Here is a 115,343-nt window from a genome sequence, read left to right on the forward strand (position 1 = left end):
CGCCTCCCACTCCGCCCAGAAGTCATGCCATGCAGGCAGCACGTCCAGCACCCAGTCCAGCAGCGGACGGTCCAGCACGTCGTCGCCCAGCTCCTGCTGCACGTAGCCGAGCCGACAGCCCTTGGGCAGCAGCACCTTGCCGCTGTCCGCAGATTCCACGCCCGCAATGATGCGCAGCAACGTGGACTTGCCGCAGCCGTTGGGGCCGCACACGCACAGCCGCACGCCCGACTGCACCTCGAGCGAGAAATCGGACAGGATATCCTGTCCGTTATAGGACTTGCTGAGACTCTGGATGGTGAAGTTCATGACTCCCCCCGCATAATATTCCAGTTTTCATAAATTTTATGCCGGAAGCGTCATGAACTTCACCATCCAGAGTCTCAGCAAGTCCTATAACGGACAGGATATCCTGTCCGATTTCTCGCTCGAGGTGCAGTCGGGCGTGCGGCTGTGCGTGTGCGGCCCCAACGGCTGCGGCAAGTCCACGTTGCTGCGCATCATTGCGGGCGTGGAATCTGCGGACAGCGGCAAGGTGCTGCTGCCCAAGGGCTGTCGGCTCGGCTACGTGCAGCAGGAGCTGGGCGACGACGTGCTGGACCGTCCGCTGCTGGACTGGGTGCTGGACGTGCTGCCTGCATGGCATGACTTCTGGGCGGAGTGGGAGGCGGCGACGCATGCCGGGGACGAGGCGGCCATCCGGCGGCTGGGCGCGAAGCAGGCGGAGCTGGAGCAGGTGTACGGGTACAACCCGGAACACCGGGCGCGGGCGGTGCTGTCGGGCCTTGGCTTTGCGGAGCGCAAGTGGAGCCTGCCCATCCGCAAGCTGTCGGGCGGCTGGCGCGAGCGCGCCAAGCTGGCCCGCGTGCTGACCGCGGGCGCGGACGTGCTGCTGCTGGACGAACCCACCAACCACCTGGACCTGGAAGCCGTGGAATGGCTGGAAGCCTTCCTGATGGACTACAAGGGCGCGTTGGTGTTCGTGGCGCACGACCGGGTGTTCATGGACAAGGTGGGCACGCACGTTCTGTACCTGGGGGCCAGCAAGCCCCTGTACCGGCGCGGCACGTTCAGCCAGTTCGTGGCCTTGCAGGAGGAGGTGGAGGGCCAGCGCGAGCGCGAGGCCCAGCGCCTGCAGGAAGAAATAGCCCGCAAGATGGATTTCGTGCGGCGGTTCCGGGCCAAGGCCACCAAGGCGCGGCAGGCGGGTTCGCGCCAGAAGATGGCCAAGAAGCTGGAAAAGGAACTGGAAAACTACCGGCCGGAGCAGAAGCGGCGCGAGCTGGACTTTTCGTGGCCGGAGCCTGCGCGGGCGGAAAAGACCATCCTCAGCGTGGTGGATCTGGAATACGCCTTTCCGGACGGCACGGGGCTGTGGCCCAGCCTGACCTTCAATATCTACAGGGGCCAGAAGATCGCGCTGGCCGGGCCCAACGGGTGCGGCAAGTCCACGCTGCTGAAGGTGATCGGCGGCAAGCTGGAAAAGAGCGGCGGCACGGTGGTCATGGGCACGCTGGTGCGCATGGGCTTTTTCAGCCAGCATCAGTTGGAGACGCTGAACCCTTCGGGCACGGTGCTCAGCGAAATCCGCCGCCTGTCCGACCCGCGCACCACCGAAGAAGAACTGATGAGCGTGCTCGGGCTGTTCCTGCTTGGGCAGAGCTACTTCGAGCGGGTGGTGGGCGAACTTTCCGGCGGTGAAAAGAGCCGCCTGATTCTGGCCACGCTGTTCCTGGCCCGCTGCAACTTTCTGGTGCTGGACGAACCTACCAACCATCTGGATCTGGAAAGCCGCGAGGCGCTGGTGGAGGCCTTGCAGAGCTACGAGGGCACCATCCTGATGGTGGCCCACGACCGGCACCTGCTGTCCAGCGTGGCCGACGAGATATGGGCGCTGTCGCCCGGCGGCATTGCGGTGTACGAGGGCGGGTTTGACGAATACGATGCGGCGCGCCGCCAGCAGGGCGACACCGGCAGTCTGGCGTCCGGCGCGGGCGAGTCCCGGCGCGATGCGCCATCACTTTCGCGCGACGACATGAAGCGCATCAAGCGCGAGCAGGCCGAGCAGCGCAACGCCCTGTACAAGGAACTGAAGCCCAGGCAGGACGCCTACGCCAAGCTGGAAAAACAGCTGGAAACGTCGCTGGCCGAGCAGGCCGAGGTGGAACAGACCCTGGCCGACCCGGCGGTGTACGCCGATTCCGCCCGGACCACGGAACTGCTGAAGCGGTTTGGCGAATTGCAGCGGCAGGGCGAGGAACTGTTCGAAAAGATGAGCGAGCTTGAGGCGGTGATCGCAGACCTTGAGACGCGGCGGGCGGCGTTGACCATGGAAGGGGCATAAGATGAGCGCGGTGCCGTCGAAGGCGGCAGGCTGCGATCAGGACGCGACCGCGCCGTCCCCCGCCCGGCGCATCGCCGTGGTGGCGGGCATCCTGTGGGCCGGTGAACGTTTTCTGGCCGTGGAACGCCCGGAGGGCAAGCCGCAGGCGGGATTCTGGGAGTTTCCCGGCGGCAAGATAGAGCCGGGCGAAACCCCGGCGGACGCCCTGGCCCGCGAACTGCGCGAGGAACTGGGCGTGACCGCGGTGCAGGCCACCTTCTGGCGCACCGTGCGGCACGATTATCCGCATCTGTCGGTGGAATTGCACTTCTTTCACGTGACAGGGTTCACCGGCACGGTCACCGCTCTGGAAGGCCACCGTTTCGCGTGGCTGACCTGGGATGAGGCCATGCGCCTGCCGTTTCTGGAAGCGGACCTGCCGCTGGTGGCCGACCTGCGCGACGGGCCGGGGTAGGTCGGCGGGCAGGGACAGGCCCGGAGGCAGGCCGTACGCATTGATATTTTTCGGGGGAGCGGGGCGCACCGCTTCCCCGAAGTCCCTTTTGCGGGAGTTTCTGGTAGAACGGGGCGCCGCCCGAAGACCTTCGGGCGCATCGGGACACCTCTGGGATGGCGGTGTACGACGCCATCCGGATTGCACAAGGCAAGACACGCCGGGAGGGCGTATGGGACAGATACTGTGGATCGTGCTGGCCTTGCTGGCCGGGGCAACCCTGCCGACGCAGGCGGGCATCAATGCGGCATTGCAGGCCAGTTGGGCGCGGCACCCCGCTTTGGCCTCGCTGATTTCGTTCACCGTGGGCACGGCGGCGCTGGCCCTGTACGTGCTGGCGGCACGCATTCCGTTTCCTTCGGTATCCACATCGTCGGCGTGGCAGTGGACGGGTGGCCTTTTGGGCGCGTTTTTCGTCACCGTGGTCACCTTTCTGGCCCCACGCCTGGGGGCCACGGCCATGATCGCGCTGGTGCTGGCCGGGCAGATGGCGGCATCGGTGACGCTGGACCACTTCGGCCTGCTGGGCTACCCGGAGCGCCCGCTGGGGCTGGTGCGCTTTGCCGGGCTGGTGCTGGTGGCCGTTGGCGTCTTTCTGGTACGCAGGTTCTAGGGGCTGTTCCAAATTGTCCTTTCGCCCGTTGGCTTCCGACCCGGAGGGCGCGAAGCGTGTCCATTGGGCGAGCTTGCGAGTCCTACGGACATCGTGCGCAGAGCGGTCAAACTTCATCTGCCATAGCGTTGCTGTCCTTATCCGTAAGGCTCGAATACTCGCCAACGGCTGAGGCATACTCCCTCATGGCAGGCTTGTTTTTCTTGCCAACGAACGAAAATCCTAATTTGGAACCAGCCCCCGAGCCTTGGTTAGCGCCGCGCCCGGCCCCGCGCGGTCAATTGCGTTCCGCCGCGCGTCGGCATATGATGGACAATTCCGGCTGCGCGACAGGCCTCGCAGGGATATTTCCCGGCAGGGGCAGCGCGCGGCAGGGTGATGGCAGGGGTTGCCGGGCCTTTTCCGAGGGGGAAGGCCCATGCGGCGGGTTGCTGCATCCGTTGCCGACATGGCGGGCGGTCGCCATGCACGGCGCCCCGGCGCGGGCCGCGTCAGGGTAGGAAAGTCCAGGGAAGTCGAGGGAAGGCGAAAGAGGACGGGCCGTTGCCCGACTCCAAGCGCAAGGAGTGCATCATGTCCAAGGAAAGACTTGTCGTCGCCGTGTGCGGGGCCACCGGGGCGGTGGGCCGCGAAATGCTGAACACGCTGGAACAGCGCGAATTTCCCGCGGCGGAGGTCATCCCCTTCGCCTCGGCCCGTTCCGCGGGCAACAAGGTGCCCTTCATGGGCGGCGAACTGACCGTGCGCGAACTGACCGAAGAATCCTTCCGGGGCGTGGACATCGCCCTGTTCTCGGCGGGTGGTTCCACCTCCGAGAAATTTGCCCCCCATGCCGTGCAGGCCGGGTGCGTGGTGGTGGACAACTCCAGCGCGTGGCGCATGGATGAGCGCTGCCCGCTGGTGGTGCCCGAAGTGAACGCCCACGCCCTTGCCGCGCACAACGGCATCATCGCCAACCCCAACTGCTCGACCATCCAGATGGTGGTGGCGCTGAAGCCGCTGCACGACGCAGCCAAGATCACCCGCGTGGTGGTTTCCACCTACCAGGCCGTTTCCGGCACCGGGCAGAAGGCCATCGACGAACTGGAAAAGCAGGTGCGGCAGATGTTCAACATGCAGGAGCCGGACGTTGCCGTGTACCCGCACCGCATCGCCTTCAACTGCCTGCCGCAGATCGATGTCTTCATGGACAACGACTACACCAAGGAAGAAATGAAGATGGTGCTGGAAACCGTGAAGATCATGGAGGACCCCTCCGTGAAGGTTACCGCCACCTGCGTGCGCGTGCCCGTCTTCTACGGCCATTCCGAGTCGGTGAACATCGAGACCGAACGCAAGCTTTCTGCCAAGGAAGCCCGCGCCGTCCTTGCGCAGGCCCCCGGCGTGCGGGTGTACGACAACCCCGCCCAGAAGATGTACCCCATGCCCATCGACGCGGCGGGCGAGGATGAAACCTTCGTGGGCCGCATCCGCGAGGACGAAACCATCGCCAACGGCCTGAACATGTGGATCGTTTCCGACAACATCCGCAAGGGCGCGGCCCTGAACGCCGTGCAGATCGCCGAGGCGCTGGTGGAGCGGGATCTGTTGCAGGTTCGTGACCCGCAACTGTTCCTGCGTTAATCCAAATCGTCCTTTCGCCCATTGGCTTCCGACCCGAAGGGCGCGAAGCGTGGCCGTTGGGCGAGCTTGCGAGCCTTACGGACATCGTGCGCAAAGAGGTCAAACATTGCCTGCCATGGCTTTGCTGTCCTTATCCGTAAGACTCGCGCTGCGCGCTCGCCTAACGGCTAAGGCTCGGTCAAATACGATAAGAGTCGCGTTGCGGTCCTCATCCGTAATGCTCGAAGACTCGCATAACGGCTGAGGCACTCCCTCATGGCAGGCAAGTTTTCCTCGCCAATGAACGAAAATCCTGATTTGGACCGGCTCGCCCGTCCCCAAGGGAAATGCTAGACTGACGGCCATTCGACCCCGGCATTGCAGGCCGGACGGATGGCCGCGCGTCCGCCCGGCGCAGGGGAGTTTCCCGCTGGCGCGCGGGTGCACCGCCTCCCATAGTCACTGACCGCAACAAGGAGTGATCACGCCGTGATCCCCGTGCTTGAAACCGACGACTACGTCACCCGCCTGCTGTCCCGCGAACGCCCCGGCGAAGCGGGCATCATCGCTTTCTACGAGCACCGCGTGGGCGCCATTTGCCGCAACCCGCGCCTGATGCTCATGCCCCTCGACGACCACCTTGCCCATCGCGGCGACGGCATCTTCGAGAGCATGAAGTACCTGCACCGCCGCATCTACCAGCTGGACGCGCACCTGGAGCGCATGCGCCGCTCCGCCGCCGGGTTGTATCTTGCCCCGCCGTGCACGTGGGAGCGCCTGCGCGAGATCATCATCGAGGTGGCCAAGGCGGGCGGCGAGGCGGACGGTTCCATCCGCGTTCTGGTGGGGCGCGGCCCCGGCGGCTTCGGCATCGACCCCGCAGAGTGTCCGGAACCCAGCCTGTACGTGGCCGCCTACCATTTCACTCCCAAGGACGAGGCGTGGTTCGACAAGGGGCTGACGGCCTTTCGCAGTTCCATCCCCGCCAAGCAGGGCTATCTGGCGCGCATCAAGAACGCCAACTACCTGCCCAACGTGCTCATGACCCGCGAGGCGCACGAGCGCGGCATGGACGTGCCCTTCTCGTTCGACGACGAGGGCTGCCTGGCCGAAACCGCCATCGCCAACGTGGCCCTGGTGGACGCAACCGGAACCCTGGTGGTGCCGGAGTTCACCAACGCCCTCGCCGGTACCACCGTGCTGCGCGCCGTGGAACTGGCCCAGGGCGAGGTGCCCGTCAGCTTCCGCAAGGTGCGCGAAGAAGAACTGCACACCGCCCGTGAAATCCTGGTGCTGGGCACCAGCTCCGACTGCGTGGCCGTGGTGGCCTACGAAGGCCGCCCCGTGGCCGATGGCCGCCCCGGCCCGGTTTCGCGTCGGTTGCGGGCGTTGTTGCAGGGGGATTTGATGGGGCACGGGGTGCCGTTTTAGGCGCGTTCGCACTCCGTCCTTTCGCCCTCCGGCTGCGTCAGATTTCGCCTTTTGCTCCGGTCACGTACGAGAAAAGTACGCTCCCTTCGCAAAAAGGCTCATCTTCCTTGCCGGAGAACGAAAATCCTGTCGCGCGAACGCGCCTTGCAGCATTGGCACGACGGTATTGTCCTTTTGCAAGAAAGGCATCGGGATGGATACAATTCGCTTTGCGGAGTAGTGTTCCGGTGCGGAGTGCATGCCAATAACCGTTGTTGAACGATAAGAGAGCATCGGACAAAACAAATGACCACCGACACCACCATGCACATCATTCTGCTGGACCTGGGGCGCGAGATGCGCGGGGGCCAGTTGCAGGTGTTCTACCTGGCCCGTGCGCTGCACCACAGTGACGGGTTTTCGGTGGTGGTGGCCTGTCCTGCGGGTTCGCCCCTGGCGCGCGAGGCGGCGGCGGCGGGCATTTCCGTGTTGCCGTTGCCGGGCCGCCGGTCGTGGAGTCCGCGTGCGTTGCTGGCCCTGCGGCGCGAGGCGCGCGGCCACTCCAGGGTGGTGCTGCACACCCACGACGCCCGTGCGGCCAGCCTGGGCGCGCTGTGCAAGGGCACATGGGGGGCGAAGGTGGTGCTGGTGCACACCCGGCGGGTGTCCTATCCGCTGGGTCGGGGCCTGAGCCGCCGCAAGTACCTGGCGGCGGACGCGGTGGCGGCGGTCAGCGCGGAGACGGGCGGCGTGCTGGCGGCGGCCGGACTGGACCCGGCGCACATCACGGTGATCCATTCCGGCATTGATCCCACCCGCTACTTTCCCCGGCGCGAACGCGGCGACAGCCGCTTCGTGTTCGGCATGGTGGGCGCGCTTACCCCGCAGAAGGGACACACGGTGCTCATCGAGGCGCTGGCGGCCTTGCAGGCGTACGAAACCGTGGACGCGGAGGGCGATGTCGGCGGCCCGGACGGTGCCCCCATGCCTGCCTGGGAGGTGCGCGTGGTGGGCGAAGGCCCGCTGTTCGGCACCCTGCTGGACCGCGCCGACGAACTGGGTGTCTCCTCGCGCATGGCCTTTCTGGGGCGGCAGGACAGCCGTCGCATGCTGCCCGACTGCGATGCGCTGGTGGTGCCATCCGTGCACGGCGAAGGCAGCAGCGGGGTGATCAAGGAAGGCTGGGTCACCGGGCTGCCGGTGATCTGTTCCGGCCTTGCCTCCAACCTGGAACTGGTGCGCGACGGCGAGAACGGTCTGGCGGTGCCCCCCGGCGATGCCGAGGCGCTGGCCGAGGCAATGCGCCGCGTCGCCACGGATGCCACCCTGCGTGAACGCCTGACTGCGGGCGGCACGGCCAGCGTCGCCCACTATACCGATGCGCGCATGGCAGAAGCCTACATGGCCCTGTATCGCCGCCTGCGGTAGCATCCCCGCCGCCCGGTGGATACCTTGCCCGGCGGCGTCGCATTTTCCAACATCCTGCCATTCGGAAATCCCGTAACGTTCCGGCAGGGCTGCGCCTTGCCCGGCGGTGGCGCCGCGCCCTTTGCCCCGCACCCGATTCGGCCCGATTCGGCCCGATATGGACCCGATGCGGGCCATGTCCGCGCCGCGCTTTCCGGAAACGCCATGCCCATTGCAGCATGTTCTCAGCCTGCAAGTGCATACTGCTGTATGCGCAAAAGGGGTGTTCATCGATTGATGCGTACCATGCAGCGCCGTGGGGATATCTATGGTTCTCGACACGGGGTTGTTCCACATGATGTGCGTGGTGCCGTGCGCCCTTGCCGGGCATGCCGTGCTGCAATTACCAAGAGCCATCCTGGTTCGCATACCTTGTGCCAAAGCGCCAAAGGTAGGGTTTGCCCGCAGTGACACGGGGGCACGGCGCGGTATAGATACACCGGAAGTGAGCCGCGAGGGGGATTCTCCATGACTTGGGTGTTCATGATCGTGGCGCTGGCGGTGCTGGTCATCCTCATCGCCCGCGACCGGTGATGCCCCTGCGGCAGCCGTGCGCCAGCGGCGAAACGGATACGGAGAGGGCAGGGATTGCGAGAAAGGGGGCGGACGAGTCATCGTCCGCCCCCTTTCTCGCGTACGCTACCGCCGGTCCTGCGGCGCGTGGCGTACGCCGCCACGCAGGGGCAGGCGGCATTGACTGCCGTCGTCAGCGCCGGAGTGGGCGTGCCTTTCCCCCGTCCTGCAGGGGCATCCGCAAGTGACAGGGGCCGGACGAGTCATCGTCCGGCCCCTGTTGTCGTTTGTCGTCAGTCGGCGCTGCGGAATGTCCGCCACGCCGTGCGTCCGGCTAGCTGGCCGGGGCCGCGGCGGGTGCGGGCGGCGGGATCAGCCTAGTCTGGCCGTCCCACACGCGCGGCGCCTTGGGCAACAGCGGAATGTACTTGAACCACTTGTGGGTGGCCATGTGGGCCGGGTCCATTTGCAGTTCGCGGCTGTGCTTCAGGATGGGCGGCACAATCTTGTGGATGTCGCCGTCCAGGTCCTTGGCGGTGGTGAAGGCCGCCGCGCGGATGGCCACGTCCACCGCCTTCTGGCTGTACTGCTGCGACTGGGCCAGGGTGTTCAGGGCCTTGGTGGGGTTGTGGAAGCCCACGCTGTTTTCGGCGGAGACGAGATCCCAGAAGAACTGGCCCTTGCGGCACATCTGGCGTGCCTCGATCATCAGGTCGTCGTAGTCGGCGGGCTTGGGCCCGGTGTATTCGGCGGCCATGCGGATGGCCTCGTGCGCCTTCACCGAAATGTCCTGGGCCACCATCAGCTGTTCCCACACCTTGTTCTGGGTGAACAGCACCCGCTGGCGCAGGTAGTCGGGGGTCTTGTCGGTGTGGCACTGGCGGCAGGCGCGCAGGTCCGGGTCCTTCAGCGGCGATGTCCAGTGGTGGTTGGACATCTTCTTCTTGCCGTCAAGCCGGGTGTAGGCCATGTGGCAGTCGGCGCAGCTGACACCCGCGGAGCCGTGCACGCCGTTGATCCACGTTTCGTATTCCGGGTGCTGGGCCTTGAGCATGGGGGTCTTGGACACGGGGTGCACCCAGTCCACGAAGTTGCCTTCGAAACCCTTGGTCGTCGTGTTGCCGTGGGTCTTGTAGTACTCGAACATGTCTTCGGGGTCGAAGCCGTTGGCCCACGGGAAGATGGGCTTCTTGGCCGGTCCCAGTTCCTTGTCCGCGAAGTAGTATTCCACATGGCACTGGCCGCAGACCAGCGCGCGCTTTTCGTTGCGGGGCAGGTCCTTGAATTCCTTGCCCTGCGACTTCAGGTAATCTTGCAGGGGCACGCTGTACAGGCGCAGTTCCATGGTCTGCGGTTCGTGACAGTTGGCGCAGCCGATGGTGTGGTCGTCCACGTCCAGCTTCTGGCGGAACTCGTGAAAGTCCTTGGCCCAGAAGCTGTCCCCGTATTCCTTGACCCACTCGGTCATCTTCGGCGTCTTGCAGTTCCAGCAGGTGGAGGGCAGGCCCGCCTTTTCGCTGTAGTTGTTCAGCCGGTCGATGTTCAGGATGTCCTTCACCGCGTAGGTGTGGCCGCGCGCGGCGCGGTATTCGTAGCTGAAGGGATACCCCAGCCACAGGTTCTTCAGGTACGGCTGGGCGTGCTTGTACCCTTCGGGCAGGGGATTGACGTTGTCGTTCTTGTTGTACGGCACCGAGCCGCCGTATTCGGTCATAATCTGCGATTCGTTGTTGCGCAGGAAGGTCTCGTAGTGCAGCGGAAATTCCGGCTTGAAGGCGGAATTCTTCAGTTCATCGGTGGAAAGCTTGGTCTTGTAGGTGGGCGTCATGGGTTCCGAAGGTTCGGAACAGCCCGCCAGCACGGCGAGCGCCATGGCCATCAGCGCGACGAGAAGGCGACGGCTAGACATCGGCGGCACTCCTTCTGGCTATGGGCAGCTTGGGGGTATGGGGTACGTGGCGGTGGCAGTCGGTGCAGTACTTCTTGGTTTCCATGGACACGGTGGCGGTGGTGGCCACGTGGCAGCGCCGACAGTTGGCCTGCACCACGTCCCTGGTTTCCCCGCCGGGGTGAATCAGGTCGGGGATGGTGCCAAGGGTGGTCGAATAGATGTCGCGCGTGCCTTCCTTGGCCTTGAAGGGCAGCTTGGCCGCCAGGTTGTGCGGCGCGTGGCATTCGTTGCACGCGAATTTCGCGTGCGTGGAACGCTTGTGGGTCAGCGCCGCCTCGGCCATGGAGTGACAACTGCCGCAGAACAGGGCCTGGTCCGTGGCAGTCATGGCCAGGGCCGCGCCTACGGTGACGGCAACGCCCGCCAGCGCGGCCAGGAGCATGATGCGCCATGGCCGGCCGGTGGAGTTGCTCCGCAGAGCATGCATGGTTCCTCCTCCTGTTGGTGTGTCGTGCGTCTGTCCGCCGCAAAAGCCGGAGCGGCCCGCGTGCCGTCATGGATGGGGCGCGGTGCCGGGCATGCAGGCGCAGGCCTTTCGCGGCGGGCAAGGCGAGGGTTCCCACCGCATCATATGGGTAAACAACATCTTGTGATACAATGATTTTTTTATGGAGCGGCGAAGTCGGGACTTTTACAATTTTCTGATTAGTTGTTTATCTGTGTGTTTTAACAGAAAAAAATAATGAACATTGGTGCGCCGAACAGTTTTGACGCCCTTGGGCAATACATGTCCTGTTCAGGTCAAGAAAGTCAGAACGGTCCAGAAAACAAGGAGGTTCCGGGTGGTACACAGCACATTCCACAGGAAATGCGGGGTAATTGCTATGTGATCATTCAGTCTGTGCTGCGGCGACGTGACCGGTCCGGCGATATCCGGGTGCAGGGTTGGGACAATCGGGAGCGACTGCCTGAATATAAGGTAAAAAACGTATTGTTATAGTATGTTGCGTGTATATTTATTGCAATAATGTAATAAAATGCACTACAATTATGTAATAAAAAATCCAATGTGGCCGTCATCAAAAGCGCAATCTTGCCGTTTTTGGAATTTTCCGCTATCCCACGTGAACCCGCTGCGGATTGCGCATTCGTGTCATTCCGGGGCGGAGTCCACGCCATCCGGAGAACGCGTCCATGTGTCGATTGTTCGCCTTGACTTCGACGGAGCCCGTCTCCCCCATGGTGGCCATCAATGCCCTGAATGTGATGAAGGAAGGGCATGACGGCTCCGGGGTCGGGCTCTATCTATCCGGTCTGTCGGGTCCCTTCGCGGAGCACCCCGAATATCCCATCCTCTCCGGCATCTTCACCGAAAAGGGCCTGAAGCGGCTCGACGGAATCATGGACGACCTCGGGTTCCGTCCGTTCCATTCGGTGTCGATCATCAAGTCCAACCCGCCCGCGGGCACGCCCAGGCGCGGCGTGTATCTTGCCCGCGCCTACGAGCCGCCGAAAGCCTGGGCCGACATGCCCGAGGCCGAGCGCACCGCGCAGCTGGTGCAGACCCGCGTGGCCATCCGCCAGCAGGGCGAGGCCGAGCGCGACATGATGGCCTTTTCGTTCTGGCCGGGCGTGGTGATGATCAAGGAAGTGGGCGATCCGCTCACCGTGGGCGAGTATCTGGGCCTTGACCGGCCCGACCTGCACGCCCGCCGCATCCTGTGCCAGGGCCGCCAGAACACCAACTACGCCATCAACCTGTACGCATGCCACCCGTTCTTCATCGAGGGCGTGTGCACCATGACCAACGGGGAAAACACGGCGTTCATCCCGATCCGCGAATACCTTTCGTCGCGCAACGTGCCCGGCTACACGGGCTACCAGTCCGACTCCGAGGTGTTCACGCACATCATGCACTTCACGCACTACAAGCTGGGCCTGCCGGTGGAGGCGTACAAGCACGTCATTACCCCGCTGTCCGACGCCGAAATGGCCGGTCACCCCGACCGGGACATGCTGGCCCGCCTGAAGGTGCTGTGCCGCAAGATGATCATCGACGGCCCCAACTGCGTCATCGGCTGCCTGCCGGACGGCACCATGTTCATGGTGCAGGACCGCAAGAAGCTGCGCCCCGGCGTGGTGGGCGGCAAGCCCGGCATGTACGCCTTTTCGTCCGAGTTGTGCGGCCTCGACGCCGCCATCCCCGACCGCGACAAGACCCTCGACTTCCAGCCCATGCATCTGGACACGGCCTACGTCCGTCCGGAATGCCAAGAGGTGACCATATGCAGCCAACTGCAGGCATTACCCCATCAACGCTGAGCGTTAAGGACCTGCCCTGGCAGGTCGAGTGGAACAAGGACACCTGCACCCTGTGCGGGCGGTGTACCTCCGTGTGTCCGGTGAGCGCCATCGAGCTTGCCGTGCACAGGAAGCGCGTGGTCGAAACCACCACCGGCCTCATGCAGAAGCCCAGGAACACCTATTCGGTGTTCCACGGCATCCGCCAGCGTACCGACGCGGCCTACGCCTGCATCGGTTGCGCCATGTGCACCATGGTCTGTCCCAACAACGCCATCCGTCCCATGCGGCTGGACGAAGGCACCGCGCTGCGCTTCCACAACAACCGCGGGGGCCATGCCCGTACCCGCGGCGGCCGCCGCAACGCGCCGGACAGCCTGCTGGACCAGATCAAGTTCATCCGCATCTCCATGCTCACCGACCCCGCGCTGGACGCCGGGCGGCACGAGTTCGAACTGCGCACCCTGCTGGGTCGCGTGCTGCCGCCCGAACAGGGCCTGAAGGCCTTCCAGGAGAACGGCTGGGTGCCTGCGGTGCGCGAGATCTACCCGCTGGTCATCGGCTCCATGTCCTTCGGCGCGCTTTCTCCCAACATGTGGGAAGGCCTGCAGATGGGCGTTGCCTACCTGAACGAGGAAATGGGCATGCCCGTGCGCATGTGCACCGGTGAAGGCGGCTGCCCGCCGCGCCTGTTGCGCTCGCGCTTCCTCAAGTACGTCATCCTGCAGATTGCCTCCGGCTACTTCGGGTGGGATGAAATCCTGCACGCCATTCCGGAGATGAAGGAAGACCCCTGCGCCATCGAGATCAAGTACGGCCAGGGCGCCAAGCCCGGCGACGGCGGTCTCTTGATGTGGCACAAGGTCAACAAGCTCATCGCCACCATTCGCGGGGTGCCGCCGGGCGTTTCCCTGCCCAGCCCGCCCACCCACCAGACCCAGTATTCCATCGAGGAATCCGTGGCCAAGATGATCCAGTCCATGAGCATGGCCTGGGGATTCCGCGTGCCCGTCTACCCCAAGATATCCGCCACCACCACCTCGCGCGCCGTGCTGAACAACCTGGTGCGCAACCCCTATGCGGCGGGCCTTGCCATCGATGGCGAGGACGGCGGCACCGGGGCGGCCTACAACGTGTCCATGAACCACATGGGTCACCCCATCGCCTCGAACATCCGCGACTGCTACCACGACCTCGTGCAGCAGGGCTGCCAGAACGAGATCCCGCTTATCGCTGGCGGGGGCATCGGCAAGAACGGCAACCTCGCGCACAACGCCGCCGCCCTGATCATGCTGGGCGCCAGCATGGTGCAGGTGGGCAAGTACGTGATGCAGGCCGGGGCCGGGTGCGTGGGGTCTGAAATCGACCGCTGCAACATCTGCAACCTGGGCCGTTGCCCCAAGGGCATCACCTCGCAGGACCCCCGCGTGTACCGCAGGCTGGACCCGGAAAAGGTGGCCGAACGGGTGGTGGACTTCTACCTGGCCTTCGACACCGAGCTGCGCAAGATCTTCGCGCCGCTGGGCCGGTCCACCTCGCTGCCCGTGGGCATGTCCGACGCGCTGGGCATTGCGAACAAGGATGCGGCGGAGCGGCTCGGCATCCAGTACGTCGTGTAGCGCGGGGCATTCGGGGCCTTTTGCCCTCCGGCTTCGTCAGGTGGTCTTTTCCTTCGGGTCACGTACCGAAGAGTACGCTCCCCTCGGAAAAGGCCCGCCTTCCTCGCCGGAAGGCGAAATTCCTCCGGATGCCGGATGCCGGAAGCACCGTGTGAAGAAAAGATTCCGCGCGGCAGGACGGAAAACACGTCCGTCCCCGGCGCGGCGAATGAAGATAACGCCGGAAAGGCAACCATACAGCAGCGGAGTGACGCCATGTCCCCCAGCGAAATGGTCCGCGTAAGCGGCATGGAAGACGGAAAGCGCATCGAATCGCGCATTCTCGAAGAGCGCCTGCAAGGCGTTGTGCGCGACGGCGCGCGCAACGTGGAAGTGGATGCCTGCGGTCAGCACGGCATTGGCGGGCGCTTGTGGGTATCTGAAAAGGAACCCGTGCACGTCACCGTGCGCGGGTCGTCGGGCCAGCGGCTGGGTTCGCTTGGCAGCACCGGCACCACGGTGGAAGTGTTCGGCCCCGCGTCCGACGACGTGGGCTGGCTGAACGCGGGCGCCAACATCGTCGTGCACGGTAACGCCGGTAACGGCGTGTGCAACGGCATGGCCCAGGGGCGCGTGTACGTCGGCGGCAACATCGGCTCGCGCGGCATGACCATGACCAAGCAGAACCCGCGCTTTTCCGCGCCGGAACTGTGGGTGCTGGGCAGCGTCGGCGACTACTTTGCCGAGTTCATGGCGGGCGGCACCGCCGTGGTGTGCGGCGTGGGCGCCCAGAACCCCGCCAACGTGCTGGGCTACCGCCCCTGCGTGGGCATGGTGGGCGGGCGTATCTACGTGCATGGCCCGCACCAGGGCTTTTCGCAGGCCGACGCCAAGCAGGTGGCCATCGACGATGCCGCCTGGGCGTGGCTGACCGAAAACCTGACCGGGTTCCTGGCCGCCATCGGCAAGTCGGACCTGTTGGCCGGGCTTTCGGTGCGCGAGGACTGGCAGTGCATCGCCGCGCGCGGCCCCTTCGAGAAGGTGGGCAAGAAGCGCCGGGCCGTGGCGGATTTTCGCCGCAACGTGTGGGAAAAGGAACTGGGCATGGGCGGCCTTGTGGGCGACCTGACCTCCGTGGACCGCAGCCCCATTCCGCTCATCACCACCGGTGAACTGCGCCGCTTTGTGCCGGTGTGGGAAAACGGCCAGCACATGGCCCCCTGCCAGTCCAGCTGTCCCACCGGCATGCCGGTGCAGGAACGCTGGCGGCTGGTGCGCGAAGGCCTGATCGACGAGGCGGTGGACGTGGCCCTGGCCTACACCCCCTTCCCGGCCACCGTGTGCGGCTACCTGTGTCCCAACCTGTGCATGCAGGGCTGTTCGCGCAGCCTGCAACGCATGAAGCCCGTGGACATCACGCAAATCGGCAAGGCCGGTGCGGCATCGCGCACGCCCAAGCTGCCCCCGCTGACCGGCACCAAGGTGGCCGTCATCGGCGGCGGCGCTGCGGGCATCTCCGTGGCGTGGCAGTTGCGCATGCGCGGCGTTGCCGCCACCGTGTATGACATGGAAAAGGAACTGGGCGGCAAGATCAGCTCGGCCATTCCCGGCAGCCGCATTCCGCAGGACGTGCTGGACGCTGAACTGGCGCGCGCCCGCGAGGTGCTGCCCCACGTGCATCTGCAGCAGCGCCTTGGCAAGGACGAGTTTGCCCAGCTGAAGGCCGACAACGACTTCGTGGTGCTGGCCACCGGCGCCAACACCCCGCGCATGCTGCCCGTGCCCGGCAAGGAACTGGCGCGCACCGCGCTGGAATTCCTGAAGTCGGCCAAGTCCGGCTCCGGCACCGTGGGCAAGCGCGTGGTCATCGTGGGCGCGGGCAACGTGGGCTGCGACGTGGCCACCGAGGCAGCGCGGCTGGGGGCGGAATCCATCACCCTCATCGACATCCAGACCCCGGCGGCCTTCGGCAAGGAACGGGAAGAAGCGGAACACGTGGGCGCCACCTTCCGCTGGCCCTGCTTCACCAGGGAGATCACCGCCGAAGGGCTGGTGCTGACCACCGGTGAGCTGCTGCCCGCCGAAACGGTCATCTTCTCCATCGGCGATGCGCCCGGCCTCGACTACCTGCCCGAAGACATCGCCGTGGAACGCGGCCACGTGGTGGTCAACGACATCCAGCAGACCACCGACGCGCGCGTCTTCGCCATTGGCGATGCGGTGCGTCCCGGCCTGCTTACCCAGGCCATCGGCATGGGCCGCAAGGCCGCCGAAGCCATCGTGGAGATGGCCGAGGGCAAGCGCCCCGTGTCCGACACCCGCAAGATGATCGACTATGCCCGCGTGAAGTTGGAATACTTCGACCCGCGCATCGACAACTTCCAGGACCTCGGCCAGTGCGGCGACGCCTGCGCCAGTTGCGGCGCCTGCCGCGACTGCGGCATCTGCGAGACCATCTGCCCGCAGGCGGCCATCAGCCGCCGTGAAGTGCAGGGCGGGTGCGGCTTCGAGATGGCCGTGGACGCCGACAAGTGCATCGGCTGCGGCTTCTGCGCCGGGGCCTGCCCGTGCGGCATCTGGAACCTGATCGAAAATACTCCGATGGAGTAACCGGGCGTACGGCCTGGGTTGTCACTGAAGCAATGAAAACGGGCGGTCCTTCCTTTCGGATGGACCGCCCGTGGATTTGTCGACAAAGGTTTTTTTCGTGAAGAGCGGGGCTCTGCCCCGCGCCCCGCAAGGGGGCCGCGCCCCCTTGACCCCTTATTGGGTAAAATTGCCTGGGGGGCGGTAATCTCGGGGCGATCTTCCCTTCGGAAGGATCGCCCTTTTCATTTCGGACGGGAACTGCGCGAAGGAAGGGGGGAGGCGTTTCCCGGTCGGCTTTCCTGCCGGTTGGCAGTGGTCCCTACTGCAAGATGAACCCCATGGCCTTCAGGTCCTTGGCCCAGCAGCCCCACGGGCCGGTCAGGAAGGTGACCTGCATGGTCCTGGGGTTGAAGCGCACCTTGGCGTCCTGATCCAGATGGCACTGGCGGTCGTAGTTGGTGTGGGTGATGCGCAGGGTCCACGTGCCGTCCTTGTTGGGGCAGGTTTCCTCCACGTACACCGGGTGGCCGGTGGGCATGCCCCGGCCCTTGTTGGCGTCCAGCACCATTACCGACCCCGGCGTGGGGGTGCGGGTGGTGGCCCCGTTGCGCTGGGCGCAGGTGAACCACTGCACGGGGCTGGTGTCGCCCAGGCGGCAGGTGTCGATGCCGGTGCGGCAGCGGGCGTAGATCAGGCTTTGCGGCTGGCAGCGCCCGGTCACCTTCACCGTCTTGCCCTTCTTGTCCTTTTTCGTGGTGGTTGCGCCGGGGCGCAGCGAATAGCACTGGCCGCGCGTCTTTTCCTGGTTCATGGACACGCACTGGCCTTGCAGTACGCCGGTCAGCGGGTCGCACGCGGCGTCGTCGGGCGTGGTGGGCGAGTGGGGCTTGCTGGCCGTCTCTCGCATTCTTGCGTCTTCGGCGTCCCTGGCATTCGGGGCTGCGGCATCAGGCTGGGGCTGGGCCGCAGGTGCGGAAGGTACGGCGTCGGGCGCTGCGGCGGGTTTGGCGCAACCGGAAAGCAGCAGGACCGTGGTCAGCAGCAGCATCGGCAGGGCCAGTGAACCCCGCATGACGGTGGCGCAAGAACGAAACGGGCGAATGCCGGGCACGGTTCCTCCGTTGGGGGGTGATGGCCGCGAATGATGAATGGGGCGGGCGGGGGCGCGGGCTGTACCGTGCCCGATCGTCACCGCCCGTGTGGTTGGCGTACATCCGTTGTCGTCGTCTATCTGCGCGGGTGCGGGCCGTCAATTGGATGATGGCTGGTGATGCCTCGAAGGATTGTCGGGCCGCAGCCGTGTGGCGGCTGGGGCGCGCGATGTCCGGGCCGGGGCTGCATTTTCGGGTGTTCTGCTGCATCGGGGGGTTGCGGCGGGCTGCCTGTACGATATGGTGGGGTCAAGTACCGCAGGAACAACCGGAACGCATGGGGTGAACGATGCACGCGGCACAGGGTGTTTGCGCCCGGAAGGCATACGTACGGACGCAACGCGTCGGGCAGGGGGACGACCACATCGGGCAAACCGGGCGCATCGGGCACAGTGACAGTGGCACAACCGGCGTCATGCGCCGTGCACCGCTGGCAATCCTCGTGCTGCTGGCGGTCCTGCTTGCTCCCGTTTCCCCCGCCATGGCTCTGGACGACATGGCCAATCTCAAGGGCATGGGCGTGGTGGCGGCGGGGCAGGTGAAGCGGCTGGATTGCCCCATGTCGGGCCGGTTCGACTGTAACTCGTGGCCCACCAATTTCCTGAAATTCGAGTACGAAAACGTCTGCTTCGCCACCGACCCCGGCGTGTGCGGGGCCTACTGCAAGGGCATTCTGGCCACGGACAAGGGCAAGTCCGTGTATTTTTTCGAATCCCAGTCGGGGGGCGACCTGGCCCAGCGCCGGGCGCGCGGGTATGAGTGCCCGCCGGGCTTCTAGAACCATCCTGATGCTGCGACACGTTTCAGCGGCTGTTTCCTGATTGTTCCCCAGACGCACGGCACGGAAAACGGGCGGAACCGCATGCGGTTCCGCCCGTGTCTGTTCCTTTTTCGTGCCGCCGCGCCTACTTGTCGGCGGTATCCGGCACGAATATCTTGTATTCGCTGTCCTTCTCGTGCTGCGGATGGTACGGCCCGTAGGGCATGGCGTTCAGGGCGATGGCGTTGGCCTGCATGGCGTAGGGCACGTAGTCGGCCATGGCCGTGTTCATGGCCGTCACCACCACCTGCACCAGCAACCCGGCCAGGCCGCCGCCCGTGTTGTGGTTGGTCAGGTCTATGACCACCGTTCCGGAATAGTTCCACATCTTCTCGCCGGTGGTCGTGGACTTCAGTTCGCATTCCACGGCCACGGTCAGGTGCGAGGCCACCACGGCGTACGAGGTGTCCCACTTCTTGATGCGGGTGAACAGCACCGCGTCGGCCCCGAAGTATTCCTTCAGGGTGTTCAGCGGCAGGTCGTACAACTGGTGCCCGTCGGTGATGCCTTCATGGGCCAGGATGTCCGAGGACACCTCGTACGGCAGCACGTAGTACCCGGTGTACACCAGCGGTTCCTGGATGGTGGTGGAGTAGTACGTGGGCGCGTCCGCCGCCGTGGATTCGTTGATGGGCGGCAGCACCACGATGGAACGGGGCTTCTGTTCGTACATCAGCGGAAAGAGTTCCGCCTTGGTGGACTGCTGCGGCATGTGCGCGCAGCCGCCCAGCAGGGCAAGGGCCAGCAGCAGCACGGCGGCGATCTGTCTATTCATGGGTGGCCCCCTCCCCGGCGGGCAGCACGGGTGCGTCGTTTACCGCATCGGCGGGGGTGATGACGCCATTCTTGTCGTCGGTGGCCGCTGCCGGGTCACCGGTCGCTGGCTTGTCATCGCCAGTGCCGGACGAGGCGTCCGCCCAGGCCAGCAGGCGTGTGGTGAACACCTTCGATTCCGGGTACAGCCGGTTTTCCGCCTCGAAGTACTTCTTCGCCTCGGCCATCTGGCCCGCCTTCAACTGGATGTAGCCGAGTTCGGCAAAGATGCCGGGCGGCACGCGCAGGTTGCGCTGTTCCGACTTGGCCACGATGTCCTGCATGGCCTTGACGTGCTTGTCCTGCTGTTCCTGCGCGGGGTTCTTGCGGCAGGCGTAGAGGGTGGAGGAGTAGTTGTCCATGCAGTACATGGAGTTGGCGGGCCTGGCGCAGCCGGTGCACAGCACGCACAGGGCGGCGGCCAGCAGCGCCAGTTGCGCGGCCCGCAGGGGGCGTGCCATGGCGTGAGCGGTCTCGTGCGTCATGGTCATGGGACAAGTATCTCCTTGGTCATGCCCGCGCCCACCAGCACGGTGCGGTTCACCACCACCACGCCGTCGCGTTCGACGACGACGGTGTAACGGCCCGGGGGCACCTCGTACACGGTGTCCTTGGTCTTGGGGGTGGTGTTCCAGTCCTTGGCGCCGCTGGACTGCCCCAGGGTGAAGGCGGGCAGGTCGTTCAGGCGTGCCACTGCCCCCCTGGCGTTGCCGGTGAACCAGAAATAGGCCTTGGTGTCGCCCTGCACCACGCCCTCGCGCGAGGCGCAGCCCGCGAACAGCCCGGTCAGCAGCAGCACGGCGGCCAGTGCCGCCAGTGTGGCGATGCGTATGGATATCTTGCGCATGATGCCCCCTAGCGAACTTCGCGGATGAAGAGTTTGCCGTAGTCGCCGGTGGTGTCCCATGCGGCCAGCGAGCCTTCCTGCAACGTGCAGGCGGAAACCTCGCTCTCCGGCGTGTCACCCAGGGTGGCAGCCACGCGCAGCCTGCCCACCACCTTGCCGGGCAATACGATGTCCATGTTGGTCTGGGGGTTGCGCACCTTCTGCCCCTCTGCCACCACGTCGAACAGGTCGCCCGCCTTGATGTTCTGGGTCTTGCCGCCGGAAATCAGATACTGCCCGCCTTCCTGGGCCAGGATGTAGCCCTTCCAGGGGCGTTCCAGCAGGTTTTCGATGATGTTGGATGACACGTTGGTGATGGCTGCTTCGATGGCCTTGTCGTTCAGCGTGGTGTCGTACCCGGCGCGGCTGCCCACGCCCATGATGCTGCCCGCTTCGGAATAGGCTTCGCCGCTGCCTTCTTCGGAATGGATGATCTGGCCGGTGGCAACTTCCACCAGGCGGATATGTACCTTGGCGAAGGCCACCTGGCGCTTGGAGCGGCTGAACACGCCCACGTCGCCCACGTCCTTGCGCCCGAATTCGGTGACGGAGCCCAGAATCAGGTAGTCCGCCATGTTGCGGTATTCACCCGCGCCGCCGATGCCCAGTTCCTTCTGGATCTTGTCCAGGTCGGCCCGCTCGATGAGGATGAACTTTTCGGTGGCCACCAGTTTGGAGGACAGGATGTCCACGGCCTGCTTGCCCAGGCGGTCGCGCGAATCCTTGTCCAGAAAAAAGCTCTGGCCGTACTTGGTCTCGTTGGTGAAGCGACCGATGGCGACTTTTCGCTTCACGCCCTTCTTGTCCATGGCGGCGGCCTGCTGCACGGTGGGGCTTACCGCTGCCGGTGCCCCCTCCACGCGTTCCGCCCTGGGCCGCTCGGTGGTGGCGCACCCTGAGATCAGGAGCGCTGCGGCCAGCAAGGGAACCAATCTTTTCAGCACGTTGTACCTCCCCAAAGGTTAGAACGGAAAATGAAAGTGATTGCTTACCAATAGATACACATCTTTACAATATGCATGGGGGGTTACTGGTCTGATTTGCGAATTTGTATAGTGGGGACCGATGGGGAATCGTGCCGCCGACATTGCGGCAGCATGCCCTGGGGGGCATCCTTCAATGGTCAGGCGCCGGAGCGCACCGGGGTGTCATGCTTTGCCCGTACCTGCCGATATGGTAGGGACAACGCAGCACGCCTCGCCGCACGGGGCCGCGCCCGTACATCTTCCGGAGGTTCCATGCCCGCCACCGACACACCCCTCGCCAAATGGATGTTCCTGCACCTGCTGCACGGCCTCAGCCAGTCCGGTTACGCCATGTCCGGGGCCAACGAACTGCTGGGCGAACTGGACAGGTTGCCCCCGCAGCAGCAGAAGGCGCGGGTGTTGTTCGGCACCGGGCTGCTGCGCCAGGCCCTGCTGCTGAACCCGCTGGACGCGGGGCTGCGCGGGCTGGTGGGCCAGTTGGGGGCCATGGCCGCGCCGTCGCCCGCCTATGCCACGTGGCTGAAGGCCTCCGCCGCCGTGCTGGACGGCCTGCCGCAGGTGCCTGCCAACGAAGCCTTCGGCAGGGCCTGGGACCTGCCCGCAGACCCGGACGCGGTGCTGGCCGCGTGCCGCGACGCCACGGCGCCGGGCGACGTGTTCGCCTGCCTGATGCGCCTGTGGGAAATGGGCACGTGGGAGCATACGGCGGCGGGCATCGCGCATTTTCTCGCATCCCCGGCGGCCCCGGCGGGCGCGGGCGTGCTGGCCCATGCTGCCCATGCGGCGGGCGACGCCGCCCTGCGCGACGAGTTGCTGGGCAGGGCGCTGCCGTGCCCGCTGACGATATTGCTGCGCGCCCGCATGGCCGAGGCCGCCGAAGACCTTTCCACGGCCCGCGCCCTGTACATGGAGGCGCTGGACGCCGAACCCGCCCTGTTGTTCCTGGTGCGCCATCTGGCCCAGATGGGCAGACCCGAGGCCCCGGCCTCGGTGCTGGAGGGGCGGCGCATCGGCGTGGGCTTCTACACCTGGAACAAGTTGCAGGTAACCCTGGATACCCTGGCCAGCCTGCTGGATTCGGACATCGGCGGGGCGCACGTGGCGCTCATCAACAACGGCTCCACGGCGTTTTCGCGCGACGAGTTCGAGGCGGGCGTGCGCGCGGTGGCCGCCGGGCGGCAGGTGGAACTGATCCAGCTGCCCATCAACATCGGTGCGCCCGCCGCCCGCAACTGGCTGTGGCATCTGGACTCCATGCGCGACAGGGAACTGTTCGCCTTCCTGGACGACGACGTGCTGCTGCCGCACACCTGGCTGCGCAGCTACGTGCAGGACATGGACGAAATGCCCGGCACCGTGGTGGTGGGGCCGCAAGGGGTGAACCCCGGCAGCCTGCCCACGGTGCAGTACGTGGCCCGCTATTTCGAAAAGACCGGCAAGCACCTGATCCGGTTCACCAACAACGCCCCGCTGGTCATGGACTTCGGTCAGTATGGGCAGCGTCGCCCGTGCCTTTCGGTGATGGGCTGCTGCCACCTGCTGGACAAGGCGGCCTGTGCCCGGCTGGGCGTGCCCGACTTCGACCTGCGCTTCTCGCCTTCGCAGGTGGATGACCTGGAGCACGACATCCAGGTGTGGAAGGCGGGCGGCCGGGTGGTCTACGACGGCCGGGTGCGCGTGGTGCACCGTCAGGACGCCGGGCGCGCCGCGCCGCTGTCCGAGGCCTCGTGGGGGCACGTGTGGGGCAACCACTACAAGATGGAGCGCAAGTTCACCGAGCAGGAACTGGCCGACGTGGACCGGGCCACCCGCGCCGCCGACGTGGCCGACCTGGTCGCGGCCTACGAATCGGTGGCCGGGCAACTGCCGTCCGCCGCGCGGTCGTATGTGGGGTTGTGCGTGCGCTCCTTGCAGGCGGCGGCTGCCGAGAACGTGCTGTAGGCAATTCCCGCCTACAGCGGGAGCAACCGAAAGCAAGAACGGCGCGCTCCGGAAGGGGCGCGCCGTTCTTGCGTCGTGCGGGGTGAGGGAATGGAAGGCTTAACCTTGGGCGTAGCGGGCGCGCACCGCCCGGAACAGCTCGGGCATGCGGTCGTACTGGTGCACCATGACGGCGGGCAGGCCCGCGTCGTTCAGGATATCGCCGTGTGCGCCGATGCCGGGCGGAATGGCCTTGTAGCCCAGGGTCAGGATGGGACCGGTATTGTCGTGCGTGGTGACGCGGGGCAGGTGCCCGCCGTGCAGCAGGTGGTTGTGCACCCCCTGGTCGTACCCGGCCATGCCGGTGGGGGGTGGGGGCGTGCCATCGGGTGTTGATGGCGGGGGTGGCGGCGGCCCGGGCGAGAACGGCAGCAGCAGCCCGGTCAGCCGTTCCAGATAGTCCAGCATGGCGGCATGGCCGCCCACGGTGGTGCCGGAGCAGGAGATGCGCTGCCCGGCCAGCGCCCGCCAGGCCGCCTCGCCCAGGTGGCCGGTGACCCAGCGGGTCATGTACGGGCAGGTGCCGATGCTCATGCGGGCGTCTTCCAGGGTCACGTTCAGGCCGTCGGCCCACGGGAAGGAGAACGGATCGCGCTGGAAGATCACGTCGCGCACGTCGGTGATCAGGACGCGGGCATACGGGCGCGGGGCCTGCCGCAGCAGGTCCAGGTACAGGAAGTAGCGCAGGGCGTTGTAGGGCAGGTGGGCCAGCGCGGGCGGGCGCTCGAAGGGCTGGATGTCCGCGCCCATGGCGGCCATGCGGTCGGTGTCGCGGGTGGTGGGCGAGGTGAACAGCACGCACCGCCCCGTGAAACCGGTGGCCCGCAGGGATGCGAGGAATGGTCGCACGTCGCCCGCGTGGTATCCGGCGGCCAGCCCCATGATCATGTCAGGGCCGAGGTCGGGGCCGAGGTCGGGGCCGAGGTCGGGGCCGAGGGTGGGGCCGGACCCGGAGTCGGACCGGGGGCCGGAAGTGGTGCGCGCGGGCGCGTCTTTCGATGCGCTGGTGGGGCTATTCGGCGCGGCAATGGTGCCGCCCGACGCCATGGGGGAAATTGTGTGGGTGGGGGGCGTGGTCACGCCACAGGCTTGCCCCGCGTCGCGTCAAATTGCAAGTGCGGCTGGGCCGTTCCGGGCCGGGTTGTTGCCCTGCCCCGCCCTTGCCATTCCAGAGGCTACACCGGCACGGCCAGCACCCCGGTGACGTCGTTCACGTAGTCGCCGGAATTCTTGTACTCGCGGTATCCGCACGAGGGCGCCGCGCCCAGGGCATGGCGCCGCCCCAGCATGTCGTGGATGCAGCTGACCCCGGTGGGATCGCTGGTGAGGGCTTGCGGCGGCAGGGCCAGCACGTGGCCGGGGCGGATGTCCGGGCTGGTGGAGGACACCACCGTGCCGCCCGCGTCCACGTACAGGCCAAAGGCCCCGTGCAGGGGGGCCTGGGCCTCGTCGCGGGGCAGGGCGTCCACCAGCATGGCCTCGAACTGCGGCTCGGCGTCGAACACGATGCCGATGCCCCCCACCGTGGCGCGCTCGTCCGCCGGGTGCATCACCGCCGCGTTGTAGACGTAGGTGGGCCGCCCGCCATACAGGTCCGACGGGGCAAAGGGCGACACCCGGTATTCCTGCTGGTTGCGGATGGATTGCACGGTTTGCCGCACGAAATCGAGGTTTGACAGGTCGCGGCCCACGCAGCCCTCGTTGGCCGGATTGGAAACGGCCACCACCACCCCGGCGGCGTTGTACACGCACAGGTCGTGGTACACGGTGTACAGTTCGTGGATGTAGCGCAGTATCCCGGTGATGCGCCGCCGGTCTGTCTCGGGCGGCACGGTCCGCCCATTGTCCGCCTGGGCCAGGATGTGGCGGAAGGCGGGGGTCAGCGCCCACCAGCGGCAGTCGTTGGCGCGTTCGTACAGGTTGCGGTCCATGATGTCGCAGGCCAGGGCGGCCTTGAAGCGCAGGTCGCTCAGCAGCGCCGAGGAGACCGTGGCGTACAGGTCGTCGATGGACTTGACGAACATGTCCTTGGTCTTGTGGCCGATCTTGCGGATTTCGTCGAGCACCGGCAGGAATTCCTGGGCGTTGCGCTTTACCGCGATGATCTGGCCGTTGATGACCACCAGGCCCAGGTCCTGGTTCACGTCTTCCGACGTGGCGGCGATGTCCAGCAGGTCGTCGGAGAAGATGCACGACTGTTCGGCGGTGTCGTTCCCCGCGTCGGCATCCCCGCCATCCCCGCGATTTGGGGCGGGCGGATGCAGGGGCTGGGCCTGGTCCGCGCCCCCCGCGGTACAGGTGGAGTTTCCGTTGTCGGCAAAGGCGGCCTGCGGCGGGGTGGCCGCGCAGCCTCGCCAGCCCAGCCCCGCATAGCCCTGATAGCCGTTGGTGGGGGCGCTGAGGGCCAGGTATTCACCGCTGTCGCTGCCCAGAGAGGTCAGCGCGCGGGGCGCCCGCGTACCCAGGCAGGAGCCCACCCGGAAATCGCCGGGGGCGCTGGAGGCGATGACCGTGCCCGCGTCGTCGGTAAGGCACAGCACAACGCCCTGCCTGCCGCTGACCAGCTTGCGGAAGATGCCCTCCATCTCGTTTTCGAAGCGGAAGCACAGGCACAGCACGCCCAGCGGGCGGCCCGTTTCCGGGTGCAGGATGCGGTGTGAGAAGATGTGGGCCACGGGCTTGCCGGGGCACAGGTCGGACGGGCGGAAGGTTTCCAGGTAGCCGTCTTCCGCCAGGGTGGCGGCCACCAGCGGATCGGACGAGGCGCGCACCGGGGCGGATTCGTCAAGCTGGGCGCGCACCCTGCCCTGTGTATCGAGCACGAGGATCTCGTCGTACACGGTGTACTTGTCGCGGTAGTCGCGCAGGCGGCGGCGCACGGCGGCGCAGGCGTCATCCGTTGCCATGTCGGAGCCGGCAGCGCCGTTGTCCGCGTGTGCCTTTTGGGCTGGGTCCGCATTTCTGTCCGCGTCCGCATCTTCGAGCACACCTGCATCTTCGCTCGGGCCAGTCACGCAGACCTCGGCATCGCCTTGGCGGGCGGTGGCGGCCAGAAAGTCCACCAGCACCCCGTCTGTGGCCAGAAAGCCCACGTCCGCCGTGCGTTCGAACAGGTTGCGCACCACGATGTCCACGGCCACCTGGGCCATGCCCCCCAACTCCAGCGCCACCTTGCGGGTGTTCTCGCGGGCCAGGCTGTCGATAAGCCGTTCCTGCAATTCCTGGAACTTGCGTTGGGCATCGTCCATGGAGTCGAGCAGGGTGGCGGCCACGGACAGGCTGTTGATCTTGCCGGTCAGCGAAACGCGGGTCCACCATTTGGACAGCGAGCTCAGCGAACTGCGGTATTCGCCGATGCCCGGCATGTGGTGCAGATACCTGCGTAGCTCAACGTCAATACTCATTTCTTTGTCTCGTTGTTGGCGTAATGACGATAACGCAAAAAAACGGGCGAGAATCTTAGCGCCGTATCTCTTGAATTGCCATGATTGTAAATATCATTATTGCGCCAGCGGTTGCCCGTGTAGAGTGAGCGCTTGAACAATAAGCTGTAATCACATGGATTCTCGGAGGCCGAAAAATGAAAAAAAACCCTCAGGTGAGCCTGAGGGTTCGGGGGTAACGGGAGTAGGGGGCGACTGGTAAGGTGGTTATCGCCCCGGAGTGGGGGGCTACCTGGGTACGCTTGCGGGCATGGCGGGCAGGATGGCCGCGCGCAACGCGTCATATGCCGCCTGGTGTGCGGCTGCCTGCTGCGAGTCCGCCTGATGCGAGTCCGCCTGATGCGAGTCCGCCTGATGCGGGTGCAACAGATGCGGGGCCTGTTGTGCGCTGGCCTGGTCGCGGGCGTGCATGTCCACCGGGGCCACCCGGCCTTCGGTAAGCACGGCGGCTTCGTCGCAGAACAGCGGCACCAGGCGCACGTCGTGGGTCACGAACAGGTAGGCGGTGCCTGTGGCGCGGCGCAGTTCGGTCAGCAGGTCCAGCACGCGGGCCTGCACCAGCATGTCCAGGCTGCTCAGGGCTTCATCCAGCAGAATCAGCCGGGGTCGGGGGGCCAGCGCGCGGGCAATGCACACCCGCTGCAACTGCCCGCCGCTCAGGCGATGGGGCAGCCGGTCCAGCAGGGACGGGGAAAGGTGCACCTGTTCCAGCAGTTCACCGGCGCGGGCGCGGCGCTGGCGGCGGTTCAGCGTGGTGAAGTTCTCCAGCGGCTCGCCGATGATGCGCTCCACGGTCAGGCGCGGGTTCACCGCGTTCACCGAGTTCTGGAAGACCACCTGAATGTGGCGGCGGTCCTTGCCGAGTCCGTGGCGCACGTCCCGACCCCAGGTGCGTCCCATGAAACGCACTACCCCGCCATCGGGTTGTTCCAGTCCCAGGGCGATGCGGCACAGGGTGCTCTTGCCTGCGCCGCTGGGGCCGACAACGCCGGTGCAGCCGCCTTCGCGCACGGTCAGGTCCACCCCGCGCAACACCTGCCGCTCCTGGCGCGGGGAAAACCACCCGCCGGTGCGGTAGCTGCGGGTTACCCCGCGCAGTTCCAGCAGGGGCGGGGCGTCGTGCTGCGTTGTTGCGGACTGGGGGGTAGGGGCGTCGGATGTGGTGTCGTTCATGGGGTGCATGGCGGTGTCCTTCATGGGCGGCCTCCGGCGGCGGGAGACGTGGCGGGATGCCGCGGCACGGCGACATCCCCATGCGGTGGGCACAGGCCGTACAGCCGGTGGTGCGCGGCCAGCAGGGCGCGGGTGTACGGATGGCGCGGCGCGGCGAACAGATCGCGCACGTCGCCCTGTTCCACCACCCGGCCATGGCGCATGACGGCCATGCGGTGGGCCATGCGGGCCGCCACGCTGAGGTCGTGCGTCACCAGCAGGATGGCCATGTTGCGGGTGCGCCGCACCTGGTCCAGAAGGTCCAGCACGCGGGCCTGCGAGGGCAGGTCGAGGTCGGTGGTGGGTTCGTCGGCGATGAGCAGGGGCACGTCCAGCACCAGGGCCAGGGCGATCATCACCCGCTGGAGCATGCCGCCGCTCATCTGGAACGGATAGTGGCGCAGGATGGCCTGCGCATCGTCAAACCCCACCTCGCGCAGGGCGGCACAAGCCGCCGTGCGCCAGTCGGCCCGGGGGGCGTTGCTGCTTCCGGCGGGCCGGTGCGCGGCCAGGGTTTCCTGGAAATGCGCGCCGATGGTGAACACCGGGTCGAAGCAACTGGCCGGGTTTTGCAGCACGTAGGCGGCCCCGCGCCCGCGCAGCAGGCGCAGACGTTCCGTCGGCGGGCCGGACGCGCCCTGTCCGTCCACGGTCTGGCCATGCACGCGGATGGCGCCCGCCGTGCGGGTCACGCCGTCGGGCAACATGCCCAGCAGGGACATGCAGGTCAGCGATTTGCCGCACCCGCTGGGGCCAACCAGGCAGACCACCTGGCCGCGTTCCACGGTCAGGTCCACGGGGCCTACAAGCGGGGGGGCGGCCAAGGGAGGAACGGATTCAATGCTGCCGATTGCCGCATCGCCGGGACGGACGGCGCGGCGCAGTTCCAGCCCGCGCACCACCAGTGCGGGCTCAAGGGCGGAAGCGGGGTCGGGACCGTGCGTGGAATCGGTCTGCGAAGCTGTCATGTGGCTCATGCCGCCCCCTCGCGCGCACCTGCGCGTACCCCGTGGAAGTCCGCAGGGCTGTCGTCTTCGTGGCCTGCCGCACCCCGTTCATCCTGTTCGTCCGGTTCGTCCGGTTCGCCCATTTCGTTTGGCCCGTCCAGTCCGTCCAACCCATAAGTACCATCGGGGCCGTGCGCCCCGCAGGCCGCATCCCGTTCCGTCTCGCGCGCGGCGGCGGGGTCCAGCGCGTCGCGCAGGGCATCGCCCAGCAGGTTGAAGGCCATCACCGTCACGAAGATCATCAGGCCGGGGTACAGCAATTGTTCCGGATGCGCGCCGATGTATTCGCGCGCATCGCCGATCATCACTCCCCATTCCGGCGTCGGTGGGCGCACCCCAAGACCCAGGAAGGACAGGCCGGAGACGTGCAGCAGCATGTGGCCCACGTCCAGCCCGGCCATGACCAGCAGCTGGGCCAGCACCGGCGGCAGGATGTGCCGCAGCACCAGCCGCGCCGGGCGGGTGCCCGCAGCGCGCGCGGCCAGCACGTATTCGCGCTGTTTCAGCCCCAGCACCAGCCCGCGCGCGAACCGCGCGTACCAGGCCCAGTGGGTGCAGGCCACGGCAATGACCACGTTGGTCAGCCCCGAGCCCAGCACCCCCACCAGGAACAGCGCCAGGATGAAGGTGGGAAAGGTCATGAATACGTCGCAGGCGCGCATGAGCAGGCCATCCACCCGGCCCCCCGCGTAGCCCGCCACGCACCCCGCCGTCAGCCCCACGGCCACGATGCAGGTCAGGATGGCCCCCACGGCGAACAGCGAAACCCGCGTGCCGTGGCACAGCCGGGCCAGCACGCTGCGGCCGAGGTGGTCGGTGCCAAGGGGTTCTTCCAGGCTGGGGGCCTCGAACTTGCGGGTGATGTCCACGTCAGCAGGATGGCGAGGAGAAAGGTACGGGGCAAACACGGCCATGGACAGGATGATGCACAGCAGGGCCAGCGCGGCCAGGGCCGTGGGCCGCGACAGCAACTGGCGCAGCAGGGTGTTGCCCGGGGGCGCGTCGGACACGGTCGCGGGGGCAGGCACGGTGAAGGGCGTGTAGGTGGCGAGGGGGGCCGGACTGGTGCGGTCAGTGTGGCCAGTGAGATCGGTGTGGCCGGTATGGCCAATACGATCGGTACGGCTGGTCATGCGCGGTCCTCCCCCAGCCGGATGCGCGGGTCGGCCCACGCGTACAGGATGTCCACGGCCAGATTGCACAGCACGAAGATGGCCGTCATCAGCAGCATGAAGCATTGCAGGATGGGATAGTCGCGGTTGTACACGGCGGATACCGCGTAGCGGCCCACGCCCGGCCAGGCGAACACCGTTTCCACGATCACCGCGCCGCCCAGCAGTTCGCCCACGTGCATGCCGAGGGATGTCAGCACCGGGATCAGCGAATTCTTGAACATGTGCCGCCACACCACGCCGCGCTCGGAAATGCCGCGTGCCCGTGCGTACATGATGTGCCGGGCGTGCATGTTTTCCAGCAGGCTGGTGCGGATGAGCCGGGTGTTGATGCCCATGGGCATCAGCGACAGGGTGACGGCGGGCAGCACCAGATGTTCGAGACCGCCGCGCCCCAGCGCGGGCAGCCAGCCCAGCTTGACCGCGAACAGCCACACCAGCAGGAAGCCCAGCCAGAAATTGGGCAGGGACACGCTGGTGAAGGACAGGGCGCGGGCCGCGTTGTCCAGCGGTCGGTCGCGGTGCAGGGCCGCGCCGACCCCCAGGGGGATGCTGACGGCCAGGGTGAGCAGCAGGGCCGCCCCGGCCAGTTGCAGGGTGGCGGGCAGGTAGTGCAGCACCTCGCCCAGCACCGGGCGGCCCGTGACGTAGGATTTGCCGAAGTCGCCTGTGACGGCGCGGGCCAGCCAGCGGGCGTACTGTTCCCACAGGGGCAGGTCCAGTTCCAGCATGCGGCGGGCGGTGGTCAGGGCCTCGTCGGTGGGGGGGATGCGTGACAGGCGCAGGTAGGCCATGGCCGGGTCGCCCTGTGCTGCGCGCAGCAGCAGGAAGACCACCACCGAGACCAGCAGCAGCAGGGGGATGAGCGCGGCGAGGCGTTTCAGTATGTAGGCGGGCATGCGTGGTTTCCGGGGCTGGGGGCTGTGGGGATGGGGGGCGGAAAAAGGGAAGGCGGCGCGTGGCCGCCCTCCCGTTCCTCGCCCTATTTCAGGCGCATGTCCTCGAAGGGGATTTCCGTGTCCATGGCGCCAAAGTGAACCCCGTCCACGCGGGCGGTGTGCACCACCATGCTGGTCTGGTAGGTCAGCGGCAGGTACACGGCCTGATCGTGCAGGGTGGTCAGGATGTCGCGGTACAGGTTCTGGCGCGTGGTTTCGTCGGTGGTCAGCAGCACCTTGCCGATCCTGGCGTCGATGTCGGCCTTCATGGGCAGGCCGATCTGGGCCTGGTAGTCGGCGTGGGTGGGCACGCGCATGCCGCTGACGAAGGAATGCGGGTCGTAGGGCGCGCCCCAGGTGTCGCCGAAGACCATGCCGAACGCGCCGCTCTTCTGGCGTTCGCCGATGGCGTCTTCTTCCTCGCCGATCAGGTTGGCCTGCACGCCAACGCGGGCCAGTTCAGATTGCAGGAATTCGGCGATGGCCTTTTGCAGGACGTCGTTGCCCACGAAGCACAGGTCCACGGACAGCGGCTTGCCGTCCTTCATGCGCGGGCCCTTGGGGTCCTGGGGATTAGTGCGTTTCCAGCCCGCCCCGTCCAGCAGGGCTTCCGCCCTGGCGGTGTCGTGGGCGTAGGGGGGCAGCTTCAGGTCGCAGTAGGGGGACGTGGGCGGGAACAGGGCGTCGGCGCGCGCCTCCGCGTTCAGGAAGATGCCCTTGACCATGGCGTCCTTGTCGATGGCGTGCAGGATGGCCTTGCGCACGGCGATGTCGGCGGTGGGGCCGCTTTTGCTGTTCAGCGCGATGACCCGGCTGGCCTGCGGCGGCGAAAGGTAGATGGCATACGTGCCGCCTTTCTTCAGGGCGTCGAAGGCTTCCAGGCTGATCTGCCCGCCGCCGTGTCCGCCGCCGCCGAAGACCAGGTCCAGCTCGCCCGCCTGCAGGGCCACCAGCCGGGTGTTGGGGTCCGGAATGACCCGGACCACGATGCGCTTGATGGCGGGCTTTTTGCCCCAGTAGGCGTCGTTGCGCTCCAGCACGTCGTATTCACCCTTGCGGGTTTCCACCAGTTTCCACGGGCCGGTGCCGATGGGGGCCTTGATGCCGTCGTTGGTGTTGCCGGATGCGGGAAACGCCGATGGCGACAGGAAGCGCACGGGGCGGATCAGCGCCAGTTCCTGAAGGGCGGGGTAGTAGGCGTTCTTCAGCACCAGGCGCACGGTGCGGGCGTCGGGCGTTTCCACCTTGTCGATCTGGGCCACCAGTTCCAGCCAGTCGTGCCGGGCGCGGTTGGCCAGCACCGTTTCGAAGTTCATGCGCACGGCCCTGGCATCGAAGGGCGTACCGTCGGAAAAGGTCACGCCCTTGCGCAGCGTGAAGGTGTACGCCTTGCCGTCGGGCGACACGGTCCAGCTTTCGGCCAGCCAGGGTTCGATGGCGCCGCCCTTGGCGTACTTGACCAGTGGCTCGTAGACCATGCCCTGGGCGAACATCTGGTTGGGCGAATACTTGTGCGGGTTCAGCTCGCCCACGTTGGAGGGCCAGGAGTAGCGCAGGGTATCCGCCGGGGTGTCGGCGGCGTGCGCGGCGCCGGGCGCGGCCAGGCCGCCCGCCAGCGTCACGGTGAACAGCATGAGAACGGCGAACATGGGCAAAAGAAGCGCCCGCAGCCAGTGGCGCGGGAAATGGACGGCAACGGACGGCGACCGGGTCGGCATGTCGTTCTCCGGAATTTGAATGTGTATTTCGAATAAAAAAAAATGAAGTGTGCTACTTCGAATGCCAGAGTGGAAAAATCATGTCAACGACAGGACGGACAAGGAGTGGTTACCTTCTGCAATGATGTTTCATGCAGAGTAGTTAGTGAGTTGCCGTTTGTGATGCGGGCAGCGGGGCGAACGCCGTGATTACGGGGCAGGATGGTTGCGGCGGTATGTCGGGGCAGCAGCCGGGGCCGGACCGTCCGCACAAGCAGGAGTGGCGCCCCAGGGGACTGCTTCACAATCCGGATGGCGCGGACCACGTCGGCAAGAAACCGCGTGTGATCAGCCCGGAGCGGGGGGAGCATGATATTTCCGCCAATGTCTGCGCTGGCGCTTTCATAAGGGGGGCGGTGGATGTACAATAGACATCGTAAAACGCAGAAACAGTCACGAATTTTCAGGACAAGCAACGGTCACGATAATTTTATTTTGCATGACTCTTCACAGGTGTTATCTTGTACGCATGAATTCCCCTGCGGCGAACCGTTCACGCAGGAAATTGCATATCAACGCACAGCCATGCTCAGTCATGACAGGAGAACCATCATGAAAGTCAGCGCTCGCAACCTGATCCCCGGCAAGGTCAAGGAAATCACCGTCGGTGCCGTCAACTCGGAAGTGATCATCGAAGTGGCCCCCGGCATCGAAGTGGTATCCATCATCACCAAGCGTTCGGTGGAAGACATGGGCCTCAAGAAGGGCTCGGACGTGAAGGCCATGGTCAAGGCCTCCAACGTCATGATCGTCACCGACTAGCACGTTCGGCATGGGGCGCGGCAACGGCGCCGACCCCCCGATGCTCCAAGACGACGAAGCCCCCGCTCCGCAAGGAACGGGGGCTTTTGCATGCGCCGGGAGGCTACGGCCGTTTTGAATTCAGTTCGGTACAGGCGGCGAGCCTATCGATGGCGGATGGCTTGTCCGACAAATGTCCTTCAAATGTCCGTCCGTCAGCAGGCGACTGCGTATCGGGTTCGTCCTGATCGACAAACGCAAAAAAGGGTTGGAACATGTGTTCCAACCCTTTGCTGTCTGCGTGGTGCCGAGGGAGAGAATTGAACTCCCGACACGGGGATTTTCAGTCCCCTGCTCTACCAACTGAGCTACCTCGGCGTCGCGGAGAACCTGAATAGGCAAAATGGGTGGGCTTGGCAAGCACTTTTTGGCGCGGGGATGATTTTTCTGCCGGACGGGGGCGGGAGATTGAAGAACACATGGTTACTAACAGGGAGTTCAGATTCAAATCTCCCTTCATCTTTCGGTATGACCGTGGAAATGAGCATTGAGACCGGTTGGCCTAGGTGGCCCCTATTTGTATTGTCAGGGAAGGATCCGTTTCAACCATATACACAATTTCATTGTATTTTGAGATAAGTCGTTCAACTTCTAACCGTTGGGATTTTTCAGTGAATTTACTCCATTCCAAAATATTCGTGGCGATAAACTGTTCGACCTCTATGACGTCAATGCGCCCGTCAATCTCAAATCCTTTGGCGATGGATTCCACTCCAGCGCGACTTTCTGCAACAGTGACAATTATTGGACGAAGGCTGGCCTCAATGTTGGCTTTGCATTTGCGTATCAATCCTTCACTCGGCGCTGTGGTGACATGAATCACCACGTCATCAAGCACAAAGTCACCAGTCCTAGCTGTTGGTCCGTCCGCAACGTTGGCGCCATGATGCCGCAGTCGCTTTCCTTCAGGCAGAATCAGGTCGAGCTTTGCACCTACAAGGTGTTGCAAGACGGTCCCGGCATACGTCGTGCCGGGATTGTCTTTTTGACGCTTCATGGCTTGGGCAAGGAGATCGCCTACAATGGAGCGCAAAGACTTGCTCGAATCGAACTTAAGTACGAAAGGCTTGCCGGTAAAATAGTCTTGGACACGGGAAATCCACCATTTTTCAATGGCGGGTAAATCGTCCTTCGCCTCTCTGTGCAGCGCGTTCAAGAAAAATGCATACCCTGCAGCGGCGCCCAGACTGCCTCGGCTTGTGCGTCCTCCTTCCTCGGCAAGTACGCGAGTGATGCCATGGTCCCTTAAGATATTCTGCACGCGGGATTTCCCCAGCCCTTTAACTTGGCCTTCTTTGTCGGTTCGTAATGCTTCCGGATCAATGGGGAGTCCGCTTTCGATGGCTAATCGCGTGATATGCAGCATGACGGCCAGTTGGCCTTTGCTTTTCAGGGAATTTTCATCACGAAATGCTATTAGGCGTTTTTCAAGTGTGGTCATTGCAAGCCGCCGCAAGAGGAGAAAGAAGGTGCGTTGCCAAGTGCGCGGCAACAGGAGCAGCTACCGCGTCACCCATGGCCCTGTATCCATCGTTGAACGTGCCAGGGAGCTTGAAAGTTTCCGGCGCGCCCATTAGTCGGGCTGCTTCGCGTGGGCTGAGGATGCGTGTTCTCCATCCTGTCCCATGCCTGATCACAAGATACTGGCGACTGCTGCCGCCTGCCGGTGTACGCAAGCATCCTGCGATATCATCGAAGCGCAGTTCAAGAACCTGCTTTTTGTTGCGAATACGTTTGTAGCCGGGAACCACGGCAAGTCTGCTTTCCAGTAGTCGTTGCATATGGGCAGGGGGAATCAGTGCCAGATTTTTTTTACAGGTTGTTGCATCCTGGCAGGGAAGCGAAAAATCCACGATCTCGGAAAGTGTCTGCGCACGTGGGCCTGGCTTCGGCAGATTCCACCATATCCAGTTCTCGAGGCCGGTCGCAGCCCTTTGAATAGCCGATGAATGCGCCCACGTGGGCTTTGCAGCCGAAAGTTCCTTGGGAATGCGCACACGGGCGTCAATGGCGACGACAAATACTCGCGGGCGAGATTGGGGCAGCCATTGGACAGCGTCCAGCAATAGCGCGCCGACGTTGTAGCCGCGTTCTGCCAGTGCCTTGTGCAGTTCCCGGTAATGGGCGCCTTCATCGGAGGCAACGAGGCCCACCACGTTTTCCGCTGCCAACAGAGGCGGACGGAGGCGCATTTCATCCATAACGCGTAGCCATTCCCACACAAGTCCACTGCGTTTGGCTCTTATGCCCTCGCCATTTCCGGCAAGAGATAAGTCCTGGCAGGGAAAGCTGGCCCAAGAGAGAACAGCTGGAGGCAGCCTCTTGCCGCTCACATCCGCTATGGAACAAAGGTCAAAGGGTGCGCCTTCATGGTTGGACCAGAAGACAGCAGCCTTTTTGGGGCAAATGTCGTTGGCCCATACTCCCCTGAAATGCCGTGCCAAGGCGTGACTGACCAACCCGCTCCCGGCAAAGAACTCCAGGAAAGAAGGGCGAACGTCTGCCTCTGGCTGGGACGATGTAGAGTACGAGAGACTGTATTGCAGGGCTTGGTAAGCTAAACTCATGGGTTTCACGCGCAATTGAGGGCGGTAAAATATTCATGGAGACGGGCACGGAGGCCTTGCAAGTTTTTCAACTCACATTCCCACACGATCAGGGCATGCCAGCCAAGGTTTTCCAGCGCCGTTTTGCTTTGCATGTCCCGAGCCACATTACGCGCAAACTTATGGTTCCAGTACGTAACATTGGTGGCAGGTGTGCTCGCCCTTGCGCAGCCGGGGTGGCGATGCCAGTAGCAGCCGTGCACAAAAACAGCAGTATGGTATTTGGGCAAAACGATATCCGGTTTGCCGGGAAGGTCTGCCCGGTGGAGCCGAAAGCGGTAGCCCATTTGGTGGAGCAGAGAGCGTACGGCCTTTTCCGGTCCCGTATTACGCCCTTTTACCTGAGCCATTGTCCAACTGCGCTTTTCCACGCTTACCTTGTCCATTAGCGTGGTATATTCTGTGGGCGGGCGCCGCGCAAGGCCGTCTGAAAAGGAGTCCCTCCCGTTCCTACAGCAGCATGCGCTTGGCCTGGCGCATGGCGTTGCGGCAGTCGCACACGAAGCGGAAGGCCGCCCGGTGCCGGGGGGTGGCGTCGCGCGGCAGCACGCCCGCCTCGGCCCAGGCGAACAGTTCGTCCATGGGGGCGGCCACGCTGAACCAGAAGCCCTGTTCCATGGGCACCGGGCTGTGCGCGTAGTGGCCGAACAGGATGCGGTCGTCCACGATGACGCACGGCGCGCAGGGCAGGGCGTTTGTTTCGTACACCTCCACCAGCCCCTCGTGCCGGGCGGCCAGCCGCACGATGAAATCGCGCGAGGCGGCGAATTCGTGCTCCATCTGCACTGCCGTCAGGTCCGGGCGCAGGGCGTGCAGGAATTCGTCCACCCAGCCCCGGCGGGACGCAAGCGGCACGGTGATCATCTGCAGGCGGCGGAAGGTGGGCTGGGCCAGCGCGGTGCGCAGGGCTTCCGCCAGCGCGGGCATGCGCCCGAACTCGGCGTACAGGGCCATGTGCAGCACGATGCGCTGGCGGGCTTCCGCCAGTACCTGCGGCAGGCTTGCGGTATGCAGGCCGACGTACATCTGGCGTTACTCCTCGTAGATCATCCGGCGGGTCATGCCGCCGTCCACCAGCCAGTTCTGCCCGGTGACGAACCCGGCGTCATCCCCGGCCAGAAAGGCCACCAGCGCGGCCACGTCGCGTACCGTGCCCACGCGGCCCACGGGGTGCTGGGCGCGGTCGGCATCCGTATGCATCGGCGTTTCGCGCTGGGCTGTCTTGCGCAGGTGACGTACCTCTATCCAGCCCGGCGAGATGCAGTTCACCCGCACCTCGGGGCCAAGGCTCACGGCCAGTGCGTGCGTCAGGGCGACCAGCCCGCCCTTGGACGCGGCGTAAGCCTCGGTGTGCGGTTCCGACTGCACGGCGCGGGTGGAGGCGATGTTCACCACAGCCCCGCGCGCGGCCCGCAGGTGGGACACGGCGGCGCGCACCATGCGCATGGGGCCGGTCAGGTTCACGTCCAGCACGCGCTGCCAGCGGTCCATGTCCATGTCGTCCACCTGTCCGGAGTGGGGATTGGCGATGCCCGCGTTGTTGACCAGCAGGTGCAGGCCGCCGAAGCGGGCCACCGTGGCGGCCACGCAGCGGTCCGCGTCGGCCTGTTCGGCCACGCTGCCGTGCAGGGCCAGCAGGGAAGGGAATGCTGCCGGGGCGTTTGGAGGCGATGAGGATGCCGGAGCATCCGGATGTGCGGGGGGCGACGGGGCGTTGTCGGCAACCGGTTCGGGGGCCAATTCGGCGGTCAGTCCGGCCAGCGCCTCGGCGTCGGCATCCATGGCGGCCACGCGCATGCCGCAGGCCAGCAGATGCTCCACGATGCCGCGCCCGATTCCCTGCGCGCCGCCGGTGACCAGGGCCACACGACCCGTCAGCGGATGGATGTGGTGATGAGCGGGGTCAGGGGAATCGGCGTTGGGGCACGGGGCGGGGTGTTCCATGGGGCTCCTGCGGCGTGGGGCTGGCGCGGCCATGAGGTATGTTTTGGGTGGGCCGCATCGCGCCATCGGCTCCGGACGAATCTAGCCCGCCCGCACCGCCGTGGCAACCGTGCGCCCCGTCACCACCAGTTACCACCAGTCCCGCCTGTTCTCCACTTTCTCTCCCCGGTCCCCACCAGTTACCACCAGTGTCTGGGATAGCGCCGCCCGCGCGGAATGTTGTTCACCAGCAGGGCCACCACCAGCAGGGCGGCGGCACCGGCGGCCACGGGCACCACGGCGTACTTGTAGCCCAGCGCCTGGATTTGCGGGCTGCCGGTTACGGCGATCAGCGCCGTGGCCCCGCCCGGCGGGTGCAGGGTGTCGGTAAGGTGCATCAGGGCGATGGCTGCCGCCACGGCCACGGCAGGGGCCAGCCATGCGGTGGAGAGGGCCTGCCCCCCCGCGCCCGGCACGCCCAGATTGCGCGCCACGAACACCCCCACCAACGCGGAGAGCACATGCCCGCCCAGCAGGTTGCGTGGCTGCGACAAGGGTGCACCCGGCGCCCCGTAGGCCAGCACCGCCGATGCCCCGAACGAGCCGATGAGCACGAAGCCGTCGCCCGGCGAGGCCACCCGGTCGCACATCCAGGCCACCACGCCGATGCCGCACAGCGCGCCGATGAACGACCACAGGGTTTCGGAAACATCGGGTTTGGGCAGCAGGCCCAGCAGGCCGGGGCGGCAACCGTCGCGGCCGCAACCGCACATCTTGCGGAAGTAGTTCATGGGATGGTCGCAGGGCAGAAGTGTGTGGGAAAAGGGCTGGCGGACAGTCCGCAACGCCGCATCGTCAGTGTGCAAGCTATCCAAAGCCAGATGCCCCCGCCGTGACCGGGGTCACATTCGCGGTGGATGCCGGAAAGGACGTCATGGTGCTGCAATTGCAGGGATTATCGACGGCATTCCGGGTCAGCACCCGGCGGCTTGTCGGCCACTCATCGGTAACCTGTCGCAATGCTGCACCTTTCGCCAGGCTGCCGCGAAGGGCAGGTTATCCACAGGCGCTATCAACATGTGAATAATCTTGCATTACGCCGATATAAAACGAAATAAAAAAATATCCTTGCCAACCTGTAGTGTGCGGGCTATGGCCCGACTCTGCAAATCCATCGGGCGTCGCGTTCCTGTTCCGGGGGCCGCACGCACCGCACGCCACGATACCAAGGAGCCCACCGCATGACCCGCAAGGACCGTACCGAAGGCATCTACAGCCGCCGCGAAGTGCTCGACGAGAGCGAACGCAGGCAATACTACCTCATCCAGCTGAAAGACCTGCTTTCCTACGCCTACCGCTATTCCGAGGACGTGAAGAAGCGCTTCGACCGCGCCCAGTTCAACGTGGAGAAGTTCAAGACCCTCACGGACCTCAAGCACATTCCCATCCTCAAGAAGAAGGAACTCATCTTCCTCCAGTCCATGGGGCCGCGCCTTGGCGGGCTGTTGACCAAGGATCTTGGCGAGCTGAAGCGCGTGTTCCTGTCGCCCGGCCCCATCTTCGACCCCGAAGACCGCGCCGACGACTACTGGGGCTACACCGAGGCCTTCTATTCCGTGGGCTTCCGCCCCGGCGACGTGGCCCAGATCACCTTCAACTACCATCTCGCCCCGGCGGGCCTGATGTTCGAGGAACCCCTGCGCAACCTTGGCTGCGCCGTGGTGCCCGCTGGCCCCGGCAACGCGGCCACGCAGCTCGAGATCATGTCCAAGCTGCGCGTGTCCGGCTATGTGGGCACGCCCAGCTACCTGCTGCACCTTGCCCAGAAGGCCGAGGAAAAGGGCATGAACCTGCGCAAGGACCTGTTCCTTGAAGTGGGCTTTGTCACCGGCGAAAAATTCTCCGAAAAGCTGCGCGCGCAGCTTGAGAAGAAGTTCGACCTCATCATGCGCCAGGGCTACGGCACGGCGGACGTGGGCTGCATCGGCTACGAATGCTTCCACAAGACCGGCCTGCACATCGCCAACCGCTGCTACGTGGAAATCTGCCATCCGGACACCGGCATTCCGCTGAAGGACGGCGAAGTGGGCGAAATCGTGGTCACGGCCTTCAACAAGACCTACCCGCTGATCCGTCTGGCCACCGGCGACCTGTCCTACATCGACCGTTCGCCCTGCCCCTGCGGCCGTACCAGCCCGCGCCTTGGCTCCATCGTGGGCCGCGTGGACACCACCGCGCGCATCAAGGGCATGTTCGTGTACCCGCACCAGGTGGAACAGGTCATGTCGCGCTTCGAGGAAATCAAGCGCTGGCAGATCGAGGTCACCAACCCCGGCGGCATCGACGAGATGACCCTGTTCATCGAGGCCAGCAACTTCAAGCGCGAGGACGAACTGCTCCACCAGTTCCGCGAGAAGATCAAGCTGCGCCCGGAACTGAAGATCCTTGCGCCCGGCACCCTGCCCCCGCAGATCCGTCCCATCGAGGACAAGCGGGTATGGGACTAGCCGGAACCCGGCATATGAGCGGACGCGGGGCGGGAATTTTCCTGCCCTGCGTGCCCCTGCTTCTGCTCGTGCTGCTTGCGGGCGGCTGCGCTGCGGCGCGGCCGTCCGACAGCGGCGGCGCGGGGCGCGAGCGCGTTGCCGCATCGGCGACCCCGACTGCGTCCCCGACAGCGACCACGCAGGGGGCCGCGCGCATGGGCATCACCACGCCCCGCCTGCCCGACGGCACGCTGGTTTCGGTGTCCGCGACCGGCGAAATCCGCACCGTGGCCCCGGCGGACGCCGCCCGGCAGGCCCTGCAACACGACTATATTCTGCTGGGTGAATCGCACACCAGCGCGTGCGACCACCGGGCGCAGGCCGCGTTCATCACCGCCCTGCTGGCGGAAGGCGCGCGCCCTGCCATCGGCCTTGAAATGGTGCCCCGCGACGGGCAGCCCGCGCTGGACGAATTTTCGCGGGGCGCCACCCCGCTGGACAAGCTTTCCGCGACCCTGGACTGGCCGAAGACCTGGGGCTACGACTTCGAACTGTACAGGCCCGTGTTTGCCGTGGGCGATTGGGCGCGCCTGCCCGTGCACGGCCTGAACGCGCCGCAGCGCGTGGTGCGCCAGGTGAGCCGGGGCGGGCTGGAATCCGTGGCCGAGGCCGACCGGGTCTGGCTGCCGCCGTCCATCATCGCGCCCGCGCCGGAGCAGCGCGCCACGCTGGCCGCCATCTTCCGCGAGCACGCGGCCATGCGGGCGGCGCGCGACGGCGGCGCCGGGCAAACCGCACCGCAGGGGCAGCAGCCCCAGGCCGGGCAGCCCCAGACCGGGCAGCAGCCTGTCGCGCCGCCATCCACTGTGCAGGCGATTCCGGCGGAACCTGCCGCCCCTGTGACCCCGGATACCATTCCATCCGCCCAGCAATCCCCCACCCCGGTCGACAGCGACGAGGCCCTCGAGCGTTTCCTGCTGGTGCAGTCGCTGTGGGACTCGGCCATGGCCCATCAGGCCGTGCGGGTGCGCGTGGCCCACGGCGGCCCCGTGGTCATTCTGGCGGGCGGCGGGCATGTGGAATTCGGCTGGGGCATCGCCCGGCGCATCCGTCTGCTGGACCCGGACGCCCGCGTGCTGCTGGTGATGCCGTGGCGCATCGCGCCGGATGCGGATGCCAAACCTCCGGTGGCCGACGCCAAGAGCGTGCCCGGTGGTGCGTCCGCAAGGACTGCTGCCGTTCCTGTCACTCCTGCCGCCCCCGTCACCTCTGCTTCCGGGCCGGACGACACCCCGCCCGATGCGGCGCAGGCCGACATCTTCTGGGTGTGCCGGGCCGAGCCGGAACCGCCGCGCCCCATGCCCGGCATGCCCGGAACCGCCGTGCCCGGTATGGGCGGCCCCGCGCGGCCCCGGCTGGGCCTGTTGCTGCAGCAGGAAGCGGACGGCGCACGCGTGCAGCAGGTGGAGCCCGGCTCCGTGGCCGAGCGCGCCGGGTTTCGCCCCGGCGACCTCATCCTGCGGGTGGGCGACCGCCCGGTGGACTCCATGCGCGTGCTGCACGAGGCAGGTGCGGCAGCCGTGGCCGCCGGACAGGACGTGCGCTTTACGGTGCGCGGCCCCGGCGATGCCGAGGGCGAACGGGTACTGACCGTGCCCGGCAGAAAGTAGGAATTTTCCGCAGCCGCCCGCGCTGCCGCGTATTCCATGGCGTTTTGATCATGGACAGCGGTTGCGCAGGGGAGGGGTGCGTTGCGGAACCGGACGAATTGAAGTTTGATTGCGTCGCCCCGAATATTTTGGGTGAGCGAGCAGGCACCGCCGGAGCATGCCCCTGGGCACGGGAATCCGGCGTGCCAGCGCCACATGATCAAAAGCACAATCCGCGAACATGCGCGGATACCCCGGTCGGAGGTTGGAATGTTGTATTGCGCCGTGCTGACTCCCCTTGGCGATGACGGTTTCGCCGTGGACTTTCCCGATTTTCCCGACGCCGCTCCCGGCGACATGGGGGCCGACACCCTGTGCGAAGCCTACGGCATGGCCGAGGAGACTCTGGCCGAATACGTGCGCGGCCTGCTGGCCCGTGGCGAAACCCTGCCCGAACCCACCCCGCCGGACCGGCTGCCCGCAACCCCGCCCGCAGGGGCCGCCCTGTTCATGGTGCCTGTGCGCCTGGAGCCGCGCCGCGTGGTCAAGGTAACCCTGACCATGACCGAGCAGGAAAAGGACAAGCTGGATGCCGTGGCCGCCGACTGGAACATGAGCCGGTCGCAGGTGGTGGTGGCGGCCTTGCGCGACCTCTGTGACCGCATGGGCTGCCCCTGAGGGCGTTTGTCCGGGCGCGCACTCCGTGGGCAATGACGGCGTCAAACCGTTTTTTTGCTCCGGTCAAGTACGAGAAGAGTACACTCCCTCCGCAAAAAAGCGGTTTTCCTTGTCCTTGCGCACGTGTTGCGCGCCGGGACAAACGCCCTTGCGCGTTTGCCGCGTCTTCCTTGCTCTCGGCGCGAAATCCGCGGCAAACGCCGGGTCGCGCCTTGGATCGGAAAGACGATGACGGCGGGACAAATGCCCTCGCGCGCGGTGCCACGCGGTGCGGTGCTGCCTTCCCTGTTCCCCCGCCAATTCCGCCCCATCATGCGCGGGCTTGCTGACAGGCCGCGTCGGCGTGCCTATGGTGTGCCGATGCGGCGTTTTTCATTCATCGCACGTCAGTCACGCGGAGTTGCCCATGCCTGAGTTGCCAGAGGTGGAGACCATTGCCTGCGGTTTGCGGCCCCAGTTGACGGGGCGGCGCATCGTGTCCGTTTCTGTGCGCAACGAAGGGACCGTACAGGGCGATGCGGCGGCGTTTGCCCGGTGCGTGCCGGGGCGCGTCATTTCTGGTGTGGGGCGGCGCGGCAAGTTGTTGCTGATGGAACTGGCCCCGCCGGACGGTGGGGCCAGTGGAGCCGTCGGGGCAGGGGCAGCTGCTTCGTCCGAAGTCCCGTCCGGAGCGCGGCCCGACGCTGCCGACCTGATGGCCTGCGGCGATGCGGCGGGCAAGGTGGCCGGATCTTGCGAGGTGGGCACGTCAGGCGGTACGGGCGGATTGGGCGGCAACCGCGTGCCGCATCTGCTGGGCGTGCATCTGAAGATGACCGGGCGACTCTTTGTCTACGGGCCGGAGGTTGCGCCCAACGCGCACACCCGCGTGGTGTTCGGGCTGGACGACGGCAACCGGCTGTTCTTCGACGATGCGCGCAAGTTCGGCTATGTGCGCGCCCTGTCCGACGCCGACATGACCACTTGGGACTTCTGGCGCTCGCTGGGGCCGGAACCGCTGGAAATTGCCGGGCCGGACTTCGTGGCGTTGTTCCGGGGGCGGCGGGGGCGCATCAAGGCGTTGTTGCTGGACCAGACGGTCATTGCGGGCATCGGCAACATCTACGCCGACGAATCGCTGTTCAGGGCGTCCATCCGCCCTGATGCGCAGGCCGGGGAGCTTTCGCCCGATCGGCTGCGCGTGCTGCACGGCCATCTGGTGGATGTGCTGCGCGAATCCATCGCCGAATGCGGCAGTTCCATCCGCGATTATCGTGATGCCCACGGCGATGCCGGGGCCTTCCAGAACCGTTTCCGGGTGTACGGCAGGACCGGCCAGCCGTGCGTGGCCTGCGGGCGCACCCTGACCACGGCCAAGGTGGCCGGGCGCACCACGGTGTTCTGCGAGCGTTGCCAGAAGTTGAAATAACCGGAGGGGGACAGGGGCGGGGCAAAGGGCGTGCCGGGCAGAGAGTGGACGGCATTGCGCGATGTGGCCGCGCAGCCACCCGGTGCGGGGGAATCGAAGCCACATTCCGACCCCGCACTTTCGGCATGTTTTGCGTAGGGGGGAGAGGCATGTCCGTCAAGCCCGCCCGCTCGCCCGGCGCTACTGCCCGCCGTCCGCGTCGTTGCCGTCTTTGTCGCGGGCGGTATTGATGGTGGCGGGGCCGGGCCATGCGCGCGTTCGGCCCGCGCCGTTTACGCTTGCTGCTCCCTTCGTCCCTTCCGCGTTCCATCGGGCCTGTAGCTGGCCCGATTCCGCCGTCACCAGCAGGGGGATGTTCCGTGCCGCCAACGCGGCGCGGGTGTCCGCCACGGGAAAGCCCCAGCGGTTGCGATAGCCCGCGCTGGCCAGGGCCACGGAGGGACGCACCGCATCCAGCAGTTGCGGCAGCAGCTTGCGCCTGCCGCCGTGGTGAGGCAGCACCAGCACCTCCGCAGAGAGGTCCACGCCCGTATCCAGCAGGGCGCGAATGGCCGGGTCGCCCGCATCGCCGGGGATCAGCGCCAGGCCCCGCCGCGCACCTCTCCCGTCCTGTTCACCTTGCCCATTCGACCCGTCCTGTCCATTCGGCTCACCCGGCTCCTTTTGGCTGTCACGCGCCGTCAGGCGCAGCACCAGCGAGGCGTCGTTGCCGTCAAAGGCGGGGCCTGCCGCCTCCGGCAGGGGCGGATGCAGCACTTCCAGTTCCAGCCCGTCGGCAAGGGGAATGAGCTGCCCGGCATGCCAGCGCTCCTCGCCCCGTCCGTTTGGCCCGGCCAGTTCGGTGTGGCGCAGGATGGCGGCCAGCCGCGCGCCGTCCTCGCCGTGGGGCGGGTCTCCGTTGCCCGCCACCCGGCGTACGGCAAAGGTGTCGATGATGTACAGAAGTCCCCGCAAGTGATCCCGGTCCGGGTGCGACCAGACCACCGCGTCCAGCCGGGGCGGACGGTTGTCGGTAAGCGCCGGTGCCACCACGCGGCGGCCCGTGTCCCACGAGCGCGAGGCCGTGCCCCCGCCGTCCACCAGCATGCGGCCCGCGCCCCAGTCCAGCGCCACGGACTGCCCCTGCCCCACGTCCAGCACGGCCAGTTGCACGGCAGGGTCCGTGGCGGCGGTAAGGCGCGGCCACACCGGCCCCAGCACCAGCAGCATCCCGCCGGCCAGCAACAGGGCGGCGCGCCTGTCCGGTCTGTCCGATCTGTCCGATCTGGCCGGTCTGTCCGATCTGTCCGGCCTGCCTGGCCTATCCGGTCTGCCCGGCCCGTGCCCGGAGGCCTGTTCCGACGCACGGTCAGATACATGCAGCACCGCCGCGCCCAGCAGCACCCACAGCCCCAGCATGGCGGCAGGATGGGGGCGCAGCAGTTGGGGATTGCCCAGCAGTCCCGCGCCGTCCAGCCAGCGCAGCGCAATCAGCAACAGGTCGAACGGCCAGCGGGCCACCAGCAGCAGCCATCCGGCCACGTCCGGCGCCGCCGGGGCCACGGCCATGCCTGCAAGGCCCAACGGCAGGGATATGCCGTCGATGAGCGGAAGGAACAGCAGGTTCAGGGCGAACCACGGGCTGGACGTGCCGAAGACGCGTGCGGACAGGGGCAGCAGGATCAGCTGGATGCACAGGGTCACCCACAGGGTGCGCACGGTGTACACCACAAGGCGGGAGCGCCATGTGGTTGCAGTCCGTGAAGTGCGGGCCGCCGGAGCCGACGCGCTGCTCCCGGGGCCTCCTCCGATATCCCCCCAGCCGCCACCCCTGCCGTCACTCCCACCGTGGCCGCTGTCTCCGCTGTTGTCGTCCGTTTCCTTCAATCCCCCCAACTCGCGCAGTCGTCGGGGCAGCAGGGCGGCCAGGGGCTTGGCCAGGGCAATGCCCGCCACCGCGCAGGCGGATAGCTGCAACGACAGGTCGTCCGCCGCGCCGGGGTCGAACAGCACGATGACGCACACCGCCCACAGCAGGCCGTCCAGCAGCACCTGCGGCCTGCCCCGCCAGTACAGCCACGCCCAGAACACCAGCATCAGCGCCGCGCGCACCAGCGAGGGCGGCGCGCCGCCCAGCCAGACGTAGGCCAACGCGGGCGGCAGCGAGCAGGCCAGGGCCAGTTTGCGGCGAGGAATGCGCAGGTACACGCCGGGGGCGATGCGCCCGGCCAGCAGGGCCACTGCGGCGCCCAGCGCGGCGGCGGCGCACAGGTGCATGCCCGACAGGGCGATGGCGTGGATCAGCGAGGCGCGGGCCACAAGGTCCAGGTCGCGGCTGTCCAGATGAAAGCGGTCACCCAGCACCAGTGCGGGCAGAAAGGCGCCCGCCGGGGTGGGCGGTTCCGGGGCGGTGTCGAACATGGCGACAGCGGGGGATTCCGCCGCGGCCCCGCCCGATTCGGACGCCTCCTGTCCGGACGCGTCTGCCTCGGCCTTGCGGCGGGGCTTTGCTCCGGTGCTCTTTTTTGCGGGAGTTTCCGTGGCAGCTACCGCTGCATCGCCGCTTCTGGCGTCCGGTGGCCCCTGCTCCGGCGCGCCGTGCAGGGCAATGGCCCGCAGCATGGCGGTGCGCAGGTTCTCGCGGAAGGTCCATCCTGCGGGTGGTGCGCCCTCCACGCGGGGAACGCCCTTGGCGTGGGTGGTCCAGGCGCGGAAGCGCACATCGCGCGAGGCCCAGAAGGCTGCGCTGTCGTCGCCGCCGGGGTTGGCCAGTCCGCGCATGGGGGCCACGGCGGCGGTGACGGTCAGGCGGGTGCCGGGTGCGGGACGCAGGGGTGGATTCTGCCATGACAGGGCCAGCAGCCTCGGCAGGGCCTGCTGCTCCATCAATTCCGTTGGGGCGGGGGATTCCGTGGCGGGCGGCATTGTGCCCGGTGTCGCGCCCGACGCGGCCTGTCCGCCAGTTCCGCTCGCTTGAGGTGCGGCCTCCGGTCGCACATCCCGCAACAGCAGGCGGATGCGCCCGTCGGTGGTGGGGGTGCATTCCGCCACCGTGCCGCTGAAGCGCACCGGGCGGCCGGTGTCGGCCCAGGCGGGCGTTGGCGGCGGCGGGCCGGGTTCACGCAGCCATGCCGCGCCCAGCCCCGCGCAGAAGCACAGCGTGTACACGGCCACGCGCGCCAGCCCACGCGCCCGCGCGCCCATGCCCAGCCACAGCAGCGCCGCCGCCGTGGCGGCCCAAACAGGTTCACCCCGTGGCGGCAGTGCGGCCAGCCCGGCCAGCGCCGCCAGCAGGCAGGCCTGCCGAAACAGCAGCGGCGGCAGCGGTGGTGGCGTCAATGGTGACGCCAAAGGGGGCTGTGGCTGCGAAGATGGCTGGTACATGGGACTGGCGGTGCCTGGCTTTTCCGGGTGAAAAAAAGCGGGCCGCGCCGCGTGGCGGGCCCGCCCGAAAGGCGTCGGCTATTCCGGCATACGCGTGATGCGCGCGCCCACGGCGTTCAGCTTTTCCTCGATGCGCTCATACCCGCGGTCCAGATGGTAGATGCGCTGGACGTGGGTTTCGCCGTGCGCGGCAAGGCCCGCCAGCACCAGCGATGCGCTGGCCCGCAGGTCGGACGCCATGACCGGCGCGCCGATGAGCTTCTGCACGCCGCGCACCATGGCGGAGTGGCCGGACAGTTTTACGTCCGCACCCATGCGCACCAGTTCCGGCACGTGCATGAAGCGGTTTTCGAAAATGGTTTCCTCCACCACGCCCGCGCCGCTGGCAATGGTCATCAGCGCCATGATCTGGGCCTGCATGTCGGTGGGAAAGCCGGGGTAGGGCCGGGTGGTCACGTCGCGGGCGCGCAGGTGGCCGTTGTGGGTCACGCGCACGTCGCGGGCGCCTTCGCGCTCGATGATCAGCCCCATGTCGCGCAGTTTGGCGATGACCGCCTCCAGTTCCTCGAAGGGGCAGTCGGTCAGCAGCAGGTCGCCGCCGGTGATGCCCGCCGCCACCATGAAGGTGCCCGCCTCGATGCGGTCGGGCATGATGCGGTATTCGCACCCGCCAAGACGCGGCACGCCCTGCACCTTGATGATGCCGGAGCCGTGCCCCTCGATCCTGGCCCCGCAGGCGATGAGGAAGTTGGCCAGGTCCACCACTTCCGGCTCGCGGGCAACGTTTTCCAGTATGGTCTCGCCCTCGGCCAGGGTGGCGGCCATGAGCAGGTTTTCGGTGCCGCCCACGGTGGGGAAGTCGAAGTGGATGTGCGCGCCGTGCAGCTTTTTGCAATGGCCCTGGATGTAGCCGGATTCCAGGTCGAAGGTGGCGCCCATCTTTTCCAGCGCGGTCAGGTGCAGGTCCACGGGGCGCGCGCCGATGGCGCAGCCGCCGGGCAGGGCCACGCGGGCCTCGCCCAGGCGTGCCAGCAGCGGGCCAAGGCACAGCACCGAGGCGCGCATGGTCTTCACCAGGTCGTAGGGCGCTTCCGGCTTCAGGTCGCACGGGGTGACGGTAACGGTATGGCCGTCGAATTCCGCCGGGCAGCCCAGAATGGCCAGCAGCTTGTTGGTGGTGAAGATGTCGCGCAGGCGCGGCACGTTGGTGTAGGTGATGGGTTCTTCGGCCAGGATCGAGGCCATCAGGATGGGCAGGGCGGCGTTCTTGGAACCGCTGACGGCGATGGCGCCGCGCAGGGGCACGCCGCCTTGGATGACGAGCTTGTCCATGTGGTCGTGGGTATCCTTTACGTGTAGTCGCGGCGGATATGTTCCGCGCGGGTGATGGCTTTGGCGGCACTGCGCCGGGCTGTCCCGATGCGGCGGCATGCATGATCGGAAAACGGCAACTGGCGGCGAAAGGGGGCGATTGCCTCTTGACCGGTCCCGACGCCGGGTGTATATGCGCTCTCTCTTACGGCGGATGTAGCTCAGTTGGCAGAGCACCTGGTTGTGGCCCAGGTGGCCGTGGGTTCAAGTCCCATCATTCGCCCCATTGATTCCGTGCCCCGCGTTAGCGGGGCTTTTCTTTTTCCGGAACCCGGCGCTGCGCGGCGGGGTGCGATGCCCGGCGTGTGCCGGTGCTGATGGTCGGAATTTTCCTTGCGCATGTCGGGCGGACCATACCTCTACCGGCCCCGGAACGGAACCCCGCCGATGGGGGCAACCGCTGGCGTGCGGCGTGGCCCGCCGTTTTCCTTCATGAAATTTGTACCTGACGGTGACGGTCCGGCGTGTGGTCGTTGCGCCCTTCCGGACGCTGCGCCGGGATGGCGACTGTTGTCCGTTGCCCCGTCAGCCGCCGTGGGTGTCCAACAGGGTGTGGATGCTGCGGCAGGTGGTGCGCACCGCCGCGTCAAAGCGTTCCACAAGGTCATTTACCGACGGCACGGTCGCATGCCGTGCGCTGGCCGTATCCGTTTCATTCTCCCCGCCCGAGGGCAGGTCGCCCGCCAGCAGCAGGCCCAGATGTTCCAGGGCGCGGGCCGCCTCGTGCACCTCGTTGGCGGATATGCTGCCCGCCGCGCCCGCCATGGCATGGGCGCGTTCGGACAGGGCGCGCCATGCGGCGGCGGTGGCATCCGGCCCGACAGGATCAGGCCGTTTCGCGGCGGCGGCCACCAGAGCGCGCACTTCCTCGCCCGCGCCGGAATAGGCCGCCACAAAGCTGCCCAGCACCCGCAGGTACAGCCAGGCCTTGCCGTTCATGCGGCGCACGCCGCTGGTCACGTCCAGCCCCGGCAGCGAAGGGGGCAGATCTTCCGGCGCGGGGCGGTGGCCCGTGGCGGGCTTGCCGTTGGCGGTCTGCGGCTGGGGTGGCGCCAGTGCGGGGCGGGCAGTGCCGACATCCGCTGATTCCGCTCCCTCTTTCGGTTCCGTCGCGTCCGCAGCTGGCCTGGCGGGCAGGTGGCGGCGCAGGGTTGCCAGAAGTTCCTGACGCTCCACGGGCTTGGCCAGCCTGCCGACAATGCCCGCCAGGTGCAGGGCCTCCTCGTCCTCGCCCTCCACCCGCGCGGTAAAGGCGATGACCGGCGCGCCGGGGCGCAACCGCAGGCCGCCGGAGGCGTTGCGCGCCCGGATGGCCGCAGCGGTCTGATAGCCGTCCATGCCCGGCATCTGGATATCCAGCAGCACGGCGTCGAAGGAAACATCCCGCGCGTCCGTCACATCCGTCGCATCCGTCACATCCGTCGCATCCGCCACGCCAGTGGGGCGGACGTTGCGGGCCAGGGTGTCCAGCGCCGCCTCGCCCGAGGGGACCGCTTCCACCGCCATACCGGCGGCAAGCAGCATTTCCGTGGCCACGGCGCGGTTGATGGCGTTGTCGTCCACCAGCAGTATGCGCGCCCCGTGCAGGGCCGGGTCGGAAAGGTCTGACCGGGCCGGGGCGCTCTTGTTGGGGGCCGCCTTTGCCGGGGGGGCGGCGGGAGAACCGATGGCGGGCCTATGGAGGGTGGCGGCACCGGCGCCGATGTTCCGGGACGCGGCGGCAGGCAGCACGGCGGCGGGCCTCGGGCAGTCCCGCGCACCCGTTGCGGCGCATCTTGCCGCCTCGGGGCTGACGGCGCGCAGGGCCGCCTCGCGCAGGGCGTTCAGTTTCACCGGCTTGATCAGCACCGCCAGCACACCGAGGCGGGCGGCGGTTTCCGCATCCGGCTCGCGGCCCATGGCCGCGGCCACCAGCAGCGGCGGCACGGCCACCCCTTCCTCGCGCAGGTGCATCAGAATGGTGGAGGCCGCGCAGGCACTGGGGATGTCCCCCTGCTCGCTGGCGCATTCCGGTGCGGCAAGGGGAACGGACGGTCCTTCGTTGGTGGAGCCGATCACCGGCAGATACAGGCCGCAGAGCACGAAGTCCCAGGCGGTCGGCGTGGTGTGGGCATCCTGCCCGCCGCGCGGGGCGGACCCGGCGTGGTCCGTCGCCTTGGTATCCATCTGCCCGGCCATGTGGTCCGTCACATGCTCAGGGGCGATGACCGGCGTCGGGCCGTTGTGCAGCCCCGTGCGCAGGGCCGCCACGTCGGGCGCCACCTGGCAGCGCACCCCCAGTTGCGCCAGCAGCCTGGCCAGCACGCGCGCGCAGGCGGGGTTGGCCTCGGCCACCAGCGCCAGCTTTCCCGCCAGTTGCGGCGGAGGCGGGGTGGGGGCTTCCTGTTCCTGCGGCAGCCCGAACCGGGCGGTGAAGCGGAAGGTGCTGCCCCGGCCTGGCTCGCTCTCCACGCCCACGTCGCCGCCCATGAGTTGCACCAGTGCACGCACTATGGACAGCCCAAGGCCCGTGCCGCCGAAGCGGCGCGATACCGAAACATCCGCCTGGCTGTACGATTCGAACAGCCGCTCGCGTGCCTCCGGCGCGATGCCGATGCCCGTATCGCGCACCGAGAAGGCCAGTTGCACGCCGACGCCGTGCGGGACAGCGAACCGTGCGAGGTCCGTTGTGCCGTCCGTTGCGCCGTTCGTCGCTGCTTCCGGAGCGTGTTCCGTCCCGGCATCCGCGTCCCCTCGCGTGACTGGCCTCGCGTCGGCCAGCCCCACGCGGATGACCACCTCGCCCCGTTCCGTGAACTTGAAGGCGTTGGCGGCCAGATTTATCAGTATCTGCCGCAGCCGCAACGGGTCGCCCACCAGCACCGGGGGGACGCCGGTGTCGATGTCCACCACCAGTTCGATGTCCTTGACGGCCAGCCGGTCGTGGAACAGGTCGGTGACTTCTTCCAGCAGGTCGCGGGTGCGGAAGGGGATGGATTCCAGGGTAAGCCGCCCGGCCTCCAGCTTGGAAAAGTCCAGCACGCCGTTCACCACGCCCAGCAGCGAACGCGCCGAGGAACGGACCAGGTTCAGGTATTCCCGCTGCTTGGGGGCAAGGTCGGTGCCAAGGGTGATGTCCACCATGCCGATGACGGCATTCATGGGGGTGCGCAGTTCGTGGGTGACCCCGGCCAGGAATTCGCTCTTGGCGCGGCTGGCGCGTTCCACGCGGGCCTGGGCGGTGTCCAGCGCCGTGGTGCGTTCGCGCACCATGCGTTCCAGTTCGCCCTGCTGCACGGTCAGCTGGCGTTCGTGGCGCTCCACCTGTTCGAGCATGGTATTGAAGGCGTCCACCAGCCGACCGATCTCGTCGCGGCCATGCCGGGCGGCGCGCAGGGCGTAGTTGCGTTCCTCGGCCACCTTGCGGGCCACCAGGGCCAGCCCGGCCACGGGCACCACCACCGTGCGCCGCAGGATGAGGATGATCAGCACCACCAGCACGACCCCCACCAGGGTCACCCGCACGGCGCTTTCGCGCACCATGGCGGACAGGGCGTCGTTGATGCCGCGCGGCGAAACCATCACCACCACGCTGCCGATCTCTTCACCCAGGTGGGCCAGCACCTCGCGCTCGGTGATGAAGTCGCTCAGAGAGTCGCCCCCGGAGTCACCGTTGGTGGTGCCGTTGATGGTGCCGTTGATGGCGCCGCTCCACGGTACGGGGCGCCAGTCGCCGTCGCGCTGCATGCCGCCGAGCAGGGTGGTGCCGTCGCGCTCGAACAGGGCCACCGCGTACACCCGCTGGTCTTCCATTTCCGCCGCGATGACGGCGGCAATGGACACGGCGTCCAGGTTCCACGCGGGCACCTGAAGCTGGCGCGCCACGCGCACGGCCTGACGCCGCGCGAAGTCTTCTATGTCGCGGTGCAGTTTGCCGCTGGCGGCGGTGTAGTCCATGACCATGAACACCACCAGCATGACGGTGGTGACCAGCGTGATCAGCAGGCCGAGCCGGGTCTGGATGCCGGTGAGCAGATGGCGTGGAGCCTTGTGGGGCATGCGGCGTCCCTTGTGCGTGCCATTTGTGTGCGCCCTCTCCGTATGCGCAAGGAGAGGCTGCCAGGGATGGGCCGGTTGCGCCGTCCCCGTGCTGCTGGCGTCCTCCGCCGCGAAGGGGCGGGGCGCAAGGCGGGCGTACCGGCGAGCCTAGCCTGTTTTGCCGCTTCGCACAACGCGCAGCAGCGCGCGGGCGTCCCTGCTGCGGCAGCACAACGAAAGGCCCAGGTACAGCACGGCGGCCAGGGGCACCCCCAGGGCCAGGCGTGCGGCAGGATGCAGGACCGGTGCGGCCCACGCCGTGTCGGCGCCTGCCCCCGCCAGCCACCATGCGGGCAGGCAGGCCGCGCAGGCCAGCACCCCGTGCAGCAGGGCGGCGCGCGGGTGCAGGTCCACATGGACGCCGCCGCGCCGCAGGGCCAGGACCAGGCAGGCCATGTTGACCCATGCCGCGCAACTGGCGGCCAGGGCGGGTCCGGCCACCCCCAGCGGGCCCAGCAGCAGCGCGCCAAGGCCCAGCGTCACCACCACCGACGCCAGCCCCGCCGCCACCGGAGCGCCCGTTGCCTGCCGGGCGTTGCAGGCGGCCAGCAGCGGGCGGGTGACGGCGAAGGCGGGGATGCCCGGCGCATAGGCCAGCAACGCGGCCACGGTGGCGTCCACGGCCTGACGGCCGAAGGCCCCGTGGCCGAACAGCAGGGCCACCAGCGGCGCGGCCACGGCCGCGAGGCCCAGGGCCGAGGGCAGGCTGATGAACAGGGAAAGACGCAGGGCATCCCCCAGAATTCTGCGGAAGCCGTCGTGCGGGTGCGCGGTGCCGGGTGGGCCGGGTGGAGAGGACGGGCCGGGTGGGCCGAATGGGGTGGACGGGCCGAATGAGCCGGGTGGAGAGGACGGGCCGACTGGGGCGGAAGAGCCTGACAGGGCGGGCAGGGCTGCCACGCCCACGGCCACGCCGAAGACCCCCAGCGGGAACTCCATCAGCCGTTCCGCATAGTACAGCGCGGTGACGCTGCCTTCGGACAGGAACGAGGCCAGCAGGGTGCAGGCCAGCACGTTGAGCTGCTGGGCGGATGCGCCGAACACCCCGGCGGGCAGGGCGCGGGCCGCGCCGCTCGCCTGCGGGTCGCTGGGGGGCAGGGGGGCGCGCCAGCGCAGCCCCAGGCGGTGCAGTGCGGGCAGTTGCAGGCCCAACTGGGCAACGCCGCCCGCCAGCACGCCGCAGGCCAGCAGGGTGGCCGCGTCGCCGAACCCGGCCAGGGCCAGCCCCCCCGTGGCCATGACGACCAGATTGAGCACCGCCGGGGCCAGCGCGGGGGGCAGAAAGCGCCCGTGGGCGTGCAGCATGCCCGCGCACAGCGCGGTGCAGGTGGCGGCCACCGCGTATGGCAGGCAGATGCGCAGGAGGTGCGCGGCCCGTTCCGCCACGCCCGGCGGCACGTCCGGCAGACTGCTGCCGGGCGCGCCAAAGCCGGGGGCCAGCAGCAAGGCCAGGGGATGGGCCAGGGCCATGCCCGCAAGGCACAGCAGGGCCAGCGGCAACAGTGCGCGCAGCAGCACCCCGCGCCCGAAGGCGAAGGCCCGCGCATCGCCTTCCTGCTTGCGCAGGCGCACGAAGGCGGGGGTGAAGGCCAGCGACACCGCTCCTTCGCCCAGCAGGCGGCGCATGAGGTTGGGCAGGCGGAAGGCCACGAAGAAGGCGTCGGCCCCGGCGCCCGCGCCCAGAATGTGCGCGGTCAGCGCATCGCGCGCGTAGCCCAGCACCCGCGACACCAGCGTGGCCCCGGCCACGGTGGCGGCGTTGCGGGCCAGGGCCGGGTTGTCCGCAGCCGTGTTGCCCGGGTTGGTGCTGGCCGGGTCGGCCTGGGTTGTGGGTGGCGTCATGCCGGGTCCTTACGTACGCGGGTGATGGGGCGTACGTGGGTGATGGAGCGTGCGGGGTATGGGGCGTGGTCGCCCGGCGCGCAGTGTAGCGCAGCGCCCCCGGCCTGGGAACCCGGCGGCCTTTGCCGGAATGCGGGCGGCGGATACCGGAAAACCGTCCGGAAATTCCGGATCGCCATGTCCGAACCGTGAAGGCGGATCCGCAGCCGTGGCGAACATATCACGAAATCGGGGTGTTGCGATGCAGGGCTGGCGCGGCCCCGACCGGTTGCGGGAGTTGTTATTTCCGGCGGCTTGTATTACGCCCACCTGACGGGCCGTTGCGGCCCCGCCGAAAAGTCGAACAGACGAGTTGACGAGCACTTATCCTTCGGCCGCCCGCGTGGTGGGCCGCACGCGCGTGGCACGCGCGGCAAGCTGGCAAGGCATAGGGGGTATGCCGCGTGAGCGACCAGAAGGGACAGGACTCTGCGGAGAACGTGTGGCACGCCGCAGCCACCGGGAACGGCCAGGCGCCGGACCCGGTGGGCGAACACGCCCCGCGCCCCGGCGGCACGCCGCATGATGCCGGGCGGGATCCCCTGCCCGATCTGCCCCCGCCCACCGCGCCCCTTTCCGCCGTGGCTTCCGGCCACGCCCCCCATGCCTCGCCGCAGATTTCCCCGGACCCCGCGACCGCCCCTGCACCCGCCCCTGCACCCTATGACGACGCCCCCTCCCGCGCCCGTCACGCCGTGCCCTTTCCGCATGCCCCGTCCCACCTGCCAGAGGGCGACACCGCACAGAGCTTCCGCGTGCTGGCCGATCACCTGGCCGACTGGGAAAGCTGGGAGGACGCCAGCGGCAAGGTGGTGTTCGTCACCCCCGCCTGCCAGCGCATCACCGGCTATTCCCTGGAATCGTTCCGCGCTAACGCCCGGTTCATCGAGGGCATCATGCACCCCGAGGATCTGCCCCTGTGGCGCAAGCACCGCGACATGGTGGCGTCCGGCGCGGAGATGGTCGAGGTGGAGGTGCGCGTGCGCACCCAGGACGGTCGCGAACGCTGGCTGGCCTGCACCAGCCGCCGCCTGCACGACGCCGATGGCGCGTCGCTGGGGGTGCGCTTCAGCGGGCGCGACGTCACCGACCGCAAGATCATGCTTACCCAGATGAAGCACCAGGCCTGGCACGACCCGCTCACCGGGTTGCCCAACCGCGCCCTGTGCCTGGACCGCATCGACCGTTCGCTGCACCGCGCCCGGCGCGGGGCGGACAACGTGTGCGCCGTGGCCTTCCTGGACCTGGACCGCTTCAAGGTGGTCAACGATTCCATGGGCAACGCCGCGGGTGACCAGGTGCTGCGCGAGGTGGCCCGCCGTCTGGCCGAGAACACTCGCACCATCGACACCGTGTCGCGCCTGGGCAGCGACGAATTCATCCTGCTGCTGGACGAGGTGCGCTCTGAAGAAGAAGCCCTGATCACGGTGCGGCGCATCTGCGCCTCTATCGAGCCGCCGCTGGAGGTGGCGGGCCGCCAGATCCGCATTTCCGCCAGCGTGGGCGTGGTGATGAACCGGGGCGGCGGCAACGCCGACGAGATGCTGCGCAACGCCAACATCGCCATGCACCACGTGAAGGAACACGGCGGCGACGGCATGGCGGTGTTCCAGCCTTCCATGCTCGAGCAGGCCATGAACCTGATGCAACTGGAAATCGACCTGCACAGGGCGCTGGACAACAACGAATTCTTCCTGGTCTACCAGCCCATCATGTCGCTGCACGATCGCAAGCTGACCGGGTTCGAGGCGCTGGTGCGCTGGAACCACCCGGACCGGGGCATCGTGGGGCCGTCGGAATTCATTCCCGTGTCCGAATCCACCGGGCAGATCCACCAGGTGGGGCGCTGGGTGCTGGCAGAGGCGTGCCGGGCCCTGGGCGCCTGGCGCGAACAGCAGCCCTCCATGCGCGGCGTGGTCATGCACGTGAACCTTTCGGCGCGGCAGCTTTCACAGCCGGGCCTTGTGGAACAGGTGGCCGCCGTGCTGCGTGAAACGGGCCTGCCCGCCAGGTGCCTGAAGCTGGAAGTGACCGAAACCATGCTGATGGAAAACCCGGACTACGCCAACATGGTGTTGCGCAGGCTGAAGGAAATCGGCGTGCGGCTGTGCATCGACGACTTCGGCACCGGGTATTCCTCGCTCAGCTACCTGCAACAGTTCCCCATCGACACCCTGAAGGTGGACCAGAGCTTCGTGGCGCGCATGTGCCGCGAGCCGGGGCATTTCAAGATCGTGCAGGCCGTGGTGGCGCTGGCGCACAGCCTTGGCCTGGACGTGGTGGCCGAGGGCGTGGAGGAAGAGGAACAGCGCATCATGCTGTCCGAACTTTCGTGCGAGGGCGGCCAGGGCTATCTGTTCTCGCGCCCCGTGCCGGGCGAGGACGTGCCCGCCATGTTCGGACCCAAGGGGCACTAGGTCGGGCTTGCCCGCCCCCGCCCCGCGCCGTTCTGGTGCGGATGCCCGGCAGGTGCCGGCACCGGGGGTGTTTCCCCCATGCGCTTTCGGGACCAACCCCCTTTCGCAGCGGCTCTTCCGCGGTGTATGCTGGCCGGACGCGGGAAGGATTCTTGCCCCGCGCCACGCATCCAAGGAGCCATCATGCGTCATGTGGAGTGGTCGAACCGGTTCAGCGTGGGCGTTCCCGAACTGGACGCCCAGCATGTCCGCATCATCGAACTGCTGAACGACATGGCCGAGGCCGCCGCCAGCCCGGAGGACGGCAGCCGCCTGCGTGCCGTGCTGTCCGGCCTGAAGGCCCATGCCGCCGCGCATTTTTCGGCCGAAGAAGCCGTGGTGCGCCAGGTGGCCCCGGAACTGCTGGCCTTTCATCAGGGCGAACACCTGAAGTTTCTTTCGCGGGTGCGCGAATTCACGCTGGCCCTCGACGAGGACGCCCACCCGCCCATGCTGCCGCTGGAGATGTTCCACTTCCTGAAGTCGTGGTTCGAAGACCACATCCTGGGCGTGGACATGCAGTATGCGGCGCGGCTGCGCCACGGCTTCGACGGGGGGGCTGGCCCGGTCACGGGGACGGATCCCGGCCAGCCGGAATAGCCCGCCGCGCATCCCCCCGGAGAGGGGGGAGGGCGCATCCGCAGACATCCGGCCGCCGTGGGCGGCCGCTGCGTTTTCGTGCCGTTCGTCCTTTCGTGCAGGCCGTGCCGCATGCGCGCACGTGTCTGTCCGCGTTCATCCGCACACAGGGAGGCCCCGTGCTGCTCAAACTGTATTCCTGGAACGTCAACGGCATCCGCGCCCTGAGCGGCAAGCCGGAATGGAACTGGTTCGCCGGGTGCGACGGCCACATCGTGGGCCTGCAGGAAACCAAGGCCGAGCCGGAACAGGTGCCCGCCGCCCACCGCGATCCGGAGGGCTGGAAGGCGTGGTGGCTGGCCTCGCGGGTGAAGAAGGGCTACTCCGGGGTGGCCGTGTTCAGCCGGGTGGAACCGCTGGCCGTGCACCTGGACATGCCCGACCCCGCCTGGCAGGGCGAAGGCCGGTGCATCCATCTGGAATTTCCGGCCTTCCACTATTTCAACATCTACTTTCCCAACGGCGGGCAGGGCGAAGAACGCCTGAACTACAAGCTGGGCTTCTACGACGCCTTCCTGAACCACGCCGAAGAGTTGCGCCGCCACAAGCCCATCGTGGTCTGCGGCGACTTCAACACCGCGCACCGGCCCATCGACCTTGCCCGACCCAAGGACAACGAGGGCATCTCCGGCTTTCTGCCCATCGAACGGGCCTGGATGGACCGCTTCACGGCGGCGGGCTACGTGGACACCTTCCGGCTGGTGCAGGGCGACACGCCCCACGCCTATTCGTGGTGGTCGTACAAGACCCGCGCCCGCGAACGCAACGTGGGCTGGCGCATCGACTATTTCTTCGTGTCCGAGGAACTGCGCGGCGCGGTGCGCGACGCATGGATAGACATGCACGTCATGGGGTCGGACCACTGCCCGGTGGGGCTGGCGCTGGACGTGGACATGTAGCGGGCGGGCGCGGCGGCGGGGTTGGCGATGGAACTGCCCGTGGCCCGACGGCTGGCGCGCACGGCGTCCGACCCGCAGGCGCACGGGCGTGCGCGACGGGCTCACGCGGGGCGCACCGGTAGGGTGCAACCCGTGCGACCGATTCAATGGGCGCAAGGTTGCGGACCACACGCGAAAAATGAAGGGGCATGCCCGCCATGATGGCGACGGGCATGCCCCTTTTGCGTGCGCTATTTGCAGGCGGCGGGAACGGCAACCCCGCCGAGCCCGGCGAGGATGTGGTTCAGCGCTTCGCACAGGTCGGTCGACAGGTGCGTGTCGCTGCCCAGCAGTTGCACCACCTCGGTCACCGAGGCGTCCACCGGCACGGGCACGCCCGATTCACGGGCCAGCCGGATGAGTTCTTCGCGTATTTCGCGCATTGAGGCCCCCCTCAAGGACAATATGCCGCCGGGACGTGGCTGCCAGCCATTCCTGCCGCTTCGGAGACGTGTCAGCCATGCGGGCTGCTGGCCGAGGCGAACGGAAACGATTGGGGCGGGCCGTGCCGCCCGGTGACGCAGGGAAGTTTTCCCCCTATCCGCACCGGCCATGAAATGCAAGCACCCCCCCCCGCGCGCGGCGGTGTCCGGTATGTCGCACGGCACATGTCCGTGCGTCCATCCATCCCGCATGATTTGACATGCACGGGCGCGTCGGCCATAGTCCAGCGCACAGGAAAAGGTATGGAAATTGGGTGGTTGGGCAGTCAATCCGCCGAATTGCAGTGGAAGCTCTCCAACCCGGCCGTGCGCGCTTCGCCGCTTGTCCGCCTGTCCCGCGCGCCCTGTATCATCCCGATTTTCCTGCCCCGCCGCCGTCACCATCTGCCCGGCGCTGTCCAGCTTTGACCAGTTCTGTCGTTCTGGTTGGCATTGCCCGGCCCTGACCGTCTCAGGTTCGCAAGGAGGCTCAATGGAAACGGACTGCATCGCCCCGGCCCGGCCACGATCCCGCGCCGACGGCTGGCTCGACTGGGTGCAGATGGCCACGGGGGCGGCGCTGGCGCTGTTCGCCTGCATGCACATGATGCTGCTTTCCACCGTGCTGTTCGGCGCGGGCGCCCTGAACGGGATGTCCGCCGTCATGGACGCGCTGCACCTGGAAACCGTGGGCGGCATCGGCATTGCCATCGTGTTCTGCGTTCACGCCACGGTGGCCGCCCGCAAGATTCCCTTCAAGGCCGCGCAGGCCGCCACCGCCTGGCGCCACGCGCGCCTGCTGCACCACCCGGAAACCTGGGCCTGGGTCGCGCAGGTGGTCACCGCGTTCATCCTTGCGGTGTTCATCACCATCCACATCTGGACGGGGCTTACCGACCTGCCGGTACAGGCGCTGAAAAGCGCCGTGCGCGTGCAGCATGGCGGCTGGTTCTGGGTGTTTCTGCTGGTGCTGCCCGCTCTGGCGCTGCATCTGGTCATCGGGGCGTGGCGCGCCGGGGTGAAGTGGGGCGTCATCACCCGCGAGAATCGTGCCGCCATCACCCGCAAGGGCCTGTACCTGATTGCCGGGTTCCTGTGCCTGTCGCTGTTCACCCTGCTGCGTTTCCGACTGCTGTCGCTGGACTAGGAGGCACGTACCCATGCAGATCATCCATACCGATCTTCTGACCATAGGCGCGGGCCTTGCCGGAGAGCGCTGCGCCATAGAGGTGGCGGGCGCGGGATTTTCCGTGGTCTGTCTTTCGCTGGTGCCCGCGCGGCGTTCGCATTCCGTGGCGGCGCAGGGCGGCATGCAGGCGGCCCTTGGCAATGCCATCATGGGCGACGGCGACAGCCCCGACGTGCACTTTCTGGATACCGTGAAAGGCTCCGACTGGGGCGCGGACCAGGAAGTGGCCCGCATGTTCGTGGAAGCGGCCCCCATCGAAATGCGCCGCCTGGCCCACTGGGGGGTGCCGTGGAACCGCGTTGTGGCGGGCACGCATACCTACTGGAAGGGCGGCAAACCCTTCGACGCCACCGAAAAGGCCGAAAACCACGGCCTGATCCACTCGCGCGCCTTCGGCGGCACGGCCAAGTGGCGCACCTGCTACGCATCGGACGGGGCGGGCCACGCGGTGCTGTACACCATGGACAACCGCGCCGCGCAGCTTGGCGTGACCGTGCACGACCGGTCGGAAGCCGTTTCCCTGATCCACGACGGCGAAACCTGCCACGGGGCCATCGTGCGCTGCCTGCGCACGGGCGAACTGCGTGCCTACCTCGCGCGGGCCACGCTGGTGGCATCCGGCGGGTACGGGCGCATCTACCGCGCCTCGACCAACGCCATCATCTGCGAAGGGACCGGCCTGTCGCTGGCGCTGGATACCGGCGTGGCGAAACTCGGCAACATGGAGGCCGTGCAGTTTCACCCCACGGGCACCGTGCCCACCGACATTCTGGTCACCGAAGGCTGCCGTGGCGACGGCGGCACCCTGCTGGACCGCGACGAATACCGCTTCATGCCCGACTACGAGCCGGACAAGGCGGAACTGGCCTCGCGCGACGTGGTCTCGCGCCGCATGATCGAGCACATGCGCACCGGCAAGGGCGTGCAAAGTCCCTACGGCGAGCACCTGTGGCTGGACATCCGGCACCTTGGCGAGCAGCACATCCGCACCAAGCTGCGCGAGGTGGACGAGATCTGCCAGAACTTCCTGGGCATCGATCCGTTGCATCAGCTCATCCCCGTGCGGCCCACCCAGCACTATTCCATGGGCGGCGTGCGCACCGACAAGACCGGCGCGGCCTATGGCCTGAAGGGCCTGTTCAGCGCGGGCGAATCCGCCTGCTGGGACCTGCACGGCTTCAACCGGCTGGGCGGCAATTCGCTGGCGGAAACCGTGGTGGCGGGCGGTATCGTGGGCCGCAACATTGCGGAATTCCTGCAAGGGTATGACACCGCCTTTTCCACCGCACACGTGCGCGAGGCGGCGGCGCGGGATGATGCGCGCATCAGGCGCATTGTTTCCGGCGCGGACGGCAAGGAAAGCGTCTACGCCGTGCGCGAGGCCATGTACGACATCCTCGAGCGGGCGGCCTACGTGTTCCGCAACGGCACGGACCTGACGTGGGGCGTGCAGGCCCTGCAGGAAGTGCACGAGCGGGCGCAGCACATCGGCCTTGCCTCCGACGGGGTGGGGGCCAACGCGGAACTGGCGCTGGCCATCCGCATGCCGGGCATGGTGCGGCTGGCGCTGTGCGTATGCCACGGCGCGCTGATGCGCACCGAAAGCCGCGGCTCGCACACCCGGGAGGACTTCCCGGAACGCAACGACCGCGACTGGCTGAACCGCACGCTGGCTTCGTGGCGTCCGGGGGCGGATTTGCCGCACCTGGAGTACGAACCGGCCACCAGCTATGTCGAGTTGCCGCCCGGTGATCGCGGGTATGGCGGCGGCAAGATCATTCCGGCAGCTTCCTGAGGGGGACCACGCACATGCAACGCTCACTGACCTTCAACATCTTCCGCCACAACCCGCAGGACCCGGCGTCCGTGCCGCACATGGACACCTACCGGCTGGACGAGACGGACAGCATGACGCTGTTCATCGCCCTGCACCGCCTGCGCGAGGAACAGGACCCCTCGCTGAAGTTCGACTTCTGCTGCCGCGCCGGGGTGTGCGGCTCGTGCGCCATGGTCATCAACGGGCGGCCCGGCCTTGCCTGCCACACCAAGACGCGCGACCTGCCCGACACCATCACCCTGTTGCCCCTGCCGGTGTTCAAGCTGGTGGGCGACCTTGCGGTGGATACGGGCACATGGTTCCGCGCCATGTACCAGCGCACCGAATCGTGGATTCACACCCGCGCGGAATTCGACCCCGCCGCGCAGGAAGCGCGCATGGAAAACGAGGTGGCCAACGCCATCTACGAACTGGACCGGTGCATCGAATGCGGCTGTTGCGTGGCCGCCTGCGGCACCGCCAACCTGCGGCCCGACTTTTTGGCACCGGCAGGGTTCATCCGCGTGGCGCGCTTTGCCGCCGACCCGCGCGACCAGCGCACCGACGCGGATTTCTACGAGATCATCGGTTCGGACGAGGGCATCTTTGGCTGCATGGGCCTGCTGGCCTGCGAGGATGTCTGTCCCAAGCACCTGCCGTTGCAGAACCAGTTGGGGTATCTGCGGCGCAAGATGGGCCTGACCGTGCTGAAAAAGCTGCTGCCGTTCGGGGGGTAGTGGGACAGGGAAAGAGAGGGATAGGGCCGACGCATGGCCTGAAGCCCCAGGTAACTACGGAGCGTGCGGCTCGGCATAGTTGGGCCGCCTCCGGCGTGGGGTAGGGGGGCACGCGCTGCGGTCGCCATCCGTAAGGCGCGCAAGCGCGCCAACGGCTGCCGCTTAGCGAGGCCCCCCTACCAACCCCCGCGCTTCGGGGGCTGCGCCCCCGATCCCCCGGCCTCATGCGCGCATTCCCCGTGCCGGGCAGCTTCCCTGCGGCGCAGGGCGCCTTCGGGTGATCTGCCCGGCGGGAATGCCATGCGCGCGATGCTCCCGCCGCCTTGGCCGCACGCGTGCGCGTGCCCTGTCCGTAGCGTTGTTCCCGGTGCGCCCGCTACGCCGGAGCTTCCGCCGCATGCGCGGCGGCGATCTTCGGCGGCGGGCGCAATCCGTTCGGCGGTTGGCGCTGTCAGGCGATGCGGGAAAGGGCGCTTACCCGCCACTGCTTACGCTGTTGTGCGGTTGCGGTGTTGCGTTGCGGGTGTTCCGGCCCGTACCGGGCGCGGGCGTCCGGGGGGCTGCGCTGCCGTGTTGCGGTGGGCACTCAAGGCTTGCTAGAGTGGTGCGGCGGCAACTCATCGGGCCGCATGGACGCTGCGTCCGCAACCGAATCGAAATTGTGGAGGAGCGGGGCCATCCCCCGGTTCTCTCCCGTTCATACCGGACAAAGGAGCCAACATGCGCCGCATACCGGCGACACGAGTTGTGGAGGAAGTGGCGCGGCTGTGCGTGGAGTGCAACCGCTACCTGCCCAAGGATGTGCGGTGGGCCTTCTGCAAGGCGCAGGCGGCAGAGGAAAGCGACGTCGCCAAAGAGGTGTTCCGGCAACTGCTGGAAAACGCCGACCTTGCGGCCACCACCGGCCTGCCGCTGTGTCAGGACACGGGGCTGGCCGTCTTTTTCGTGGAGCTTGGCGAGGACTGTCGCGTGGACGGCATGACCCTGCGCGAGGCCATCACCGAGGGCGTGCGCATCGGCTATGCCGAGGGCTTTCTGCGCAAGTCCGCCTGCGACCCCCTGACCCGCAAGAACACCGGCGACAACACCCCGGCGGTCATCCACATGGACCTTGTGCCCGGCGACCGGCTGCGCATTGCCTTCATGGCCAAGGGCGGCGGCAGCGAGAACATGTCGCGCGTGACCATGCTGGCCCCCGCGCAGGGGTGGCAGGGCATCAAGGACTTTGTGGTGCAGCGCGTGCGCGAGGCGGGGCCGAATCCCTGCCCGCCCACCATCATCGGCGTGGGCGTGGGTGGCACCTTCGACTATGCGCCCATCCTGGCCAAGAAGGCGCTGCTGCGCCCGCTGACGGACATCCACCCCGACCCGGACATGGCCGCCAAGGAAGCGGAACTGCTGGCCGCCATCAACGAACTGGGCATCGGCCCCATGGGCCTTGGCGGCAAGACCACCTGCCTTGGCGTGAAAATGGCCTTTGCCCCGTGCCATCTGGCCAGCCTGCCGCTGGCCGTGAACGTGCAGTGTCATTCGGCCCGGCACGGCGAGATAGAATTGTAGCAAGGGCTGCGGGCCGGGCGGTGCGCCGGGCGGTGCGCCGGGCGGGACAGGCGGACGGGACAGGCGGACGGTACAGGCGGACGGATCAGGCGGACAGAACAACCCGGCGGACGCTTTCCGGCAAGTGGTCGGCAAGCTGCGCAACCATTGCGGGCCTGCTGTGGCCTAGGCGCAACACGGTTGTGGGCCGATTGCGATGATGTTGCGGCAGGGTTGCAGGGCAACTGCGAGTAAGCTGCGGCCCTGCTGGGGCTCTGCCGTTAGCGGGTGGCGCGGGGTTGCGAAGCGGCCCGGCGCAGGCCCCGCGCACAGTGCGGATGCCCGCATATCCCAGCCCGGTGCGCGGTGCGCCCACGCAACCGACCGCCATCCTCAATAGCCCCATTGCGGTCCCGCTCCGGGACATGTACGGAAATACAAGGAATCAGATATGGCTACCCACCACCTTACCACCCCCCTGACCGACGAGGCCGTGGCGCAACTGCGCAGCGGCGACGTGGTCTTTCTGTCCGGCACCATCTACACCGCGCGTGATGCCGCCCACCGCCGCCTGGCCGAATCGCTGGACCGGGGCGAAGACCTGCCCTTCGACCTGCGCGGCGCGGTGATCTATTACGTTGGCCCCAGTCCGGCCCCGCCCGGACGGCCCATCGGCTCCGCCGGACCCACCACCAGCTACCGCATGGACAGCTACGCCCCGCGCCTGCACGCGCTGGGGCTGAAGGCCACCATCGGCAAAGGGCGCCGCAACACCGAAGTGCGCGACGCCCTGAAAGAACATACCGCCGTCTACCTGGGGGCTACAGGCGGCGCGGGCGCGCTGCTTTCGCAATGCATCACCGCCGCCACCGTCATCGCTTACGATGACCTTGGCCCGGAAGCCATACGTGAATTGACCGTGAAGGACTTTCCGTTGTTGGTCATCAACGATTGTGTGGGTGGGGAGTTGTATGCATGAGTTTATTATAAAGATAACGGCTGATGTGCTGGTAAAGTGAAGGCTGAATATTGGTGTGGCGACGCGATATGAGATGGTGTTCGCTGTGAATTTTTCTGCTGGGGTTGAACGCTATGGAAAAGTTTTCATATAGAAGCATATTCGAGCAGGGCAAGGGAGCGTGTCCTATTTGTTTGGGGGATAGCGCGAGCTATTCGTATTCTTCTGCCGATATATTTCAAAGTGGAGATGTTTTTCGGTGTCGTGATAAAGGGCATGAATTTTCGAGATATGACATGCTTAAGCGACATATTCAGTCAGGTATGTTTGGAATACTTAGCGTGTTTCATCCCAAGGAAATGTGCGTTGCGGAAAAGTTAAGGATAGGTGCTCTAGACGTTATTGTTTTGGATGTGCCTGCAGGATATGATGTGTCGGTTGTTGCTTTTTCTCCTGGCGATTTCTATCAGGGGAATTTTTTGGGACCGCAAAAAATTTTTCAACAAGAAGAGAAACTTTTTGTTGCAACGATCCCGCATTATCAAGACACCGATAGGCTGGGCGAACAGATATTGTGTGATGTCGTGGTGTATCTTAAAGAGAAAACAGAATGCGCTTGGAAGATGTTGTTATACGAATCTCTGGAAGATTTGTTTAGAGGCAAAGAGAACTTATCATTATTCAAAATGTTCACAAGTTTGGAAATGAGTATGAAAAATTTGCTGCGGATATATCTTTTGCAACATGGCATAAAATCTAGTTTGATAAGTGTGATAGAGCAGGCGTCGTGGCAAAAAATGGTTTCAAAGTTGTCAATAATTATATCGGATGTTGTTGGAGAGGTGGCAGGCGCGAAGTTTAAAAAAAATGCTAATGGGAATGAATTTAAAGATAAAGTGCGGGGTAAAAGGAATGATTTTGCTCATAGCCGTCCCGAAAGATTTAAAACGCGCGAAGTCAAGGATGCTTTTGTTTTGTCTTTTGAGCTTTTTTGGCAGTTAGATCGTGCGTATTTGGCGCTTACGCAACGCAGTGATGCTTAATTTATTAGGTATGTATAGTATATATCGTTTGTATGTGTGGTTTGTTTTTTATAATGTATGTTGTGTGTGTTTGGTAATGTATGTTTAATGCCGTGCAATTCTTGCCTTCTCCATCATACGGCGTAGCCCCTGACAACTACCATGCCACGTCCATCTATCCGGAGTTCGTGCAGGTGGAGCCGGGACGGTGGGTGCTGCTTGCGGAATCGCGCATGGATTGCGTCATCCGCAAGAACCCGGACGGCACGCTGGAGGTAGTGGAGTTCCGGCGGCTGAAAAAGGGCGATCTGGTGGCGGTGGGCCGGGGCGAAAACGGCGAGGACGGCATCTATGTGCATGCTGGGCCGCTGGACCAGTTGCCGGATTTTCTGGCCGGGTGGACTCCGGCCAACGTGCCTGCCAGCACGGTTGGCCCCGTGGCTGACCCCACGACTGCCGCTTCGCAACCGACAGCTTCCCAAGCTGACAGTCAACAGGCGGAAAGCGCCGCCGATCCGTCCGAATCGTCCGCCCATTCCACCCCATCTGCATCATCCGCCTCGCCATCCCCCGTCGTCCCCGCCGACAAGTTCGCCTTCCGTACCGGCGTCAGCCGCGAAACATCCTTCTCGCTCGATTACGACACACTGTACGAAGTGCTGCGCCACGACAGGGAGCACGGCCACATCGTGTGGGTGGCCGGGCCTGCCGTGGTGTTCGATGCCGACGCCCGCCGCGCCTTTGCCGGGCTGATCGACGCGGGCTACGTGCATGGGCTGCTGGCGGGCAACGCCCTTGCCACGCACGACCTGGAGGCCGCCCTGTACGGCACCGCGCTGGGGCAGGGCCTGTATGACAAGCGGCAGGCCCCGCGCGGGCACTACCACCATCTGGACGCCATCAACACCATCCGGGGCTGCGGGTCCATCCGCGCCGCCGTGCAGTCGGCTCGCGTGCGCGACGGGGTGATGCACGCGCTGGAAACGCGCGGTGTGCCCTACGTGCTGGCCGGGTCCATCCGCGACGACGGCCCCCTGCCGGAAGTCATTGCCGATGTGTACGCCGCGCAGGACGCCATGCGCGCCCATGTGCGCCGCGCAACCACCGTGGTGGCCCTTGCCACCGCGCTGCATACCATCGCCACCGGCAACATGACCCCCTCGTATCAGGCCGGACCGGGGGGCAGCCTGCGCCCGGTGCATTTCTTCATCGCGGACATTTCGGAGTTCGCGGCGGGCAAGCTGGCCGACCGTGGCTCGCTGACCTCGCGCTCCATCCTCACCAACGTGCAGGACTTCGTGGTCAACGTGCACCGGGCGCTTACCGGTGCGTGCCGTACGGAATAGCCCGCCGACGTAGGGTGCACCCGCCCGTCCGGCCTCGCCCTGCACTGTCCCGCAGCCGCATCTTTCCCGTCTGCACCATGATGCCGCTGGGGCGACAACCCGGTTGGGTATCCTCTTTTCCCGTCACCAACTCGGCCCTTGCCCCTGTCCTCGTCTCGCCCCGGTCCCCCTCCGCTCCGCTTCCGTCCCTGCTTCATCTTCATCACGGCTCTGTCTGGCGTCTGTTTCCGGCGTGTTTCCGGTTCGTCAAGCCGCTTGCACAGGTGGGGCGCCGCTTTGCGTGCGGCTACGCTTCTTGATGCATATTCCATTATCATTACGCGTAGTTATTTAAGCATACCGCGCGCCGCGCCGATAGGAAGGGTGCAACGCAACGCATTTCGCGTTGGAAGGAGGCACCATGATGGATGGCATCGGCACCGCGCAGGGACTGTTGAGCCTTGGCGGCTTCTCGCAGGCAACGGGGACGGCAGGGACGGCGGCCACTGGCTCCACTTCTACCGGCACCACCACATCGGGCACGTCCGGCACGGAAACAACCACCACCAGCAGCGGCGACACCGTGTCCATCTCGGACGAGGCGCGCCGCAAGGCGGCCCTGTTGGGTGGGGCGGGCAGTTCCGGCGGGTCGCAGTCCAGCGCATCAACCCAAGCGACCGATTCCGGCAGTTCGGATGCGGCCCAGTCCCTGCAGGACGATGTTTCACAGTCGGACATCTCCTCGGCGGAATCCATGGTGTCGAACCTGCGCCAGAGCCTCAGCGAAGCAGAGGACGAACTGGCCGAGTTGCAGGATGACACCGACATGGACGAGGAAACCAGGCAGGAACAGGTGCAGCTGATGCAGGCCAAGATTTCCATGCTGGAAAGTCAGGTCTCGCAGGCCCTGACCGAAAAGTCCGAGTTGGAGAAGCAGAAGCAGGAAGCCGAGCAGGGCGGCAACGACGCATCCGCCACGGCGGAGCCGGAAACCGGAGAAGAATAGCGAACCGCGCAGGGGGCTGTCGGCAGTTCGCGGGTCCGGCGCGGGACGCATGAACGAGAGCGATAGCAGGACGTCTGGCGCGGGGCGGTACACACTCTTTCCGTGGCGGGGGCCACGGAGATATTGCGGCAACGGGATCAGGCACACGCGACGGCATACCCGTCAGGGTCACGCAAAAGGATGCGGCCATCGCTTCGGCAGGGGCCGCATCCGTGTTTGTGGCGGCTGGCATGCCCGGCGTGCGGTGGAAAAAAGGGGGCGAGGCAATATTCACGAATCGCAAGCAATGTTGTGGCATGCAATGAAATGTGAGCGGGTGCTGTAAACTCTTCAGGCAAGCTGTCGATAGGTTGACTGAACGTCGCGCAGTTGCGCGAAAGGAGGTCCCATGGTCGAAGCACTGGACGGAACCCAGGTCGGCACTGCCTACAGCACCTTGCAGGTGCAGGCGGGCACGGAACGCACGGGTACGTTGCGCACCGCTTCCACGGAGGATGCGGAAAGCGGCGGCGACACCGTGACCATCTCTGACGAAGGGCGGCAGAAGGCAGCGGGGATGGCCAGCAGCGGCGCGGGCGGCACGCAGTCCACCGACGAATCGGACTCCAGCGACGATCTGGCCTCGCTGAAGGAGCAAATCCAGAACCTGCGCGAACAGATCAAGCAAAAGCAGCAGGAAATGGAGGAAATCCAGCAGGACGCCAACCTGGACGACGAGCAGAAGCAGCAGCAGGTCGCCATGAAGATGTCCGAAATCACCATGCTTCAGAGCCAGCTGACGGAACTGCTGGAACAGAAGAGCAAGCTGGAGACTGCCAGCGGCGATTCCGGGTCATCCGGCGGGGCGGCGGGCGTCAGCATCAACGTGTAGCGGATGCAGGGCATGACGGGGCGCGGGCACGGCGCGTCCTGGGCATGTCGGTGGCGCGAGCACGTCGCCCCCGAATATGACGAGGTGCGAACACGTCGTGCCTCTGGGGATGTGTCTGGGGATCGTGATGTCGCGCGCGGCTGTGGCCGCACGGAATGAACGCGGTTTCCGCCTTGGCGGGGGCCGCGTTCGGCTGTGTGGGGGCTGGGGCGGGAAAGAGGAAGGGGACCGCAGAGCGGGACGGAACGTGCGGTGGGCCGGTATGTGCGCGGCAGACATGCTGGCGCGGGGAACGCGCGCAACTGGAGAAGGGGGAGCCTGGGGGAGCGGGGGCGGGGGAGTTCATTCTACGCCCTGCGGCGCGGCTATTTCCACACGGCGCGGGCGGCCTCCACCAGGGCGCGCAGGGCCGGGTCGTCGCTGCGGTCGGTGCGGTGGGCGATGCACAGGGGCACCGCCAGCGGCTCCGGCCACACGTACACCCCGTGGTCGCGCACCATCTGGGCGGTTTCATCCGCGCGCAGCACGGCCACGCCCTTGCCGGTGGCCACCAGCTGCTTGACGATGGGCTCGTCGATGGCGACCGCCGCCGTGCGCGGGCGCAGGCTGTAGGGGGCCATGCGTGCGGCCACGGTGCGGTGGAAGGGACAGTCGCAGGTGGGCCAGATCCACGGCAGTTGCGACAGGGCATGCCAGGCGTTGGCGTCGTGCACGGGCAGGCGGGGCAGGTCGGACGGGGCGTAGTCGGGCCTTGGCGCGGGCATGCCGCCGTGGCGGGCCAGCAGCGCGGCCAGCAGGCCGGGGCCGGGGGCGTGGGGGGCGCTGTCGATGCCGGGGCCGGAATTACCGTTGGGCGGCATGTCCGGACCTGATGTGCCCAGGGCCGTGGTGTCAGGTCCCGGCATGTGCGCATCCGCGTCTCCGGCGGGTTGGGCCGTGTCTTCGGCGAGTTGCGGCGCGCCATAGCGGCGTACGGCGGCGGACCATTCCGGGCGTTCCGGCGGCGGGTGCGATTCCGTGCGGGCGCGGCCCTTGCGCGCGGCGCGCGCCGTCGTGGCCGCAGCCGCCCCCAGCGAGACGGCGGGAGAGGGTGCGGTAGTCGGGGGCACGGGCAGCGCAGGCACCATGCTGGCGGGAATCACGATGCGGATTTCCACGTCGCGCAGGGGGTGCTCCACGATGTCGGGCGAAAATTCCTGTCCGTAGCGGTAGCCCGCGTCGATGACCGATTCGCGCAGCAATTCCGACGTGGTCATGGTCTGGGTCATGGTGAATTCCAGCGCCACGTCGGGGCAGGCCGCGCCAAGGGCCTCGTGCAGGGCCACCATGCGCAGGAAGGCGGGGTCGGTGTTCAGGCCAAGGGTGATCCGTCCGGTGGGCTGGGCGCGCAGTCGTTCGGCCTTGCGGCGCAGGGCCGTGGCGGCATCCAGTGCCTTTCTTGCCAGGGGCAGCAGATCGGCGCCCGCGTCGGTCAGGTCCATGCCGCGCGCGCGGCGGCGGAACAGGGTTACGCCCAGGGTGTCTTCCAGCGCGCGAATCTGCCCACTGAGGGCCGACTGGCTGAGGTGCAGCTCTGCGGCGGCGCGGGTGAGCGTGCCGGTTTCGGCCACGGTGGCGAAGGCGCGGAGCAGGTGCAGTTCCATGACGGTGCGCAGGGTTGCAGACGAGGGGGAGGGGTCGGTGACGCCGAAAGCCGTGAGGGCGAAAGCGCCATGCGTGCGCCGGAAGGTGGCCTGCCAAACCTGCGGGCGTTCGGCCACGCCGAACGCTGCCTTCGGGAAATACCGTTGGATTTCCGGGCGCTATGGGGCCAAGGATGGCACGGAAACAACAGGAGGGCAACCCCATGCGCAGCGCGCAACTTGGACCGTGGCTTCTGGCGGGGCTTATCGTCGGGCCGGTATTGGGATCGGGCATCATCATCCTGCCGCCGGTGGTGCTGGGCGTGGCCGGGGCGTGGGCATTGCCCGCGTGGCTGGTCATGATTGCGGTTGGGGTGGTGTTCGCGCTGGTGTTCGGCGAACTGTCCGTGCTGTTCCCCGGCGACGGGGGCGTTTCCGTGGCCGTGGGGCACGCCTTTGGTCCGCAGGGGCGGCGGCTGGCCTCGCTGTATCTGGTGGTGGCGGTGCTGTTCGGCCCCGTGGCCGTGCTGCTGACCGGAGTGCGCTACCTGCCGCTGGGCGGGCTGCCGCCGGTGGGCGTGGCCTACGGGCTGCTGCTGGTGTGCGCCGGGCTGCTGCTGCGGCAGGTGGCTTCGCTGGGGCGGGTGGCGCTGGTGCTCTCGTCGGTGTCGGCGGGGTTGCTGTTCGCCGGGGGGGTGGTCACGCTGGGCGATGCGGCGGGCGCGTTGTGGCGCGGCGCTGGCGGAGGCATGGCGGCCAGCGCAATGCCCGGCGGCCCCATGCAGGGCGGCCCAATATCCGGTGGCATATCCGGTGGCATGTCTGGTGGCATGTCGGGGGCGGAATTCCTGTCCGCCTTCGCCCTGCCCGCGCCAGACTGGGCCATGCTGGGGCACGCCCTGCTGCTGCTGTTCTGGATCGTGGTAGGCTGGGAAGTGGTGGGCAACTACAGCGCTGAGGTGCGCAACCCGCGCCGCACCATCCGTAAGGCGGTCATCCGCGCGCTGGCAGCCGTGACGGCGGTGGACCTGGCCGTGGCCGGGGGCATGCAGTGGCTGGCGGTGCGCAATGCGGCACCCGTCAGTGCGGGCGCTGCTGGCGGCCTGACCGTGCCGCCGGACGGTGTGGCAGCATTGCTCACGCCGCTGTTCGGCACGTGGGGCGGGCTGGTGCTGGGGGCGCTGGCGTTGGCCCTGTGCGCCACCACCTATCTGATGTTCGTGGGCGGGGTGGCGCGGCTTGCCGCTTCGCTGGCGCTGGACGGCATCCTGCCGCGCGCGGTGGGGCTGCGTGTTGGCAGCGGCGCGCCCGCCGGGGGCATTGCGTTGCTGTGCGGGGCGCATGCGGTGGTGCTGGCTGCCGTGGGCCGAGGCGTCATCGACGTGACCGGGCTGGTGGCGCTGGCCGACGGCTTTCTGCTGGCCAACGCCCTGTGCGGCGTGCTGACTGGAGTGCGCCTGCTGCACGGCCCGCTGCGCTGGGGGGCCGCCGGGCTGGCGCTGGTGCTGGGCGCGGTGCTGGCGCATGCCGCGTGGTGGGTGCTGGGCGTGGTGGCGGGGCTGGCCGTGTGGATGTATCGCATCCGGATAGGGGGATGCCTGCGCGCGTTGTGTTCCGTGCGGGGGCTGCGTTGCGTGTGCGACTGGCTGCTGCCCGACCCGCGCCGCACGCCGCTGCATGACGCCCGTTCCGTCGAGCGTTCGCTGAAGTAGGCGATGAGCCGGGACGGACGGGGAGCGTACTGTCCGTATCGCATGTTGTCGGGTTTTGCCGCGCAGGCGCGTCAAGAACGAAAAAGGGGAGGCTCATGGGCCTCCCCTTCCTGTTGTCGAGCCTTGCCTTCCTTGCCCTGCCACTGGCTATCCGCCGTGGGCCAACGGACAAAAAGACAATTCAGAGTCCCTAGTAGGCGTGCTCGTCTTCCAGATCCTCGTCCGTGATCTTGTGGGTGAACACCGAATACACCCACGCCTGGTACGCCAGCACGATGGGCACGAAGATCACCACCACGGTGAGCATGATCTTCAGCGTCAGCGGGCTGGAAGCGCCGTTGGCGATGGTGACGCTGAAGGCCGGGTCCATGCTGGACGGCAGCAGCGCCGGGTACATCCCGAACACCCCGAAGAAGGTCACGCACACGATGAACACCGCGTTGCACACCCAGGCCATGCCCACCGAGTTGGAGGCGATGAAGAACCGGGTGGTCAGCAGCGAGGCCACGGCCAGAATGGGGAACACCAGCAGCGGCGGCAGCTTCATGTAGTTGACGTACAGGTTGGTGTACACGGCGGTGGCCGCCAGAAAGGCCAGCGCGGCGCACAGCAGCAGCGGCCAGACGCCGCGAGCCAGGGCCACGGCCCTGTCGTGCAGTTCGCCCGTGGATTTGATGCTCATCCACAGTGCGCCGTGCAGGGCGAACATCAGCACGAAGAACACGCCGCCCAGCAGGCCGTACAGGTTCAGCAGCTTCAGCAGGTTGCCATGGTACACGCCGTCGCCGTCGATGGGGATGCCCATGAACAGGTTGGCGAAGGCCACGCCGAACAGCAGCGCGGGCACGAAGTTGCCCAGAAACTGGAAGGCGTCCCACACCTTGCGCCAGCGGGGGCTGTCGATCTTGTTGCGGAACTCGAAGGACACCGCGCGGAAGATCAGCGCGAAGAGCAGCAGCAGCAGCGGCGCGTACAGCGCGCTGAACATCACCGCGTACGCCTTGGGGAACGCGGCGAAGGTGACGCCGCCCGCGGTGATCAGCCACACCTCGTTGCCGTCCCAGAACGGACCGGCGGCATTGTAGATGGTACGGCGCTCGGCTTCGTTGCGCGCGGCGAAGGGCAGCAGGGTGCCCATGCCGAAGTCGAAGCCGTCAAGGACGAAGTATACGGCCCACAACAGGCCCCACAGGACGAACCAGATTGTCTCCAACATGTTTCCGATCCTCTCGGTTAGCTGTTCATGCGGCTATGCGGCACGTCATGCGGGCTAGGCGGCGGGGCCTTTGCGCGCGTACTTGCGAAGCAGGTAGATGTCGAGCACGCCCAGCAGGGTGTACACGGCGCCGAACGCCAGCAGCGATACGGCCACGGACGAGGCGGGCACCGGCGACACCGCGTCGGTGGTGCGCATCATGCCGTACACGATCCACGGCTGGCGGCCTATTTCGGCCACGGCCCACCCGGCCATGATGGCCAGGTACGGCAGCGGAATGGCCCAGGGCAGCGCCTTCAGCAGCCACTGCTTGTCCTGCAGGCGGTTGCGGAACAGGAAGGCGGCGCCGGCCAGCAGCGGGAACAGCGTGCCAAGGCCCACCATCGCGCGGAAGTTCAGGAAGGTGAGCAGCACGGGCGGTCGGTCTTCCTTGGGGAAGTCCTTCAGGCCCTTCACTTCGGCAGAGGGATCGTTGAAGGCCAGCAGGCTGAGCACGCCGGGAATGCCGAAGACCTGGATGGAATTGCCTTCCGCGCTTTCGTTAGGCACGGCCAGCAGGTACATGGGCGCGGACTTCTGGGTTTCCCAGTGCGATTCCATGGCCGCCAGCTTGGCGGGTTGCAGCTTGGCCACGGTGTTGCCGTGGTTGTGGCCCTGCACCGCCACCAGAATGGCCAGCACCAGGGTGAACCCGGCGGCCAGCTTGAACGAGCGGTTGAAAAAGTCTTCTTCGTTGCGGCGCAGCAGGTGCCAGGCAGAGATGCCCAGCACGAAGAAGCCCGCCAGCATCCACGAGGCGAACAGGTTGTGGAAGAACTGGCCCCATGCGTAGGGGTTGCTGAGCACGGTGAGGAAGTTGTCCAGTTCCGCGCGGTTGTTGCGGATCACGTAGCCCACGGGGTTCTGCATCCAGCCGTTGGCCAGGATGATCCACAGGCCGGACAGGTTGGAGGCAAAGGCCACGGCCCAGATGGCGAACAGGTGCACCTTTTTGGACACCCGCTCCCACCCGAATACCCACACGGCCAGGAAGGTGGATTCCAGGAAGAAGGCCATGGTGGCTTCAATGGCCAGCAGCGAACCGAAAATGTCGCCCACGTATTCCGAGTAGCGGGACCAGTTGGTGCCGAACTGGAATTCCAGGGTGATGCCGGTGACCACACCCAGGGTGAAGTTGATCAGGAACAGCTTGCCCCAGAACTTGGCCATGCGTTTGTAGGTTTCGTTGCCGGTGCGGTAGTAGATGGTCTGCATGACCGCGATGAGCACCGAAAGGCCCAGTGTCAGCGGCACGAAGATGAAATGGAAAAAGACGGCTACCGCGAATTGCAGCCGTGACAGCATGACGACATCCATGCTTTCCCCCTTTGCGGGTCCGGCGGTGTGGCCGCCCGGAAGCCCGGCAAGGTTAAACGGTGAAATTGGTGCGCCGCCCGGTCTGCTTCCGCCGAAGGCCAGGCAACGTGTGTGCATCAAGCGATAATGGTTGCTACTACCACTTTCCCGCCAATATGCAAGCATGGTGGAAGAATTGCTGTAGATGCTGACGGAGGGACTGTGCGTAATCTAGCATGGTTGCGGAGAAACTGTCAGCAAAAAATGTATGGCGGCGGCAAGTTGGCGCTGTGGGCTGGTTTGCGGGGCACGTGAGGCAGTGCGGGATGGCATGGAACCGGTAGGTCGGCCAGTTGGGGCGGACAATGAGGCCGCATGGACCAGACTGGAGGGACCAGATGGGATGGAGCGATCGGGCGGGCGAAACCTGGTGCAGGGGTGAGCAGCCGGGCGCAGGGGTGAGCAGCCGGGCGCAGGGGTGAGCAGCCGGGCGCAACGCATGACGGGCGTCGGCCAGATGGTCGACGCCCGTCCCTGTTGCATGAAGAAACCCGGAAGAAACCGGGCCGCCCGGCCATGCAGGCGGAGCTGCGTATCCGGCTACGGCTTGCCGAAGCCGTACTTGGCGAGCACGGCCGACCCTTCGGGGCCGGTGACGAACTTGATGAACGCGGCGCCGGCGGTCTTGTCCTTGGAGGCGCTCAGGATGGCGATGGGGTAGGTGATGGGGGCGTGGCCCTTGACGGTGGCCACCACCTTCACCTTTTCGCCCGCGATCTTGGCGTCGGTCATGTACACGAAGCCCGCTTCCACTTCACCGCGGGCCACGTAGTCCAGGGCCTGGCGCACGCTTTCGGCCAGCACGGCCTTGCCGGAAATGGCGTCCCACGAACCGGCGGCGGTCAGCGCGGCCTTGGTGTAGCGGCCCACGGGCACGGAATCGGGGTTGCCCACGGCAACGCGGGTGACGTTGGCCTTCTTCAGGTCGTCAACCGACGCGATGGCAAGCTTGGAGTCGGAGGGCACGATGAGCACCAGGCTGTTGGTGGCGAAATCGACGCGGGTGGGCACGTCGATAAGCTTGCTTTCCACGGCCTTGTCCATGGTGACCTGGTCGGCGGAGGCGAACACGTCAACCGGTGCGCCTTCCTGCATCTGCTTCAGCAGCGCGCCGGACGCGGCGAAGTTGGTCTGCACCTTGCTGCCAGCGTGCGTCTTTTCGTACATGCCCTTCAGGTCGGTGAAGGCGTTGGTCAGGCTGGCGGCGGCGGAAACGGTGATCTCACCGGCCTGGGCGGCCAGGGGAGCGCAGACCAGCGCAGCCAGAGCCAGTGCGGCAAGCACGCGGCGGGCGGTGCGGAACGGACGGAAACCGGAAATCATGAGGCGCCTCCTGTTGGGGGTTGCGAGGTTTCTGCGGGGACGAAGCGGTCGTCGGCCCTGCACTGCACGGCGTTGTCCGCCACGGTGGCGAACCAGCCCGTCCTGTCGGCGTCCCAGACGTCGAAGGTGGGGACGTAGGGCTTGATGTCCAGCACCGGGGTGCCGTCCAGCATATCCACGTTTTCCACGTGCAGCCGGTTGCCGGTGATGCCGGTAAGCCGCAGGACGGAAATGCCGATGGGGTTGGGCCTGCGCGGCGAGCGGGTGGCGAACACGCCGTGCTCGTCGTTGTCCAGAAAAGGCTTCACACGCAGGGTGAAGCCCTTGCATTCGTGCAGATGATAGATGACCAGGAGGTGCGAGAAGCCTTCGATGTCGGCAAGGCCCTCGGCGAATTCGGGCAATACCTCGATGCTGCCCGCCACGCCATGCGCCCCCACGGGCTGGATGGGCATGCCGCGCACGTCGGTGAACGGGGTGCGCATGTGGGCCACCGGGGCGTAGGAAATATGCGGAAATCCTGGTCGTTCCGTCTGGCAGGGGGCGGCATGGGCGGTGGCAGGCCCGCGCAGCAGATGCAGCGCCGTGGCCGTGGCCAGCAGGGCCACCCCGGCTTCCGGTTCCGGCCACAGCAGGGGCACTCCCAGTCCGGCCAGCATCAGGGCCAGCGGGCCGCCGCACAGTTCGCGCAATCGCAGGCGCATGGCCGCGCCGCGTCCCGTTGTCAGCCCCAGTTCGCCGTCATGGGCGTTGCCGCGCGGCGCGCATCCGGCCTCGAAGGCCAGCAGCACGGCCAGGGCGGTCAGGGCGGCCAGCAGCACGGGGACAAGCACGGCGGGCAGGGCGGAAGCGAGGAGCATGGGCATCTCGTCAAGGGCGCAGGGAAACCGGGGAAGCAGGTCCGGCGGATGCCAGCACGGCATTCCGGGCGAGGATGAAGGCGACACGGGGGTGCCGGCCCGGTGCGCATTCCGGGCCGGACCTCGTCGGGGCGCCGGCGCGGCAGGCACGTGCGACCGGGGCTCCTTCCATCTTCCGGGTAGCCGCTGCCCGGACAGCGTGCAATACGGTCACCTGGGTTGTTTTTTTCGTGACTGTGTTCCCTTTCCGGCCAAAACCGACCACAACTTCCGGCAGGGTGGCGGCGGCAACGACACTGCGGAGGCAGATCGACCATGCATGCTCCTTTGGCCGGTATCGTCGGCGCACTGGACGAGACACAACTGGAACTGATGCGGGCCTGCATCGAGCGGGAACTGGAGGCGCGGCTTGGCGGCGGCGCATCCGGCGCGCTTCTTGAGCCAGGCCTGGCTGGCGTTCATTCCCCGGACGCGGACGGCCTTGGCGCGGCAACGCTGCACTCCATCGTCACCGCGTTGTCCGGCGTGCCGGGCATGGCCGGGGGCGCTGCCTGCCCGCGTGGCGCGACCCGGAACGGGGACGCCGCGGGCGCCCGGTCCGCGCCGCAGGCGGCGGACGTGCCCTGCCCCGCCCAGAGCTTCGAGGTGCCGGAAGGGGTCAAGCACCTCACGTCCGAACAACTCGATGAACTGACGGGCACCTTTCTCGCCTGGTTCGGCGCGGCGTCCACCCCGGTGCAGCGCCGGTCGCGCGGGCGGCTGTGGGTGGCCTTTCTGATGATGCGCCACGGCGCGCTGCGCCTTGGCGAGGTGCTGGCCCTGGATGATACAGCCGACCTCGACCCGGTGCGCCAGCAGGTCATCGTGCGCGGACACGGCGGGCGCGAAATCCAGTTGCCCGGCCCGGTCATGCGCGAGGTGCAGCGGGTGCTGGACGACCCCATGATGTTCGGCCTGCGCGGGCGCGTCTTTCGCATGGACCAGGGCTACGTGCGCCGCAAGTTCTACGAGCGCGCGGCGGAATGCTCCATCCCCAAGGAATACCTGAACCCGCGCGTCATCCGGCATTCGCGGGCCGTGGAACTTCTGCGCGGCGGCGTGCCGCTGAAGATCGTGCAGGGCATCCTGGGCCATCAGAGCATGAACCAGACGGCCAACTACCTGCGCTTTTCAGACGATGACGTACGGCGTATCGTGCATCATTACCTGAACAAGGAGATCCGGATGAAGACCAGCGCACGCAACGCGTTCACCGGCAGGGTCACCTCCGTCGTCAAGGACGGGCTGCTGGTGGAGGTGGAACTGACCACCAACAGCGGGCTGAAGGTGGTTTCGGTCATTACCGAGGAAAGCGCCCAGAACCTTGGCGTGAGCACCGGCAAGGTGATGACCGCCACGGTGAAGGCGCCGTGGGTGATTCTGGCCCGCGAGGAAAACCGGCTGAAGACCAGCGCCCGCAACCGCTACGCGGGCAAGGTGGCGCGGGTGAACCTTTCCGAGATCGCCGCCGAGGTGGTGGTGGACCTGCCCGAAGGCACCACCGTGTGCGCCCTGCTGACCGTGGAAAGCGTGAAGGCGCTGGACCTTGCGCCGGGCGCGGATATTCTGGTGATGTTCAAGGCGTTCTCGGTGATCCTGAACGTGGAATAGCACGACGACAGACGCCCTGACGTGTGAGCATGACGTGAGGGTATGATGTGCGGGTGGCATGCCGCCCGCCTGCGGAAAGAGCCGCCGTCCCGGAAGGGGCGGCGGCTCTTTCGCGATGGAGGGCCGGACGGCCAGACGGCCAGACGGGCGGACGAATGGGGTCCGAAGGCCCGTGGATGCCGGACGCGCGAGGCAGCGCGCCTGGTGGATACCCGCCCGGCCCCATGTTGACGCGCAGGGCCCGGCGGGAAAGATGGACGGAGCAGCAGGCGGACGGGGTGCTACCCCATCAGCCCATCAGGGCCATGAGCAAACCCAGCGCCGGTTTTCCCTCTGCCCGCAGTTCGCGGAAGTTCAGGCGGTGGCGGATGCGGCCATCTTCGTACAGCACCAGGGTGTCGGCAAAGGCGTCCACATCGTCCGGGTCATGGGTGATGATGATGGCCGGTATGTCGAAGTGCGCGAACAGCCGGGTGAATTCCTTGCGCATGCGCACCCGCAGCAGCGGGTCCAGGGCAGAGAACGGTTCGTCCAGCAAGAGAGCGCGCGGGTTGGTGGCCAGGGCGCGGGCCAGCGCGGTGCGCTGGCGCTGCCCGCCGGAAATGTTGCCCGGCAGGTTGTGCGCCACATGGTCTATCTCGAACAGTTCCAGCAACTCGTTCACGCGCTGCCTGTCGCTTTTGCCGTCGGCCATGGAGGCGTTCCCATTCCCGGCAACGCTGGCCCGGTGCCCGGCACCCAGGCCGAATTCCACGTTCTTGCGCACCGAAAGATGCGGAAACAGGGCGTAGTCCTGAAACACGTAGCCGATGCCCCTGTCGCGCGCGGGAATGTCGATGCCCGCCGCCGTGTCCAGCAGGGTGGCGCCGTTGATGACGATGCGCCCCTCGCGCGGGTGCATCAACCCGGCAATGGCTTGCAGGGTCAGGGTCTTGCCCGAGCCGGAATGGCCGAACAGGACAAGGGTGCGGTCCTCGGTGGCGAAGGACACGTCGATCTTGAAGCCCTTGCCCTTGCCTCCACGGGCCGGGGGCAGGCGGTGGGTGATGGAAACGTCTATCATCACGCCCCCCTGCCGAAGGAAAGGCCGCCGCTGGCCAGTTTGTCCGCCAGGATAAGCACGCCCATGCACAAGAGCGAGGTGGCGATGACCAGCGCCAGCGCCTGTGCGTCGTCCCCGGCCTGAAACGCGGAATAGATGGCCAGCGACAGGGTCTGGGTGCGGCCCGGCAGGTTGCCCGCGATCATCAGCGTGGCGCCGAATTCGCCCATGCCCCGCGCAAAGGCCAGCATGACCCCGGCCAGAATGCCGCGCCACGCAAGCGGCAGCGACACCCGCAGGAACACCTTCCATTCCGAGGCGCCCAGGGTGCGGGCCGCATTTTCCAGGTTGTGGTCCACGGCTTCCAGCGCGGCGCGGGCGGATTTGTAGATGAGCGGAAAGACCACCACCGTGGCCGCCACCACCGCGCCCTCCCACGAGAACATCAGGTTGATGCCGAATTCGGCCAGCCACGGCCCCAGCAGGCCGCGCCGCCCCACCAGCAGGATGAGGTAGTAGCCGATGACCGTGGGCGGCAGCACCAGCGGCAGGGCGCACAGGGCGTCCACCCAGGTGCGGCCCGGAAACGGGCGGCGGGCGACGCACCATGCCGTCAGGATGCCGAGCACCGAGGACACTACCGTGGCGATGCCCGCCACCTTCAACGTGAGCACGATGATGGAGAACTTCAGCGTGTCCGCCGCAAAGAGGGGAGAAAGGAAATCCATGGCCCGACTGTGGCGAAAAGGTGGGGGGGCCGCAACAGAGGCACGAAAACTTTCGCCTTGGTGACCGTGGCACGGGGTACTGACACGAGCCGCCTCGGCGGGTTGCTTTGGCCATCTGTCGATGCGCCGACAAAGAAGGGGAAGGACCGTGTGGCCCTTCCCCGTGCATTTTCCGAATGTGATTCCAACTGCCGGGACAGCCCCTACCCTTCGCACTTGGCGGTCAGCGCGGCGGCCACGGCCTTGCCCAGCTCGAAGCACTTTGCGTAGGTGTCGTGGGTGGGCACGTGCTTCACCTTTACCGGTTCGGCGGGCAGTTCCATGCCCATGGAGTCCAGCCATTCGGTGATGGCCTTCACCGATTCGCCGGACCAGCCGAACGAGCCGAACGCCGCGCCGATGCGGTTCAGCGGGCGCAGCCCCTTCATGTAGGTGAGCATCTTGGCCACTTCGGGCAGGATGCCGTTGTTGTGGGTGGGCGACCCCACGATCACCGCGCCGCAGTCGGCCAGTTCGGTCATCACCGCGCTGTGGTGGTTGGCCTTCAGCCACATGACGCGGGTGGGCACGCCGCCCGCTTCCAGCCCGTCGGCGATGGCGTGGGCCATCTTTTCGGTGGAGTGCCACATGGTGTCGTACACGATGACGGCGCGCTTCTGCGGCTTCTGCTCGGCATAGCGGCGGTAGGTGTCGAAGGCGAACCGCACTTCGTCATGGCCTCGAAAGATCAGCCCGTGGTCGGGGGCCAGCATGTCGATGTCCAGCTTCATCTCGGCGATGGCGTCCAGCGTCTTCAGCACGATGGGCGAGAAGGGCAGTACGATGTTGTGGTAGTACTCCTTCATGGCGTGCAGCAGCGCGGAGCGGTCAATCTCGTCGGCGTAGCGTTCGGTGCTGGCGATGTTCTGGCCAAAGGCATCGTTGCAGATCAGCAGCTTGTCTTCGGGAATGTACGACACCATGCTGTCGGGCCAGTGCAGCATGCGCGTTTCCACAAAGGTTACGGTGCGCTTGCCGAGGCTGATGGAGTCGCCCGTCTTCACCACCTGCACGGGCCAGCCGGTGATGTCGAAGTGGGCTTCCATGGCCTTCAGGCCCATGGGCGAGCAGAAGATCTTTTCGGGCTTGCAGCGGGCCACCATTTCGGCCAGGGCGCCGGCGTGGTCGGGCTCCAGATGGTTGCAGACGATGTAGTCGACCTTTTCGGGCTCCACCACCTGGGACAGGCGGCAGAGCAGGGTGGGCAGGCATTCGTGCTTCACCGTGTCGAACAGGGTGACCTTTTCGTCCATGACCACGTAGGCGTTGTACGTGGTGCCCTGCGGCGACAGGGAGTAGCCGTGGAAGTCGCGGCTGTTGTGGTCGACAACGCCGACCCAGTGGATGTCCTTCTTTATTTCAAGGGCGTGCATGTTCTACCTCGCGGTGCGGGTGCGTGGGTGTGCGCGGGGGGCGCGGCATGCCGGCGAGCATGCGCAAGAGGGCTGACCAAAGGAGTAAGTAAAATCCGTGGGGGGGGCAAGGGGGGCGATGCCTGATGCGCGGTGCGGGCTGGCGGGGGACGGCATCGGCATGCCGCCTCCGGTGCCGGAACCCGGAAGGGCGCGGACGCAAAAGGGAGGCGCACCGCCCTGCGGCGGCGCGGCCTCCCCTGGTGGCCGTGAGCCGAAACGCCCTAGGCGGGTTCGAATTCCGACTTGGGCGCGCCGCAGATGGGGCACACCCAGTCGGCGGGCACGTCTTCAAAGGCGGTGCCGGGCTTCACGCCGTTGTCGGGGTCGCCTTCGGCGGGATCGTACTCGTAGCCGCAAACGGTGCAGACGTACTTCTTCATGATGCGTTCCTCGTTGTCGGGTGGTTGCGTTGCGGGCGCGCGCCGCTGCCGGTCATGGGACGGCTTTCCGCCGGGGGCAGTCCGTCGGGTGCGGCGGGTGGCTGCTGTCCGGCGGGCGCGGCGCGGGGACTGGCTTACGCCTTCCAGTGCCCGTGCAGGTTGCAGTATTCGCGGGCGGAAACTTCGGTGGCCTGGATGCAGAATTCGGCCTCGGGGGCATCGCCGGGCTTCAGGAATTTCGTGTAGCTGCGGCCGTCGGCGATGAGTTCGATCCACTCGATCCAGTGGGTTTCCTCCATGGGGTGGGCCACGGAGCCGACCTTCACCTTGTAGCCGGTGGCGGTCTTTTCGATGACCGGCACGTGCTTTTCCTTGGCGCCGTCGCTGGTGCCTTCCTTCATGAACTTCATGGGTTCGCCGCAGCAGACCAGGTCGCTGCCGCCGCCGTGCATGACTTCCACGATGTTGCCACAGTGAACGCACTTGTAGACTTCGAGCATGTTCGGCACGGGATTCTCCTTGAAGGATCTTTGGGGCCTGTATCGGCCGTGTGATGTTCGTGCGGCGCCGGACGGTTGCGTTTGCGCATGCGTCCGGGGTGGCCGCGGATGTCCGGGTGACCGTGGAATCCGGGGTAACCGTGGATGTCCGGAGGCCCGGGGGTGTCTCGTCGCTCCCGCGCGTTCCCTGCCTTGCGTTGCCCCCGCGTTGTCCCGCAGGACGGCACGAAGGGAACATGCGGTACTGCCACCTATACATCAGGTCGGTGGACTGTTCAATCATTCTCCGCGAACTGGCGGAAAGATTGCGCGAAATTCCGTCTGCATCCGGATTGCACGCCCGCCTGGCGCACGGTGGCGGACACGCCGTGGGGCAAGTGCGGCCACGGTCTGGCCCACGGGCCTCTACTGCCGGAACCGTTCCACCAGTTCGCCCAGTCGCCGGGCCATGCCGGACACCTCGTTGATGGAGGCTTCCGCCGTGTGGATGCGGTCGGCGATGTCCCGCGACAGGTCGTTGATGCGCGTGACGTTGCGGTTGATCTCGTCGCTGGTGGCCGATTGCTGTTCCGACGCGGTGGCGATGTTGCGCACCATGTCGGCAATGTTCACGGCCCGCCGCACGATGCGTCCCAGGGCCTCGCCGGTGCCTTCGGCCTTGTCCGCCGTGGCTTCCACCTGGCCGCGCGTGAGGGTCATCTCGTCCACGGCCTGGGCCGTGCCGGTCTGGATGTCCTTGATGGCGTGCTCCACTTCCTTGGTGGCGGTCATGGTCTTTTCTGCCAGCTTGCGCACCTCGTCGGCCACCACCGCGAATCCGCGTCCGGCATCCCCGGCGCGGGCCGCCTCGATGGCGGCGTTCAGCGCCAGCAGGTTGGTCTGGTCGGCTATTTCGTTGATCACGTCGATGACCCGGCCGATGTTGTCGGCCCGCGCCGCCAGATCGTTGAGCGAGGTGGCCAGCCCGGCGGCCCGTTCGGCCACCTGGCGCGTTTCGGCCACGGTGGCCTGCATCTCGCTGCCGCCCTGCTGCGCCTCGCGGTTGGCAAGGTCGGCGGCCTCTGCCGTGGCCGAGGCGTTGCGGGTGACCTCCACCACCGTGGCGTTCATTTCGTCCATGGCCGTGGCCACCTGGGCCGTCTCGTCGGTGGATTCGATGACGTTGCGGGCCAGTTCGCCCATGCGCACGGAAAGTTCACCGGCGGCATCGGACAGGGCGCGGGCCACCCCGGTCACTTCCTCGGCCACTTCCAGCAGGTTGCGGCGCTGGGTTTCTATGCGGACCTTGTCTTCTTCTTCCTGGGTCAGGTCGATCATCACGGTGATGACCCCCACGGCCTGCCCGGCGGTGTCGCGCAGGGGCGATGCCTCGTAGTGCAGCGGAAAGCCCACCCCGTCCCGCCGCACGTAGCGCAGCATGCCGCTGGTGCTGGTGCCGGTGGACAGCACCTGGGTCACCGGGTCGCATTGCAGGGTGCAGTCCTGCCCGCCCTTTTCCAGTACCTCGCGCAATGAAAGTCCCATCAGGTCCTTGCAGGCGGACCCCAGGATGGCGCACATGGGCTGGTTGGCGAACTCGATGTGCCCCGCCTTGTCCATGACCGCCAGTGGCACGATGATGCCGCCAAGCACGGATTTGTTGTATTCCAGCTGGTTGCGGATTGTGGAAACCATGGACGCCAGGTTCGCGGACAGCACGCCCAGTTCGTCGCGGGAATCATCGGTGAAGGCAACGGCGTAGTTGCCGCGTTCGATTTCGCCGCTCACCCCGGCGATGGTGCGCACCCGGCCCACCACGGCCCGGCGCATGAACAGCGAGAGCACGGCTGTAAGGGCCAGCATGCCCGCCAGCGAAAGGGCCCCGCCCTGCCATTGGCGGGTGCGCAGCAGGGCCGCGTCGGCGGAAATGTCCTGCAGCATGACCATGGCCCCTAGGATGGGCTGGCTGGCGCCGTGACAGTGATGGCATTCCGGCGCGTTGGGGATGGTCTTGATCTCGGTGTAGTACGGCGTGCCGCCCAGTTCCAGCAATTGCCCCTCGTCCACGGGCTTTTGCAGCGCGGTGTCGAACAGCGCGGCAAAGCGCGGGTCGCGCACCACGTCCTTCATGGGCGTGCGGACGGCCTCGTTCCGGGTGGAATAGGTGATGCCCCCCCGGAAATCGGCAAGATGCACGCTGACGGTGGGATAGCGCGCGGCGATGGCGTTGAATTTTTCCTCGGTGCCTTCGTCGTTGCCCTTGGACATGGGGTCGTTGATGGCCTCGAGCAGGATCTGGGCGGTACGGGCGGAGGAATCGTGGATGAGGTGGAGGGTGGTTTCCCGTTGCCAGTAGGAGTTGGTGAGGAACAATGCCGTGAAGACCATGACCGCGGTGCCCACGACGAGCATTTGCACCTTGGCGCCCAGCGAACGGGTGAACAGCATGCGACCCCCCGGTTTATCCTGCGGCGTGAACACGCAGGGTACCCGCCCCGGTGGTTCGGGGCGGCGTGCCAATGGGTGGTCGGCGCGCGTGACGGCGGCAGACGTGTGATGCCGTATGCCGCACATGGGGGCAGGGCTCGCCCGACTTCGGGCCATCCCCCCCGCGTGCCGACAAGACCCGGTATAGCGCCGTTCTTGTTTGCTTTCGCTGTACCCAAGGGGCGGGGTTGCGTCAAGCGGGTAAGGGGAAAAACGCAGGTTGTGCGTACAGTTGGAATATGCTTGGCGCGACATGTTGCGCGGCGCGCGGCGGCAGCGCGCGAGGGAAGGACGCGCGAGGCAAGAAGGGGTGGCGAAGGCCGGAGATCACTGTGCGTCTGGACATATCTGGGGCACACCTGGGACACATCTGGGGCACGGTTGGGACACGCCTGGCGCGTCTGGGCACGTATGCGGGCTATGTCCGGCTGCGCGGCTGGCTGTGCAATTGGGCCCGCAACTGGGCCCGCAACTGGGCGTCCAACTGGTCGATTTCTATGGGTTTGGCCAGGTAGTCGTTCATGCCCGCCGCCAGGAAGCGCTCGCGGTCGCCCAGCATGGCGTGGGCGGTCAGGGCCAGCACCGGCACCCACGGCGGGGTGGCGCCGGGGTTCACGGCCTCGCGCATGCGGATGTGCCGGGTAACTTCCATGCCGTCCATGTCGGGCATCTGGATATCCATGAGCACCGCGTCGTAGTGGTCGCGTCCCAGCATTTCCAGGGCCTGCCGCCCGGAGGAGGCGCGGTCGGCCGTGTAGCCCAGCCGGGTCAGCAGCCGTTGCGCGGTCACCAGATTCACCTCGTCGTCATCCACCACCAGGATGCGCGGCGGCGTCCCGGCGACTTCCGGCGCATGGTCCCCCGCCGCGCCTCCTGCCGTGTCCCCTGCCGCAGAGGGCGCCTTTGCCGATGCATCCGCAACCGGCGGCGTTGCCATCCGGTGAGGGGCCGGAGGGACGTCCGGGCCACGGGCTGCTTCCGGAGCAGGCCCCGCCCCGCCCGGCGGAGCGTCTCCAGGTTCGTTCGGTGATGCGCCCGGTGATGCGTCCGGTGCCATGCCTGTCGGCGCGCCCCGCCGCACCGCGCGGGGCGCCTGCGGGCGTTCGTCTTCTGCGCGCAGGGGCAGGGTGATGTGGAATTCGGTGCCCTCGCCGGGGGCGGTGGCCACGCAGATGGTGCCGCCCATGAGCAGGGTGAGCCGCCGCACGATGGCCAGTCCCAGGCCCGTGCCGCCGGGCCGGGCCGTGGCCGCGCTGCCCGTGGTGTAACTTTCGAACAGGGTGCGCAGCCGTTCCGGCGCGAAGCCGATACCCGTGTCGATGACCGCCATGTGGATGGAAACCCGATCAGCCATGCCGCAGCGCGGCAGCGGATATATCTCCACGCGTACCCCGCCCGTGTCGGTGCATTTGACCGCATTGGACGCCAGGTTCACCAGCACCTGGCGGAAGCGCCCGGCGTCGCCCGTAAGCACCGGCGGCAGGTCCGGGGCGGCCTGCACCTCGAATGCCAGCCCCTTGGCCTTGGCCTGATGGGCCAGCATGGCGTGCACGGGTTCGGTCACCTGGGTCATGGAGAACGGTTCCTCCACCAGCGGCAGCGCGCCCGCTTCCATGCGCGAGATGTCCAGGATGTCGTCAAGGATGCGCAGCAGGTTGCGGCTGGCGCCCAGGGCCGTGTCCACGCAGTCTTCCTGGTCGCCGGAAAGGCTGGTGCCACGCAGCAGTTGCAGCATGCCCATGATGCCGTTGACGGGGGTGCGCACCTCGTGGCTCATCACCGCGATGAATTCCGACTTGGACCGGTTGGCCCCCTCCGCCGCTTCCTTGGCCTGGCGCAGTTCGTCCTCGGCGCGGGTGCGTCGGGTGACGTCGGCGAACATGACCGCGATCTGGCGGTTGCCGGTGCGGAACACCCACAGGTCGGCAAAGGACCACCCGGCGGGCATCCACCCGGCGCTGGCGTGGGCCGTGACGTTGAACGTCCCCCCCTTGCCGGCAATGCCGCCAAAGATGGTGGGCAGGTTGGTGGCGGCAATGCCGGGCAGGGCCTCGGTCAGCCGCCGTCCCAGCATGCCCCGGTCGGTGATGCGCAGGGCCGCGTCGGCCGTGGGGTTCACCGCCTCTATGCGCAGGTGCTCGGCCTGGTCCAGGGTGAGCAGCAAGAGACCCAGGGGGGCGCCTTCGACGATGGAGCGGAATCGGGCCTCCACCTCGCGCAGTTGTTGTTCCGACTGCCTGCGCTCGGTGATGTCGTGAAACATGCCCACGATCACGTCGCGGTTGCCCACGCGCAGTGCCCTGGCCTTGACCAGCATGTCGCGTTCTATGCCGGCCTTGGTGCGCATGGGCATTTCCGCGGGCATTTCCATGGGGTGTTCGCGCAGGGTGTTGAAGCGCCCCCCGAAACCGTTGCGGTGCATTCTGTCCGGGTACAGCTGGCGCTGGTGTATGCCCACCAGTTCTTCGCGCGGGTAGCCGAAGACCTGCTGGGCTGCCCGGTTTGCGTCCAGGATGAGGCCGGTATCCGCATCGGCCAGCAGGATGGCGTCCATGGCGCTGTCGAACACGGTGCGGTAGCGGGTCTCGTTGTCGCGCAGTTCGGCGGTGAAGGCCTCTCGCTCGCTCTGGCGACTGGCGAGAATGGCGGCCATGGTGTCCACGCTGAAGGCCAACTGGCCGATTTCCCCCAGGTCGTGGCGGATGCCGGTGCGCGCGCCCAACTGCCCTTCGCCGATGCGGGTGGCCGTGGCGGCGATGTGCGACAGGGGCCGGGCCAGCAGCCTGCCGCCAAGGATCCAGGCCACGGCCAGGGTCACGGCCATGGCGCTGCCGAGCAGCAGCAGGGCGCGGTTGCGGGCGGCGCGCACCGGAGCCAGCACGGTCTCTTCGGGAATGCCCACCATCACGTTCAGGTAGGGGCCGGATTCCGGGTACAGGCGCACGCGGGTAAACCCGTACAGCCGCACCGTGCCGTCGGAACTTTCGCGGGTGAACAGCCCCTCGTCCGGCATGGCGCGCAGGATATCCAGGATTTCTCCCCGGATGGCCTTGCCCACCGGGCTGGCGGAGTTGCGCGGATGGTAGGACAGGCGGATGCCACGATGGTCGGTCACGCTCAGGACGGAGCCGGGGGGCAGGTTCAGCTTGTCGAACAGGCCGTCATACTGGTCCAGGCGCATGGGTGCGGCAAGGACGCCATACACCCGTCCCTCGTCGTCCACGAGCGGCAGCGCGAAGTGAAAGGTGGCCTCGTGCAGGGTGCGCGCCAGCACGTATTCGCCGCTGGAGAAGCGCTTGTCGCGCAGCGCCGTGCGAAAATAGAGGCGGTCCGCAAGGTTGAAGGGGCTCTGACCGGGGGGAGGCAGCGGCTGGCGTCCCGAGGCGACGAGGTCGCCGTTGGCGTCGAGGGCCAGCAGGTTCAGCAGGGTGGTGTCCTCGGCCAGCACCTCCCGGAACACCGACTCGCAGGCGACCGGGTCCAGCTGGCGCACGTCGGGCAGGGCGGCCAGGATGGTCAGGGTCTGGCGGGCTCCGTCGGCCACACGTACCTGCAGGGCCGCGATGCTGCTGGCCGCCCGGGTCACCGAAGCCTCCGCCTCGGACTGAAGCTGCGAGGCGAGACGGTGGGAGTCGTACAGGATGACCCCGAACGAGGGCAGGGCCGCCAAAAGGGCGACCCAGACCAGGGTGACACGGATGGAGAACATGTGCGGCCGCATGGCGACTCCTGGCACGGACGGCTTTCCGGCCGGGCTGCGGCCGTGGGAACCTGCCATTATCTTGGCACGCTTTTCTGCCGTGCGCCACAGCAAATCATGCCGTGGGCGCAAGGTGACACAGCGGGGCAAAGAAACAGGGCGGGCCTTGCGGTCCGCCCGTCGTGGAAGCGTGTGTTTTCAGTCTGTTGTGTCTCGGGGGCGGTCCCCAACGGTCAAAAGGACACGTTGGGGAACTCCCGGCTACCAGTCGAAGGTGCCCTTGAACGAACGGGCCAGTCCTTCCACGCCTTCCGCCAGCAGGGGGGCGCCCTGCGCAGTGAGGGTGAGGACCGCGTCCGCCGTCACCTCGCCGATGCAGGCGCAGGCGGACCCGGCAAAGCGCGCCTCGAAGGCGGCGGCGTTGCCCGGCTTGACGGTGACCAGCAGGCGGCTGGCCGATTCGGCATACAGCAGTTCCGTGGCGGTCATGTCATCGGCAACAGGTGCGGCGGCGATGTCGCACCGCGCGCCCAGCCGCCCGCCCACGGCCATTTCGGCCAGGGCCACGGCAAGGCCGCCATCGGACAGGTCGTGGCAGGCGGTGACCAGGCCCGCGTTGATGGCCCCGTGCAGGGCGCGGTAGCGGGCCATGGCGGCCAGGGCGTCCACCTGGGGCACCTGCGCGCCCACGGTGTTCAACTGGTCGGCGATTTCGCTGCCGCCCAGTTCGCGGAAGGTGTCACCCAGCAGGTACACCTTGTCGCCGGGCTGCTTGAAGTCGGAGGTGACGGCCCGGTTCACGTCGTCCATGACACCCAGCACCGAGTACAGCACCGTGGGCGGGATGGAGATTTTCACCCCGCCGCCGAAGTAGTCGTTCTTCATGGAGTCCTTGCCCGAGATGCAGGGCACCCCGTAGGCAAGGCAGAAGTGGGCCAGGGCCTGGTTGGCGCGCACCAGTTGGGCCAGCTTGTACTGGCCGTCGGGGGTCTTTTCCGACTGCACCGGGTCGCACCAGCAGAAGTTGTCGGTGCCGGCCATGCGGTCGGGGTCGCCTCCCACGGCCACGGCGTTGCGCACCGCCTCGTCGATGGCATTGGCCATCATCCAGTAGGTGTCGTAGTCGCTGAACTTGGGGCAGATGCCGTGCGAAAGCACGACGCCCGCCTGGCTGTCCAGCAAGGGGCGCACCACGGCGGCGTCCGCCGGGCCGTCGCGCTTGACGCCCACAAGGGGCTTCACCACGCTGCCGCCCTTCACCTCGTGGTCATACTGACGGATCAGGTATTCCTTGCTGCAGATGTTCAGGCGGCCCAGCATGGCGTGCAGCAGCGGGCCCTGCTCTGCGGGGGCCGGGTTCAGCCTGCATTCGCATTCGGGGGCGATGGACGGGCGTTCCCATACGGCGGAAAGCCGCATCTGGGGCACGCCGTCATGCAGGAAGTCCATGTCCAGGCAGGCCACCTGCTTGTCGCCGTACACCACGTGGAAGCGGCCCGATTCGGTGAACTCGCCCAGCGGGGTGAGCTCCACGTCCATCTCCCTGGCCAGGGCCAGGAAGGCATCCAGCTTGGCGGGCGGCACTGCCAGGGTCATGCGTTCCTGCGCTTCGGACAGCAGGATTTCCCACGGGCGCAGGCCGTCGTACTTCAGCGGGGCGCGCGAAAGGTCCAGACGGCAGCCGCCGGTATCCTGGGCCATTTCGCCCACGGACGAGGACAGGCCGCCCGCGCCGTTGTCGGTGATGGCGTTGTACAGGCCCATGTCGCGGGCGCGCATGATGCAGTCGTACATCTTGCGCTGGGTGATGGGGTCGCCGATCTGCACCGCCGTGGCCGGAGAGCCTTCGTGCAGTTCTTCCGACGAGAAGGTGGCGCCGTGGATGCCGTCCTTGCCGATGCGCCCGCCCGCCATGACGATGACGTCACCGGGCAGGGCCTTCTTGTACCAGCCTGGTCGGCCGTGAATTTCCCTGGGCAGCATGCCCACGGTGCCGCAGTACACCAGCGGCTTGCCGAGGTAGCGTTCGTCGAACACGATGGAACCGTTGACGGTGGGAATGCCCGATTTGTTGCCGCCGTGCTCCACGCCTTCACGCACGCCTTCCATGACCCGGCGGGGGTGCAGCAGGCGGGGGGGCAGTTCGCCCTCGTGGAAGGGCGAGGCAAAGCAGAACACGTCGGTGTTGCACAAGAGTTCCGCGCCAAGGCCGGTGCCCATGGGGTCGCGGTTCACGCCCACGATGCCGGTCAGCGCGCCGCCATAGGGGTCCAGCGCCGAGGGGCTGTTGTGGGTTTCCACCTTGATGCACACGTCGTGGGTGTCGTTGAAGGCGATGACCCCGGCGTTGTCCTTGAACACCGACCGGCAGAAGTCGCGTTCGCCCATGCGCTGGCGGATGGTCCTGGTGGAACCCTGGATGTACGTCTTGTACAGGCTGTCCACCACCTCGCGGCGGCCCGTTTCGCGGTTCTCGTAGTCGATGCGGGCGGAAAATATCTTGTGCTTGCAGTGCTCGGACCAGGTCTGGGCCAGCACTTCGACTTCCGCGTCGGTGGGGTCGGCGGGCAGGCCCATGGCGGCGCGGTCGGCGCGCACGGCGGGGTCCGCGTAGTAGGCGCGGATGGCGTGCAGTTCTTCCAGGCTGAGGGCCAGCGTGTTCTCGCGGCTGAAGGCCAGCATGGCCGCGTCGTCCATGGAGGACAGCGGGATTATGGCCACCTCGTCACTGGAGGCGCCGGTAACCTGGGCGGCCTGCGGGACGAAGCCGGGTTCGGCGGTCCATTCGTCGCGGCTTTTCAGGGCAAAGCGCTGGATGAGTTCGTTGGCCAGAAGGTCGCGGGCGATGTGCTCCATGTCCGCGCGGGACAGGGGCGTGTCCTTGGCGCAGGTCACGTGGAACTGGGCCGAGGTGTACACGGCGATGGAGCGGCGGTCGGCCCCCAGCACCAGAGCCAGGGTGTCGCGCGCGGTGCGGCCCTCGTTGTCGGTGACGCCGGGGCGAAAGCCCACTTCCAGCACCCAGTCCGCTGGGGCCGTGCCCTGCGGGGCGGGCAGCAGGTCCAGCGCGGCGTCCTGCAGCACGGGGTCGTGCAGCACGCCCTTGGCGACCATGCTGGTCAGCGCGTCTTCCGAAAGGCCATCCACGGTGAACACCCTGACAAGGCGCACGGATTCCACGTTCAGGCCCAGCGAGGCCCGGATCTTGGCGGCGACGTTGCGGCCCACGGTATCGGTGACCTGCGGCCGAAGCCCAACTTCTATGCGCCGAAGCATGACTGACTCCTGAGGGTGTTTGGGGGTGCGAGCGGTTGGCTCTCCATAAAGGCAAACGGCGCGCTTTGCAAATACGTGAAGATGCGATGAACCCGGCCCGGATCAATCCTCTGCGGCCTGGTCGATGCCCCAGCGGGCCATGCGCCTGCCGGACTCGGCATAGTGTTCGCGCAGGGTGTGTTCGATGCGTGCAGGATCGCGGGAAAGCATGGCGTCAAGCACCACGCGGTGGCGCTGGAGGACTTCCGCCGGGGCAAAGGTGGTGCGCCAGTGGCGGAAAAGCAGGAATTTGCCGAGCCCCTGGCAGGACCGGCGCGACAGTTCCACCAGCAGGTCGTTGTCGGTGCGGGAAAAAATGACGCCATGGAACCGGGTATCGAGCTTCGACAGCTCGTCCATGTCGCCGCCCTTGGCGACGGTGTCCGCCATGGCATCCACGATGGCGCGCAGTTCCGCGAAATCTTCGTCGGAGAAGGCGCTGATGGTGGAGGCTGCCGCGGCGCCTTCCAGCACCCCCCCGGTAAAGTAGCTGTCGCGGATGTCTTTTGCCGTCAGGGCCGTGATGAACTTGCCGCGCTGCGGGATGGAGATGACCAGCCCTTCCTGGACAAGCAGTTGCAGGGCTTCGCGAACAGGAGCCCGGCTGATGGAGAGGCGCGTGGCCAGGAGCACCTCGTTGATCTTGTCGCCCGGGGTGAATTCCCCGGCCAGGATTCGCTCTTTAATGTAGTCGGCCACCTGATGGCAGTATGTCTGCTTGGTAAAACCCTGCATGTGCACCCCTGCGCGTTGTTTCCGTGCAGATATAGTTCGCGCAATGGATGGTCAAGGCTGGCCTTGGCGGTGCGGCGCTGCCTGGGGGGGGGGGGGGAGGGGAGGGGGAGGACGCTCGGCCACTGTACCGCTTGTCATTGGTGAAACGGAACGGGGCCGGGATCGTCCCGGCCCCGTGGTTCAGTCGGGCTCGATTCTGGGAATATGGAGTGTCCTGGCCGGTTGTCACCGGAACGGGATCGGACATCAGGCCGCGTTGCGGCAGGTCAGGCTGCTTCGCCCACAAGCCCTTCGTTGCCGCCGAACTTGCGGTTCCAGCCGGTTACGGCAGAGAACAGCAGCACGCCGAGCAAGGCCCAGGAATAGGGATTGTACAACGCCGAACTGATGGACGGAGCGCTGATGCCGTAGGCGTCGGCGGCAGTTACCAGCGCCGCGTACCATGCCGCCACCACGATGTGCCACGGCAGGGTGAAGAAGATGGTGCAGACGGCGCAGTCCATGAGATTGGCGCGGCGGGCCGGGGCCAGGTCGAACTTTTCGCCCAGCGGACGCACGAGCGAGGGGCCCACCAGCAGTTCGGCAGGGGCGTTGGCGGAAATGGGAATGGAGGCAAGGATCGTGACACCGATGATGAAGAGTTCCGCCTGCCGGACGGTTCGCACGAACGCGGTTTCGGCCAGGGTCAGGATGCGCTTCATGATGCCGCTTTCCACCAGCACCGAGGTTACCGCCAGGATCAGGACGGCGAAGATGATGGCGCCCACCACCCCGTTGATGCCGTTTTCGATGAGCCCGGTCGATACCCCGCGCTTGGGGGGAATGCTGAACAGGGCGGCGGGGGCGAAGCGTCCCGTCACCACGCCGATGATGCCGGCCGCCACGTTGCCGTAGATGAGCGACTCGATGATGTGCCTGCCGGACAGGGCGGAGGCCACCACCACCACGAGGGCGATGAGCATGACTGCCCCGGTGGCGTCCATGCGGGCCTGTATTTCAGGCAGGGGGTGCAGTTCTCCGCCGCCGCCGAAAGTCAGAAACACCACCCCCGCGATGGCGGCGGCGGCCATGGACAGCGGAAAACGGCTGCGCACGACATCTTTCATCGTGGCCCCCTGGGTATAGGCCGAAACGATGGTGGTGTCCGATATGGGGGCGAGATTGTCGCCAAATGCCGCGCCGGAAAGGATGGCCAGCCCGAGCATGCTCGGGTCCGCGCCCAGGAAATGCCCGGCGGGGTACAGCACCGGCGTGAGCGCGATGCAGGTGCCGGTGCTTGTGCCCGTGCCGAGCGAGAACAGCATGGCCGCGAAGAAGACGATGAGGGTGAACGCCGCGCCCTTCGCCCCCGTGGTCATGCCCATCCACAACAGCCCGTCGACAAGGCCACCGGCGACCATGAGCGTTCCGAACACGCCCGCGAACAGCCATGCCGTGATGATGACGATGCCGGTCTTGTCCCCGATGCCGCGCATGATGGACTTGCAGTATTCCTCCTTGTTGCGCGCGAAGAAGAGTCCAACGGCTATGGCCAGCCACGCACAGGCCCAGAAGGGTTTCGTGCCTCCGCGTTCCGCCACGGAGAGCCATACCAGGCCACCGATGAGAACTAGGAGCGGAACCAAGCCTCCAAGAATCCCACCATGCATTTCAAGACGCTTTTCCATGATGCAGGCTCCTTCGTTGGTATTCCGGGTTCAGTGCCCTGCGGGTGCCGCAGGGACATGCCGTACGGTGGGGAATGCACCCGCCGCGTGTTTTTCGTGCTGTCAGGGGCAGGGGGGGGGCGACGTGCATCGCCCCCGCAGCCATGAGCTTCCATTGCGCAGCCTGGCAAGCCCCATCTGTCTTGCGCGTCATGCCGGGGCATGCGCCATGTGCCTACCTGAACGTTTCAAGATAGGCGTACAGTGCCGGTGATCCGCCGGTGTGCAGGAACAGTACGTTGGACCCTTCCGTGAAATATCCGGAGCGGACAAGGTCGATCAGGCCGGCCATGGCCTTTCCGGAGTACACGGGATCAAGCAGTATGCCTTCCGTGCGCGCCAGAAGCCTTACCGCTTCGACCATGGAATCCGTCGGGAGCGAGTATCCGGGCCCGACGTATCCGTCGAAGCAGGTCACCGCATCGTCCGGGAATGTTCCCTTCATGCCGACATGGTCGGCCGTGGCCCGCGCCAGCCTGCGCACCAGCTGTTCCTGGTCGGTCTTGGTGCGGCTGACATTGATGCCGGATACGGGGATGCCCGCGTTGTTGCCCACCATGCCGACGGCTATGCCCGCATGGGTACCCGCGCTGCCGCTGGGCACCACCATGTGCTGGATGGCCAGCCCCGTTTCGAACAGCTGTTGCAGTATTTCCTGTGCGCAGGCCACGTAGCCCGTCGCGCCGATGGCATTGGATGCCCCGCCGGGGATGATGTACGGGGTGCGCCCGCTGGCGCGCAGCCGTGCGGCCAGCTTTTCCATCTCGCCCGGCATGTCCGAGCCGCCGGGAACCACGGTGATGCTTTTGACGCCCAACAGGTTGAACAGAAAGTTGTTGCCTGAAGCTTCGGGCTTGTAGCTGCCGCTCACGCGTTCTTCGAGTACGAGATGGCAGTCCAGCCCTTCTTTTACGGCCCAGGCAAGCGTCAGGCGGCAGTGGTTCGATTGCACCGCGCCGCAGGTGATGATGGTGTCCGCCTTGTGCGCCAGCGCATCCGCCATGGAAAAATCGAGCTTGCGCGTCTTGTTGCCGCCCGCGCATCCGGGCAGCAGGTCATCGCGTTTGATGAAGATGTTCACCTTGTTGCCGAGCGCCCGGGAAAAGGCGGGGCAGGCTTCGATGGGGGTAGGGTGCTGCACGTAGCCGCGCCGTGGCAGGATCGCGAGATTCATGTTCGCTCCTTTTGGATGGTTGCAATGGTGGAATGATCAGCCCTTGCGCATGAAGATGGCTTCGGCTTCCAGAGGGCTTCCCAGGGGAAGCGCCGCGACCTGGATGGCGCTGCGGGCCGGATAGGGCTGTGGGAAGTATTCTGCGTAGATGGCGTTGACGGTCGGGAACGCCGCAAGGTCGGTGAGGAACACCGTGGTCTTGACGGCATCGCCCATGTCGCAGCCGGCGGCCTTGGCAATGGCGCGCAGGTTGGTGAAAACGCGGTGCGCGAGCAGGCGTATCGGTCCTTCGACCATGTTGCCGGTTGCGGGATCGATGGGAAGCTGCCCGGAGACGAAGAGCAGCCCGGGAAGCGCGATGGCCTGCGAATATGGTCCGATGGCCTTCGGCGCCTGGGTGGTGGTGATGGCGTGGATGTCAGACATGGCGTCCTCTTGCGATTTTTTGAACATTATAAATGTCGACATTTATACATCCATAAAATCCACTACGCCAGGCCTCCGGCAAATGTCAACGCCGTGGCCGCCGGAATCCGTGATTGGCGGCATATTGTAGTATATCATGCAGGAATAAATGACTTTCACAAGGAGGTCGCGGCCTGGGCGTGCCATGGATGCAGGCTGCCGCCCAGTCCGATGCGGGTCGGACTGCCGGGGAAGGAAGGAGCGGCGGTGGGGGAACTGGCGTGCAGTCTACAGCAGCGCCTGCATCAGGGCTTCGCGGCCCGCATCGTCGGCGAGGTCTGTGGGTGTGAATTCCTGCTGCGGTCTGCCGTCGGCGAAGATGACCACCCGGTCGGCCAGGCGCAGGGTCTGCCCCAGGCTGTGCGACACCATCAGCACCGGACGGTGGACGGCCAGACGGCGTACCAGTCCTTCCACGTCGCGGGTGGTGGCCGCGTCCAGCGAGGCGGTGGGTTCGTCCAGCAGCAGTACGTCCGGTTCCAGGATCAGCATGCGGGCCAGGCACAGTCGTTGCTGCTGCCCGCCGGAAAGCTGGGCGGCGGGGCGGTCCAGCCGTTGGCGCACATCATCCCACAGGCCCACGTCGGTCAGCACGGCCTGCATGCGGGCCGGGGCGTCGGCCTGTTGTCCGCGCACCAGTTCCAGCGGCAGCAGCAGGTTGCGCCGGATGCTCATGGGCAGCACGTTGGGCGTCTGGAACACCATGCCCACACGGCGGCGCAGTTCGGTCAGGGCCGGGGCATGCGACCCCAGCACGTCGCAGGGTCCGTCCGGCCCCGGCACGCTGCATGGGGCGCCAGGTTCGCCGTCGGCATGCCCCGTGCCGCCCGCTTTGCCGGGATACAGCACGATGGAGCCGGTGGTCTCGCACCCGGGAAAGCATTCGTTCAGGCGGTTCAGGGCACGCAGGAAGGTGGTCTTGCCCGAGCCGGAGCGGCCCAGCAGCACGGTGACCCCGGTGCGGGGCAGGTCCAGCGAGGCGTTCTTTACCGCCGGGCGACCATGGAAGGACACGCACAGCCCGGTGACCCGCAGGCCCGGCTGGGGATCGCGTATGTTCAGTTCCATGCCTCCGCTCCCTTGTGGCGGCGCGCCATCACCCGCTGCAACGCCCCGGCCCCCAGCATCATGGAACCGGAAAGGACCAGCAGCACCAGTGCCGCGCCAAAGCCGCGCGCTAGTTCGTCCTCGGTCTGGTACTGGGCGGCGGTGTAATAGATGGTGAAGGGCAGGGCCTCGAACTTGGCCAGCAGCCCTGCGGGCAGCCCGGCATTGGCCACCACCCCGGTGAGCAGGATCACCGCCGTGTCTTCCGCCGCGCGGCCCACGACCAGCATGACCCCGCCCAGAATGCCGCGCCCGGCCTCCGGCAGCAGCACGCGGAACACGGTCTGCTCGCGGGTCAACCCCAGGGCCGCCCCGGTCAGCCGCAGTTCGGGAGGCAGCGATTCCAGCGCGGCGCGGGTGGACACCACCAGCGGGGGCAGCACCAGCAGGGCCAGGCACCCCGCCGCCAGCAGCAGGCAGGTGTTGGCCTGGGGCAGGAAGGCGCGCCGCAGCACGAGGATGAGCGTGAACCCGAACAGCCCCATGACGATGGACGGCACCCCGGCCAGCAGTTCCACGGCCAGCCCCAGATGGCGGCGGGCGCGCGGTCCCGCGTATTCGGCAAGATAGATGCCGCACCCCACGCCCGGCCCCAGCACCAGCAGGGTGGTCAGCCCGACAAGGTACAGGCTGCCCGCGCAGGCGGGCCAGATGCCGTCCCACACCGGGCGCAGCCCGGCCATGGCCAGCAGGGGCGGGGTGTCTCCGAAAAACAGCGCGCGGCCCAGGGTGGGCACCCCGCGCCACAGCAGGTAGCCGCAGCCGATGGCGGCCACGGACACGACCAGTGCCGCGGCCAGCCAGGCCATGGCGACCAGCATCCGTTCGCGGGGCCGGGTGCCGGAGTGGGTGCCGGATTGGGTGCCAGACCGGATGCCAGACCGGATATTGGAGAAGACGAGGGAGGGGGCGCGCCTGACCGGCAGGTGCCGGGGGGTGGGTGCATCCGGGCGCTGCGTCATGGCTGCCATCCCGCGTCGGAAAGGGCATCCTGCCCGGCGCCGCGCAGGCGGCGCACCGTCAGGCTGACGCCCGCGCTCACGGCCAGCAGCAGAATGCCCGCCGCGAACAGTGAATGGTAGGCGGTGCTGCCCGCGTCGGTGGCCATGACCAGCGCCATGTGCGCGGTGAGGGTGCGCAGCGCGTCGAAGGGCGATGCGGGCACGCCGGGTGCGTTGCCCGCCAGCATCAGCGGAATCAGCGTGTCGCCCACGGCCCGGCCGAAGCCGAACACCCCGGCAGTGACCAGCCAGCGCCGGGCGCCCGGCAGCATGACGTGGGCAAAGACCTGCGCGGGCGAAAGGCCCAGTGCCGCGCCGGTGAGCCGCAGCGACCGGCCCTGTTCGCGCAGGGCGGCGTCCATGATCACCACCATGGTGGGCAGCACCAGCAGGGCCAGCACCAGGGCGGCGGACAGCCAGCACAGGCCGGACCCCTGCCCCGCCCGCCGCACCAGCGGCACCAGCAGGAACACCGAAACGAACCCGTAGACCACCGTGGGCACAGCCGCCATGCCGTGCACCAGTTGGCGCAGGGCGCGGGCGGGGCGTGCGGGGCCAAGCCCGTGCATCCAGCCGCACAGGCCGAGGGCCAGCGGCCAACCCAGCAGCAGGGCCGAGCAGGCCAGCAGCGCCGAGCCGCAGACCATGGGCAGGATGCCGAACTGCCCGGCGGCGGGCAGCCAGCGCCAGGACAGCACCGCAAGGCCCTGCCCGCTCAGCAGCACGGGCAGGGCATACACGGTGACGAAACCGAACACGGCGGCAATGCCCAGCACCGTGACGGCGACGGCACACCTCAGTGCCTGAGGCGTGTTGCCATCACGGCCCGATGAGCCCGATGAGCCCGATGAGCCGTTTGAGCCCGATGGGCCGGGTGTGCGTGGTGGGCCTTGCACGGTGGGGGCCTGCGCCACGGGGCCTAGCGGGCAAGCGGAATGTAGCCGCTGGCCTTGGTGATAGCCTGCCCTTCGGGGCTGAAGATGTAGTCGATGAAGGCCTTGGTCAGCCCCTGCGGCGCACCCTTGGTGTTCATGTACAGCTTGCGGGTGACGGTGTAGGCGCCGTTGGCGGCATTTTCCTGCGTGGGGACCATGCCGTCGAAGTGCAGCCCCTTGATGGTTTCACCCAGGTGCCCGATGCCCACATAACCGATCCCGTTGGGGTCCTGGGCGATGGCGGTCTTCATGGCGCCGTTGGAGTTCACCACGTTGGCCGTGGCGGCCTGCGGCCCCTTTTTCAGGGCCTTTTCCACGAACACTTCGCGGGTGCCGCTGCCGTCCTCGCGGGAATACAGGGTGATGGCCGCGTCCTTGCCGCCCACGTCCTTCCAGTTGGTGATGGCGCCCGCAAAGATGTCGGCCACCTGCTTGCCGGTCAGGCCGGTGACCGGGTTGGCCGGGTTGACCACCACGGCCACGCCGTCAATGGCGAAGGGGAAGGACACCAGGCCGTACTTCTGGATTTCCGCCTCGGTGAGGGGGCGACCGGTGTTGCCGATGGCCACCAGCCCTTCGCCCACCTGCTGCACGCCCACGCCGGAGCCGCCGCCCGCCACCGAGATGCGCAGGGCCGGGTTCACGGTCATGATGCGCTTGGCGGCTTCCTTCATGACCGGGATGTGCGCGGTGCCCCCGGCGATGTCGAGGGAACCGGTGAGGCCGGCTTGAGGCGCGAAGGCATCCAGCGGGGCTGCGGTGGCAGCGGTGGCAAGGGCCAGGGCCAGAATCACGACCAGGGACATGACGACACGAAGACGGCGCATACACCCTCCTTGCGGTGACGGAATGAAATGATGTGTCAGCAGATGCTAACAGCGCCGGGAGGTTACGTGAAATAGGCTGTTTAAATGGAAACGGGCCTGCGTATAGATTTGATCTATGCGCAGGCCCTGAAATGTGCTCATCTTCTGGATGTGCTGGTGGCGCCAGTCGCTACTCGGCCCAGCGCACCTTGACCCCCTCCAGCTTCTTGGCGGCATAGCTGGCCCTGTCGGCCCGCTGGACCAGGCTTTCGCCCGTGTCGGACGGCGTCAGCAGGGCAAGGCCCATGCTCATGTCCACGGCGCCCTTGCAACTGGTCACCACCCCTTCGCGGATGCGCCGGGCAAGACCCTCCATGATCTCCGGGGTCACCTCGGTGACCACCACGGCGAATTCGTCGCCGCCGTAACGGCAGGGAAAGTCCATTCCCTTGCGCACCACCGCGCTGATGCCCGCGGCCACGCGGCGCAGCACGGTATCGCCGGCCTGGTGGCCGTAGGTGTCGTTGATGGCCTTGAACCGGTCAAGGTCGAAGAAGATCAGCCCCAACTGGCGGCCGGTGCGGCGGCTGCGCTCCATCTCGCGTTCAAGGATCATGTGGAATTGCGAATGGTTGAACAGTCCTGTCAGGCCATCGTACATGGCCTGCTGTTTCACCTTTTCTTCCAGGCGGCGGATGCTGGTCAGGTCGCGCCCCACCACGAGAAGGGCCGAGCCTTCGTGCTCGCGGGTGTCCAGTTCGGAAAAGACCAGCTCGAACAGGCCCATGCTGCCGTCGCCCAGTTCCAGCACTGCCTCCACCGGGGCCGCCGGTGACGAGCCGGACAGGTACGCCGCGTCCCAGGTATCGGTAAAGGTGACCGTGGGGCGCGATGCGGCGAACAGGTTCTTGCCCCGCAGCCCGGCGCAGCGGCGCGAGGCCCACGAGATGTGCCCCGTGCGGTCCACGGTGAGCACGATTTCCTGCATGGAATCCAGCAGCCGTTCCAGAAAGTCGCGCTGGCGCAGGTTCTGCACGTCCACGTCGGAGATTTCCGTCACGTCTTCGATAAGCAGCAGCACGTCGTCGTGCGGGGCGTCGCGGCGGCGGTGCAGCGAAACGTAGGCGCACGGCGCGCCCATGCGCCTGCCCGCCGCATCGGTGGGGCAGAACAGGCGGCTGATGAGCGCAGGGCCGCCTTCGTCGGTGAATGTTTGCCATTCCGGGCCGAAATCCAGCCCCAGCGTTTCGGACAGCAGGGGGCGCACCGGCGTGCGGGGGGCCAGTTCGTCGCGGCCCACGTAGTCCAGAAAGCGCCGGTTGGTTTCCATCAGCAACCCTTCACGGTCCAGCCGGGCCACGCCCAGCGGCAGGGCGTCCAGGGTGTCGGCCTTGGCTTCCAGCACGGCCTGCTGGCGGTAGTAGTTTTCCAGCGCCATGGCCATGAAGTGGCAGTACACCAGCAGGGCAGACTTGCGGGCCGGGGGCAGGGCGTCCTTGGGCAGGCGCAGCTGGCCCCAGTCGGTGCCCGAGGCGGACAGCGGCACCCGTTCCTGTCCGGTTTGCCAGGGCAGCCGCGCGAAGGGGGCGGGGCCGGCCTGATGCGGGGCGGGGGTGGTCTCGTCGCCGCTGAACAGCATGTATTCCTCGCCGCCGTGTACCCGCAGGGCCACTTCCCAGCGCTGCACGTTCCAGTACCAGCGCAACTGCCGCCCCAGGGTGGCGGCCAGCGAGGGCAGGCCGCCCGCCACGTGCGACAGCTCCGCCCCCAGGAAATAGAAGGATTGCAGGGTTTCCAGCGACTGTTCGTACAGCCGTGCGCCCACCGGGCGGTCCTGGATGGCCAGTTGGGCCAGCATGGACTTGAAGCGCTGGGCGCAGGCCTCGCGCAGGTTTTCCAGCCCCTGGTCGTCCAGCGAAAGGCGGGTGCGCAGCAGCATTTCGAACTGGATGATCAGCGCGGGGTGGGTGGCCTGTCCGTGCAGCAGGTCGGCCCACTGCGTGCCCAGAATGACCGCCTGGGTCAGGGGCGGGTGGTGGGCCACGCCGTCCAGGTCGTGGTGGCTGGCGATGGCGTCGGCGATGGCCTCGGGCAGGCCCCAGCGGTGGATGATGTTGCGGGCCATGGCCGCGTGGTTGGCGCCCCAGCAGGTGTTTTCCAGCGACAGTTGGTCGCGTTCCAGGCTGGTGATGCAGGCCTTGCCGCGCAGCACCGGGTCTTCGTCGGCCGAGCACAGGTGCATGAACAGGGCAAGGTCTTTCAGCAGCGAGGCCAGGTAGGCCAGGTGGGCCGTGTCGGGCTGCACCCGCAGGGCGATCTGTTCCGCCGCGATGGACGACCAGACCACCAGCCGCCAGTCCTGGTACATGGCCTGCTGGGGGCGCTTCAGCTCGTTGCTTACCCGCTTCTGGAACGACAGCGACAGGGCCAGCTTGAGGATTTCCCGCGTGCCCAGCACCGTGGCGGCGCGTTGCAGGTCGGAAACCTTGGTGCCCAGCCCGTAGTACGGCGAGTTGACCAGGTTCAGCACGGCGGCGGCCAGCATGGGGTCCATGGCCAGGATGCGGGCGATGGTGGAGAATTCTGGAAACGGCGCCACCAGCGCCTGCACCAGTTGCACCATGACCGGGGGAAAGGTGAGTTGCAGGCAGCGATTGATGGCTTCTTCGTCGGCCATGTGCCGACCCTGCGGAACAGTCATGCGCCCCTCCGGTGTGGGGGATTGCGTGGTGCACGGCGCTGCGGGGGGGGGCGCCTGCCGATGCGAGGTCGCCTGCCGATGCGGGGCCGCGTGCCTTCGGGCGTCGTCCGGTGCACTGCGGTGCACTGTGGTGCACCTGCCGGGCGTCTTTCGGGTCACGGCGCCGCCCGTGCCGTACGGCGGCTCCGTGGACGAATGCTACGTGCCGCGGTTCAGGACGTAGTCGATGCTTTGCCGCAGGATACGACGTTCCGACGTATCGGGCAATGCATCGAGGCAGGCCGATGCCTTGTCCAGGTAGCTGGCGGCCAGTTCGCGCGTTTTCGCGTCGCAGCCTCGCGCCCGCAGGTCCGCCGACACCTCGGCCACCGCGGCGTCATCGAAGGTGCCTTGCCGGAAGCGCGTCACGAACGCATCGCGTTCCTGCGGCGCCAGTGTTTCAAGGTAGTAGATCAGCGGCGGAGTCAGCTTGCCCTCGCGCAGGTCGCCGCCCACGGGCTTGCCGGTGTCCTTGGACGAGGCGGCGAAGTCCAGGGCGTCGTCCACGATCTGGAAGGCGATGCCAAGGTTCAGCCCGAACCCTGCGGCGGCTGCCACGGCTTCGTCCGGGGCCTGCGCGGCCAGGGCGCCCAGTTCGCACGAGGCACGCAGCATCCACGCGGTCTTGCCGGTGATGATGTCGATGTAGGTGTCGTGCCCGTGGTCGGTGGAACGCTGGTGGGCGATCTCCACGATTTCGCCGGTGGCCGTCTGCACGATGGCTTCGGCGATGGTCTCGGTAAGCCGGGCGTCGCCGTAGCGGGCCACGATGCGGTTGGCCAGGGCCAGCAGGGCGTCACCGGCCAGCACGGTTTCCGTCTGGCCGAACACGGTGTGCGCGGCGGGCAGGCCGCGCCGCAGGTCGGCGCCGTCCAGGATGTCGTCGTGCAGCAGGGTGGCCGAGTGCAGCAGTTCCACGGAGCAGGCCAGCGGGTACAGGTCCGGGCCGGACCCCTTGCGGAACAGGCTGCCGCCTTCCACGCCGAGTGCCCGTGCGGTGAGCAGGGTCAGCAGGGGGCGCAGCCGCTTGCCGCCCGCGCGCAGCACGTGATCGGCCACGGGGCGCACCAGCGGGTGGAGCGCGGCCACCTCGGCGTCGAGCGTCTTGTTGATGCGCGGCAGTTCCGTGGCCAGGTAGGCTTTGAGCTTCAGCATGGGAATGTCCGTAGGGCTTGCGGCCTGGCGGGTCCGGAACCGGAGTGGCCCGGGCCGCATGTGTGGGCCGCGTAAATGTGCGAGCGTGTTCGCGCCGGACGGATCTGGTGCGTCCGCGTGCCGGAAAAGGGAGCGTCAGTCGGTCAGGAAAAGTTCGCGGGCCAGGGCGCCCAGGGCGTCCAGCGCGCCTTCCAGCGCCCAGTCCTCTGCCGCGCGCGACCCCACGATGTTGGACATGGTGCGCACCTCGGCAAAGGGCAGGGCGTGTCGCAGGCAGGCCAGGGCCAGGGAAAAGCCCTCCATGTTCTCCATCAGCGGGGCGTGGCGATGGCGCATGGCCTCTGCCCGCGCCGGAGTGCCGGAAACCCCGGCCACGGTCAGCGCAACGCCGCTGCGGGCCGCCACGGGCATGGCAAGGTGCCATTGCTCGAACAGCGCCTCGGGCGCAAGGTCGATGCGGTCCCATACCGGGCCGGTGGGGCCTTCGGCCTGGGGAAAGGCGATGCCCTGCGGGTCCACGCCGTGGTCACCCGCCAGGCCGTATTCGGGCCATACTTCGGCGGACGCCAGCACGGCGCTGCCCAGCGGGGCGCGCAGCACGTCGAAGGTGCCCGCAACGCCCAGGTTCAGCACGCCGCGCACGCTGCGGTGCGCGCCCAGTGTCCGGCCCAGCGACAGGGCCGCGTTGACCGGCCCCACGCCGGTGACCAGCAGCAGACAGTTGCGCCCGTTGACGGGCGAAGGGCAGGCCTCGCCCGGTCCGGGCAGGGCGCAGCCCACGCGGCCCCGCCCGTTGAAGCCGGTGAGCACGGCCTTCATTTCACGGGTGGTGGCGGTGGCGATGACAAGGCTCATGCGTGAAGGCTGTCCATGAACCGCGCGGAGCGCCGGGTGTGTCGTTGTTCCGGTTTCCGACGGGCAGTGTTTACGGTGAAAAAATGTCTTGGGGCCTATCGTTTTCTCAGCAGCAACCGCAAATGCCCATCGGCGGTGGCACAGGGCACGCCCACCACGTCGGCCTGCCTGACGCGGGCGATGTGCCGCGCGCTGCCCATCTGGTTGGGCGCTATGTCCAGCAGCAACTGGGCGCCGGCAGGCATGGACCGCAGAAGCGAACTCGCTTCCTGCAGGCCCCGTCAGCAGTCGTCCCAGCACAGCACCACCGGCACGTCGCGCGGGGGCAGTTCGCACAGCAGGGTGCCGCGCGGAATGCCCGGCATCAGCGCGCAGGCGGGACCGGTAGGCGAATCGTCCGTCGTGCTCCGGGCGTCGTCGGGCTGCTCCTTTTCCGCCGTGCGGCGCATGGCCGCGCGCAACGTGGCTTCGTCCGGTGCCGGGGGCAGGCGTTTGCGGCGTTGGCTGGCGAGCATGGCGTTGCCGTCCTTTGGGGCCGGTGCGCGGACCCCGTTACAACCGCCAGTAGGCGAAGAACCCGGCCTCTTCCGCAGACAGCGCGTCGTGCAGGCCCTTCAGGTCCAGCAGCAGGGCACGGTCCGGCGTGGCGAACCAGCCGCGCATGGCGGACAGGGGAATGGCACGGTAGGCCTTGTGCCCCACGGCCAGGATCAGCGCATCGAGCTGCGAGAAATCGTCCAGCGAGGCAAGGTCCAGTCCGTATTCGTGCCGGGCCTCGGCGGCCTCGGCCATGGGGTCGTGCACCAGCACCGTCACCCCGTATTCGCGCAGTTCGGCCACCACGTCCACCACGCGGGTGTTGCGCAGGTCGGGCACGTCCTCCTTGAAGGTCAGCCCCAGGATGCCCACCCGTGCGCCGTCCACGCGGCAGCCCGCCTTGATCATCTGCTTGACGGCGGTTTCGGCCACGTGCTTGCCCATGCCGTCGTTGATGCGGCGGCCCGCCAGGATGACCTGCGGGTGGTAGCCCAGTTCCTCTGCCTTGAAGGTGAGGTAGTACGGGTCCACGCCGATGCAGTGGCCGCCCACCAGGCCGGGGCGGAAGGGCAGGAAGTTCCACTTGGTGCCCGCCGCCTCCAGCACTTCCAGGGTGTCGATGCCCAGGCGGTCGAAGATCAGCGAAAGCTCGTTCATCAGCGCGATGTTCAGGTCGCGCTGGGTGTTCTCGATGACCTTGGCGGCCTCGGCCACCTTGATGCTGGCCGCGCGGTGCACCCCGGCGGTGACCACGCTGCCATACAGGCCTGCCAGCAGGTCCAGGGTGGGGGCGTCGCTGCCGGAAACCACCTTCATGATGGTTTCCAGGGTGTGCACCTTGTCGCCGGGATTGATGCGTTCCGGCGAGTAGCCCACGGTGAAGTCGCGTCCGAAGGCCAGGCCCGATTCGCGCTCCAGGATGGGCACGCAGACGTCCTCGGTGACGCCGGGGTACACGGTGGATTCGTACACCACCACGCAGCCGCGCGACATGTGGCGGCCCACGGTGGCGGAGGCCTTTTCCACGGGCGTCAGGTCGGGGTTGCGGTGGCTGTCGATGGGCGTGGGCACGGCCACGATGATCACCCCGGCGGCGGCCAGGGCGGCGCCGTCGCAGGTGAAGCGGGCGGTGGTGGCGGCAAGGTCCGCGTCGGCCACCTCGCCGGTGCGGTCATGCCCGGCGGTCAGTTCGTCCACGCGGCCTTGCGAGATGTCGAAGCCGATGACGTCGAAGCGGCGCGCCAGGGACACCGCCAGGGGCAGGCCCACGTAACCCAGGCCCACCACTGCCACGGGGGATTCACGGCGGGCGATTGCATCAAAAGTGGTCATGTCGTTCACTCTGTTGGATATCCTGTGTCCGGCCCTGCGGGCCGATTGCTGCCGATTGTGTCCGGTGGCCTGCCCGCTCTGCCCGCTCTGCCCGCTCAGCCCGTTCTGTCTGTCGCCTGGCAGTGACCGCCGGGTGGGGCCTGCCGCGCATGCCTGCCCGGGCCGGGCCTGCCGATGTGCCTGTCGGCGGAAAGTTGCGTTGACGACGGGGCTTGCCACGGGCGGCGCCCCCGTGTGAGAAGGCTTGCATGCATATCGACTGGAACACCTTGCTCTGCGCCCTGGGCCTTGCCTTCGTCATCGAAAGCATTCCGTACGTCCTGTTTGCCGAGCGGATGCGCCCCGTGTTGCGGTCGCTGTCCGACCAGCCCCCGGCCATGCTGCGGGGCATGGGCATTGCGGCCATGTGCGTGGGCGTGCTGGTGGTCTGGCTGGCCCGGCGCATGCTGGCCTGATGCATGCCGATTCGACGCATGCCGGCCTGACGCCCCCCCCCTGCCTTCAATCCCCGCCTTTCGCGTTGCCGCATGCGGTCAGCGCGCCTTTTTCCCCGCCTTGGCGCCGCTGGCGGCGCGCTTCTTTTTCGCCGTTTCCTGCGTGGCCGCGCCGGGCAGGGTGGCCTGCACCGTGCCGCGCGCGCCGGTTTTTGCCGTCTTGTCACCCGTTGCCGGGCTGTCGGTTCCGGCGGGCTTGTCCTTGTGCGCCGTGTTCTGGCTTGCCGTATCCGCGACGCCCTCTGCGGCAGTCGCGGCAGATGCGGAGGACTGGCCCGATTGCCCTGATTGGCCCGATTGCCCTGATTGGCCCGATTGCCCTGATTGGACTGACTGGCCTGACTGGCCTGACTGGTCTGACTGGCCTGACTGGGCGGGCGGGGCCTTGCGCGCTCTGGGGGCGGGCTGCTCCTGCCTGGGCGTTCCGGCCTGCCCTGGCCCGGTCACCGGAGCAAGGGGTTTTTCGGCCACGTGCAGCCGTACGATGCCCGAGGTCAGCGGCAGGTGGAACACCCGGCCAAAGCCCGCGCCCGTCATTTCCCCGGCCAGTTCGTCGGCGGTGGGAAAGGCCATGATGGTGTCGGCCAGGTAGCGGTAGGCCCCGGAATCGCCGGAAATGGCCTTGCCCACCATGGGCAGCACCCGGTTGAGATAGAAATTGTACAGTCCGCGCCACACCGGGGTCTTGCCGGTGCCGAATTCCAGCACGCACAGCCGTCCGCCGGGCACCAGCACCCGCAGGATTTCGGAAAAGGCTTCCGACCGGGGCAGGATGTTGCGGATGCCGAAGGCGATGGTCACGCAGTCCACGCTGGCGTCGGCCAGGGGCAGGCGGCGTCCGTCCGCCGTGGCGGGCCAGATGGCGCGCGCCGTTTCGCCGAACAGCTTGCCGCGCCCGCGTTGCAGCATGGGGCGGCAGAAATCCAGCGCGGGCACGCGGGTGCCAGGATGCTGGCGCACGATTTCCAGCGAGACATCCAGGGTGCCCGCCGCAAGGTCCAGCACGCGGCCCGTGGGGCCGGGCGCCACGTGGCGCACCAGACGGTAGCGCCAGTACTTGTCCAGCCCGCCGCTGAGCACGCGGTTCAGCAGGTCGTACCAATCTGCGATGCGTCCGAACATGCCGGAAACGCTACGGGCATGCCCGCAGGGATCGGGCTGGCGGCTGCTGTCCGTGGACGCCGGGACGGCATTCGGGCAGGTTGCGGCGGGACGATCCATGCGTGCCTACTCCCGCTCCGTGCCGATGGAGGCCGTCGACACCACGGGGGACTGGCCGTCGCGCGCGCCGTCGGTGGCGATGGATTCCAGCACCACGCGGTAGATGGAGGGGAACACCTCGCCGAGGCTCGCCGGGGAAACCCGCTGGGTTTCGATGAACTTGACCACGATTTCCTTGGTCACCTGCAAGGCTTCCTTGCGAATCTTGTCCATGTGCGGTCCTTTTGGGTGCGGCTCTTTTGGCACGTTTCCCCGGCTGCTGTCCGTCGGGTACCGGACGCCCGGGGCGTCGGGGCCACCCCGCGACCGTGCGCGATCGGGGCCGTTGCCGGTGGTCTTCCGGTGCCTTGGCGGGCATGCTGACGGAAGTCCGGCCCGGTACGTCCGGCTGGCAACCGGGCAACCGGGCAACCGGGCAGCCGAAAAAAGAGAAAACCCGCCCGTGGGGGAATGGTCTCGACCACAGCGGACGAAGACCGGACGGGTGAAAGAGGAATAACCGGTGAGCCATCCCTCTTTTTTCAGGCGTCTATAGCATTGTGGCCCGCGCCCGTCGAGGCCTGTCGGGGCTGGCTTTCGGGCTGGCTTTCCGGCGGAAGGTCCGATGCGGGCCGTGCGCGGATGCCCTGCGTGGCGGCGTATCCCGGCGGGCTGGACCCGATGCGGGGGCTGGCGGATACGGGGGCTGGCGGACACGGAAGCAGGCGGGTGGTCCCGCATGCGAAAGGGCGGACCCGGAAGTGCCGGACCCGCCCCTTGTGATGTCGTTGCGCGTGCCGTGTTGCGGCTGCTGTCCTGCGGTCCGGACTGCTCGGGACTGCCCGGTGTCCGACGGGCCGCAGCAGCGCCTGGCGCGGCGGGGCGGCTACAGGGCGTCCGCCAGTGCGGCGATTTCCTCGCGGATGATCCGCGCGGCGGCGGCAGCGGCGGCCTTGTCCGTTTCGGCCTGCAACGTGGCGCGCAGATCCGCTGCCAGCATGTCCAGGTCGGCCTGGGTGATGGCTTCCGGCCCGGCTTCGCCGGTATTGACTCCTTCAGTGGCCTCCAGGCGTTCGCGCAGGGGGGCCAGATGTTCCTCGATGCGGGCGTCCAGGTCTTCGGCCAGGGCGGCGCGCACGCGGTCCACCAGCGGGGCGAACGGACCATCCTCCCGCGCCAGCAGGGGTTCCAGCAACTCGGCCAGCGTGTCTTCGGAAAGTGCGGGCGCGGTGTCGGCCAGCGATTCCATGGCCGCCAGCCGTGTTTCCAGCGCCTCGCGGGCGGCACGCTCTTCGGCGCGCTGCTCGGTCAGGCTGGCCAGAGAGGCTTCCAGCGCCTCGATGCGTGCGGCATACCCGGCGGGGCTGTCGCCCAGTTCGGGTTCAGCGGGCGCATCGGGCAGGTCCGCGTCCCTTGAGACTGCCGGGGAGATTTCCGGGGAAATTTCCGGCAGATCGACTGCGGGCTGCGCGGCCACGGGCTTTGGCGCGGGCCGGGGCGGCTCGGGCTCGGCCATGGCGGCAGCCGTGGCGGCAGCGGCCAGGGCTGCCTCGAAGGGGTCGCCGTCGGCAGGGGGTTCGTCGGGCGGGGCCACGGAAGGCTGTGCCGCGCTGGCGGCCAGGGCGGCCTCGAAGGGGTCCGTTTCGTCAGGCGGCAGCGTGGGCTGCATCGGCGCTGCGGGGGCCGGTTCGGGCTCCGCTTCGGGCGCGGGCGCGGCAGCCTTGCCGCCGGAACCCAGCATGTCTTCCAGCAGGGCGTCCAGATATGCCACGTCCACAAGGTCGGCGGGCTTCTGCGGTGCGGCGGGTGCTGGGGGAGGGGCGGCAGGCGCGGGCGGCGCCTTGGCGTCCAGCCCGGAAATGAGGTCGTCGATGTCGTCGTCGCCCATGGACGAGCCGGAACCGCCCGACGTCAGGTCGGTGGCGGTAGGCGCGCCCAGGTCGCCGAGCAGGGCGTCCACGTCGGCCATGTCGGGCATGGACAATTTCTCGTCCGGATCGACGGGACGGCCGGTGATGGCCGAAGGCGTGGACGAGACGGGCTTGGCGGCCATGGAGGGAGCCTCCTCTGCATCATGGTGGGCGGCAGGGGCCTTGGGGGCGGCGGGCGTCCGGGCCGGGGCGGGCTCCGGGGTATCCGGCAGGTCGCCGATGCTGTTCAGCAGGGCATCGATGTCGGCGTCCATGTTGGCGTCGGGGTCGGCGTCGGGGTCGGCGTCGGGGCCAGCGTCGGGGCCAGCGTCCGGCCTGAAGTCCGGAGCGGCATTCAGGACGTCGTCGATTCCGCCATCGCCCGGCGTCAGGGGCGCGGCAGGGGACGAGGGGGCGATGTCGGCGTCAAGGGTATCGAACCCCGTCAGCGATTCCAGGCCGCCGCCGTCGGAGAACAGGTCTTCGAGTTCCTTCTCGAAGCTCGCGGCATCAGAGCCGGGCTGCGCCTGCGGCGCGTTGCCCTTCTCGATGATGTCGGTAAGCTCGATGATGTCCTCGTCGGCCGTCAGGTGGGCATCGTCGGTGGGAGACATGACAGACCCTTGGGCAAACCTTCGGTAACGGTTGCGGCGCTCGCGCACCTGTCCGGCAAAGTGCCGCTCTGGAGCGGGGGGCGCTTTGCGTGTTTCAAGGCATCAATACTACACACAGGAGCGGGCATGGCGCAAGCGCGTGCGACATGCCACATGGCGGCAAGTGTTCCCCGCCCCGGGCGACCCGGAAACGCAAAGGGCCGCCCCCGAAGGGACGGCCCACGAAGCCGGAAGAATGACGGCCGTGCCTAGCTGTGGCACTTCGAGCCCTTGCAGCCCGTCAGTTCCTTTTTCTTGGCGGCGTCGGCGCCGGCGGTTTCGGCGTGGCAGCCCACGCAGCTCTTGAACTTGGTGTTCTTGTCATGCATGGCGTGGTAGTAGCCCTTGGCGGACTTGTCCTTCTTGTCCATGCTGTCGTGGCAACCGGCGGTGGCGCACTTCTGGTAGTCTTCCTTCCCGTTGACCGGGTGGTGACATTCGCCACACTTCAGGGCCTTGTGGCTGGAGTGGTTGAAGACCACGGGTTGCTTGGTCTTGTCCATCTTCAGGCCGTCGGCGGGGGCCTTCGGGGCGGCGGCAAGGGCGGGCATGGCGATGGCAACGGCCAGCGCGAGCACGCCAGTGAGGAACATCTTCTTCATCGCAGAAATACCTCCTTCACAAGGCATGTTAAGGATTTCCCAAGCGCCATGGTAGTAGGTCGCGTTCGCGGTGTCAAGACGGGGCGGGAAAATGCAGCGAACTCTGGTGGGTTAGGGGAAAACGTTGCCTCATTCCGGGGGCGACGCGCGTGCCGCACGGCACAAGGTGGCGCGGACGTCCATTAGAATGCGCGCGCCGTTGGCGCGGCGCCGGATTCCGGCCTGCCCTGGCCTGTTTTGACCTGCTCCAGCCTGCTCCAGCCTGCTCCAGAATGTCCCGGCGCGGCATGGCCGGGCGGCAACGCCAGTGGACGGTCGGGCCGCCGGATGATTATTCGCCGCCGCCCTTCCTGCGTGTGCCGTCCCTCCCACCGGGGGCGTACTTATCCATGTACCCGCGCGGGGTGACCATGCGCCCGCCCACCATGGTGGTGGTCCCGTTGCCGATGATGACGATGGACAGCATGTCCACGGCGACCGGGTCGAAGGCGGCCAGGGGCGTGACCGACACCTGCTGGTCGGGCCGGTAGGCCTGGCGTACGAGCCCCACGGGGGTATCCGGGCCCCGGTGGCGGGCGGCGATGGCCAGCGCCTTTTCCAGATGGTCGGCCCGGCGGCGCGAGCGGGGGTTGTAGATGACCACCACGAAGTCCGCGCCAAGGGCGGCGTCCAGGCGGCGTTCGATGACCGGCCACGGGGTCAGCAGGTCGCTCAGGCTTACCGAGGCAAAGTCGTGCATCAGCGGCGCGCCCAGCAGGGCGGCGGCCCCGCACAGGGCGGGCACGCCGGGCGCCACTTCCACCGCGTGGGCCAGGTGGGCAAGGCCGCGCTGGTCCAGCAGTTCGAACACCAGCCCGGCCATGGCGTACACGCCGGGGTCGCCGGAGCAGACCACGCAGGTGGCCCGGCCAGCCAGGGCGGCGTCGATGGCGGCGTTGCAGCGCGCCATCTCGGCCATCATGCCCGTGGCCAGCACCTCGCGGCCATGGCGCAGTTCTTCCGGCACCAGATCCACGTACAGGGTGTAGCCGACGATGCAGTCGGACGCGGCAATGGCGGCACGGGCCTGCGGGGTGAGCAGGGCTGCGTCGCCGGGGCCAAGCCCGATGACGCGCAAGGGGGCGATGGTCATGATGTGGTCTCGCCAGTTGGAGAGGTTGGGGCGGTTGTGACGGTCGCGGAGGCAGCCCCGGTCGAGGAGGTCGGCCCGGTAGCTACGGTCGGGGAACACGCGCGCAAGGCGGAAGGGCCGGGGGCGGGAACGGCGACGGCAGCCGGGGCAATGGCCACGGCCACGGTGACGCCCCGCGCGGCGGACTTGGGAACCAGCAGGACGGCATCAGCGCCCGCCTGCCGGGCGGAGAGCAGGGCGGCGGCCTCGGCCACGCCCACTTCCGGTACGCCCAGCACCTCTGCGGCCTTGGGAGAAGGGTGCGGCACGGGCACTGCGGCCAGGCTGGCCGCATCGAAAAAGTGCAGCCTTGTTCCCAGCGCGGCGGCGGCGCGGTGCAGGCCATGTTCGTCGGCCTTGATGTCCACGGATGCCAGCGCCGCCACGGAAGCCGGGGCCAGCCGGGCGGCGGCCAGCACCTCGCGGATGCGGGCCACGATGACATCACCATCCACCCCGCGTCTGCACCCCGCGCCCACATGCAGCACGCGCGGATGCAGCACAAGGCGGCGCGGTGCGCCCGGGTGATCGTGCGGGGTGACCAGCACCGAGGGCGCATCGGGCGGAAGGTCGGCGGGGTCATTGACGAAGCGGAAAAGGGGTGCGGGGCGGTCCGGGGCAGCAGTATCGCCGCCGCAAGCCGCCAGTGCGCCGTGCGTCCCTATGTGGTCCGTCTCCGCTTCGTCAGCCAAGGCGTTGGTTGCGCGCAGCCCCAGCGTGTCGGCTGGGTCGCAGATCCATACCGGTTCCCCGGCCAGCAGCGCGCCGTTGACGTGACGGACCATGGCGATGTCGGCCATGACCAGCCCGGCCCGCGCGGCCAGCAGGTCGAACGAGGGCAGCCCCTCGGTGTCCGTGGCGGTGGTGATGACCGGCGTTCCGCAGGTAGCTTCGGCCACCTGCCGGGCCAGGTCGTTGCCGCCGCCCAGATGCCCGGACAGCAGACTGATGGCGAAAGCCCCGCGCTGGTCGCAGACCACAACACAGGGGTCCTGGGCCTTGCTGGCGATATGCGGGGCGATGCAGCGTACCACGATGCCCGTGGCCGCCACGAAGACGTGGCCGGGATGCAGGCGGAAGGTGCGCGTCACAAGCTCCGCCAGCGAGGTGAACGGCAGGGCGGTTGGCGCATCGGGATTGCCGCTGGCGGCACGCGGTACGTCGGATGGCGTGCCTGCCGCCGTATCCCGCGCAGGGGCCGTGACCTCGTGCGGCCTGGCGTTGTCCGCCCCGCCCGCATTCCCCACACCTCGGT

At 67.0% G+C, this 115,343-nt stretch carries 90 protein-coding genes and 2 tRNA genes (1 of these 92 only partly in view); 32 read left to right on the plus strand and 60 right to left on the minus strand.

Annotated features, from left to right (window positions below; all coding sequences use genetic code 11):
* Nucleotides 1-309: ATP-binding cassette domain-containing protein (locus DESTE_RS12900; protein ID WP_035068064.1), on the minus strand; the 309-nt coding region annotated here is incomplete at its 3' end.
* 52 nt (nucleotides 310-361) lie between these two features.
* Here DESTE_RS12900 and abc-f point away from each other — a divergent pair.
* The 6 genes from abc-f (at nucleotide 362) to DESTE_RS12930 (ending at nucleotide 7,890) form a co-directional block, all read left to right on the plus strand.
* On the plus strand, nucleotides 362-2,344 hold the full coding sequence (abc-f, locus tag DESTE_RS12905) for a ribosomal protection-like ABC-F family protein (RefSeq protein WP_035068065.1): 1,983 nt from the start codon (nucleotides 362-364) through the stop codon (nucleotides 2,342-2,344).
* Nucleotide 2,345: 1 nt separating this feature from the next.
* Nucleotides 2,346-2,798, plus strand: coding sequence for a (deoxy)nucleoside triphosphate pyrophosphohydrolase (locus tag DESTE_RS12910; RefSeq protein WP_245590844.1), 453 nt, complete (start codon nucleotides 2,346-2,348; stop codon nucleotides 2,796-2,798).
* A gap of 211 nt (nucleotides 2,799-3,009) precedes the next feature.
* The gene (locus DESTE_RS12915; protein WP_035068066.1) at nucleotides 3,010-3,450 is read left to right on the plus strand and encodes a DMT family transporter; all 441 of its coding nucleotides are present in this window, start codon (nucleotides 3,010-3,012) and stop codon (nucleotides 3,448-3,450) included.
* A gap of 573 nt (nucleotides 3,451-4,023) precedes the next feature.
* Nucleotides 4,024-5,073 carry an aspartate-semialdehyde dehydrogenase gene (locus tag DESTE_RS12920; protein ID WP_035068068.1) on the plus strand — a complete coding sequence of 350 codons (1,050 nt, stop codon included), beginning with the start codon at nucleotides 4,024-4,026 and terminating at the stop codon, nucleotides 5,071-5,073.
* 468 nt (nucleotides 5,074-5,541) lie between these two features.
* Complete coding sequence (locus tag DESTE_RS12925; RefSeq protein ID WP_035068069.1) at nucleotides 5,542-6,483, plus strand: aminotransferase class IV; 942 nt, start codon at nucleotides 5,542-5,544, stop codon at nucleotides 6,481-6,483.
* A gap of 285 nt (nucleotides 6,484-6,768) precedes the next feature.
* A complete protein-coding gene (locus DESTE_RS12930; RefSeq protein ID WP_084559454.1) occupies nucleotides 6,769-7,890 on the plus strand; it encodes a glycosyltransferase family 4 protein in 1,122 nt (373 codons plus the stop codon).
* Between the two features lie 886 nt (nucleotides 7,891-8,776).
* Here DESTE_RS12930 and DESTE_RS12935 read toward each other — a convergent pair.
* Both DESTE_RS12935 and DESTE_RS12940 read right to left on the minus strand, forming a co-directional pair.
* Nucleotides 8,777-10,351: an ammonia-forming cytochrome c nitrite reductase subunit c552 gene (locus DESTE_RS12935; protein ID WP_035068070.1), complete on the minus strand. Its 1,575-nt coding sequence runs from the start codon at nucleotides 10,349-10,351 to the stop codon at nucleotides 8,777-8,779.
* Nucleotides 10,344-10,820: a cytochrome c3 family protein gene (locus tag DESTE_RS12940; RefSeq protein ID WP_035068071.1), complete on the minus strand. Its 477-nt coding sequence runs from the start codon at nucleotides 10,818-10,820 to the stop codon at nucleotides 10,344-10,346. Before DESTE_RS12940 ends, DESTE_RS12935 begins: the two co-directional genes overlap by 8 nt.
* 707 nt (nucleotides 10,821-11,527) lie before the next feature.
* Here DESTE_RS12940 and DESTE_RS12945 point away from each other — a divergent pair.
* From DESTE_RS12945 to DESTE_RS12955, 3 genes are all read left to right on the plus strand, one after another.
* Nucleotides 11,528-12,655, plus strand: coding sequence for a class II glutamine amidotransferase domain-containing protein (locus DESTE_RS12945; RefSeq protein ID WP_035068072.1), 1,128 nt, complete (start codon nucleotides 11,528-11,530; stop codon nucleotides 12,653-12,655).
* Complete coding sequence (locus DESTE_RS12950) at nucleotides 12,619-14,253, plus strand: glutamate synthase-related protein (RefSeq protein ID WP_035068073.1); 1,635 nt, start codon at nucleotides 12,619-12,621, stop codon at nucleotides 14,251-14,253. The genes DESTE_RS12945 and DESTE_RS12950 overlap by 37 nt, the downstream gene beginning before the upstream one ends.
* Before the next feature lie 255 nt (nucleotides 14,254-14,508).
* Nucleotides 14,509-16,842: an FAD-dependent oxidoreductase gene (locus tag DESTE_RS12955; protein ID WP_035068075.1), complete on the plus strand. Its 2,334-nt coding sequence runs from the start codon at nucleotides 14,509-14,511 to the stop codon at nucleotides 16,840-16,842.
* A 298-nt stretch (nucleotides 16,843-17,140) separates the two neighbouring features.
* Here DESTE_RS12955 and DESTE_RS12960 read toward each other — a convergent pair whose 3' ends face one another.
* Entirely contained in the window at nucleotides 17,141-17,932 is a 792-nt protein-coding gene (locus DESTE_RS12960; RefSeq protein WP_035068076.1) for a hypothetical protein, read from the minus strand.
* A 455-nt stretch (nucleotides 17,933-18,387) separates the two neighbouring features.
* On the opposite strand from DESTE_RS12960, the gene DESTE_RS12965 reads away from it, so the two are divergent.
* Complete coding sequence (locus tag DESTE_RS12965) at nucleotides 18,388-18,750, plus strand: hypothetical protein (protein ID WP_035068077.1); 363 nt, start codon at nucleotides 18,388-18,390, stop codon at nucleotides 18,748-18,750.
* Between the two features lie 127 nt (nucleotides 18,751-18,877).
* On the opposite strand, the gene DESTE_RS12970 is transcribed toward DESTE_RS12965, so the two are convergent.
* Genes DESTE_RS12970 through DESTE_RS12985 form a run of 4 tightly spaced genes read right to left on the minus strand, consistent with a single transcriptional unit; the run spans nucleotide 18,878 to nucleotide 21,435 of the window.
* A complete protein-coding gene (locus DESTE_RS12970; RefSeq protein WP_035068078.1) occupies nucleotides 18,878-19,567 on the minus strand; it encodes a GNA1162 family protein in 690 nt (229 codons plus the stop codon).
* Nucleotides 19,560-20,096 carry a DUF4810 domain-containing protein gene (locus DESTE_RS17285; protein WP_051384459.1) on the minus strand — a complete coding sequence of 179 codons (537 nt, stop codon included), beginning with the start codon at nucleotides 20,094-20,096 and terminating at the stop codon, nucleotides 19,560-19,562. Before DESTE_RS17285 ends, DESTE_RS12970 begins: the two co-directional genes overlap by 8 nt.
* A complete protein-coding gene (locus DESTE_RS12980; RefSeq protein WP_035068079.1) occupies nucleotides 20,093-20,452 on the minus strand; it encodes a hypothetical protein in 360 nt (119 codons plus the stop codon). Before DESTE_RS12980 ends, DESTE_RS17285 begins: the two co-directional genes overlap by 4 nt.
* A gap of 8 nt (nucleotides 20,453-20,460) precedes the next feature.
* On the minus strand, nucleotides 20,461-21,435 hold the full coding sequence (locus tag DESTE_RS12985) for a CsgG/HfaB family protein (RefSeq protein ID WP_198015364.1): 975 nt from the start codon (nucleotides 21,433-21,435) through the stop codon (nucleotides 20,461-20,463).
* A 294-nt stretch (nucleotides 21,436-21,729) separates the two neighbouring features.
* Here DESTE_RS12985 and DESTE_RS12990 point away from each other — a divergent pair, with 294 nt between their 5' ends.
* Entirely contained in the window at nucleotides 21,730-23,418 is a 1,689-nt protein-coding gene (locus DESTE_RS12990) for a glycosyltransferase (RefSeq protein ID WP_035068081.1), read from the plus strand.
* A gap of 99 nt (nucleotides 23,419-23,517) precedes the next feature.
* Here DESTE_RS12990 and DESTE_RS12995 read toward each other — a convergent pair whose 3' ends face one another.
* The 7 genes from DESTE_RS12995 to nikA all read right to left on the minus strand — a co-directional run bounded on the left by DESTE_RS12995 (nucleotide 23,518) and on the right by nikA (nucleotide 32,947).
* Nucleotides 23,518-24,537: a hypothetical protein gene (locus DESTE_RS12995; protein ID WP_342665709.1), complete on the minus strand. Its 1,020-nt coding sequence runs from the start codon at nucleotides 24,535-24,537 to the stop codon at nucleotides 23,518-23,520.
* 95 nt (nucleotides 24,538-24,632) lie between these two features.
* Nucleotides 24,633-26,861, minus strand: a complete 2,229-nt coding sequence (locus tag DESTE_RS13000) for a cache domain-containing protein (protein ID WP_035068082.1) — start codon at nucleotides 26,859-26,861, stop codon at nucleotides 24,633-24,635.
* A 267-nt stretch (nucleotides 26,862-27,128) separates the two neighbouring features.
* The gene (locus DESTE_RS13005; protein ID WP_245590845.1) at nucleotides 27,129-28,097 is read right to left on the minus strand and encodes an ABC transporter ATP-binding protein; all 969 of its coding nucleotides are present in this window, start codon (nucleotides 28,095-28,097) and stop codon (nucleotides 27,129-27,131) included.
* A complete protein-coding gene (locus DESTE_RS13010; protein ID WP_051384461.1) occupies nucleotides 28,094-29,089 on the minus strand; it encodes an ABC transporter ATP-binding protein in 996 nt (331 codons plus the stop codon). Before DESTE_RS13010 ends, DESTE_RS13005 begins: the two co-directional genes overlap by 4 nt.
* Complete coding sequence (gene nikC / locus DESTE_RS13015; protein WP_156925362.1) at nucleotides 29,086-30,252, minus strand: nickel ABC transporter permease subunit NikC; 1,167 nt, start codon at nucleotides 30,250-30,252, stop codon at nucleotides 29,086-29,088. Before nikC ends, DESTE_RS13010 begins: the two co-directional genes overlap by 4 nt.
* Nucleotides 30,249-31,190, minus strand: coding sequence for a nickel ABC transporter permease subunit NikB (nikB, locus tag DESTE_RS13020; RefSeq protein ID WP_035068083.1), 942 nt, complete (start codon nucleotides 31,188-31,190; stop codon nucleotides 30,249-30,251). The genes nikC and nikB overlap by 4 nt, the downstream gene beginning before the upstream one ends.
* Nucleotides 31,191-31,273: 83 nt before the next feature.
* Nucleotides 31,274-32,947: a nickel ABC transporter substrate-binding protein gene (gene nikA, locus DESTE_RS13025; RefSeq protein WP_245590846.1), complete on the minus strand. Its 1,674-nt coding sequence runs from the start codon at nucleotides 32,945-32,947 to the stop codon at nucleotides 31,274-31,276.
* A 591-nt stretch (nucleotides 32,948-33,538) separates the two neighbouring features.
* On the opposite strand from nikA, the gene DESTE_RS13030 reads away from it, so the two are divergent.
* Complete coding sequence (locus DESTE_RS13030; protein WP_035068085.1) at nucleotides 33,539-33,748, plus strand: TOBE domain-containing protein; 210 nt, start codon at nucleotides 33,539-33,541, stop codon at nucleotides 33,746-33,748.
* Between the two features lie 281 nt (nucleotides 33,749-34,029).
* On the opposite strand, the gene DESTE_RS13035 is transcribed toward DESTE_RS13030, so the two are convergent.
* From DESTE_RS13035 to DESTE_RS13060, 7 genes are all read right to left on the minus strand, one after another.
* Nucleotides 34,030-34,105 (minus strand) — tRNA-Phe (locus DESTE_RS13035).
* A 184-nt stretch (nucleotides 34,106-34,289) separates the two neighbouring features.
* The gene (locus tag DESTE_RS17675; RefSeq protein ID WP_084559456.1) at nucleotides 34,290-35,228 is read right to left on the minus strand and encodes a DUF4928 family protein; all 939 of its coding nucleotides are present in this window, start codon (nucleotides 35,226-35,228) and stop codon (nucleotides 34,290-34,292) included.
* Complete coding sequence (locus DESTE_RS17680) at nucleotides 35,215-36,354, minus strand: DNA cytosine methyltransferase (protein ID WP_084559457.1); 1,140 nt, start codon at nucleotides 36,352-36,354, stop codon at nucleotides 35,215-35,217. Before DESTE_RS17680 ends, DESTE_RS17675 begins: the two co-directional genes overlap by 14 nt.
* A 5-nt stretch (nucleotides 36,355-36,359) precedes the next feature.
* Nucleotides 36,360-36,779: a very short patch repair endonuclease gene (locus DESTE_RS17685; protein WP_084559458.1), complete on the minus strand. Its 420-nt coding sequence runs from the start codon at nucleotides 36,777-36,779 to the stop codon at nucleotides 36,360-36,362.
* A gap of 64 nt (nucleotides 36,780-36,843) precedes the next feature.
* On the minus strand, nucleotides 36,844-37,419 hold the full coding sequence (locus DESTE_RS13050; protein ID WP_035068087.1) for a hypothetical protein: 576 nt from the start codon (nucleotides 37,417-37,419) through the stop codon (nucleotides 36,844-36,846).
* A gap of 6 nt (nucleotides 37,420-37,425) precedes the next feature.
* Nucleotides 37,426-38,337, minus strand: a complete 912-nt coding sequence (locus DESTE_RS13055) for an SDR family oxidoreductase (protein ID WP_084559459.1) — start codon at nucleotides 38,335-38,337, stop codon at nucleotides 37,426-37,428.
* 179 nt (nucleotides 38,338-38,516) lie between these two features.
* Nucleotides 38,517-39,107: an HPP family protein gene (locus DESTE_RS13060; protein WP_035068089.1), complete on the minus strand. Its 591-nt coding sequence runs from the start codon at nucleotides 39,105-39,107 to the stop codon at nucleotides 38,517-38,519.
* A gap of 450 nt (nucleotides 39,108-39,557) precedes the next feature.
* Between DESTE_RS13060 and DESTE_RS13065 the strand changes: the two genes are divergently transcribed.
* The 4 genes from DESTE_RS13065 to mutM all read left to right on the plus strand — a co-directional run bounded on the left by DESTE_RS13065 (nucleotide 39,558) and on the right by mutM (nucleotide 44,537).
* On the plus strand, nucleotides 39,558-40,823 hold the full coding sequence (locus DESTE_RS13065; RefSeq protein WP_007526208.1) for a phenylacetate--CoA ligase family protein: 1,266 nt from the start codon (nucleotides 39,558-39,560) through the stop codon (nucleotides 40,821-40,823).
* A gap of 14 nt (nucleotides 40,824-40,837) precedes the next feature.
* A complete protein-coding gene (locus DESTE_RS13070) occupies nucleotides 40,838-42,472 on the plus strand; it encodes a ChaN family lipoprotein (protein WP_084559460.1) in 1,635 nt (544 codons plus the stop codon).
* Nucleotides 42,473-42,721: 249 nt separating this feature from the next.
* Nucleotides 42,722-43,129 (plus strand): type II toxin-antitoxin system HicB family antitoxin, encoded by a 408-nt coding sequence (locus tag DESTE_RS13075; protein WP_035068090.1) that lies wholly within the window; start codon nucleotides 42,722-42,724, stop codon nucleotides 43,127-43,129.
* A gap of 406 nt (nucleotides 43,130-43,535) precedes the next feature.
* Nucleotides 43,536-44,537 (plus strand): bifunctional DNA-formamidopyrimidine glycosylase/DNA-(apurinic or apyrimidinic site) lyase, encoded by a 1,002-nt coding sequence (mutM, locus tag DESTE_RS13080; RefSeq protein ID WP_035068091.1) that lies wholly within the window; start codon nucleotides 43,536-43,538, stop codon nucleotides 44,535-44,537.
* 180 nt (nucleotides 44,538-44,717) lie between these two features.
* Here mutM and DESTE_RS13085 read toward each other — a convergent pair whose 3' ends face one another.
* Complete coding sequence (locus DESTE_RS13085) at nucleotides 44,718-47,855, minus strand: ComEC/Rec2 family competence protein (RefSeq protein ID WP_245590847.1); 3,138 nt, start codon at nucleotides 47,853-47,855, stop codon at nucleotides 44,718-44,720.
* Between the two features lie 123 nt (nucleotides 47,856-47,978).
* The gene (gene murA / locus DESTE_RS13090) at nucleotides 47,979-49,232 is read right to left on the minus strand and encodes a UDP-N-acetylglucosamine 1-carboxyvinyltransferase (RefSeq protein WP_035068093.1); all 1,254 of its coding nucleotides are present in this window, start codon (nucleotides 49,230-49,232) and stop codon (nucleotides 47,979-47,981) included.
* Between the two features lie 189 nt (nucleotides 49,233-49,421).
* On the opposite strand from murA, the gene DESTE_RS13095 reads away from it, so the two are divergent.
* Nucleotides 49,422-49,497, plus strand: a tRNA-His gene (locus DESTE_RS13095).
* 299 nt (nucleotides 49,498-49,796) lie between these two features.
* Here the strand turns inward: DESTE_RS13095 and DESTE_RS13100 are convergent.
* Nucleotides 49,797-53,309 (minus strand): hybrid sensor histidine kinase/response regulator, encoded by a 3,513-nt coding sequence (locus DESTE_RS13100; protein ID WP_035068094.1) that lies wholly within the window; start codon nucleotides 53,307-53,309, stop codon nucleotides 49,797-49,799.
* A gap of 147 nt (nucleotides 53,310-53,456) precedes the next feature.
* The gene (murJ, locus tag DESTE_RS13105) at nucleotides 53,457-55,190 is read right to left on the minus strand and encodes a murein biosynthesis integral membrane protein MurJ (RefSeq protein WP_051384463.1); all 1,734 of its coding nucleotides are present in this window, start codon (nucleotides 55,188-55,190) and stop codon (nucleotides 53,457-53,459) included.
* A gap of 443 nt (nucleotides 55,191-55,633) precedes the next feature.
* On the opposite strand from murJ, the gene DESTE_RS13110 reads away from it, so the two are divergent.
* From DESTE_RS13110 to DESTE_RS13120, 3 genes are all read left to right on the plus strand, one after another.
* Nucleotides 55,634-57,646, plus strand: coding sequence for a putative bifunctional diguanylate cyclase/phosphodiesterase (locus DESTE_RS13110; RefSeq protein ID WP_035068095.1), 2,013 nt, complete (start codon nucleotides 55,634-55,636; stop codon nucleotides 57,644-57,646).
* A 183-nt stretch (nucleotides 57,647-57,829) separates the two neighbouring features.
* Nucleotides 57,830-58,285: a bacteriohemerythrin gene (locus tag DESTE_RS13115; protein ID WP_035068097.1), complete on the plus strand. Its 456-nt coding sequence runs from the start codon at nucleotides 57,830-57,832 to the stop codon at nucleotides 58,283-58,285.
* 158 nt (nucleotides 58,286-58,443) lie between these two features.
* A complete protein-coding gene (locus DESTE_RS13120) occupies nucleotides 58,444-59,223 on the plus strand; it encodes an exodeoxyribonuclease III (RefSeq protein WP_035068098.1) in 780 nt (259 codons plus the stop codon).
* A 230-nt stretch (nucleotides 59,224-59,453) separates the two neighbouring features.
* On the opposite strand, the gene DESTE_RS13125 is transcribed toward DESTE_RS13120, so the two are convergent.
* Nucleotides 59,454-59,645, minus strand: a complete 192-nt coding sequence (locus DESTE_RS13125; RefSeq protein WP_035068099.1) for a hypothetical protein — start codon at nucleotides 59,643-59,645, stop codon at nucleotides 59,454-59,456.
* A 532-nt stretch (nucleotides 59,646-60,177) separates the two neighbouring features.
* On the opposite strand from DESTE_RS13125, the gene DESTE_RS13130 reads away from it, so the two are divergent.
* From DESTE_RS13130 to DESTE_RS13165, 9 genes are all read left to right on the plus strand, one after another.
* The gene (locus tag DESTE_RS13130) at nucleotides 60,178-60,831 is read left to right on the plus strand and encodes a succinate dehydrogenase/fumarate reductase transmembrane subunit (RefSeq protein WP_035068100.1); all 654 of its coding nucleotides are present in this window, start codon (nucleotides 60,178-60,180) and stop codon (nucleotides 60,829-60,831) included.
* Nucleotides 60,832-60,844: 13 nt separating this feature from the next.
* Nucleotides 60,845-62,668, plus strand: coding sequence for a fumarate reductase flavoprotein subunit (locus tag DESTE_RS13135; protein ID WP_035068101.1), 1,824 nt, complete (start codon nucleotides 60,845-60,847; stop codon nucleotides 62,666-62,668).
* A 14-nt stretch (nucleotides 62,669-62,682) separates the two neighbouring features.
* Nucleotides 62,683-63,426 carry a fumarate reductase iron-sulfur subunit gene (locus tag DESTE_RS13140; RefSeq protein ID WP_035068102.1) on the plus strand — a complete coding sequence of 248 codons (744 nt, stop codon included), beginning with the start codon at nucleotides 62,683-62,685 and terminating at the stop codon, nucleotides 63,424-63,426.
* A gap of 720 nt (nucleotides 63,427-64,146) precedes the next feature.
* Nucleotides 64,147-64,986, plus strand: coding sequence for a fumarate hydratase (locus DESTE_RS13145; protein WP_035068104.1), 840 nt, complete (start codon nucleotides 64,147-64,149; stop codon nucleotides 64,984-64,986).
* Nucleotides 64,987-65,416: 430 nt separating this feature from the next.
* A complete protein-coding gene (locus tag DESTE_RS13150) occupies nucleotides 65,417-65,944 on the plus strand; it encodes a Fe-S-containing hydro-lyase (RefSeq protein ID WP_035068105.1) in 528 nt (175 codons plus the stop codon).
* A 113-nt stretch (nucleotides 65,945-66,057) separates the two neighbouring features.
* On the plus strand, nucleotides 66,058-66,966 hold the full coding sequence (locus DESTE_RS18080; protein WP_156925363.1) for a hypothetical protein: 909 nt from the start codon (nucleotides 66,058-66,060) through the stop codon (nucleotides 66,964-66,966).
* A gap of 80 nt (nucleotides 66,967-67,046) precedes the next feature.
* Complete coding sequence (locus DESTE_RS13155) at nucleotides 67,047-68,291, plus strand: ornithine cyclodeaminase family domain (RefSeq protein ID WP_035068106.1); 1,245 nt, start codon at nucleotides 67,047-67,049, stop codon at nucleotides 68,289-68,291.
* 400 nt (nucleotides 68,292-68,691) lie between these two features.
* Nucleotides 68,692-69,276, plus strand: coding sequence for a FlxA-like family protein (locus DESTE_RS13160; protein ID WP_035068107.1), 585 nt, complete (start codon nucleotides 68,692-68,694; stop codon nucleotides 69,274-69,276).
* A gap of 388 nt (nucleotides 69,277-69,664) precedes the next feature.
* Complete coding sequence (locus tag DESTE_RS13165; protein ID WP_035068108.1) at nucleotides 69,665-70,147, plus strand: hypothetical protein; 483 nt, start codon at nucleotides 69,665-69,667, stop codon at nucleotides 70,145-70,147.
* A gap of 365 nt (nucleotides 70,148-70,512) precedes the next feature.
* Here DESTE_RS13165 and DESTE_RS13170 read toward each other — a convergent pair whose 3' ends face one another.
* Nucleotides 70,513-71,907 (minus strand): LysR family transcriptional regulator, encoded by a 1,395-nt coding sequence (locus DESTE_RS13170; protein ID WP_281172057.1) that lies wholly within the window; start codon nucleotides 71,905-71,907, stop codon nucleotides 70,513-70,515.
* An 86-nt stretch (nucleotides 71,908-71,993) separates the two neighbouring features.
* Here DESTE_RS13170 and DESTE_RS13175 point away from each other — a divergent pair, with 86 nt between their 5' ends.
* Nucleotides 71,994-73,481 carry an APC family permease gene (locus DESTE_RS13175; RefSeq protein WP_051384464.1) on the plus strand — a complete coding sequence of 496 codons (1,488 nt, stop codon included), beginning with the start codon at nucleotides 71,994-71,996 and terminating at the stop codon, nucleotides 73,479-73,481.
* A gap of 190 nt (nucleotides 73,482-73,671) precedes the next feature.
* Here DESTE_RS13175 and cydB read toward each other — a convergent pair whose 3' ends face one another.
* The 4 genes from cydB to tsaA all read right to left on the minus strand — a co-directional run bounded on the left by cydB (nucleotide 73,672) and on the right by tsaA (nucleotide 78,275).
* Complete coding sequence (gene cydB, locus DESTE_RS13180; protein WP_035068109.1) at nucleotides 73,672-74,697, minus strand: cytochrome d ubiquinol oxidase subunit II; 1,026 nt, start codon at nucleotides 74,695-74,697, stop codon at nucleotides 73,672-73,674.
* 54 nt (nucleotides 74,698-74,751) lie between these two features.
* Nucleotides 74,752-76,053, minus strand: coding sequence for a cytochrome ubiquinol oxidase subunit I (locus DESTE_RS13185; RefSeq protein ID WP_035068110.1), 1,302 nt, complete (start codon nucleotides 76,051-76,053; stop codon nucleotides 74,752-74,754).
* 579 nt (nucleotides 76,054-76,632) lie between these two features.
* The gene (modA, locus tag DESTE_RS13190) at nucleotides 76,633-77,415 is read right to left on the minus strand and encodes a molybdate ABC transporter substrate-binding protein (RefSeq protein ID WP_035068111.1); all 783 of its coding nucleotides are present in this window, start codon (nucleotides 77,413-77,415) and stop codon (nucleotides 76,633-76,635) included.
* On the minus strand, nucleotides 77,412-78,275 hold the full coding sequence (tsaA, locus tag DESTE_RS18635) for a tRNA (N6-threonylcarbamoyladenosine(37)-N6)-methyltransferase TrmO (RefSeq protein WP_035070381.1): 864 nt from the start codon (nucleotides 78,273-78,275) through the stop codon (nucleotides 77,412-77,414). Before tsaA ends, modA begins: the two co-directional genes overlap by 4 nt.
* Nucleotides 78,276-78,590: 315 nt before the next feature.
* Between tsaA and DESTE_RS13200 the strand changes: the two genes are divergently transcribed.
* Nucleotides 78,591-79,925 (plus strand): TOBE domain-containing protein, encoded by a 1,335-nt coding sequence (locus DESTE_RS13200; RefSeq protein ID WP_035068112.1) that lies wholly within the window; start codon nucleotides 78,591-78,593, stop codon nucleotides 79,923-79,925.
* A gap of 289 nt (nucleotides 79,926-80,214) precedes the next feature.
* Here DESTE_RS13200 and DESTE_RS13205 read toward each other — a convergent pair whose 3' ends face one another.
* The 22 genes from DESTE_RS13205 to DESTE_RS13310 all read right to left on the minus strand — a co-directional run bounded on the left by DESTE_RS13205 (nucleotide 80,215) and on the right by DESTE_RS13310 (nucleotide 108,058).
* Complete coding sequence (locus DESTE_RS13205; protein ID WP_035068113.1) at nucleotides 80,215-80,988, minus strand: ATP-binding cassette domain-containing protein; 774 nt, start codon at nucleotides 80,986-80,988, stop codon at nucleotides 80,215-80,217.
* Nucleotides 80,988-81,695 carry a molybdate ABC transporter permease subunit gene (gene modB / locus DESTE_RS13210; protein ID WP_035068114.1) on the minus strand — a complete coding sequence of 236 codons (708 nt, stop codon included), beginning with the start codon at nucleotides 81,693-81,695 and terminating at the stop codon, nucleotides 80,988-80,990. Before modB ends, DESTE_RS13205 begins: the two co-directional genes overlap by 1 nt.
* Nucleotides 81,696-81,898: 203 nt before the next feature.
* Nucleotides 81,899-83,107, minus strand: coding sequence for an FprA family A-type flavoprotein (locus DESTE_RS13215; protein WP_035068115.1), 1,209 nt, complete (start codon nucleotides 83,105-83,107; stop codon nucleotides 81,899-81,901).
* Between the two features lie 263 nt (nucleotides 83,108-83,370).
* The gene (gene rd / locus DESTE_RS13220) at nucleotides 83,371-83,529 is read right to left on the minus strand and encodes a rubredoxin (RefSeq protein WP_007526280.1); all 159 of its coding nucleotides are present in this window, start codon (nucleotides 83,527-83,529) and stop codon (nucleotides 83,371-83,373) included.
* 134 nt (nucleotides 83,530-83,663) lie between these two features.
* Nucleotides 83,664-84,038, minus strand: a complete 375-nt coding sequence (locus tag DESTE_RS13225; RefSeq protein ID WP_035068116.1) for a desulfoferrodoxin — start codon at nucleotides 84,036-84,038, stop codon at nucleotides 83,664-83,666.
* 396 nt (nucleotides 84,039-84,434) lie between these two features.
* Nucleotides 84,435-86,456, minus strand: a complete 2,022-nt coding sequence (locus DESTE_RS13230) for a methyl-accepting chemotaxis protein (RefSeq protein WP_035068117.1) — start codon at nucleotides 86,454-86,456, stop codon at nucleotides 84,435-84,437.
* A gap of 457 nt (nucleotides 86,457-86,913) precedes the next feature.
* Nucleotides 86,914-90,216, minus strand: coding sequence for a response regulator (locus DESTE_RS17295; RefSeq protein ID WP_051384465.1), 3,303 nt, complete (start codon nucleotides 90,214-90,216; stop codon nucleotides 86,914-86,916).
* 240 nt (nucleotides 90,217-90,456) lie between these two features.
* Nucleotides 90,457-93,471, minus strand: a complete 3,015-nt coding sequence (locus DESTE_RS13245; RefSeq protein WP_035068118.1) for an AIR synthase-related protein — start codon at nucleotides 93,469-93,471, stop codon at nucleotides 90,457-90,459.
* Between the two features lie 102 nt (nucleotides 93,472-93,573).
* On the minus strand, nucleotides 93,574-94,245 hold the full coding sequence (locus DESTE_RS13250; RefSeq protein ID WP_035068119.1) for a GntR family transcriptional regulator: 672 nt from the start codon (nucleotides 94,243-94,245) through the stop codon (nucleotides 93,574-93,576).
* Between the two features lie 266 nt (nucleotides 94,246-94,511).
* Nucleotides 94,512-95,912: a Na+/H+ antiporter NhaC family protein gene (locus DESTE_RS13255; protein ID WP_035068120.1), complete on the minus strand. Its 1,401-nt coding sequence runs from the start codon at nucleotides 95,910-95,912 to the stop codon at nucleotides 94,512-94,514.
* A 214-nt stretch (nucleotides 95,913-96,126) separates the two neighbouring features.
* Nucleotides 96,127-97,125: a D-cysteate sulfo-lyase gene (cuyA, locus tag DESTE_RS13260; protein ID WP_035068121.1), complete on the minus strand. Its 999-nt coding sequence runs from the start codon at nucleotides 97,123-97,125 to the stop codon at nucleotides 96,127-96,129.
* Nucleotides 97,126-97,161: 36 nt separating this feature from the next.
* Nucleotides 97,162-97,551, minus strand: a complete 390-nt coding sequence (locus DESTE_RS13265) for a RidA family protein (protein WP_035070390.1) — start codon at nucleotides 97,549-97,551, stop codon at nucleotides 97,162-97,164.
* Nucleotides 97,552-97,818: 267 nt separating this feature from the next.
* A complete protein-coding gene (locus DESTE_RS13270; RefSeq protein ID WP_035068122.1) occupies nucleotides 97,819-98,658 on the minus strand; it encodes a phosphate ABC transporter ATP-binding protein in 840 nt (279 codons plus the stop codon).
* Complete coding sequence (locus tag DESTE_RS13275) at nucleotides 98,649-99,659, minus strand: PstA family ABC transporter permease (RefSeq protein WP_084559581.1); 1,011 nt, start codon at nucleotides 99,657-99,659, stop codon at nucleotides 98,649-98,651. Before DESTE_RS13275 ends, DESTE_RS13270 begins: the two co-directional genes overlap by 10 nt.
* Nucleotides 99,656-100,474, minus strand: coding sequence for a PstC family ABC transporter permease (locus DESTE_RS13280; protein WP_245590848.1), 819 nt, complete (start codon nucleotides 100,472-100,474; stop codon nucleotides 99,656-99,658). Before DESTE_RS13280 ends, DESTE_RS13275 begins: the two co-directional genes overlap by 4 nt.
* A gap of 143 nt (nucleotides 100,475-100,617) precedes the next feature.
* Nucleotides 100,618-101,460, minus strand: a complete 843-nt coding sequence (locus tag DESTE_RS13285; RefSeq protein WP_051384466.1) for a phosphate ABC transporter substrate-binding protein — start codon at nucleotides 101,458-101,460, stop codon at nucleotides 100,618-100,620.
* A gap of 169 nt (nucleotides 101,461-101,629) precedes the next feature.
* Nucleotides 101,630-104,140 (minus strand): sensor domain-containing diguanylate cyclase, encoded by a 2,511-nt coding sequence (locus tag DESTE_RS13290; RefSeq protein WP_051384467.1) that lies wholly within the window; start codon nucleotides 104,138-104,140, stop codon nucleotides 101,630-101,632.
* Nucleotides 104,141-104,338: 198 nt separating this feature from the next.
* Nucleotides 104,339-105,334, minus strand: coding sequence for a polyprenyl synthetase family protein (locus DESTE_RS13295; RefSeq protein ID WP_035068127.1), 996 nt, complete (start codon nucleotides 105,332-105,334; stop codon nucleotides 104,339-104,341).
* Nucleotides 105,335-105,469: 135 nt separating this feature from the next.
* Nucleotides 105,470-106,189 (minus strand): futalosine hydrolase, encoded by a 720-nt coding sequence (gene mqnB / locus DESTE_RS13300; RefSeq protein WP_035068128.1) that lies wholly within the window; start codon nucleotides 106,187-106,189, stop codon nucleotides 105,470-105,472.
* A 95-nt stretch (nucleotides 106,190-106,284) separates the two neighbouring features.
* Nucleotides 106,285-106,434 (minus strand): hypothetical protein, encoded by a 150-nt coding sequence (locus DESTE_RS18270; RefSeq protein ID WP_198015365.1) that lies wholly within the window; start codon nucleotides 106,432-106,434, stop codon nucleotides 106,285-106,287.
* A gap of 36 nt (nucleotides 106,435-106,470) precedes the next feature.
* Complete coding sequence (locus tag DESTE_RS13305) at nucleotides 106,471-106,704, minus strand: hypothetical protein (RefSeq protein ID WP_035068130.1); 234 nt, start codon at nucleotides 106,702-106,704, stop codon at nucleotides 106,471-106,473.
* Nucleotides 106,705-106,741: 37 nt separating this feature from the next.
* Entirely contained in the window at nucleotides 106,742-108,058 is a 1,317-nt protein-coding gene (locus DESTE_RS13310) for a nucleotide sugar dehydrogenase (RefSeq protein ID WP_198015366.1), read from the minus strand.
* A gap of 248 nt (nucleotides 108,059-108,306) precedes the next feature.
* Here DESTE_RS13310 and DESTE_RS13315 point away from each other — a divergent pair, with 248 nt between their 5' ends.
* Nucleotides 108,307-108,513 (plus strand): DUF2065 domain-containing protein, encoded by a 207-nt coding sequence (locus DESTE_RS13315; protein ID WP_035068132.1) that lies wholly within the window; start codon nucleotides 108,307-108,309, stop codon nucleotides 108,511-108,513.
* A 78-nt stretch (nucleotides 108,514-108,591) separates the two neighbouring features.
* On the opposite strand, the gene DESTE_RS18695 is transcribed toward DESTE_RS13315, so the two are convergent.
* The 6 genes from DESTE_RS18695 to DESTE_RS13345 form a co-directional block, all read right to left on the minus strand.
* Nucleotides 108,592-109,773 carry a ubiquinone/menaquinone biosynthesis methyltransferase gene (locus DESTE_RS18695; RefSeq protein ID WP_035068133.1) on the minus strand — a complete coding sequence of 394 codons (1,182 nt, stop codon included), beginning with the start codon at nucleotides 109,771-109,773 and terminating at the stop codon, nucleotides 108,592-108,594.
* Between the two features lie 6 nt (nucleotides 109,774-109,779).
* A complete protein-coding gene (locus DESTE_RS13325) occupies nucleotides 109,780-109,986 on the minus strand; it encodes a hypothetical protein (RefSeq protein ID WP_035068134.1) in 207 nt (68 codons plus the stop codon).
* Between the two features lie 652 nt (nucleotides 109,987-110,638).
* Nucleotides 110,639-112,276 carry a hypothetical protein gene (locus DESTE_RS13330; protein WP_035068135.1) on the minus strand — a complete coding sequence of 546 codons (1,638 nt, stop codon included), beginning with the start codon at nucleotides 112,274-112,276 and terminating at the stop codon, nucleotides 110,639-110,641.
* A 248-nt stretch (nucleotides 112,277-112,524) separates the two neighbouring features.
* Nucleotides 112,525-112,917 carry a cytochrome c3 family protein gene (locus DESTE_RS13335; protein WP_035068136.1) on the minus strand — a complete coding sequence of 131 codons (393 nt, stop codon included), beginning with the start codon at nucleotides 112,915-112,917 and terminating at the stop codon, nucleotides 112,525-112,527.
* Nucleotides 112,918-113,248: 331 nt separating this feature from the next.
* On the minus strand, nucleotides 113,249-114,049 hold the full coding sequence (gene cobJ, locus DESTE_RS13340; protein WP_035068137.1) for a precorrin-3B C(17)-methyltransferase: 801 nt from the start codon (nucleotides 114,047-114,049) through the stop codon (nucleotides 113,249-113,251).
* Nucleotides 114,046-115,343, minus strand: partial view of a cobalt-precorrin 5A hydrolase gene (locus DESTE_RS13345; protein ID WP_245590849.1) — the 3' portion only. It continues 139 nt past the right edge of the window; the window shows 1,298 of its 1,437 coding nt (coding positions 140-1,437); the start codon falls outside the window, past its right edge — the gene reads right to left on this strand; the stop codon is at nucleotides 114,046-114,048. The genes cobJ and DESTE_RS13345 overlap by 4 nt, the downstream gene beginning before the upstream one ends.

This window comes from Nitratidesulfovibrio termitidis HI1, from assembly GCF_000504305.1.
Lineage (GTDB): Bacteria > Desulfobacterota > Desulfovibrionia > Desulfovibrionales > Desulfovibrionaceae > Cupidesulfovibrio > Cupidesulfovibrio termitidis.

Excerpts from the sequence above, each read along its gene's own strand:
- abc-f (WP_035068065.1), top strand. The coding sequence starts at position 362 with ATGAACTTCACCATCCAGAGTCTCAGCAAGTCCTATAACGGACAGGAT.
- DESTE_RS12910 (WP_245590844.1), top strand. The coding sequence starts at position 2,346 with ATGAGCGCGGTGCCGTCGAAGGCGGCAGGCTGCGATCAGGACGCGACC.
- DESTE_RS12915 (WP_035068066.1), top strand. The coding sequence starts at position 3,010 with ATGGGACAGATACTGTGGATCGTGCTGGCCTTGCTGGCCGGGGCAACC.
- DESTE_RS12920 (WP_035068068.1), top strand. The coding sequence starts at position 4,024 with ATGTCCAAGGAAAGACTTGTCGTCGCCGTGTGCGGGGCCACCGGGGCG.
- DESTE_RS12930 (WP_084559454.1), top strand. The coding sequence starts at position 6,769 with ATGACCACCGACACCACCATGCACATCATTCTGCTGGACCTGGGGCGC.
- DESTE_RS12935 (WP_035068070.1), bottom strand. The coding sequence starts at position 10,351 with ATGTCTAGCCGTCGCCTTCTCGTCGCGCTGATGGCCATGGCGCTCGCC.
- DESTE_RS12940 (WP_035068071.1), bottom strand. The coding sequence starts at position 10,820 with ATGCATGCTCTGCGGAGCAACTCCACCGGCCGGCCATGGCGCATCATG.
- DESTE_RS12945 (WP_035068072.1), top strand. The coding sequence starts at position 11,528 with ATGTGTCGATTGTTCGCCTTGACTTCGACGGAGCCCGTCTCCCCCATG.
- DESTE_RS12950 (WP_035068073.1), top strand. The coding sequence starts at position 12,619 with ATGCAGCCAACTGCAGGCATTACCCCATCAACGCTGAGCGTTAAGGAC.
- DESTE_RS12955 (WP_035068075.1), top strand. The coding sequence starts at position 14,509 with ATGTCCCCCAGCGAAATGGTCCGCGTAAGCGGCATGGAAGACGGAAAG.
- DESTE_RS12965 (WP_035068077.1), top strand. The coding sequence starts at position 18,388 with ATGCGCCGTGCACCGCTGGCAATCCTCGTGCTGCTGGCGGTCCTGCTT.
- DESTE_RS12970 (WP_035068078.1), bottom strand. The coding sequence starts at position 19,567 with ATGAATAGACAGATCGCCGCCGTGCTGCTGCTGGCCCTTGCCCTGCTG.
- DESTE_RS17285 (WP_051384459.1), bottom strand. The coding sequence starts at position 20,096 with ATGACCATGACGCACGAGACCGCTCACGCCATGGCACGCCCCCTGCGG.
- DESTE_RS12980 (WP_035068079.1), bottom strand. The coding sequence starts at position 20,452 with ATGCGCAAGATATCCATACGCATCGCCACACTGGCGGCACTGGCCGCC.
- DESTE_RS12990 (WP_035068081.1), top strand. The coding sequence starts at position 21,730 with ATGCCCGCCACCGACACACCCCTCGCCAAATGGATGTTCCTGCACCTG.
- DESTE_RS13000 (WP_035068082.1), bottom strand. The coding sequence starts at position 26,861 with ATGAGTATTGACGTTGAGCTACGCAGGTATCTGCACCACATGCCGGGC.
- DESTE_RS13005 (WP_245590845.1), bottom strand. The coding sequence starts at position 28,097 with ATGAAGGACACCGCCATGCACCCCATGAACGACACCACATCCGACGCC.
- DESTE_RS13010 (WP_051384461.1), bottom strand. The coding sequence starts at position 29,089 with ATGAGCCACATGACAGCTTCGCAGACCGATTCCACGCACGGTCCCGAC.
- nikC (WP_156925362.1), bottom strand. The coding sequence starts at position 30,252 with ATGACCAGCCGTACCGATCGTATTGGCCATACCGGCCACACCGATCTC.
- nikB (WP_035068083.1), bottom strand. The coding sequence starts at position 31,190 with ATGCCCGCCTACATACTGAAACGCCTCGCCGCGCTCATCCCCCTGCTG.
- nikA (WP_245590846.1), bottom strand. The coding sequence starts at position 32,947 with ATGCCGACCCGGTCGCCGTCCGTTGCCGTCCATTTCCCGCGCCACTGG.
- DESTE_RS13030 (WP_035068085.1), top strand. The coding sequence starts at position 33,539 with ATGAAAGTCAGCGCTCGCAACCTGATCCCCGGCAAGGTCAAGGAAATC.
- DESTE_RS17675 (WP_084559456.1), bottom strand. The coding sequence starts at position 35,228 with ATGACCACACTTGAAAAACGCCTAATAGCATTTCGTGATGAAAATTCC.
- DESTE_RS17680 (WP_084559457.1), bottom strand. The coding sequence starts at position 36,354 with ATGAGTTTAGCTTACCAAGCCCTGCAATACAGTCTCTCGTACTCTACA.
- DESTE_RS17685 (WP_084559458.1), bottom strand. The coding sequence starts at position 36,779 with ATGGACAAGGTAAGCGTGGAAAAGCGCAGTTGGACAATGGCTCAGGTA.
- DESTE_RS13050 (WP_035068087.1), bottom strand. The coding sequence starts at position 37,419 with ATGTACGTCGGCCTGCATACCGCAAGCCTGCCGCAGGTACTGGCGGAA.
- DESTE_RS13055 (WP_084559459.1), bottom strand. The coding sequence starts at position 38,337 with ATGGAACACCCCGCCCCGTGCCCCAACGCCGATTCCCCTGACCCCGCT.
- DESTE_RS13060 (WP_035068089.1), bottom strand. The coding sequence starts at position 39,107 with ATGAACTACTTCCGCAAGATGTGCGGTTGCGGCCGCGACGGTTGCCGC.
- DESTE_RS13065 (WP_007526208.1), top strand. The coding sequence starts at position 39,558 with ATGACCCGCAAGGACCGTACCGAAGGCATCTACAGCCGCCGCGAAGTG.
- DESTE_RS13070 (WP_084559460.1), top strand. The coding sequence starts at position 40,838 with ATGAGCGGACGCGGGGCGGGAATTTTCCTGCCCTGCGTGCCCCTGCTT.
- DESTE_RS13075 (WP_035068090.1), top strand. The coding sequence starts at position 42,722 with ATGTTGTATTGCGCCGTGCTGACTCCCCTTGGCGATGACGGTTTCGCC.
- mutM (WP_035068091.1), top strand. The coding sequence starts at position 43,536 with ATGCCTGAGTTGCCAGAGGTGGAGACCATTGCCTGCGGTTTGCGGCCC.
- murA (WP_035068093.1), bottom strand. The coding sequence starts at position 49,232 with ATGGACAAGCTCGTCATCCAAGGCGGCGTGCCCCTGCGCGGCGCCATC.
- DESTE_RS13100 (WP_035068094.1), bottom strand. The coding sequence starts at position 53,309 with ATGCCCCACAAGGCTCCACGCCATCTGCTCACCGGCATCCAGACCCGG.
- murJ (WP_051384463.1), bottom strand. The coding sequence starts at position 55,190 with ATGACGCCACCCACAACCCAGGCCGACCCGGCCAGCACCAACCCGGGC.
- DESTE_RS13115 (WP_035068097.1), top strand. The coding sequence starts at position 57,830 with ATGCGTCATGTGGAGTGGTCGAACCGGTTCAGCGTGGGCGTTCCCGAA.
- DESTE_RS13125 (WP_035068099.1), bottom strand. The coding sequence starts at position 59,645 with ATGCGCGAAATACGCGAAGAACTCATCCGGCTGGCCCGTGAATCGGGC.
- DESTE_RS13130 (WP_035068100.1), top strand. The coding sequence starts at position 60,178 with ATGGAAACGGACTGCATCGCCCCGGCCCGGCCACGATCCCGCGCCGAC.
- DESTE_RS13135 (WP_035068101.1), top strand. The coding sequence starts at position 60,845 with ATGCAGATCATCCATACCGATCTTCTGACCATAGGCGCGGGCCTTGCC.
- DESTE_RS13140 (WP_035068102.1), top strand. The coding sequence starts at position 62,683 with ATGCAACGCTCACTGACCTTCAACATCTTCCGCCACAACCCGCAGGAC.
- DESTE_RS13145 (WP_035068104.1), top strand. The coding sequence starts at position 64,147 with ATGCGCCGCATACCGGCGACACGAGTTGTGGAGGAAGTGGCGCGGCTG.
- DESTE_RS13150 (WP_035068105.1), top strand. The coding sequence starts at position 65,417 with ATGGCTACCCACCACCTTACCACCCCCCTGACCGACGAGGCCGTGGCG.
- DESTE_RS18080 (WP_156925363.1), top strand. The coding sequence starts at position 66,058 with ATGGAAAAGTTTTCATATAGAAGCATATTCGAGCAGGGCAAGGGAGCG.
- DESTE_RS13155 (WP_035068106.1), top strand. The coding sequence starts at position 67,047 with ATGTTTAATGCCGTGCAATTCTTGCCTTCTCCATCATACGGCGTAGCC.
- DESTE_RS13160 (WP_035068107.1), top strand. The coding sequence starts at position 68,692 with ATGATGGATGGCATCGGCACCGCGCAGGGACTGTTGAGCCTTGGCGGC.
- DESTE_RS13165 (WP_035068108.1), top strand. The coding sequence starts at position 69,665 with ATGGTCGAAGCACTGGACGGAACCCAGGTCGGCACTGCCTACAGCACC.
- DESTE_RS13175 (WP_051384464.1), top strand. The coding sequence starts at position 71,994 with ATGCGCAGCGCGCAACTTGGACCGTGGCTTCTGGCGGGGCTTATCGTC.
- cydB (WP_035068109.1), bottom strand. The coding sequence starts at position 74,697 with ATGTTGGAGACAATCTGGTTCGTCCTGTGGGGCCTGTTGTGGGCCGTA.
- DESTE_RS13185 (WP_035068110.1), bottom strand. The coding sequence starts at position 76,053 with ATGGATGTCGTCATGCTGTCACGGCTGCAATTCGCGGTAGCCGTCTTT.
- modA (WP_035068111.1), bottom strand. The coding sequence starts at position 77,415 with ATGATTTCCGGTTTCCGTCCGTTCCGCACCGCCCGCCGCGTGCTTGCC.
- tsaA (WP_035070381.1), bottom strand. The coding sequence starts at position 78,275 with ATGCTCCTCGCTTCCGCCCTGCCCGCCGTGCTTGTCCCCGTGCTGCTG.
- DESTE_RS13200 (WP_035068112.1), top strand. The coding sequence starts at position 78,591 with ATGCATGCTCCTTTGGCCGGTATCGTCGGCGCACTGGACGAGACACAA.
- DESTE_RS13205 (WP_035068113.1), bottom strand. The coding sequence starts at position 80,988 with ATGATAGACGTTTCCATCACCCACCGCCTGCCCCCGGCCCGTGGAGGC.
- modB (WP_035068114.1), bottom strand. The coding sequence starts at position 81,695 with ATGGATTTCCTTTCTCCCCTCTTTGCGGCGGACACGCTGAAGTTCTCC.
- DESTE_RS13215 (WP_035068115.1), bottom strand. The coding sequence starts at position 83,107 with ATGCACGCCCTTGAAATAAAGAAGGACATCCACTGGGTCGGCGTTGTC.
- rd (WP_007526280.1), bottom strand. The coding sequence starts at position 83,529 with ATGAAGAAGTACGTCTGCACCGTTTGCGGCTACGAGTACGATCCCGCC.
- DESTE_RS13230 (WP_035068117.1), bottom strand. The coding sequence starts at position 86,456 with ATGCTGTTCACCCGTTCGCTGGGCGCCAAGGTGCAAATGCTCGTCGTG.
- DESTE_RS17295 (WP_051384465.1), bottom strand. The coding sequence starts at position 90,216 with ATGCGGCCGCACATGTTCTCCATCCGTGTCACCCTGGTCTGGGTCGCC.
- DESTE_RS13245 (WP_035068118.1), bottom strand. The coding sequence starts at position 93,471 with ATGCTTCGGCGCATAGAAGTTGGGCTTCGGCCGCAGGTCACCGATACC.
- DESTE_RS13250 (WP_035068119.1), bottom strand. The coding sequence starts at position 94,245 with ATGCAGGGTTTTACCAAGCAGACATACTGCCATCAGGTGGCCGACTAC.
- DESTE_RS13255 (WP_035068120.1), bottom strand. The coding sequence starts at position 95,912 with ATGGAAAAGCGTCTTGAAATGCATGGTGGGATTCTTGGAGGCTTGGTT.
- cuyA (WP_035068121.1), bottom strand. The coding sequence starts at position 97,125 with ATGAATCTCGCGATCCTGCCACGGCGCGGCTACGTGCAGCACCCTACC.
- DESTE_RS13265 (WP_035070390.1), bottom strand. The coding sequence starts at position 97,551 with ATGTCTGACATCCACGCCATCACCACCACCCAGGCGCCGAAGGCCATC.
- DESTE_RS13270 (WP_035068122.1), bottom strand. The coding sequence starts at position 98,658 with ATGGAACTGAACATACGCGATCCCCAGCCGGGCCTGCGGGTCACCGGG.
- DESTE_RS13275 (WP_084559581.1), bottom strand. The coding sequence starts at position 99,659 with ATGACGCAGCGCCCGGATGCACCCACCCCCCGGCACCTGCCGGTCAGG.
- DESTE_RS13285 (WP_051384466.1), bottom strand. The coding sequence starts at position 101,460 with ATGCGCCGTCTTCGTGTCGTCATGTCCCTGGTCGTGATTCTGGCCCTG.
- DESTE_RS13290 (WP_051384467.1), bottom strand. The coding sequence starts at position 104,140 with ATGACTGTTCCGCAGGGTCGGCACATGGCCGACGAAGAAGCCATCAAT.
- DESTE_RS13295 (WP_035068127.1), bottom strand. The coding sequence starts at position 105,334 with ATGCTGAAGCTCAAAGCCTACCTGGCCACGGAACTGCCGCGCATCAAC.
- mqnB (WP_035068128.1), bottom strand. The coding sequence starts at position 106,189 with ATGAGCCTTGTCATCGCCACCGCCACCACCCGTGAAATGAAGGCCGTG.
- DESTE_RS18270 (WP_198015365.1), bottom strand. The coding sequence starts at position 106,434 with ATGCCTGCCGGCGCCCAGTTGCTGCTGGACATAGCGCCCAACCAGATG.
- DESTE_RS13305 (WP_035068130.1), bottom strand. The coding sequence starts at position 106,704 with ATGCTCGCCAGCCAACGCCGCAAACGCCTGCCCCCGGCACCGGACGAA.
- DESTE_RS13310 (WP_198015366.1), bottom strand. The coding sequence starts at position 108,058 with ATGACCACTTTTGATGCAATCGCCCGCCGTGAATCCCCCGTGGCAGTG.
- DESTE_RS13315 (WP_035068132.1), top strand. The coding sequence starts at position 108,307 with ATGCATATCGACTGGAACACCTTGCTCTGCGCCCTGGGCCTTGCCTTC.
- DESTE_RS18695 (WP_035068133.1), bottom strand. The coding sequence starts at position 109,773 with ATGGATCGTCCCGCCGCAACCTGCCCGAATGCCGTCCCGGCGTCCACG.
- DESTE_RS13325 (WP_035068134.1), bottom strand. The coding sequence starts at position 109,986 with ATGGACAAGATTCGCAAGGAAGCCTTGCAGGTGACCAAGGAAATCGTG.
- DESTE_RS13330 (WP_035068135.1), bottom strand. The coding sequence starts at position 112,276 with ATGTCTCCCACCGACGATGCCCACCTGACGGCCGACGAGGACATCATC.
- DESTE_RS13335 (WP_035068136.1), bottom strand. The coding sequence starts at position 112,917 with ATGAAGAAGATGTTCCTCACTGGCGTGCTCGCGCTGGCCGTTGCCATC.
- cobJ (WP_035068137.1), bottom strand. The coding sequence starts at position 114,049 with ATGACCATCGCCCCCTTGCGCGTCATCGGGCTTGGCCCCGGCGACGCA.